Origin of the sequence: Vibrio sp. 10N.222.55.B11 (genome assembly GCF_041473705.1) — a bacterium.
GTDB lineage: Bacteria > Pseudomonadota > Gammaproteobacteria > Enterobacterales > Vibrionaceae > Vibrio > Vibrio crassostreae_C.
Window position 1 is genome coordinate 1 of record NZ_JBFRST010000037.1, and the last position, 115343, is coordinate 115343.

Here is a 115343-nt window from a genome sequence, read left to right on the forward strand (position 1 = left end):
CTTAAGTGAACGGCATTACCAACGTATGGGGCTTTTTGCGTTTTATTGTAAAGGCAACTATTCGTTATTCTTCGGTGAACTCTAATCGCTCTCGCTGCTCACCGCTTCTTGTTCACTGCTAGCAAGAGCTTGCTGTTCGGCGGTAATATCAGATTCTTTGAACACAATGAACGCGCGGCGGTTTAATGCATCGGCTTTTTCAGAGCGTTCATTAATCGCAGGCTGCAACTTACCAAATGACTTCACTTCCCAGATGAACTGCTTAGGGTCGAGTTTGGTTTTGAGGTATTCAACCACCGTTTCTGCGCGGCGCTCTGCCAGCTTTTCATTGTAAGAAAGTGAACCCGCTTGGTCGGTGTGCCCTGCCACCATTATGCTACCTTGCAGGCCGCTCAACTTAGTTGTGAAGTCATCTAACTGAGTTAGGTCTTCTTGCTTGAGTACTGACTTATCGAAATCGAAGTGCGGCGTCATTGCCATATAAACTTTACGTTCTGGTTTTGGCGGCTCACAGAAAGGCATCTCTTCGTACTTCTGAGCTTCTTCAAACACGATAAATGCACGGCGGTTCTCCGCTCGGTCTTTATCTGTCTTACCAAACAGAAGAGGTTGAGTCTCACCAAGATGTTTCACTTCCCAGTCATATTGCGTTGGGTCTAGTTGCCCTTTCAAATAATCTGCGACCGATTTAGCACGGCGCTGTGAAAGGCGCTCATTATATTCGAGAGAACCCTTGAAATCAGTATGGCCGACAATCGTGATGCGCCCTTTTAAGCCTCTGATCTCTTTAACAAAGGTATCTAAGTTGATCTTGTCGAGGTCGCGTAATTGATATTTATCAAACGCAAAATGCTCTGCGATGGCGATGTGCACCTCACGCTCTGGCGCCAAACACTCGCTTATTAAAAACTTAGACACATCGATGCCAGCAAACTTGTCTCGGTTCTCCTGACTCACATAGGTGTCGGTTGCACAGCCGGAAAGCAGCAAAGTACTCATCACTGCGCTTATTAGGAAAATAATTGTTTTCATCTTACTCTTAACTGTCACTTTGAATTCTCAACTCTTAACTTTCGACCCACTTGGGCAGGCTTAGATCTTACCGACTAAGTTAATGAACACACCAGATGCGTCGTAGTCATCATCATTGGTTAAGTCACTATCAAACGCAGAGAAGTTATAACCAATCCCCATTTTGAAGTTCTCGCCGATGTGCTTGTTCACCGAAACTAATGCACCGTGTTCTAGCTCATCGTTGAGAGTGTCTGTTTTCCAGTGGTATTCACCCGTCACATCCCACTCTTTCATCACGCGGTAAGAAGCACTTAATCCGTATAGGTCGATATCGCTTTTGACCAACTCATTCGAACCAGACGCTCGTTCAAAAGCTTGCTGTTTGTCTTTATGGGCGTACTTAGTACCGACGTCCCAGTGTTGGTCGATTGAATAGATCGCTTCAACTTCAATGATCTGGCTGGTTTCATCTTGATAATCCACATCGCGATCCAGTTGATCGAAATCTGCAATGTAGGTGTAGCGGCTCAGTAAGTTGAGTCGATCGTTGTAGATCGGACGATACGCTAGTCCACCGGTCGCTTCAGTGAATTGCGCCATGGTTTCGCCCGTTGTTTCACTTTCGGTGATGGAGTAGTTGTACTTGCCGAACAATGTGTACTCTTCCGTTAAGTGATGCGTGTAACGGTTGGTCGTCACGATTTGTTGCAGCTCTCGCTGAGCGATGTCAGGGTCGTCTTCACTCTTATCCACTCGATATTCAAATTTGTGGCTTAGGGTGATGTCATCTAGGTCAATTGAAGCATTGAAGCTGATGGACTCACGCTCTGTGGTGATGCTCTGGTCATCTTCAATTTCCCCAAGCTGATAACCGATCCCCATCTCGACATCTTCCGTCACATCGTAGCCAAAGCCGTACGAGTCGATACGGCCATGACCATCGTTTTCATCAACAAACTGGTTCTCTTGGTAGAAATCGACACTGCTAGTCAGGTCTGCACGCTGACCAACAATCACGTTGTTTTGGCCTTCGTAGTTATCATCTACATAAGTTACGTAGGTTGAGTGGTCATCGGATACATCGTAAGTCACAGTCGCTTCTGCTACTTGGCCTCGGTCGCCATCGGTGTATTCGCCACCAAGAGACAAGTCTTCCAACACTTGGAATTCAGCACCAATCGACGCGCTGTCGTTTTCATCATAGTCATCCGACTGGTCGACGGTCTTTTGCCCTTTGACGTAAACGCTGTTCTCACTGTCCCACATGTATTCCAAACGCACACCCGCTAAGGTGGCATCACTGTGCTCGTCGTTTTGGTTAAGCTCTTCAGTTTGTTGCCCTGCCGCCGAAACCTTAATGTGCTCGGTGATTTTAACTTGAGTCTCAATCTCAATCGTTTCAGTATCTGTTTCTAGATTACCATCGACATCGCGCTCTTCATTGGTCGAGAAGCGAGAGAGAACCGCCAAGCGATCAGTAGCTTGTAAACGAACTTCAGCACCGTATGCCTCTTGCTCTAGATCATCGCTGCTGCTCGCGTAGCTGTATCCCGCGTCTTTGTCTCGATACCAAAGTTTCAGGTCATTACCAACAGCACCAAAAATGGTTGGAGCAAGATCATAAAGGCTGGTGACAGCTGTGATTTGGACACTGTCGCCCTCGCGGTCTTCCAATGTGTCGCCAATTGGCGTAAAGGTTAAGCCGCCATCAACAGAGACAAAATTCGACTCAGTTTGAGTACCTTCACTGTGTGCAAACTCAGCCTTAATGTAGGTACCTTCTGTTGCACGCAACGTTAAGTCCGTACCGTAAGACTCGTAGTCTTGGTTGTCCTTTTCTTGAGTTGCATACGTCACGCCAACACCAACGTAATCGTTGATCCAACCTTTAGCACGACCACCGTAAGACATCGCGTCTAATGAATCTGAACCTTGTGGAACATACTCATAATCGACAACCAGAAAGTTTTCGTAATCATCGCCGTTTTCAATCACGCTACCAAAGCTATCGGATAGGATGTTGTCGAGTGGCTTGGTCAAAATAATTCGACCTTGGTATGGGTCAAAATCATAGTCGACACCCGGCTCAAGTGGGATTTCATTCTGCACTAGGCCAGATTCATCTTTTACTTTTACATAAACCTTGTCGCTTCCTGGTACCGCTTCACCATGACGAAGAAAGTACAGAGAACCGCCTGTGCCCAAGAACTCATCGTGTGCATACAACGAGTCTGCTTCTGCGGTAAAACCAACCACGTTCAAACGATCTTCACCATATTGTGTAGTATCGCGAGTGCGATAATCGGCTTTGAAACCATAGAGGCTACGGTTGTAATCGTTGTTCTCGGTGCCTGTTAAACCCGTGTTGTAGTTACCCCACAAGTATTGAGACTTATCGTATTCAACATTGAGGTAAACCTTGCCTTTGGTGTTGACCACTTTTTCGATGTTTGAGCTGTCACCATAGTTACCGTAATAAAGCTCATCGTCGTCTTCGAGGATATCGAACACATCCGAATCGTCGGAGGCGAACGGATGTTTGAACATGTCTTTGATTTCACTTTCTCGCGTATCAAAGTGAGTCGTTACACGAAGTTTGTCGCCAAATTTACCCTGACCAAAGTACGCTAAGCGACCTTGGTTGTAGATGTCATCTTGGTACTGGTCATCGACACTTAATGCATCGCTATTACCAGACACATTGTTCTTACCAACATAAAGATCAGCCAAACCGGTTTGTGCGTAGTACGTATCTGGAATACGAACGTAAAGCTTGTAACGACGTTCATCACCGTTATCAAACACAACCTTGGTAGGGAAAATGTAGGAGTCTGTAGGTAAGTACTGCTCTGCGTATAAGTTGCCGTCTTCGACATCAAATTCATCTTCACCGATGATAACTTTATCAACGCCTTTCAAACCGGTACCAATGAACTTGGCTAAACCCGCATTGGTCGGGATGTTATGACGCATCAACTTAGCTTGGCCGTAGCTTTTATCTTTACTCTCTTCATCGTCGTTATCGTTTCGATCGATCTCGACTTCAGAGTCCGGCTTGACTAAGTCAGTCACACCAACGGTGGTCACATCCATGTTGCCATCTTTGTCCCACGCTTTTAGGCGGAACATCAGCTGCTCACCGACCTCAAACTGATAATCAACATCAATTTGACCATCCCAATTGATGTCAGAGTCGTTCGCCAGTTTGTCGCCTTCAAGCACAGCGATTGGCTCAGACAAGCCAAAGTCACCCACTCGGTACACTTCCAACTGGTACTTTTTGATGTAGTAACCATAGTTAGTCGTGATGGTGAAACCGACACTGTCTCGCAGTGCGCCCTGCTCGACTTCCAACTCATCGCTGACACTGACATCTAATACTGGGTCAAAGCGAGTGATGTCACGGCTTGCCCAAATAGCGCCTTGTTCTAGGTAAATACGCGAACTATCTTGATCTTGGTTCGGCTTAGTGATTTCAATGCCAGTCGTCTCAGAACCGAGTTTTTCAAGCTTACCTGTGTCTTTCGCTACCGCCATCACAGGAATGGCCGTTAACACACACGTCGCTAAACGAGACTTACTAAATACTTTCATACAATTTCCAGTTACGGTTCCAATGGCTTACTTCTGTTCACTTTGTTGGTCTTTGCGATGAACGCTAAAGTTGAACTTGGTGAGCTTGTTCGGGGTAATTCGCAACACTTTTGGGTTTTCGCTCACCACTTCCATGGAGGTGGAGAGCGAATCAGTGTCCAACTTCACGAGGAAGTTCTTACCTTTCTTATTGAGTACCCATTGGTCGGGCACGTGGTAACGACCGTACTGGTCTGTGTAAATAACGATTCCCTCAACCGTCATCAACTTAACGCCCGGAATACCATCTTCGTAAATACCTTTGTTCTCGATAACGATTTCCCACAGGTAATCCTCGCCATCGCGATACAGGTTTCTGGTTACGTTGAGGTTTTCCGCGCTCAGTCCCTTTTTCTTGTCCGATTCGTGCTTAAACTGAATCTGACCTTGTGCGTCGAACTCGATACGAGAGCCCGCATCGGTTGTGACGTAGAAATCAAAGCTTTGCTGTGTGCGAGTTTTAAATTGAATCACCACTTTGCTGGTTTCTGGCAGTGTTCGGTTCACTGAATGTCCCCAAAGGTCACCAAGCTCCAAACCTTGTTCAAGTGCAGTGGTTATCGCACCATCTTGAATAGCAACGTCTTGACCATCACGAATGATGTGCGTCGAATCAGCGATGTAGCCTTGTGTTGCTAAGTTCGCAGTTAGCTCAACATCAAACGCGGTTGCATCAGCTTGGAATCCATCTTTGTTATGATCTTCAAAAACTTTACCGATGATCGATGAGGTATCGAACACCTTGTCCGGCTCAATGGTCACTTTGGCGGTGTCTTCATTAGAAACAGCCGAGCCATCAACCTTCGCTACTGCGGTGTTGATGTAATCACCAAAAGTGGCACCTACCGAGACACGCAATAAGTAACGAATACGCAGCTTCTCGCCCGGATCAAAGTTCAACGATGTGAACATTAACTTGCCCGTATCTGATGGATCTTGAGAGATAACCTGATCGTCTTCCGTACCGAACTCACCATCAATGCCGCTTAGCACAACTTCTGATGTATCCACGATGTATTTCAGACCACCTGGGTAACGGTCTTCCACAGTCACGTTCTTAAAGTAAGATTCATTGTTGTTCTCAACGATGATCTCGTACTCAACCGCATCACCCACTTGCGCGGTATCTTGCAACGCAGACTTGGTCAGCTCCAACTCTCCAGAATTATCAGGAATCTTCTTGATATGAGTAGTTACACTGTCGCTGGTTTCGGTACCGTCAGATTCGGTCGCCGTAAAGGTATTGGTAATGTCGTCATCCAAGCCCTTACCTAGCGTACCCACGACCTCAAACGCGTAAGCATTTCGTTTGTTGGATTTCAGGTTAACGGTAGTGTCTAAGTCTTTATTCGACGGGAAAGAATGACGCTGAATAACCGCGCCTGAGTCGTCGACTTCCACACCTTCAATTGTCCAATCGGTAAAGACTTTATTAGCAGTGCTGTTTTGTAGCTCACTGATCTCATCGGTTAGACGAACATTGGCCGCGTTACCTTGACCATTGTTAGTCACGGCTAAGTAATAAGTGACACTGTCATCATCTTCGGTGTATTCAGGTTTATCTGAACGTTTTTCAACAACCAGATCAGCACCCACTGGCGGTAAATCCAAAGCCGATACTTGGTCTGCCACTGCCTGCATCGAGGTTTCAGACGCCAACATGCCCTTAGAACGAGCGCGCATCGCTGGGCTACCAGTTAAGTCGAGGTAGTATCCAAGCACATCGATATTAGTCAGCATGTCTTCGTTGACCGTCAATGTGAACGTGTAATCAATCTTGCCGCCCGGCGATATGTCGACCAAGGTGAACAGGTCTTTGTCGTCATCAAAGGTGCCAGGTTGAGTTTCAGCCCCTTCTGATGTTGCCGTTAGTGTCCATTCATCAAACGCATTACTAAGATTACCATCAATATGATCACCCATGGATTCAGAGAACTGGGTGTAAAGCGCGACATCTTTGGCTATACCTCGGCCTATGTTTTGCACCACTAAGTGATACTCAACCTGCTCTCCCGGCACGTAATACGGGGCATCGGTAAACAGCTCAGCTTGAACCACAGCCGCAACTGTTTGAACTGGAGGACTGATAACATCGCCGCCATCTACTTGCGCAGTATTAATGATGTGTCCGGTCGCGGTATCGACTACGGTGCCTTTTGAGCGGAACACAACTGTGCCGTGCGGTGCAATATCCACACTGTACTCAATCGGGCTAATTTGCTCCGTCGTCGTTCCTACCGTGGTTGACTCAACAACCAAAGAAGTGGTTCCAGCAACAAAAGCAGGCCCAGTGGTACCATCGTAATAGCCCACCTCTATCGTGCTCATGTCATCGACAACACTTAAATCGCTGATGTAGTTGTTAGAGGTGTTTTCAATGGTAACCAAGAATTCCAGCTCACCACCCGGCTCATACTCGGTTTGTACGTTAGTTTTCGTCGCAACAAACTCAGAGTCTTTCGGTGTCATGACTACCGTTGAGTCTTGTGGTGTTCCGTTATAAGTGATGGTTGCCGTGTTACTGATATCGCCAATCGCCGTCGTACGAATCAACGCCTTAACATGGAATGTCACGGTACTTTGTGGCGCCACATCCATACTCACATCGATATCTTCACTCAAGTCGAACGTCTTGGGAGTGACAACAGAGCGATCATCCGAGGCGTCAAAGCTCACTTCCCATAGTAGGAATGCCGACTCTTGTTTATCCGCGGTCGTGTCGACTTGAATGTCACTGATGATGTCTTGAAGTTGAACACCAGATGCAAACGCATCAGAGCTGTTGGTTACGGTGATGTCGTAGTTAATCAGCTTGGTTACTTCATACGATGGCGTATCAACCGTCTTCTTGACCGAAACCGTCGCCAACACTGGTGTACTGGTAGCACGGTCATCAAATGTTGTGCCGTCAAAGGTCGCTGATGCGATGTTAGTAATATCGCCTGTCGCCAACGGATTAGTCGCAACTTGAATAGTGAAAACAATGCTGTCTTGAGGCGCAATATCGAGCGTCTCATGAAGGTCTTCACCACGGGTTGCATCCGGTACTGGGGTTTCACCGGTTGTCGATACCGCCGATATTTGGATTGAAGCAGGGTCAAAAGCTTGTTCAGTCGTACCACCTGCAATCGTGGTTTCAACCGACTTCAGCGCATCTTCAATAGCAACATCTTCAGCCCAACCTAAGCCATTATTCTTAACGGTCACGGTGTACTGAAGTGTTTCTCCCGGAAGGTACTCTGCTTTATCGACATCTTTAGTGATCTCAACTTGCGCATCTTCTGGAATGTAGGTCGCGTCTGCAGAGTGCTCACCGTCGTCGCTATCAACTTTAACGACGTTAGTGATCTCGCCTTTGGCCTTATCATTAACAGTGTTGGTCACGACAAATGAATAACTGTCACCCGGGTGAATGCTGTAAGTCGCACTATAACCCTGTGCGTTATTAACCACATCTTTGCGAGCGTTCAGGGCTGGATCGCCACTGCCATCAAGCTGTTCGTCGCTAATGATCCAATTACCTGTCAACGCTTGCTCTTGATCTGGGCTGTTAGCCACCTCTGTCATGATGGTATCGATGCGATCCGTCAGGACTTGATCGACAAGGTAACCTTCACCTGTGTTAGCCACGGTGATCTTGTATGAGATAGGTTGACCCGGTTGATACTTAGCATCAGGTTCTGCAATTGGCGTCGTTTCTTTGGTTAGAACCAATTGACCCGACTTCGGCGTGATAAAGCCTTCTCGTAAGCGAGCGATCTTCGAATCGTCCAAACCATGTCGTAGATAAGCCGTATTGGTAAAGCGCCCAATCGCATCATCACGAACCTTACCTTGAACGTGAATACGGACAGCTGTGTACTTATCACCACCACCCGTACCAGCATCGTCACGCCCAGCCATCTTGATCGATTCAACAGGTAAATCGATGTCTGGACTGTTTTGACCAACTAGCTTATCTAACTCTGAAAAATCATTAGCGTCAGGGTCTGATGGCGCGGAGTTATAAAGCACATTGTAATCGACGCTCCACTCCGTGAGTGCGGTTTGCATCGAACCATCGACAGTTTCGACTTCGAAGCCACTGATGATGTCGCGGATTGAAAACAGGCCAGAATCCACATCATCGTTGGTAATATCGATGTAGTAATTCACCGTTCCACCAGGTACGTACGTAGGTGTATCTGTCCACTTATCAACTAGAATGTTCGAGCGGCCAGGGTTGAGGACAATATCGTTGGTGTTATCGCCATTCACTTGTGCTGTATTGGTGATGGTACCTGTCGCTGACGTAGACACTCTGCCTTTCACGTCAAATACAATGTGCTCACCTGGGCGAAGGTCGACAGTTGCATTCAATGGTACACTGCCGTTGTAGTTACCTCGTACGTCATAAGAACCAACAGGTTCCACAGCAATCGCGGTGGTCCATTCAGAGAACGCATCATCACCATCTTCGGTTTTGATGGTATGAATAGCATCGATAACACTCACGTCATTCGCGATGCTATCACCCGTATTCTCTAGCGTAACTTGATACTCAACATCCCCGCGAGGTGCGTAGGTACAGCTACTGCCATCGTTTGAAGGAACTGAACAACCAGCCGATTCACCATCGGTGTAAACCAAGGTTTTGAAATAGTCGAGCTCAGCTTCTTGAGGTGGGATAGTTTCTGACGTCGCAGACTCATTTTCTGCCGTCACTCGGTTGGCTTCGATAGTTCCCAAAGCGTCATCACGGATAACACCCGTTAAGTTAAACGTCAGTATTTCACCTGCGGCAATATCGGTTTCAATATTCAGGTTATTGTTTGGGTTATAGCTAGGAACATAGGTATCGACGTTGGCATCAATACCATTACTGATTTCGTGAATGATATCGCCCGAAACAAAGGCAGACTCCATTGTTCCGCCAATAACCTCAACTTGGATATCCTTTACCGTGTCTTTGATTTGAATATCATTCGCCCAACCGTTTTCAGTGTTAGTGACCACAAATTCATACTCAACTTCGTCACCCGGCAGATAGGTATCCCCATCATTGAACGGGTTGCCGTTAATCGACACCACGCGTTTTTCAACACTGATATTATTTCCTAGTGGCATTAGAGTCGCAGTACGAACCTTACCGTCATAATTCGCTTTGTTTTGAATATCGCCCAACGCATCCTCACGAATCTCAGCATGGATGGTGAACGTTAGGCTTTCTTGAGGCGCGATAACAATGTCGTTATCAATATTGACGTTATTACCAGAAACGAAGTCAACCGCGTCTGTAATCGAACCTACCGCTGCCGTTTTTTCTAGCTGCACTTCCCAACCAGATAAAAATGGCTGGCCGACAGGGTCAGTGCCAGACGTCGAGGCATCTTCTGCAATGCGAGTCTGAATTGCAGAAATAGTATCTTCAAGGCGAGAACCATACTCAATACCATTACCCGTGTTCTTAATTTGAACTCGGTAGTAAACCTCACTTTCACCAGCGACTTGAGAATACTCAGTCTTTGCCGAGGAGAGGCCTGCGTCATAAAATGCTTTCTTAGAGAACGAAATTTCAGGCTCAGCCATCTTTGCAGGTGGAGATACGGCAATTAGTTCATTTCCGTCATCTTCATCGATGTACGCTCGGTTAGTGAAAGAACCTACTGCTTTCGGACTGATTTTGGCCTTGATGACGTAACGCACAAACGATGACAATACTACACCGCCAAAGTTGTCTGCCGATATATCAAAGTGCGTATCAATCGGTTGATTGTCTTTAATCGAGTTATCTACATCAGGATCTGAAATCCCCGATCCATCAGCGAAAGTTTCAATCGTCCAACTATCAAACGCCGAACCGCGAGTTCCATCGTAGTATTGAGTCGTTATCTGGTCGATATCATCACGCAGGCTAATGTCATCAACGTGCGCCGATGCGATGTTCTCGATTAGGATTTCATACTCGATGTAGCCGCCAGGCATGTAATTGGTAGCACCAACCAACTCATTACCATCCGTGTCGTAGTAAGCCAGAATGTTTTTTTCGTAATCAATTTTGCGACCAGTTTGCGAAATATTATGAGATATCGTGTCGCCATCGACGGTTAGAACGTTAACAACATCACCATTGGCTTTGTCATTGATGGTCGCGACAACTTGGTACTCAAGCTTAGCGCCCATCGGAATATCGGCTTCAACATTTAGGTTACTGTTGGTTGATGTGTAAACATTGCCAGCACCTGCGCCCGCATCCACATACTCAGAATCAGTTCCAGTTGCGATCGATGTGATGGTCCAATCTGAATACGCTGGTCCTGTATTACCATCCACTAAGCTGACCGTAATATCTTCGAGGTTATCGACGATTGGAATATCGTGAGCGTTACCTTTGCCGTCATTCTCAATCACTAAGTGATAGGTCACGGTTTGAGCGGGCTCGTACACCGCTTCATCAGTCGTTTTATCAAAATCTAAATGGTAGCCATCGGGAATCACGACGGTATCTCGATAATGAATATCACCGACCGCATCCGGTCTTACGGTACCTGTTACTGTGTAAGTCACGTCTTCGCCAGCATCGATATCAATCGAGGTTACGATGTCAGTGTCGTTCGCAACATCACCGTCTTTGGTACCATCTGTTGTACCCGCGTTCGCAGGATCGCTCTTAGCAACCGCCACCGTAAACTTGTTTGAACCTACCGAATCATCGAAAAATGGATTACCTGAATTGCCATCTTGTAGCTCCACTGATATGTCATTAATCAGTTCGTTAACGTCTACGTTGTTTCGATAACCATGTCCATCTTGAGAGTTGTACCTAATGGTATAAGTCAACTCATCTCCCGGAGAGTAGCGGTTAATGTTAGTAGTGCGAACAACGCCGCCGTTATTATGTACCTGATGGTTTTCAGCCACGGCACGTTTGGCATACTCACAATCGTCAGTACAACCGGCATTATCATCATGAATCAGCACGGCTTCGTTGCGGATTATGCCGCCGTCTCTGTCCGCTACACCGTTAGATACCGCATTGTCTTTGACATGCGCCTTAATACGCACCGTGACAAAGTCTTTGGCCGGAATTGAAACTGGGAACTCCACATCTTCAGTCGTTTGAGGGCCGAAACCAGAGCCAGTATCAACAGACCAATAGTCAAACGGGTTTTGATTAAGAACATCTTCTACTTCACCATCTTTATCATTCGCTAGCGTAGTAGTGATCTCACTCAGGCGATCCATGAAGATAAGATCGGTCTCATCAGTGTCGCTGTTATTGCCAATAACGATGGTGTAGGTGAGATCTTCACCCGGCGTGTAGCGGACAACATCGGTCGTTTTGGCTAATGAAACATTGATGTCATAGGTACTGTGTGAGTTATCTATTTGAGCGGAAGAGCTGTGGTCACGGTCTGTAATAGGATCGTAAACATCAACACGGTTCGATACTTGTTCTTCTTCATAGTCAGACTTAACAATGCCGCTCACCTCATAGTGAACCCACCCTCCGGGAGTGATATCAACGTCGGTATCGATGTCAGTGTCGTTAGCAATGTCACCGTAACGAGAACCCGGTTTATCTGTGTTGGTCGAACCTACAATTGTCCAACTATTAAAGAAGTTAAGCGCTGAAATACTATCTTGTACCGTTGCGTCATTTGCATAGCCAACACCGCGGTTATAGATATAAATATCGAACGTAGCGCGCTCACCTACAACAAAGTCGGTATTTTGAGCGGTCTTAGCGACTACAAGATTCGGCTCGCTAGGATAGGTACGTACCGTATCCGATAGATTAGTATCTGGTCCCGTCACTGTTGCGGTATTGGTGAATGCTCCCCAAAGAATCTCACTGTCGACACTGCGATCGAGTGTCCCAACAATGGTATAAGTAATCGTCGCACCTGGCGGGAGCTGAGCGGTGGCATCCAGATCATTGTTATCCGAGAACGATCCAGGGTCAGTCACGGCTTTCACCCACGGGGAGTCTGCCTCTCTTTCTGCACTGATCGTCCACGAAGAGAACACGGGCTTGGTTTCACCCGGCTCGTGAAGTAACTCTGCTTCTATGGTACTGATTTCATCTTTAACATTGATGTTAGAGGCGAAACCGTTCCCTGCTGGGTTGGTAATGCTGATCGTATAAGTGACAGTATTGGTGGTGTCGGTATACGCGTTTTGTTCGTTATGGCCATCAACACGCTTATCCAATACTAAGTAGTAATCTCGTGGGTATGAGCCTCTGTCGGAATAAAGCACGCTGTCGACTGTCACTTCATTACGGATTTCATCATCGGCAATGGGGTTTACGATCGCCGCAATGCTATAAACGATCTTATCGTGTGGGGCCAACTTAGCCTTCTCGTCCAAGATAAGTTTATTGCTTTGATTACCTTCAATTTGACCAGTAAAGCCGGGATCACTGTTTGTCGAAATTGAGCCGTCAGAGGCATAGGATTTCGCAGTAATAACCCAGCTCAAATATGCTTTAGTCGGTGTATCGTTAATAGACTGAGTCATGACAGAGACTAAATCATCATAAACCGGTACATCAATCGCGTAGCCGTCACCGTTATTCTCTACCGTGATGTCGTAGTTCAGGGTACCGCCAGCTGAGTAGTAACGAGAATCCACTTCCTTTTGGACTTTTAATTTCGAGTTTGGCATTTGTATACCAGAGCCTGACTCGCCTAAGTTATCCCCTAAGCACAAGCCCGCATCGGTACCATCATCAACAATCTGCCCCACACTGGTGTCTGCCACTTTTGCGGTCAGCTTATAATGAACGAAACCCTCAGGTGCGAGGTCGACTTTCAAATTGATGTCGTTTGTTGTCCAAGTATTGTAATTAAATGAGCCATAGTTCGATCCGTCACCACTTCTATCAGCGACTTCAAGCTTCCACTCGGAAAATGCTGAAGCATTAGAGCCATCCGCTTGCTCTGTCACGATACAAGCAAATTTATCGACAACTTCGATATCGTTGGCGAAGAACTCTGTGTCCTTGTTAGAAATAACAATGTCATAGACCACTTCGCTATCACCGACTATCCCCGGAACATAAGTCGTATCTGTGGTGTTCTTATTACGTGTAATTTGACTTGATGACGTCGTCAGAACGTCTTTCGAATCGAGAATATTGGCCAAAGCATCGCCAGAATCTGCGTGGCCATCAGCATCAACCACTCGGGCTGCAACTTGGGGAATTTGACCAATAGACACAGGGCTAACGTCCACCACAACGGAATAAACAATCTGCTCACCGGGATAGATAGACACTTTGTCTTCTAGTGACTTGTTGGACTCCTTTCCAGATGCATTGAGTTCAGAAAGGCTATTAGAACCGATCGAGGTCACTTCATTGGTCCAAAAATCGTAAGGGTTACCAACCGTGTCAGTTGCGTTCTTTTCGTTGCTGACATCGTTGCCTAGATCGGTTTCAAGATCCGCAAGAAACTGCTGAACCGAATAATGGTACGCGATACCAGTGTTTGCTTGGTTAGCAACCGTGACCGTATAGGAAAACTCATCGTCGACTAGGTAGTTATCCGATTGGTTCAAGGTATGTGTCAGGGTGATACTAGGCTCAGTGGGTGGAGTGATAACCTCATCAACTGTGACCAAGTCATCGCGTGTTTCAGCGGTTATACCGTCATTAACAATGTCGCCGACTAAATTGTCGGCAACGGTCGCTTGAATTTCGTAAGTCACTGATCCACCTATATCAATCGACGCAGCACTTACTGATAAGTCCCCTGATTCGGCGAAGGTGCCTGGATCGCTTTTGCTGCCTTCAACCTTGCTTACTGAGTTAACGTTGTCAGTAAAGGCTTGTTGCAAAGCCCCTTCAATATTGAGTGCCTTTATGTCTGAAATGACATCTTGAACGTCGATCGTCTGAATAAACGTATCGCCAGTGTTCGAAACCTTAATCTTGTAGGTGAGTTTGTTATTGAGTTGATAGTTCGTCTTATCGACTGAAACAACAACATCATGTTGGTACACACCACGCTGAATGGATTCTGTATTTGATTCAACAGCATCCAATAGCCCAGTGCTCGCACTTGCGACGTTATCAATCGTACCGGCTGCGTCAGCAGAAACGGTGGCGACCATGGTGTAGGTCACCGACCCACCAGCCGCAATACGCACACCTGATGCATCTAAGTTTCCGAAGCGACTGTAATCACCTGGAGATGACAGGAAGGAGGATTGCGCTTGAGTCGAGACTTGCGAGAACGCGCTGACATTATTCCCTTGGTCATCTGTCGTTAAGATATTTAACAGCTCATCCTTAACGTCCAACTCAGCAATAGCTTTATCCGACTCATTCGTTAAAACAAGCGTATAAGCTACCTCTTGGTCGTTGTCATAAGACGCACTGTCAACAGACAGATCCATAACAAGACCCGTTGTGTCCGCATAGGAGGCCAATGGAAACAGCAGAATGGATAAGAAAAAGGCAAGATTGTATCTGAACATTAACGCGCACTTCACAGTAGATTGACAAGTGTCTAGGCAAAAAGCCATAGATTTGACGTCACTAATTTGGCACTTAGCCTATTAGGGACATGCGCAACATACAGTTCAAATAATCCGAACAATTAACATCTGTAAAAAACAAATTACTGAAGATGTTAAATAGAGAATCTGATGTCTAAATTAGAATCAAGACATTGAGTTAATTATCAGAAGGTTAATGTTTTAATGAGTGAGTTTTCACAGTTGTTACGTAACTTCAGAAAGGAACTTCAATTTACACAAACAGAGTTTGCAACCTACTTAAATCAGCTGGACGACGAGTTTAATGCGGTTGACGTCGTAACGATAAATCGTTGGGAAAACAGTAAGGTAAAGCCTAGTACATACAAAGCACTCAAGATCTTACAGTACCTTGGCGGAGATTTATTTGAGATAATAAAGAGCTTTAAATCCGAACAAAAAGACACACTAATCGAACTGTTTTTAAACGAATCCTATGGCTCATTTCAAAGTAGAATTTCAGCTCTATCAGGCCTGAATCAACAACAAGGCAAACGCAACTTTAAGTCACGGCCTTTAATGTCAGAGCCTTGCGACACTGGCGTTATCGACAGAATCAAACTACTTTCTAAATTCACAAAAGTCGATATTTCGCCATTGGACCAAATTGATTTATATCTCTACTACTGTGAGAAAAAAGCACATGGTCACAAACTGATCAATGTAGATGGTGACATTGTGAGTCACAACGTAGGCTTTTTCTTTGAAGACCATCAATTTGAAACATTAAAAACTCAAGAGCTAGATCTAAGAATGGCCTGCTCTTTAAATTCAAGCAAAAGCATAAATTATTTTAATATAAGCTCACACTCAGAGACAAAAGATCATGTTATTGAGCATATAGTTTCAGATATACAGTTACTTTCTCAGAACAAAAACATTAAAAAATATTCTGTTTTAGTAAAAGACCCCAATATGATGAGACTCTTGAAGAGTGTGGGGTTTGAAGTATTTAAATTTTCAGAACCTTCTGCTAAAAAATGTAATATTACATTCAAAAATAAATATTATAGCTACTGTATATTAACGATTGATAAAATAGACTATCTGACTAATCGGAACGTAATGTCACTAATCAAAGATGAATATTCTACCATGATGAAATTTCCGCAATTACTGCGCGAAGCGCGCAAGAAATTGAAGTTAACGCAAAAGGATTTTGCGGCATACATTAATCACTTAGATGATGAATTCAGCTCTGTAGATGTCGTAACGATAAATCGATGGGAAAATAGCAAAGTAAAACCAAGTAATTACAAAGCCCTAAAGTTATTGGACTGCCTTGGTCTGGACTTGTATACAACGTTGAAATCCTTTGATTCAGAAGATAACGAAGACAGTGCATTACTTGAAGACTTCCTTCGTGAGAGGTTCTTTTCGTTTCAAAGCCGAATATCGTCTATCTCTAAAGGGGAAATAGAAGAAGGCTGCGACTGTCAGATCATGCCACTAATGACAGATCAGAATGACAAAGCAGTAATAGATAGAATAAAGCTGATTTCACAATATACAAAGATGGATCCTTCAGCCCTTGATACCATCGACCTGTTTCTCTATTGCAGTGAAAAAAAGGCGCATGGCAGAAAAATGGTCGATGTTAATGGCGATATTGTTAGTCATAGCCTAGGTTTTTTCTTCAACGAAGAGGTGTTCGAGCAATACCAAAATAAGCATCTACATATTAAGCAAGCTTGCTCTTTAGAGTCTAATCATAACTTAAATTACATTGTGGTTAGCGGTCACTCTGAGAAGCGCGAACAATCTATTGCGAACCTGATTTCCGATATGAAGCTTCTTGCAAGCAATACTAAGATCAAGAAATTCTCTATGATGATCAAAAACCCAAATGCATTGGAGCTGATGAAAAACCTTGGGTTTGAAATCTATAAATTCTCAGAACCAACAAAAGAAAAATCGAACATTACCTTCAAGAAAAAAAACTACCGCTATTGCGTACTGACTATCGACAAGATCGAATTACTGAGTAATAAACATGTTATTTCTTTTATTAGTAAATATGGTTAAGCACCGGATTTTACCAACGATAGAAAGCTTATACTAAATTCTGCTTAAGCTTTTCTTCCAACGCATGGATACACAGCTTGATGGCGATAGGCGTATTTGAAGCGAATGGATTTAGCGCATAAACCGTGTTGGTGGGTAATTCAAAGCTTGGCAGCACGTCGACAACATCACCAAATAACTGAGGAATGCAGAAATCTGGAATCACACCGATACCAACACCTGATTTAATCAGTGCAAGGCAACTGTGGAACGAATTGGTGACGCAACTAGCTTGCTGTTGGTAGACAAAGTCCTGCTCAGTTTGAGAACTAAAATGATGAGTCACCTGCTTTCCCTGCCAAGAGTTTGCAATGTAAGGAATCGATTCAAGCTCACGTTCACGCATGCTTTCAACGCCACATAACACATCTTTAAACTCACCTAACCTCTTCTGCTTTAAGTTACTGTCACGAGAACTGCCCACTCGTACCGCGAGATCAATATCGTGCTCCATGAAGTCTAAATGCTGATCGTCGCTTATCAGTTCTGGCTTTAACTTCGGATATTGTTTCATCAGATCGGCAATAACAGGCGCTACCAATAAATCCATCAAGGCATTCGGAGCTGTGATACGAATCCGGCCTTGTGGCTCTTCTAGCTCGGCTTTTGCCATATCCCAAGCCGATTCAGCGATCACATTGATGTCTTTGCAACTCAAATAAAAGCGCTCACCCATGCTTGTCAAAGTTTGTCTTCGTGTTGTGCGTTTAAGGAGAGAGGCGCCTAACTCTTGTTCTAGAATTTTGAGATGTTGACTGACGACAGATTTAGACAACTCTAACTTTTCAGCCGCAGCCGAGACTGAACCCTGATCTACGATATGAGCGAAAATCGACATCTGCTTTAGCTTACTCATCTTATTGTTCTCTTTTTACAAACAGTATTTTCCATTATCTCTGTTTTTAAAATCAATTTCCAAGACTAAACTCAATTCAACTTATCGAAATACCAAATAAAAAAGACAGTGCTCGAAACAAGACTGTTATGGAGAAAGACAATGTTAGACAACCAAATTTTAGAAGCATGTAAGCAAGGCATTAACGCGTGGCAAAAGGCTTTCAACAACCAAGATGCGAAAGGTTGTGCCGATCAATATACTAAAAGCTGTGTAATGGAAGCGCGTCCATTTGGTACTTTTGAAGGTCATGAAGCGATTCAAGCATTTTGGCAAAACATCATCGACCAAGGTTTCAAAGACGTTGATTACACCGATGTAAAATGGGAAGAGCACCCAGACGGCGGTTACATTCTTACCGCGAGTTGGACAATGAGCAAAGCGTTTGGCGTTGTACATCATGAACACTGGGCACTTGAAGCCGATGGCTGCGCTCGCTTAGTCAGCGACAACTTCGAAGTTCAAGGCGAACGCTAGAGCTGTAATTAACAGCTAGAAGCTCAAAAATAGAAACAGAAAACAAAAAGCCAGCAATCCAAATGGACTGCTGGCTTTATAATGTTCACTCTTGTCGCCCTTTCACTTGGTTTGAAGGTGATTGAGTGACTCTACACAATCACTCAACACGCTCATCATTTCAAATCAAAGTGTCTGGTAAGACAGAACAAATACAAGTCAAAGTTACAGTGCTGCTTTCTTCGCTTCTGTAATCCAACCATCGAACGTGCTTTGGTTCGCTTTGATCCAACCGTTTACGTGCGCTTCGATATCAGCAGAGCTGTTCTTACCTTTACTCATCATCATGTTCTGAGCGCTTACATCATTGATGTTAAGTTTGATGATTTCAAAAAGCTTCGCTGCTGATGGGTTGTTCTTAGCAAACTCTTTATTCGCAATAATGCGCATTGAGTTCATTTCGAAGCCGTAGTTTTTGCCGTTAGATAGCGTCGTATCCACGTTCGAACGCTCGCCAGGAAGTGCTGAGAAAGGAACTTCTAACCAAACTACATCTTCGTTAGGCACCAATACGCCACTTACCCAGTAAGGTGTCCACGTGTAGTAAAGGATTGATTCACCCTTTTGGTAACGAGAAATTGTATCTGCAATGATTGCAGCGTAGTTACCTTGGTTGTGAGTTACCGTATCGTCCAGTTTGAACGCTGAAAGTTGGTGTTCAATCACCATCTCACAACCCCAACCTGGGTTACAGCCTGTTAGGTCTGCTTTGCCATCACCGTCCGCATCAAACAGCTTCGCGATTTTTGGATCAGTTAATTGACCAATGTTGGTGATGTTGTACTTTTCAGCCGTTTTCTTATCAATTAGGTAACCTTGAGCAGCGCCGCTTACATATTGGCCTTCACGGTAGAATTTCTCATCACCACCTGCCATTGTGTATTTATCAGCATGAAGCGGGAACCAACCTACCGTTAGAAACGTTGCGTCACCCTTTGCAATCGAGGTGTAGCCTACGTTGTAGTCCACTTCTTGAGTTGATTTCACGTCATAACCCAGTTCTTCTAGAGCACGGTTAACGATCAATGTTTGGAATGTCTCTTCCGCTACAGACGATTGAACAGGCTGAACTGATACGCCATCACCCGGTAGGCTTGCTGCCCACACGTTAGTCGATACCGCTAATGTAGAAACGATGCTTACTGCGAGTTTACTCTTCCATGAATTATTCATTGGTGTTTTTCCTTAATTGAAGTTCTGATTTGTTACCGCGATTAAGTACATTCAGTACAAGGGAAACAGGTCCCATGCGATACCAGCGTAATTTTGTATTACCAGCATTGACACCCAGTACTTGGGTGATTCTGTCTAATAAGATGGCTAAGATAACGATGCCTAAACCACCAACAGCGGCCAGTCCCATATCCAAACGGCCAATACCTCTCAGTACCATTTGACCTAAACCGCCTACCGCAATCATTGATGCGATAACCACCATAGATAGCGACAACATCAGTGTTTGGTTCACGCCCGCCATGATAGTTGGCAATGCAAGTGGCAGTTGAATTCGGTAAAGCATCTGCTTTTTGCTTGCACCGAATGAGTGACCCGCTTCGATCAATTCTTCCGGAACTTGCTGAATACCCAAAATGGTCAAACGAACAACAGGAGGAAGTGCGAATATGATGGTCACCACGACACCCGGAACGTTACCGATACCAAACAACATGACGATCGGTACTAAATAAACGAAGGCTGGTGTGGTTTGCATAGCATCCAAAATTGGGCGCACGAATTTAGCCGCCGTGTTACTTCGAGCGAGCCATATCCCCATGGGTAAGCCAATCAATAGGCAGAAGAATACGGATGTCATGACCAGTGACAATGTGGTCATTGCTTCAGACCAAGCGCCAATCAAGCCAATGAAAGTCAAAGATACGGCCGTTGCAACGCCAAGCTTCAAGTTTGAAAACTGCCATGCCACTAGAAACAAGATGATCAACATGAATGGTGCTGGCGTAGACACCAACGCCGTTTCAAATGAACTTAGGATAAAATCGATAGGCACACGGATTGCCTGGAATAATGGGCGTCCGTGCTCAACTAACCAATTCAGTCCAGACTCAACCCAAGTGTCAACAGGCAGCACAGCCTCTGCAAAAGGGTTAAGTGGATCAAAAGGTGTCGTTTCAACGGTTTCGCTGCTTAACCAATCCGCTGACGGTGAGGTATCAGCGGATTGACCCCAAGGATCACTTGCAGGTTGAGCTGGAGGAGCCGATTGAGACCATGGGTCATTATTTGTTTGTTCAGACGACATGATCTACCCCTTATCCAATGTTTGTAACAGTCGTGACTTAGTCACCACGCCAAAGTAATTACCTTGCTCATCCACAACAGGCACTGAGTAAGGCACACCACCAACTAGGCCAAGCACATCATTGATTGGTAAATCAGGGTTCAGCGTTAGTCCATCATCGAGCTGTGCGCTGATGAGTGATTTGTTCTCTTTGTGGGCTTTACGAAGCGAGTCGATAGAGACAATGCCGGAGTAACGGCTGCTCTTCTCAACTACGATGCCGTACTCGCGGTCGTTATCCATCAAAATTTGTAGAGCGGACGCTGGGCCATCGTGTTCTGATTTTTTAAATACCGCAGCTGGCTTCTTACGCGCAATGTCTTTCACAGTAAGTACGCTTGCTACGTTCACACCACGGAAGAAAGCTTCGACATAATCATTCGCTGGGTTACTAAGAATATCGTCTGGAGTACCTACTTGAACCACTTCGCCATTTTGCATAATCGCAATTCGGTCACCGATACGCATCGCTTCATCCAAATCATGCGAGATAAAAACAATGGTTCGTTTATCGTCATTTTGAAGGCGAATAAGCTCATCTTGCATTTCTGTACGAATCAAAGGGTCGAGCGCCGAGAACGCTTCGTCCATCAACAAGATATCTGGGTCACATGCTAGTGCACGAGCCAAACCAACACGCTGCTTCATACCACCAGACAACTCATCTGGGTAAGATTCTGAATATGCGCCAAGGCCAACACGCTCAAGTGCTTCAAGTGCTGATTGCTTTCGTTGTTCAACTTCAACACCCGCAAGCTCTAGACCAAACGCGGCATTCTCGATAACCGTCATATGCGGCATCAAAGCGAAATTTTGGAAAACCATGGAGATGTTGTTGCGGCGAACTTCGCGGAGTTCATCTTCTGAGATGTGGGCAATGTCTTTGCCTCGAAGAAGCACATTGCCTTTGGTAGGTTCGATCAAGCGGTTAAGAAGGCGTACTAGGGTTGATTTGCCAGATCCTGACAGTCCCATTATGACGAAAATCTCGCCTTCTTGAATACTAAGAGAAACATCGTTAACGCCGATCGTTAGCCCTGTTTCTTCGAAAACTTTATCTTTATTTGCGCCTTCATTAATCATTGTAAAAGCACGGTCGGTGTCTTCACCAAACACCTTGTACAGTCCCTTAACTTCCAGTATGGGATCCATGTAATCTAATCCTTTATCAGTTATTTAAACTTAAATTGGTTATTTAAACCCGAAAAACAATTAGCACTCTAAGTAATTGACACGTGTAAATCAAGGTTCTTCGTTCGGTAAAACAAGGCAACAGACTGAAACCAGACCAGCAACAACAAGACCAAAAATAAGCAAAAACAAAGCAAGCTACTGATAATAAAAGGGATAAATTAGATAAGCGTACGGCCAATATTATGTATTACGTAGTCGTAGATTATTGAATATTAATTTTACATTAGAGTGATTAATAGGCTGAATGAACCAACAAAAGCCATAATTAGTTCGCGCACAAATAATTCGAGTACGAACTATTTATTAAGCTTTCATGATGTTTCCGAGGCGAAAGTTCGCTCGGTAAAAAATATAAGATCAACTCTCAATCTCTACCTAAAAAACCAAAGGTCAACCGGCTAAAGTCAGCGAGTTGAAATCAACCTTTTCAACCAAGAATTTTAATACGTCACACCAACTGTGATACTTGCTGCAAACTGTCAATTGGTGATTATCTAAGCTGAACTTCAACTTGTAGAGTGCTCATTGCTGAGCCATTCTTTATAAAAGAAATAAGCATTTTCCCGTGACGAAATAGAGAAAAAGACAAGGAATTCGAATGATAAAAATGTTGGTGTGTGACTTTGACGGTACGCTTGATGGAGGCTCATCTCACGGTGTTAACCAGCTATTTGATTACCTCACAGAACAACCTGATATTCGCTTTATCATCGCGACAGGAAGAACATTACCTTCGATTCGAATGGGTTTAGAATCGGATAACTACCCGAAGCCACACAGTATTATTAGCGATGTGGGCACCAAAATTCATCATGTTCATTCCCAAAAACCAGACCATGTTTGGCATAACCAACTGGAAGCTTCTTGGAACAAATCAAGGGTAGAGACGGCTCTCGCCCCCCTTGATTTTATGGGTGATCGCATAGAAAACCATCAAGGCGATTACAAGATCACCTTTGAAGGAAAGCTTTCAGAGCCTCAACACGAACTGATTGAATCTAGCTTGGAGATACACGGATTAGATGTTCACCTGACTTACTCTCATGATTGGTACTTAGATATCACACCAAAAGGCGTTAACAAGGCGACTGCGATTCACCACCTACTCGAACAACACGATTTGAGCGTTGCAGAAGTGTGCGTCGCAGGTGACTCAGCTAACGACACCTCAATGCTCACCATTGAAGGCGTAAACTCGATATTGGTTGCTAACCATTACCCAGAGGTTGCTCACCTATCGGATAGAGACAACGTATACACGAGTAGAGCAACACATGCTGAGGGTGTCTTAGAAGGCCTTAAATACTGGCAAGGGCGTGCAGCAGCGGGTAATTAGAAATAAGTAGAGGTGACCGACTGCTCCCTACTTGCTATCCTTATTTCCAACCGGGAAGCCAATGATCCTTGTCGGTGAGATCCCGCCAGTTGATGTCTTCCTCTCGTTTGGTCATCACCGCTTCTATCAAACAACGAATAACCTCCCCTTCTTCAAACTCTACCTCTGTGACCATAAAGTGTTTTTCTTTCTTTACAGGGCTAACGGCCGTCCATTTACTGCGAAGTAGTTTCTTTGGATTGATTCGATTCATGAGTTTATTTCTCGCTTAGATGTCATTGATTATTATGGATTGTCTAGCCGACACTGAGTAATAGTCTTCGTCGCAAGAAAAGGATCAAAAAAAGCCAGCGATTAGGCTGGCTTCATTCAGTTAGCTATTACTTGTTAAAGATTAGCCGTTTTTAGGTGGATCAAATGCCGTGAGTTCTAATACTGGACCTGTGTATTTTTCAATCTTCACAAGCGCAGAGTTTGCAGCACAGCCATTCGCCAAACGAGAAGTCGGGATATCTAACGTAAGCACGTTACAGCCACCGTTTTTACATAGGCCTGTCTCTTTATCTAAATCAGGCCAACCGCCTTCATGGATACATACAGAGCCTTGTTTGATGCCATCCGTCACTAATGCACCCACCAATACTTGTCCACGACCATTATGTGCACGAACCAAGTCACCCGTTTTAATGCCTCGAGCTTTCGCATCTTCAGGGTGAATTGAAATCGGCTCACGGTCTGCAATCGCATACTCTTCGCGGATCTTCGCGTAGTTGAACTGGCTATGCAGACGGTGCGCGGCGTGCGCTGTCATCAGTTGCAGTTCGCCATCTTTAGCGTTGCCTGTGTACTCTGTTGGTTCTAACCAAGTTGGGTGTGCAGGGCAATCATCTAGTTGGTAACCTTCAATGGTTCTTGAGAATATCTCGAACTTGCCACTTGGTGTACCTAGTGGGTTCATGATTGGGTTCTCACGAAAATCAGCGTAACGAACAAACTGTGCGTTCTTCTCGTTCCACTTCATCTCGATCAACTGATTATCTTCCCAGAACTTGCTGAAGTTAGGCATTACGATACGCTGACCACGACCACCTTGCTGTGCGGTTTTGTAGAAACCATACAGCCATTCCATCTCGGTCTTGCCTTCGGTGTACACATCACGACCACCCGGAGCAAGTAACTCAGACATGTCCGCAAATACATCGAAATCGTTACGAGCTTCACCTTGTGGCTCAACCACTTTCTTCATTGGCACTAAGTGTTGGTTACTGTAGTCACCCGTCATCGTCATATCATTACGTTCAAACGATGTAGTAATTGGCAGAACAATATCCGCGTGCTTAGCTGCTGCTGTCCAGTAAGGTTCTGAGATAACAATCAGCTCAGGCTTTTGCCAAGCTTTGATCAAGCGGTTGGTATCTTGGTGGTGAGTAAAGTTCGCACCGCCTGCCCACCAGATCATTTTGATCTCTGGGAACGTTAGGTTGTGACCATTGTGATGGTAGCTTGAACCCGGGTTTTCTAGCGCTTCAACAATACGCGCTACAGGGAATGCGTTCACAGATCCTGAAACAGCCCAATCGTTACCCGCCGAAGAACCACCGCCAAGTGACGCTGAAATCGCAGGAAGTACGCCTGCATCACGAGCAGGGTTACCACCGTTTGAGTAGTGGTAAGAAAGACCAAAACCACCACCAGGCAAGCCAACTTGACCTAGCATTGTCGCTAGCGTAACCAACATCCAGTGACGTTGTTCACCGTATTGTTGACGCTGCATACCCCAGCCAGACATCAGCATAGTACGGTTCTTACTGAAGATATCCGCAAGTAGCTCAAGCTGCTTCACTGGCACACCACAGATCTCAGACGCCCACTCAGCAGATTTTTCTACGCCGTCTTCCTTACCCATCAAGTAAGCTTCGAATACGTCGTAACCTGTTGTGTATTTACCCAAGAAATCTTTATCGTGCTTGCCCTGTTTCACTAACGTGTGTGCGATACCCATCATCATGGCTACGTCAGTCATTGGGTGAGGAGCAATCCACTCTGCGTTGTCACCAAAAAACTCGATAGTCTCAGAGCGCATTGGGTCAATCGCAATCACTGTCTTGCCCGACTTCTTCAACTGGTGGAAGAACTCAAGACCTGCACAGTCGGTTGAGCTCCAAGCGATCTTCAAGGTGTTAATTGGGTTTAGGCCCCAAAGTACCACCACATCACTGTGCTCAAGGATAACTGGGTAAGTCGTCTGCTGTTCATACACCTCAATCGAACCCACAACGTGCGGCATGATAACTTGCGCAGCACCTGTTGAGTAATCACCTAAGTGACCAGAGTAACCACCAGCCATGCTCATGTAACGTTGTAGAAGCGTTTGCGCTTTGTGCAGAACACCACTTGAACGCCAGCCATAAGAGCCTGCGAATACAGATTCCGCACCGTGCTCTTGACGAATACGTGAGTGTTGTTGGTGAATCAATTTGTACACTTCATCCCAAGAGATACGAACAAATTCATCACTACCACGTACACCTTCAGGTGCAGATGGGTTAGCCAAGTAGCCTTTACGAACCATAGGGTACTTAACACGCGCTTTGGTGTGTACTTGATCAGGGCCTGTGGTCTGCAGGCTATTTGGAACCGTTTGTGCCAGTGCATTCGTCGTCGACACTAACTTACCATCTTTCACTTCACACAGCATTGGTCCCATACGACCTGCCGTTAGAACACCTTTACCACGCGTGTTTGACGAAGCGACCGACATTGGAGAGAACGATGTAAACGCCATCGCACCAGCAGTCATACCTGTGCCTTTTAAAAATCCGCGACGTGTAATATTAGTCATAATTTTATCCTTCTAATTCTCTTTAGTGACCAACAACGTCTTTCGCGTGGTTTTGGAAGTACTTAGTCAGCAGCTCAAGGTTTTGCTCAGAAATGTCTGTACGGTCGCCCATACTTTTCGCAACAGGTCCCCAAGCATTCACAGTGAAGTGGTTTGAAGGAATTTTCGCGTGACACGTTGCACAGTAAACGTTGTCCAACTCTTCTGCGTAAGACCAGATTGGGTCTAGTTTATCGACAACTGGAGAAGTGATATCACCCGTTAGCGCAACTGAACGCCACTCGTTACCGTAAGCATCGGCTTTATAGTCACCAGTAGTCAGTGCTTCTTGACCTTTGTCTGTCAATGTCGCAACGATTGCACGTTGGCCTTCACCGAAGTAAAGCACTTGCTCTGCACCTTTCATTTGGAATGCATTCAAAGTCACAGTACGGTTGTCGCCTTCAGCCTTGACCACTTGCAGTTCTGCTGTTGGGTTTACACTGCCGAAGTCACCCATTGCGATATCGGTTACTGGGTAAACCACTTTCGCATCTGCTGGCGTGTTTTTCGTAAATGCGATCAGGGTATCGAACGCTTTGCTATCTAGCTGAGCTTCAGGAGCAAAATGTGCAACGCCTTTGTGACAATCGATACACGTTTGGTTATTTTCACGACCATAAGCATGCATTTTTGCTGCATCACGAGATTGCTCGAACTCTTCCATTGCATCGAATTCGTGACAAGAGCGACAAGTCGCTGAGTCATTCTCGCGGAATTGAGCCCAAACTGTCTCAGCCATCTCTTCACGGTGTGCTTCGTATTTTTCAGGCGTGTCGATCTTGCCTGAGATGAATTCGTGGTAGATGTCTTTAGACGCTCTTACTTTGGTGATCACGTAGTCAATCGGATCCGTTGGGATATGGCAATCAGCACACTCAGCTCTAATGCCTTTTGCGTTACTGAAGTGAACTGAACCTTGGTATTCTTTGTGGGGTGTTTCCATTGTGTGGCAAGAAACACAAAACTCAGTGCTCGATGTATAGTGCATAACGGCTGCAGTTCCCCCTAAGGTTAACCAGCCAATACCTATACCAACCGCCGCTATTAGTGCGATATAACGTTTTTTTATTGTCATAATTCTTAATCATCTTCAACAATTGGTTACAATTAAGATCAGAATAGTACTTTAGGGGTAGATCAGTTTGATTTGGATCACAAATCGCATTCTGAGGAACAAAAATTGAACCTTTATGAGAACCCAAGGTCACTTCACGAAATTATTCCCCACCAGATACAATCACCCACCAAATAAGAAGCAGCGGTTAAATATTCATTATTGATTAATCCAACATCAACGAGACAAAACGGCTTTCTAAGTCAAAGAAGTAAATTGTAAATCTATTACAATATTGGCTATCTATTTTTCATAAACTCCTCACTCAATGAACCAAACAGAATTCCAACAAAAAATGGCGAGTTTCACCTCGATTGAACAAGCGCTTGATTACTTCGAAATTGGGTTTGATAGCAAGTTCATCAACCAAAATAGAGTCGAGCTTATGAAACGCTTTAATGGTTATCTGATTCTTGCGAAACCTGATGATTGGTTTTCTGGACGAAGGGCATTGAAAAACGCTTATTGTAAGGTGCAACGCAGCAAGTTAGATCACCACACACGTTCAGCCTGTCGTGGGTGTACAACTTGTCAGCGTCGATAGATAGGAAGTACTGCTCAAAGTAGAGAACTAAAAAGTAGATAGTTGAAATAACATCTCATTACGATTTAGTTAGTGGTTTGCTCGAAAAAAAGTGTGCTAGTCTTACGGCAACTCAACTACGAGATAAAAACTACAATGAAAATTTTCAGCAATTTCGAAAGCGGCAACATTCACGTCGTTTCTGCAGATTCACCACAAAACATTCAACTGACTATCCCAGCAGACTACCAAACTGAAATCTCTCAGTGGTTTCACTTCCGCTTAGAAAGTGAAGCTCAACAAGCTCACCACTTTGAAATCGGTCAACTGGCAACATCGGCTTACCCTGAGGGCTGGAAGGACTACGATGTAGTTGCATCGTATGACCGCGAAGAGTGGTTTCGTATCCCATCTCAGTTCGATGGCGATACATTAAGCTTCGACATCATTCCAGAGCACGATTCAATGTACTTCGCGTACTTTGCACCGTACTCGTACGATCGTCACCAAAATCTTCTGCACAGTGCTCAAACGCACCCAGCTTGTAAGCTTGAAACTTTGGGCCACACGCTAGACAACAATGACATCACTTTGCTAACCATTGGTGAGCCAAGTGAAGAGAAGAAAAACATTTGGGTAATTGGCCGTCAACACCCTGGTGAGACCATGGCTGAATGGTTGATTGAAGGATTGCTACAACGTCTGCTTGATGAAACAGATACGGTTGGTCGCTCTCTTCTAGACAGCGTTGTGTTCCGCGTTGTACCAAACATGAACCCAGATGGCAGCATCCGTGGTCACCTGCGTACTAACGCGATTGGCGTAAACCTGAACCGCGAATGGCAATCGCCGTCTATGGAACGTAGCCCAGAAGTATTCCTTGTTCGCGAGCGTATGCTGGAAACGGGCGTTGACCTGTGTCTAGATATTCACGGCGACGAAGCGATTCCATATAACTTTGTAGCAGGTAGCGAAGGCACACCTTCTTACAACGAGCGCATCGCGAAGCTAGAGAGCCACTTCAAGCAAGCACTACTCACTATCACGCCAGAGTTCCAAGATGAATTTGGTTACGATAAAGACGAACCAGGCAAAGCAAACATGACAGTTGGCACAAACTGGATTGGTGAGCAATTCAAGTGTTTGGCTTACACCGTCGAGATGCCATTTAAAGATCACATCAGTCACGCTGACGAACTTTACGGCTGGTCTCCAGAACGAAGTGTCGCGTTTGGTCACGATATGCTAGCCGCAGTTTGGGCTACAGTAGACGAGCTATAAGGCGAACTAAGCTCATTAGCTTTACCTGTATCGCCTTTGGTTTATAAGAATCTGGGCTATAGATAGAACAAAGCCCAGCACTTGTGAAAGTGCTGGGCTTTTTAATATCGGCTTGGATGAGTGAATCTAACTTTAAAAGCTTTCTATGCCACTCTGAGGCTAGCAAAAAACACTGGGTATCTTTGCCTAATGTGGCGTTGTTCAGACACCATATCTTTGAAGCTCGGACCTTGTAATAACTGAACGATCACTTCGTCACCTTCTTGTCGCAATACAGCACCGCTAATATCGATACTGTTGTTGTCATGCAACCTCAAGGTGCCGGCCATTGAAAAGCCACGATAAACCGGAATGATGTTACGCATCATCAGGCGTACACCCTTTTCAGAAACTTCGCTGACATGAAAAAGCTCATCCTTAATTCGCATCACCGGACGAGCCTTTTGAGGGTACTTTAAGCGGTAATATTTGCGTTTCTGGGTGAATGAATCTTCACGCATTGGTGACTCCCTGTCTCTGTTATTTCGGTCAAGCAATAGGCTGTAGCTTCAATTGGTCTCAAATAAACACATTCACCAAATTGATAGCTAATAATTATATCGACTTCCCGAGCTAATGCTTTAGAGATTTATACAGAGAAACACTGATTGCTTAGCATTCAGTAAAAAATGAGAACTGAATCGGAAATGAAAACTAAGATGGAAACGAGAACTAAGCCGGAAATGAACTGAACCAATAGCTAAAAACCCAATTTTTCGCATCGCACCCTAAAGCTGAAACAATGCCAACTGAATGCTGAAGCCCACGAATAGAATCCCACACACAATGTTCATCATTTGCGAGGTGCGCTTTTGAACTAACAAGCGCTTAAAGGTATCCGCCATTAAGATCACAACTAAGAACCACATCGACACCACTGACGCTTGAATTGCACCAAGTATCAAACTGTCTGTCACAATCGCATCTGTTGAAACAAATTGAGGGAATATAGAAAGATAAAACAGGACAATTTTAGGATTCAGTAGATTAGTGAGAAGCCCTTTGAAAAATTGCTTATAAAGCTTACTTCCCGATGCACTGACCACAGAGAGCACGCCCTCTTGAGCGCGCAGTGCCGCTCGAAAATGGTTATACCCAAGCCAGACAAGATACAAAACCCCAGCCCACTTTAGCCCTTCAAAGGCCATGGGAGTGTTCGACAGTAATAAGCTTATGCCGTTAGCCGAGATAAAGGCATGAAAAAAGAAACCACATGACACGCCCAACACGTTCACAAATGCAAACAGCTTCCTTTGAGTTAAGGCTGTGCTTAATACCAACAGCGCATTTGGGCCCGGGATAATGGCAATAAAAAACACGATAACGATAAACAGCCAGATACTGTCCCAACTCATTTCGATCTCATTTCATGAACATTTTTAGGGCGGACATTGTACGTCCATTCAGTGCCATTACAATATGATAAACGCTTAATTATCGCGTATAGCTAACAGACATAATTCGCGCGTATAATGAATGTGTTTATCGTCTAACATACAAAACTGATTCTCTAACATTTGTAGCCCTGATAGACTCCACCTCCTTTTTGATACTTGGTTCATTTATGTCATTTGATAGCCTAACCCTTAACGCAAAAACCGTCTCCGCGCTCTCATCTCAATTCAATAAGCCGACAGAGATACAGCAAGCGGTAATTCCTACCATTATTGCGGGGAAAGACGTACTCGCATTGGCTCAAACGGGCAGCGGTAAAACATTGGCGTTCGGCTTACCTTTACTGAATAACATCAACCAAGATGTGAATGAACTGCAAGCACTGATCATTGTTCCAACCCGTGAACTTGCATCTCAAGTGACCAAATCTTTAGAACCGATCGCGACAACGCTCAATATCAAATTGGTAACGCTAACGGGCGGCGTAAATACTGATGATCAACAGCAACAATTATCGACTAAACCACAATTAGCCATCGCCACACCGGGCCGCCTACTTGCTTTAATCAAAAGTGATGAACTGAATATAGCTCGGTGTTCATCATTGGTTCTTGATGAAGCCGACCGCCTGATCGACATGGGATTTTGGCCAGATATTCAAGCGATTACTTCAGCACTACCGAGCAAACGTCAGTCACTGTTGTTCTCTGCGACACTTCCGCCCGAATTAGTAGGTCAGGCTGAAGAGCTTCTTTCAAATCCAGTTAAGGTCACGACACATCAAGAAAACAGCGTGGTCGCGGCTATTGAAGAAACCCTGTATTTAGTGAACAAAGGCAGTAAAGCTCAAGCGCTCATCGCACTACTCAATCAACACACATGGCCGCAAGTATTGGTATTTATTGGCGCAAAAGACAATGCCGATGCATTAACCAAACGATTGAATAAAGCCAAAATCAGTGTGAGTGCGTTACATGGAAATAAGAGCCAAGAAGAACGAGAGCAAGCATTAGAAAGTTTCAAAAATGGCGAGACTCGTGTGCTTATCGCGACAGACGTGATGGCTAGAGGCATTCATATTGATCAGTTACCTGTCGTAATTAACTTCGAATTACCCTCTCACTCAGCAACTTACGTACACCGCGTTGGTCGTACAGCAAGAGCAGGAAGTACTGGCTGCGCGGTCTCTCTGGTTAGCCACAGCGAAACTGACTACCTCAATGCGATTCGCACCTTGACCAATAAGCCGTTAGTGCTGCAACCATTAGAGGGTTTCCCGGTTACCGACAAACCTGCATCTGAAACGACCGCTCGCAAGCGTCCACCTAAAGATAAAATGGCCAATCGAAGAACAGCTAAAAAGAAAAGCATTAAGCAATTTAAAAGCAAACCAAATAGCTCTAAGTAACCAGAAATAACTCTAAGTAACCAGAAATAGAATGGTCAGCTCAGTTTGTACTGGGCTTTTTTATATGCAACAAAATACAAATTCACACCCAAAAACTTCCCTAAAGTTGCCAACTTAAATGACACTTTTGTGAATTATGATGCCAACGTATTGATTCTTGGTTGCTCAAAAAAAATACTTTCTGATCACGTTGACGCCCCTATATCTGGCAACTAAATTTTTCTATTAGTGTCTAAAAACCGGGAGGTCATTGAAATGAAACGTGCAAGCTCTACATATCGATTACAACTGATTAAGGAAGTGGCTACTCGCCGAGATCGTCAGAGTTCCAATGACCCAATGGCAAACTACATACAAAACCTAATCGACAACAAAGACGACTGTGATACCTCGGTCGAACGCAACCAGAGGTTCAGTGGTAGTCATTTTGATGAGCATATTGGTGGTTGGGTTAGCGACCACTGGGGTAGCAAGTAGTCCGATATCTCCAGTCACTCGTGTCATAAATAAAGCAGCGTAACCGCTGTAGAATTTATCTCCGCATTAACCTATCATCTGCAACAAATCCCTATCATTGAGTAAGCAGAAAGTGTCTGAGTTAAAAAGAGAAAAAGAAGTGATGGTTGCCTTCCAAGTGATCCCTCGCGTCAAAGAAGGCAACAACTTCGAAGTAGTTGATAAAGCCATTGAAGTTGTGAAAGCAGCCGATGTGCCTTTCCAAGTTGGTGCGATGGAAACCACAATGAAAGGTGAGCTCAATCAATTACTCGATATCGTTAAAAAGGCAGAGCAAGCTTGTTACGATGCAGGGGCTGTAGAAGTGATAACCAACATTAAGATTCATAGTAAAACCACCGAGGCCGATGATACATTTTGTACATACCATCGTGGTGTAACGAAAGCGAATCACATGTTTGTTTAGCAATATGTTTATTTCAGAAAGCTGTTTATTTAAGAAAACAGGGCTTTAAGAAAGACTCTGAAGAACCAGTGATGTTATTGAAAAGGCATGTCTGAAAGGTGAGAAAGGATTTCCATTCGTTCTTCTTCTGACATCGAATGCCAATCACGCGGGCTATCTTCAGGGTCATTTTTCGCCCCAATATTTTTTCGATCCAGCGCTTTAACCGGTTCTTTTTTGAGTTTTACGTTCTTTTTATTCATACCGACATCACTCCTTCTGGTACAAAGGTACCTACCTTAATATTACACCCCAACCATTATGTAAAGTAATAGTTACTTCGGAGTTAAATAAAATCTTGATACTTCCTCTTTAACCGAAAAGATCTCTTTGGGGACTTGTATTTCCCTCTTCGTCGACCGACTTACCAACCAAGTTTTTTTGCTTCATTATCTTTCTCCGATAGCGCTGACGACAAAGCTTAATCACGTGCAATTGTTCTGACGGAGTCATCGACATCCAATTAAAGCGCTCTTCTCTCTTGCGCATACAACCATTGCAATAGCCTTTATCATCGCTTGAGCAAACCCCAACGCAAGGGCTTGGAACCTGGAAAAACTCTAACTGCTCCACCATGCCTCCTTACACATCAAAATCGAGCTTACTAATTAAAAAATAAGCGATTAATTTGTCGCCCAGCTCGTGAAACTCATACTAAACTATGACCTTATACTGACACATATAGTGTTTTGTAAACTATACTTTGAACCCATCAAGTTACACTTATTCGGTAACTTCGTTCTTTCCTTTGGAGCCTTATAATATGAAGTTTAGTTCAAAAAAATTACTAGCAGTAGCCGCTTTACCTATGATGCTAGCAGCATGCACAACAACAGGTGACAACGCGATGCAAGTAACACCAACCGATCTACAGCACCATAATTGGGAACTTGCGCAAATTGATGGCAAGGACATTGTGAAAAGCGAAGACCAAGCAGCTCCTCGTCTAGAGATCGGCGAAAAGATGACTGCAAACGGCATGGCTGGTTGTAACAACTTCTTCGGTCAAGGCGAGCTGAAAGACGGTCAATTCCGTATCAAGCAAATGGGCATGACAATGAAAATGTGTCACGGTTCAGCAATGGAAATCGAACAATCGGTTTCAGCTACTCTAAGCGAGTGGAGCGACGTAACCCTAACAAACGATACGCTAGTACTGAAAAACGATGTACACACGCTAACGTACACAATTCGTGATTGGGTAAACTAATCCGTTCTCGAAATAGATATTGATTAAAGGAGCCTTCATGGCTCCTTTTTTATTGCCTGCTTACCCTCACAACACCTTCAAAATTAACACTCATCGCCTACTTTTCGTACCAACCTCCAATAAACCTCAAATATCTCTCATTTAGATGCAATAAATTCACTGGTTTATCGGTCTATTGCTAGGATGGTAAGAGCCTAGAGTCTGTCGAGCTTTCGAGACGATTGCATATCGAACAAAGTTTAACCAAAAAAGACCAGCACGCCCTCCCTGCTTGTTCTCAAGTAATTGATTGAATTTACTGTTGAATTAGAATTTATTTCAGAAACAGATAGAATAATAGGGCGTGTTGATCTTTCGAGCTGATTTTTGCAGCGAGTTGCTGGGTATTTATACAAGGCAGAGGCGTCGATGTGTAGCTAGCCTACATGAGAAGCCGATAACGCAGTAGAAATGACCAGCAAACGCTGCCCGAAGGGTTCGGCTAAAAGCGTTTTACTCTTTGTTGAGGGAGATTTGCTTAGAGTGACTAGGCTACTTCCCCCTCGCCGCGATTATAACGCTTTTATCTCGAACAAAATTTAACCACGAAAGGTCAACACGCCCTAGGGAGTTTGAAAATACAATGCTCTTACCCGTTCACTACCAAATGGAAAAGTTTATGAACAAGATAGTAAGTACGTTAGGAATCATGGCAACCGTTGCATACAGCGCAACCATTTATGCTGATGAAGCAACATCAACCAATAACTGGAACCAAATCGAACAGAAGGCAGAGGGACAAACTGTCTACTTTCACGCTTGGGGCGGTAGCCAAGAAATCAATCGTTACCTACAGTGGGCGGGCAAGAAATTACAAAGTGAGTACGGTGTTACCTTAAAACATGTGAAAGTAACCGATATTGCAGAAACGACCACTCGCCTACTCGCAGAAAAGGCGGCAGGAAAGAACACTGAAGGCAGTGTCGATATCGTCTGGATTAACGGCGAGAATTTCCGTTCAATGAAAGAAAATGCCTTGTTGTTTGGGCCATTCACTCAAACACTTCCAAACTGGCAGTACGTGGATAAGTCTTTGCCGATCGATGTCGATTTCTCGGAGCCAACAGAAGGCTTGGAGGCACCTTGGGGCGTTGGGCAACTGGTCTTCATCCACGACCAAGAAACACTGCACAATCCGCCACAATCGTTTTCAGAGATGTTGAGCTACGCTCAGGCTTTCCCGAACCGCTTAAGCTACCCGCGCCCACCAGAGTTTCACGGTACGAGCTTCATTAAGTCTCTACTAATTGAGCTGACAAACAACAGTCCTGCGCTTGCTAAACCCGTTTCAGAAGATACCTTCCAAGATGTTACGGAACCACTGTGGGCTTACTTAGATAAATTCCATAAAGTGGCATGGAGAGGCGGAAAGCAATTCCCAGCAGGCACATCGGAAAGCATCCAGCTTCTGGATGACGGACAGATCGACCTCGCGATTACGTTCAATCCAAACTCTGTATATTCAGCACAATCAAGTGGCCGCCTAGCGGAAACTACCAAGGCTTATGCGTTAGAAAGCGGCGCTCTGTCTAACATTCACTTCCTTGCGATTCCTTGGAATGCCAATGCAACCGCGGGAGCTCAAGTGACCATCAACTTCTTGTTGAGCCCAGAAGCACAATCTCGCAAAGGTGAACTCAATGTTTGGGGTGACCCTTCTGTATTGAGTAGTAAGTACTTAACCGGCAGCGCTAAAAATACTCAGCAATTTAAATCGATTGATGAACCGCATCCTAGTTGGCAAAACGCGCTCGAGAAAGAGTGGCTTAAACGATACGGTAACTAACCTCCATGCTTCGCGCTCTATATTTTGTTGTTATAGCGGTATGTATCATCCCAACCATTCCTGGGGTAGCGGGAGTCGTGGCTTCGTCACTGAGTTTCATCCCGCCCTTAGGTTTAGAGGAGCCAACACTCAACGGTTTTAGCCAAGTCTTTCAATGGGAAGGGGCTTGGCATTCTATTGGCTTAAGCCTAGGTTCAGCGGTCGCCAGCAGCTACATTGCCTGCTTCCTGACCTTTTGTATTCTTCAGGCTTCTTGGGGAAACAAGTTTTGGAGAAAGATAGAGCTAACGCTATCGCCAATGCTTGCCATTCCGCATGTGGCTTTCGCTATCGGCTTTGCTTTTTTGTTTAGCCCAACAGGCCTTGGAGCAAGAGCCGTGCACCACTTACTTGGTGAATCGGCTACAAGCTCTGAATTGGCTTTGCTGATCAAAGATCCTTACGCGTTTGGCCTAATCATTATGCTCGCACTCAAAGAAGTTCCCTTCTTGTTGCTGATGAGCATATCGATACTTCAACAAATCGATGTAGAACGTATCACTAAGGTGAGTGCATCACTCGGTTACAGCCGCGCTCAGATCTGGTGGAAGTGTATTTTCCCGCAATGGTTTACTAAGCTTCGCTTCCCAATGCTGGCTGTGCTCGCCTATAGCGTATCGGTTGTCGATATTGCTCTGATCATTGGCCCAACCAACCCACCGACTTTTGCCGTTTTGGTATGGCAATGGTTCAACGATCCAGATCTTAATCTACTACCACGAGCTGCTGCTGGTGCGATCGTTTTGTTTGGCTTGGCTTCGTTGATCATCGCCTTGGCGCGTTTAGTTGAATGGGCAATTCTTAAGTACTTTCGAACTTGGCAGTATTCAGGAAGAACAGGGGCTAACTTACCGGGGAAAACCGTATTCACAGCTCTTGCAGCTTTGTCACTGACCATCATTCCTTTGATGATTATCTGGAGTTTTGCGCAGCGCTGGCGCTTCCCTGATTTACTGCCTAGTCGCTACAGCATGCGTTTTTGGGAATTCGAATGGGATGGCATCATGAGCACCGTTGGTCAAAGTTTATGGATTGGTCTGATTGCTGCTTCAATCGCTTTGTTGCTTGCGTTGGTTGCTCACGAATACAGAATCAAATACAAGTGGCAAGTCCCAGGCTTTATTATCGCTATTCCAATGTTGATACCTCAACTGTCGGTGTTGTTCGGCATGCAAATCACCACCCTATACATTGGCAGTAGTGCCTATGAGCTTTGGGTTATTTGGGCGCATGTTTTCTTCGCCTTTCCATTTGTGTACTTGTCTTTGGACGGCCCATGGAAAAGCTTCAACGATGGGCTGATAAAAGCTTCACTGAGCTTGGGTAAATCGCCATTTCAAAGCTGGTATTCGATCAAGCTGCCGATATTACTGCCCGCCATCGCCTTCGCTTGGGCGGTTGGGATCAGTGTGAGTTTAGCTCAGTACTTGCCAACATTGATGCTCGGTGCTGGTCGTATTAGCACCATCACCACAGAAGCCGTTGCCCTAACCAGTGGTTTCGACCGCAGGGTAACCGCAATTTATGCCATTTGGCAGGCCTTGTTGCCTCTGTTCTTTTTCTCTTTAGCGATATTAGTCAGCCGACTTCAACTTAGATATCGCCGTCTTACTTTTAAAGGTTTTCTTACTAATGAGTCTGCACCTCAACGACCTCGCCATCCATAAAAACGGTGGCGAATCGCTGTTTTCAGCGCTAAACGTAACATTAGAATCAGGCCAAATATTGGCGTTGATGGGGCCAAGCGGCTGCGGAAAATCGACTTTGTTAGATGCCATCGCGGGTCACCTGAATGACGAGTTCTCATACTCTGGCACCGTTATTTTGAACGATATTCAACTAGACGATCTCCCATCACATCAGCGTGAAGTTGGTATACTGTTTCAAGACGACTTGTTGTTTCCACACCTAAAAGTATGGGAGAACTTGGCCTTTTCGTTACCAAACTCGGTTAAGGGTTCCGATCGCCAACAACAAGCAATGGAAGCGTTAAGAGACATTGAACTGACCCGCTTGGCTGAGTCATTTCCCGACCAAATATCTGGCGGCCAGCGAGCGAGAATTAGCTTAACTCGTATGCTATTGGCGAAACCGAAATTGGCGTTGCTTGATGAGCCGTTTAGTAAGCTCGACCAAGAACTCAGAGCTCAGTTTCGCGACTGGGTATTTGAGCAACTCACTAAAGCGAATATTCCGACATTAATGGTGACGCACGACCAAACCGATGTGCCTCAAGGGGCAAAAGTTCTGTCTTGGCCATGGAGAAGTAACCATGCTGGATAAGTACTCTATTAAGGTCATTAAGTGGCCACTAAATCAATCAGCCAAACTACTTAATAGATTCGGCATCACAGCCAACCAAACCACCCTGTTTGGGTTTCTGGTTGGATGTTTAGCGTTTCCAGCGTTGGCATTTCAACAATATGAGTGGGCGCTAGGCTTCATTGTGTTTAATAGAGTATGTGATGGGCTTGATGGAGCCTTGGCTCGAATCCAAGGCATTAGTGATGCGGGCGGTTTCCTCGATATCAGCCTAGATTTCCTATTCTACTCGCTGATCCCTTTTGGATTTGTCATTGCCAACCCAGAACACAACGCCATTGCCGGTGCGTTTTTGATCTTCTCTTTTATCGGCACAGGCAGCAGCTTTTTAGCGTTTGCGGTTATGGCAGGCAAGCGAGGCATTGAAAACCCAGTCTATAAGCATAAGTCTCTGTACTACATGTCAGGGCTAACCGAAGGCACTGAAACCATCGCTTGTTTCATCGCGTTTTGTATTTGGCCTCAACACTTTGCAGTTATCGCTTACACCTTTGGTGCAGCTTGTTGGCTAACCACGTTCATGCGTATTTATTTTGGTTTTCAGACACTAAAAAACCAAGCTAGTTAATAAATGAGTTAGTTTCTTGCACCTATAAAAACGCCGCTCATTGTGAGCGGCGTTTTCTATATTAGTATGGATAATGCCCGCTAAATCATGACATCAAGCTTCAGCTGAAGCCGTGATTTTAAACCTCAATACCTTTAGGCTTGAATCAAGGTCGACATCGACAAACTCAGGCGGGTTGTCCAGACGCTCAATGAACTCAACGCTTGGTGCTTCTTCTGCCATCGTCTCAATCAGGAAGTTTGGTGATACTGCTGGTGAGTTCACACACGCAATCACTTCACCGCCTTCAGTTAGAAGTTCAGGCAAACGACGTAAGATTTTTTTGTAATCTTTGGTTAGAGCAAAGCTGCCTTTTTGGAACGAAGGTGGATCGATGATAACGAGCTCGTAAGGACCGCCCTTCTTGATTTTCCCCCACGACTTAAAGATATCGTAGCCAAGGAAGTTAACCGAGCGCATATCGTGTTCATTCAGACGGTGGTTATCGCGACCTTTGTTTAGCGAGCCACGTGACATGTCCACGTTCATGCATTGACGAGCGCCACCAGCGATAGCCGCGACAGAGAAACCACAAGTGTATGCAAACAGGTTAAGAACGTTCTTATCCTTGGCATTATCTTGTACCCACTGACGACCATTACGCATGTCTAGGAACAAACCGAAGTTCTGATTACGGCCAATGTCTAATTGGTACTTAAGGCCATGCTCAACCACAACCGGAGAGTCATTCAACTCACCCCATAGAACCTCTGAAGGCGCACCATCGGCATAACGGTGTTGCAGAACAATGCTTGTGCCCTGCTTTGATTGCCAGATATCTTTGTTGGTGAGTTCAACCAATCCAGCTTTAAGAGATGACAAGAATTCATCGTCGACTTCTTTAAACACGTTAACCAGTAGCTGTCCATCAACCCAGTCACATGTCAGTTGCTCTAGACCAGGCCAAAACTTACCGCGCCCGTGGAAAATACGGCGTAGTTCGTTTGGTACTTCATTAAGTTGCTGTTCAATATGACTAAAAAACAGAGGTAAAGCTGATGCTTCCATTATTTCACTCACTTAGTGTTTAGCTTTGGCCAAGTTAATGACCAAGGTTCAAGCCAACTGTCCAAACCGTTCGACACGGTTTCTTGATGCCACTTCTCACCCAAGGAGTTTAGGCTTCTTGGATCGCAGACATATTCGTAGGCTTGTGATTGATAGGCAAATCGAATCGCGAAGGCATGCAGATAACCTCTGTCAGCCTCACTCGATGGATTATAAATAGGGTCACCAACAATGGCTGAGCCGATCGACTTCATCGCGACACGGATCTGGTGAGTTCGCCCTGTATAGGGTTTGCATAACAGCAGACGCTCACCGGGTTCAGCCGTTGCTGATAAAAACTGAGTAATCGCAGGGTTCTCTTTGGATGTCAGAAGTTTCCAACTTGAGCGTCGTGAACGCTCCATGTCTCCTGAGATCAAACCTTGCTTTTTCTTTGGCTTCTTAGAGCCAATCGCAAGGTAGTATTTTTCTACTTCACGCTTTGCAAATAGCTGTGAAAGCTCGCTCGCCGCCGACGCATTTTTTGCCAGCAGCAGAATGCCCGAAGTCATTTTATCTAGTCGATGAACGAGATACAGCTTAGGCTCATTAATTGCCTTAGCAACTTCTTGAAGCAACATGGTATCGCCATCGTCTTTGTGGACGCTGACTCCAGGGTGCTTATTGATAAGTAAAAAATCAGAGTGGTTCAGAAGAATATCGAACATTAAAGGCTAGCTCCATTGTAGAACGTAGAGTATACCTCGTCTGAACCCAGATTCCAGCTACGAAAAAGCCCAACTCACTCAATAAATATTGAATCGTTGGGCTTCTTTTCAGCAACTAGCGATCAGTGCGTGGTCTTTACTCGATTACCAATAGGTAAATAGAACCAAGCTACCGCTTTACCCCAGTTTAAACTTACCAACTAATGCTTCTAGCTCAGCAACCTTAGCGTTCAAGCCTGATGTGTTTTCAGAGCTACGAGTTGCCAATTGCAGAGATTGCTCTGAGATATCGCTAATCGCGGTAATGTCCGCTGCAATTTCTTTGGTCACCGCTGTCTGTTCTTCTGCCGCAGTCGCAATAGAGTTAACCATGCTTTGTACATTGCCCGCTCCGCTAACAATCGCTTCCAATGCTGAAACCGCACCTGAACTTTTCTCTACGCCAATCTCAACTAACCGACAGTTATCCTGCGTGTAAGTAACGGCTTCTTGCGTACCAGATTGAATTGATTGAATGATGCCCGATACTTCTTGTTTCGCTTTGGTTGTTCTCTCAGCCAACGCTCTCACTTCATCAGCAACTACAGCAAACCCACGCCCAAACTCGCCAGCACGCGCAGCCTCAATCGCAGCGTTAAGAGCTAACAGGTTAGTTTGCTCAGCAATGTCTTCGATTACCTTGATAACGCTACCAATCTACTCACCGTGAGAACCTAGAGTATTCATTTGCAACGACATATCGCTCATTTGAGTCGACACTTGTTGAATACTCGCCACCATCTCAACAATCACGTTGCGGCCATCTTCTGCAGAGGTTTCTGAGCGACGTGCTTCTTCATAAGTTGAAGTACCTTGCTGCGCCACTTCAGAAATGGTCAAGCTTAGCTCTTCAGCAGCCGTTGCAATCAAGTTAGCTTTGTCTGCTTGAGCTGATGCACCAGTAACGATGTCTTGGCTAATAGAAGAGAGCTCCCCTGTCACCGATTGGACTTGGTGAGTCACAGACGAGATTGAACCTAATAGGTCTACTAGTGATTTCTGCATCTGGTTAATCGACTTAGCCAGTTCAGCCAATTCATCACCAGAATCATCAATAATGTCGCCTGCCGCTAGGTCACCATTTGCTACACGTCGTGCTACTTGTTCTACACGAGTAAGACGATTGGTAATAGAGCTAGACAATAGATACGCAATCACACAACCAAAGACAATCGCAATAGCAGACAACACCATGATAGTGCGCTCGATGGTAGTAAACGTGTCGGTTAGTGTCAGTAGTGACTGTTCTGTATCTGCGCGCTCACTTGCTGACGCTTGATCCAGTAAGTTCTCAATAGGGATAAGATTGCTCTCATACAAAGATCGTAGCTGTTGAATATTGGCTAGTAGCGCAGCTTCATCATTGATCTTCGGCACAAGCTTTGATTCAAACTCTTGAGTGAAACGCCCCATCAGGTCTTCAATTCGCTGAATACGGCGGTGGTCTTCCGAACCTCTACTCTCCAAACGCTTAGCCTGCTCGATAGCTTGAGCAAATTCGTTCTTGCTGGTTCGATAATCATTGAGTGCGTTATCAACCAGTGTAATTGCACCAAGCGCATCTCGGTATACATCACCCGCTTCATCAATCAGTACCAGGTAGGTAACAGTACCCGGAACACCGTCCATTCTAATTTCATCTGAGCTCTGGTGCGCGCCGATAACTTCTATCCATACAATACTGACTAACGTAACAAGCACCGCCAATATAGAGCCAAAACCGGCATACAGTTTCTTTCTCACTGACAATTTCACACAACACCTACCTAAATCAAAATATAGCTCTAACAGCTATTCGTTCCATTTATATCGGCTATCAGACGGATACCTTTAATAATTATTTTTCTTAGATAATTAAGTTCCAGACATAAAAAAACGGGAGCTAATGAGCTCCCGTTTATTAAATTACTTTATCTCGCGATTGTAGCTTCTTAAAACTATAGCTTCTTAGAGATAAGCGCAGAGCCAGCAATAATACCAATACCTAGTAGCATGATTGCACCTTTACCGCTGTCGAAGCCAGAAGAGATACCCATGAATGCAACGATTGCGATAGCTACTGGGATGATGTACTTAACTAGCGTGTACCATAGACCGAATAGTGGGAAAGATACTTCACCATCGTTAGTGATTTCTTTCTCTAGGTCAGCACGGTTTAGTCTCCAACCAGCGAAGATACATACCAACATACCGCCAACCGCTAGGAAAATCTTATCCGTTAGTAGGTCGAAAATGTCGAACGCGCCAGTATCAAACAGTGTTGGACCGAAGCCGCCAAGTGATAGAGAAGCGAAGATACATAGAATCGCCATTACAACACTTGCAGACAGTACCGCTGTTACACGCTTCATGCCTTTCTCATCGATTAGGTAAGAAACCACAACTTCAAGTAGAGATACTGAAGATGTTAGTGCCGCAACACTCAAACCAACGAAGAACATAAGAGCAAATAGAAGACCAACTACGCCGCCCATTTCAGCGAATAGCTGAGGAACAACAACGAATACTAAACCAGGGCCCGCTGCAGGTTCCATACCGAACGCGAACATTGCAGGGAACATTGCAACACCAGCTAGAATAGCAACACCAGTATCCATTGCGGTTACCATTGCTGTTGTCTGAACTAGGTTCTCTTTCTTCTTAAGGTAAGAACCGTATGTCATCATACAACCCATACCAAGACTTAGAGAGAAGAATGCTTGACCTAGAGCGGCTAGGATTACATTGCTGTCTACTTTAGAGAAGTCAGGACTGAATAGGAACTCAAGACCAGCCATCGCGCCCGGAAGCATAATGCCTTTGATTGATACTACAATAAGGATAATGAAAAGAAGCGGCATCAGGATCTTACCTGCTTTCTCAATACCACCAGAGATACCTTTCATAACGATAACAACGTTAAGTAGTAGGTATAAGCCCATCCACATTAGTGGTTGAACTGGGTTTGAGATAAAGCCACCAAAGCTATCACCAATTGCTTCTGGTGCGTCTAGAAGACCACCTGCAATTTTACCGATGTATGCGATTGACCAACCGCCTACTACTGGGTAGAAACCCATGATAAGTAGACCACTGAATACGCCGATAACGCCAGCGAACGTCCAACGACGGTCAGTTGTTTTAAATGCACCTACTGCTGATTTTTGCGTATGACGGCCAATCGCAAATTCAGTCAGCATGACACTGAAACCAATAAAAATTACAAAAAACAGGTAAATGGCAACGAATGCACCACCGCCACTTTCGCCTGCTGTGTATGGGAATTTCCAAATGTTACCTAAGCCAACAGCAGAACCTGCTGCAGCCATTACGAATCCTAACTTCGAACCCCAGGTATCGCGGGGTGTTGTGGTTGTATTACTAGTAGCCACGTGTACTCCAAACTTTTGTGTTATGTGATGTTGTGTTTTGCTTTGGGTGGCGTCTTTAAAAGGAAGGTGTATAAATAAATTTACACACCTAAAAGATTTGATTGACGCTCGTTGTCTAGCAAGTAAACCAGTTTAAGAATAAAATTGGAAGAGCATACCGTACAAATTTCGTTAAAGATGTAAATTTTTATGGTTAAATGCCGACTTTTCATACAAAACAATCGTTTTCTTCTTAAGTTGACCAAAACTTAACAACTTTAACCTATTTACATCTTTTGCTCTATTTTGTAAATAGTTGAATCCTTAAATTCCCATATACGTTAAATAGCATTACTATCTAAGTGTCTCTTTTTTCGAGTATTCAATGTGGATAAGCTTTATCATTTTTTAACTTTGGCCTCTGTTGTTTTGTACTGGGTTCTCGTAGCCGGTGTGACGTTTCGTGTTGTACTAAAACGACGCTCTGTCAGCGTTTCTCTTGCTTGGCTAATGGTTATCTACATTATCCCGATTGTTGGTGTAGCTTGTTACTTCCTTTTTGGTGAGCTAAACCTAGGCAGAAAAAGGGCTGAACGCGCTCATCGTATGTTTACCCCTTTCGGCGACTGGTTCCGTCAATTGAATGATTGCCAACTTCACCAACCAGGGAAAGTCGGCTCCCCTATCCATAAGATTGACGAGCTTTGTAACAATCGAATGGGCATCCCTGCACTCAGTGGAAACACTCTATCGCTGCAATCTTCACCAAACGAGATCCTACACGCAATTATCGAAGATATAGAAAATGCACAAACCAGTATCAAGATGGTTTTCTATATTTGGCATCCAGGTGGCCTGACCGATTCGGTTGCCTCTGCGCTGATTCGCGCTGCAAAACGTGGCGTAGATGTTAAAGTTTTGCTCGATTCAGCCGGTAGCCCTCGCTTTTTCAAAAGCCACTGGCAGTCAATGATGAAGGACGCAGGCGTTCAAGTCGTACAAGCACTAGAAGTGAGCCCATGGCGTATTTTCTTACGTCGCCTAGATTTAAGACAACACCGCAAAATCATTGTGATTGACGAGACTATCGCCTATACGGGTTCAATGAACATGGTCGATCCTGCTCACTTCAAACAAAGTTCCGGCGTTGGTCAGTGGATTGATGTAATGGTCAGAGTGACTGGGCCAACCGTTAATGTGTTATCCGCTATTCATGGCTGGGATTGGGAAGTTGAGACTGGTGAACGCATTCTCCCTGATATACCTGAATGCCCAGTTGAAGAAATCATGACACATCATCCGGTTCAAGTAGTGCCGTCTGGCCCTGGCATGCCGGAATATTTGATCTTACAAGTACTGACCATCGCCATCAATCAAGCGAATCATTCTGTACGTATTACTACACCTTATTTTGTGCCAAGTGCTGACTTACTCGAAACACTTAAGATGACAGCTCAACGCGGCGTAACTGTAGAACTGATCATTCCACACAATAACGATTCACTAATGGTTAAATGGGCTTCTCGTGCGTTTTATACCGAGTTGCTTGAAGCTGGCGTGAAGATCTATGAATTTTACGGTGGCCTTCTTCATACCAAATCGGTAGTGATCGATGAAGAGTTTTGCTTGATCGGAACCGTCAATATCGACATGCGCAGTTTGTGGCTCAACTTTGAAGTGACTCTGGCTGTGGATGATGTGCATTTCACGCAAAAACTGTCTGAGCTGCAGAAATCTTATATCGCTTCATCCCACTCTGTAGAGTTAGAACAGTGGGAGCAAAGAAACCTTAGTAATCGCTTCTTTGAGAGGCTGTTCTACTTGTTCAACCCACTCCTATAATTCCAGCAATGAGTCGATTATGGCTCGTTGTTTCCCCATCGATCATTTTTAACCTTTCACTGTTAACTGAGTGAAAGGTTAAAAATCGTAAGAAAAGCGCAAAAATCCCCGCTCCGCTCTTGCTTTGAACACTCTTGGCATGTTTTAAATAGGACATAACCGATTGATAAGGAATTCACAGCATGTCCGAGAACAAAACCACTAAACTTATCACTGCCGGTCGTGATAAGAAGTGGACCAATGGTGTTGTTAACCCACCAGTACAACGCGCTTCAACTGTCGTATTTAACTCAGTAGAAGAGAAGCGTAAAGCTACGATTAACCGCGCTAACAAGACCCTTTTTTACGGACGTCGTGGAACCAACACTCATTTTGCCTTCCAAGATGCGATGGTTGAAGTAGAAGGCGGCGCGGGTTGTGCACTGTACCCGTGTGGTACAGCAGCAATTTCGAATGCCATTCTCTCTTTTGTAGAAACAGGTGATCATATTTTAATGGTTGACACCTGCTACGAACCTACTCGCGATTTCTGTGACACCATCATGAAAAAGATGGGGGTAGAGACAACTTACTACGAGCCAACGATTGGTGAAGGTATCCAAGACCTTATCAAGCCAAACACTAAGGTGCTGTTTACTGAGTCTCCAGGCTCTGTCACCATGGAAGTGCAGGATATTCCAACACTAGCGCGTATCGCTCATGAACATGACATCATCGTTATGCTAGACAATACTTGGGCGGCTGGCGTGAACTTCTCACCGTTTGATTTTGGTGTTGATATCTCGATTCAAGCAGCGACCAAATACATCGTGGGTCACTCTGATGTGATGCTAGGTACGGCAGTCGCCAATGAGAAATGCTGGGATCAACTAAGAGAGCAAAGTTACTTGATGGGGCAATGTGTCTCACCTGATGATGCTTATTTAGGGCTTCGCGGCATTCGTACTCTTGATGTGCGTCTACGCCAACACGCAGAAAGCAGCTTGAAGGTCGCAAAATGGTTAGAGACTCGTCCTGAAGTTAACCACGTTCGTCACCCTGCTCTTGAGTCTTGCCCAGGCCATGAATTCTTCAAACGAGATTTTACTGGCGGTAATGGCTTGTTCTCTTTTGTACTAAACAACTCTAATATCAAAGCGACGACAGCGTTACTTGATGGAATGACACATTTTAGTATGGGTTACTCTTGGGGTGGATTTGAAAGTTTGATTCTAGCTAACGAACCAAGCAGTTTTGACAGCTTGAGAACTGTTGCCAATCCTAATTTCGAAGGTACCTTGATACGTGTTCATATTGGGTTAGAAGATGTTGATGACCTGATTGCTGATCTAGAGGCGGGATTAGAACGTTATAGCGCTCTAATTTAATCTGAGACGATAGGTCTAATATGCAAAAAAGGCAGGATATTCCTGCCTTTTTCTGTTTAAAGCATAACTCAAAATACTCATATTCAGATACTTCAGCTCATAATACAAACCGCTCATAGTCCAGAAGCTTTCAAAGCCAATATTGAACCTTAAAGCACATCTACTTAAAGATCTCAGAGCGATGAAAAAATGGCTATGAATTTTTCAATTTCTAAGTGATTGTTCCGCTGAAATAAATAACACTTTATTTGTGTGGGCAACCGACTAAATGATCATTGACCATACCTGTTGCTTGCATAAATGCGTAACAGATTGTTTCTCCTACAAACTTAAAGCCTCTCTTCTTCAAAAACTTACTCATCGCTTTAGATTGCTCGGTAGAAGCGGGAACTTGAGACATCTCAGTCCATTGATTCACGATCACTTCATTATCAACAAATTGCCATAAGGCATTAGAAAGAGAGCCGAACTCTTTCTGTAATTCAAGCGTTGCTCGTGCATTGTTGTATACCGAAGCAATCTTACCCCTGTGTTTAACCACATCGAAGTTTTCAATGATGTGCGGCACGTTGTCTTCATTCAGCTCAGCTAGCTTGTTTAGATCGTAATTATCGAACGCGGCACGATAGCCTTCACGCTTTTTAAGGATCGTAATCCAACTCAGACCTGCTTGAGCACCTTCTAAAGTAATGAACTCAAACAGAACTTGGTCATCATAAACAGGCACGCCCCACTCTGCATCGTGGTACTCCCTTTCAAGCTCATGTTTAAGCGCCCATGCACACGTTCTATCCACTGTATTCGCTTCCATTTCGATGGTCTCTTTTAGTAATCATACATAAAAATAATGCCCCAATTAGGGGCATTATTTCAAAGGTCAGTTGACGTTAAGCCACTTCAATTTTATGGAACAAACGATACAGCACAGGCACTACGATTAGCGTGAGTACAGTCGCAAAGCCTAAACCAAACATGATGGTTACTGCCATTGGTTTGAAGAAGATATCCGGTAGTAGAGGGATCATACCTAGAATGGTGGTAATCGCCGCCATACATACCGGGCGAACACGACTCAGAGCCGCATCAACAACCGCTACATACGGATCTTTACCAGATTTCATCTCAATCTCAATTTGATCAAGTAGTACGATACCGTTCTTCAGAAGCATCCCAGATAGACTCAAGAAGCCCAACAGCGCCATAAAGCCGAATGGTGTATTCAAGGCTAGCAAGCCTGTCGTCACCCCTATCAACGCCAATGGAACCGTTAACCAAACGATCAGAGGCTCTTTCACCGAGTTAAACAAGAACACAGTGATTAAGAACATGAACAAGTAACCCAGAGGCATGGTTGTGAACAGTGACGCCTGTGCATCTGCTGACGACTCATATTCACCCCCCCATTCCAATGAGTAACCCGGAGGCATCTCAATCGCTTCAATCTGTGGTTGTAAGCGTTTCTGTAGAGTTGAGGCCGTCTCTTCACCCAATAGATCAGGATCCGCCATTACCGTTAGCATACGCTTACGGTTCTTACGGATGATCAGTGGATCTTCCCATTCTAGCTCGTAACCTAACGTTACTTGTTGAAGTGGGATGTACTCACTTAATGCTGGGCTCCAGATCTTCATGCCTTCGATGTTACGAATATCGACACGCTCGTCTTCAGGCAAACGAGCCACAATCGGCATTAACGTTGTACCATCACGATACACACCAATCGACTTACCAGAGAAAGACATTGCTAGGAAATCATCAACGTCAGATTTAGTAATACCATAACGACGCGCTTGGCTTTCATTGAACTGAGGCTCTAATACCTTAGTTCTTTCACGCCAATCGTGACGAACGTTAAATGCGCCTTCATCAGCACGCATGATGTCCATCACTTGTGCAGCGATTGAACGTAAAACCGTTGGATCAGAACCCACAATTCGCGCTTCAATTTTCGCACCGCCACCAGGACCTAATTCGATCTGTTTAAGCTTGTAGTCAATCTCTGGGAACTGACCATTTACATGTTCACGGAAGCGTTTCATTAGCCCTTCAAGTACTTCATAACTTTTCACACGAACCGTTATCTCGCCGTAAGCGCTATAACTTTTCTCTGGCGCATAAGTCAGCATGAAACGTTGCAGGCCTTTACCCGCGGTTGTCGTGATATGTTCAACTTCGTCCTGCTCAGCTAGCCAACTCTCAAGCACTTTAAGCTTGGTATTGGTCGCTCGAATATCGGTACCTTCTGGCATCCACACATCCACTTGGAACATAGGTGTGGTTGAAGACGGGAAGAAGGCTTGCTTAACGAAACCAAAACCGTACACACTCGCGCCTAAACCAATAATCAGAACAAACATGGTTAACCAAGCACGCTTCATACAGAACTCAAGGAAGTTTTTGTAGATAACAAAAACCATCCCGTTGTATGGGTCCTTACCTTCGTTATCTGGATCGACCTTCTGACCTTTAAAGAACATGTCGGCAAAGAACGGCGTGAGCGAGATGGCAGTAAACCAACTCAGCATCAAGGAGATCAGTAGCACCGTGAACAAGGTGCCACAGTATTCGCCTGTTGAGTCTTCAGATAAACCAATTGGAGCAAACGCAGTCACCGCAATAACCGTCGCACCAAGCAGCGGCCATTTGGTTTGGGTTACGATATCGGTGGCGGCCTGCATCCGGGTTCGCCCCTTCTGCGTGCCGATCAATATCCCTTCCACCACCACAATGGCATTATCCACCAGCATCCCCAAGGCGATAACCAACGCGCCCAGTGAAATACGTTGTAGGTCGATCTTGAAGTACTGCATGAAAATGAATGTACCGAATACGGTCAATAGCAGTATCAAACCAATCAATAGGCCCGATCTTAGTCCCATGAAGAACAGTAACACCACGATTACGATCGCAACCGCCTGCCCTAAACTCACCACAAATCCGCTTACCGACTTGTTCACCTCTTTAGGTTGGTTATAAACCTCGGAGATGTCGATACCGACGGGTTGTTGATATTTAAGCTCGGCGAGTCTTCGATCAAAGTCTTCACCCACTGCGACCACGTTCACGCCTTGCGCAAAAGAGACACCCAGGTTAAGCGCGAGTTCGCCGTTATAACCAATGATGTTACTCGGTACCTCAACGTAACCACGGGTTACATTCGCCACATCTTTTAGATAGATAAGCCCTTGAGCGCCACCTTCTGTCAGAATTAAATCGCCAAGCTGCTCAACATTCTGGAACTCACCCGTTGGATGGATTCGAATATATTCATCACCAATCCTTACCGCTCCTGCACTTGATACAATATTTTGAGTCGATAAAAGGTTAAATACCGTGCTTGGAGACAGACCCAGAGAGCTTATCCGTTTCATCGATATCTCAATGAACACTTGCTCTTGTTGTTGGCCGGAAACGGAGACTTTACTGACCCCATCAACCAACTCTAGCTCTCGCCTTAGGTAATCAATGTAATCCAGCAGCTCTTTGTAGCTATAGCCATCCCCCGTCACCGCCAGCAAAATACCGTAAACGTCACCGAAATCATCGATGACTTGAGGATCATTGACGCCGGGTGGCAGTTCAACCTTGAGATCATTCACTTTTCGGCGAAGTTCATCCCATATTTGCGGAAGATCATCTGGGCCGTAGTTGTTCTTCATCGTCACCGTTACCTGTGATAGGCCGCGGCTAGAGATAGAGTTCACTTCGTCCACATAGGTAAGTTGTTGAATCGCTTTTTCTAGTGGGTAAGTAACTTCTTCTTCAACTTGTTGAGGTGTGGCCCCTGGGTAAGAGGTCACAACCATCGCATCTTTGATGGTAAAGGCAGGATCTTCTAAACGACCCAAGCCGAAAAAGGCAGAGACACCACCAATAAGAAAGATCAGAGATAGCATCCAGCTAATGACTTTGTTACGTATAAAGTAAGAAGCAACACCTGTGATCTGATCATCACCCTGTTGATCGTCATTTTGGGGCTTGTTATTTACTTCACTCATTGTTCGTCTCCTGAGACAATACTTCCACTGTCATCCCATCTCGCAATCGCGATACGCCTGCAACAACGACATGCTGCCCCATTTCTAATCCTTTCATGATCTGCAATGTTTTCTGGTTTGCTTTTCCTAACACGACTTGTTGTTTCGAGACTGTCTTGTCGTCGTTAAGAACCCACACATAAGAGTTTTTACGATCCAGTTCATCACCGTCTGCATTGAATACCGCTTCGATCGGAATAAGTACACCAGCTTTTAGCTCCAAACCGATATCCCGCCCGTTTGAAGTCACATCAACGGCCATACCATCAAGAATCAAATCGTCTTCTGGCATCGGCAAAGCTAATGTAACCGTGAAGGTACCCGTACTTGGATCGGGTTCAGTGGTGAACTCTTTAATACCTGCGGTGTATTCATTACCGCTTGGCACTCTCACCACAGCTTCCACGTTCGATAACAGCTGTTCGCTAGGCTGATTCACGTAAATCTGGTCAGGCAGTTGGATAACAACCTCAACATCCTCGACACTGTGAATGTTCACGACCTGCTGGCCTACCTGAATATTTTCATATTGATCGACACTGACACGAGAAATGATCCCATCAACAGGAGCACGAAGCTTAGTGAACGACAAGCGCAGTTTTGCGAGTTCCAGCTCGGCATAAGCGATCTGGCGTTGAGCAGCAATTTCATCAAACTGTGACTTCGCCAATAAGCCTTTCTTCACTAGCGGACTCGAACGTCGGTATTGACTATTGATTACCGTGTAACGAGCTTGAGCATTGTCCACATCCAATTGATAATCGGTTGGGTCAAGCTCGGCAATGATGTCCCCTTTGGCAACTCGTTCACCTTCCTTCACATCTAGCTTGAAGATTTCACCCGCAACTCGGAAACTGAGGTGAGCCTTCTCAGCAGCGTTTGCTACCGCAGGGAAATAGAGTTTGTCGCTAAAATCGATGACTGAAATCTCGATAGCTTTAACCAAGGGCGTGTTATTCAATTCTACAGCTTGCTTATCTTCACAAGCCGTCAGTAAGGCTAAACACGACAGGCCAGCAGCCACTTTAAGTGTTTTCATGTTATAGCCCCCTTTCCTTGATCCACTCTCGAACTTTAATGCCCGACTCAAGACCATTGACGCCAGAAGTCACAATGCGATCGCCATCGTTCAATCCAGAGACGATATGGCGTTTTTCATCGATGACAATGGCAACATTTTCAACAATGCCGTCGCTATTCACACGCCATACAGAGACATCATCCCCATCGGTCATCATTGCTGACGTTGGTATTTTGGTGGCCGCCGCTAACGATGAAACGAGATTTACCGAGCCAGACATACCGGGCAAAATACCCACATCGGTTGGTCTTTCCATTACCATGGTGACTTTGTACGAACCTGTTTTCGGGTCAGCTTCGGTATCCACTTCTTGGAAGGTTAAAACGTAAGAGTTTTCAGGAAACGCATCAAAAACCATGGTTGCATCAATCTCGACCCCTGATGAAAAGCGCGTAATAAGTTGGTCGGGTAATAAGAAGACGACTTTAAGAATTTGATTGGTTTGAATATTCATCACGCCTTGTTTAGCCGCAATGTATTCATGGTTTTCAGCAGGAATGATGGAAATGGTTCCGTCATACGGCGCAACCAAAGTGGTGTAGCGAAGATTCGCGTTAGCTTGATTAAGCACCGCGCGAGCTGAATTGTGGTTCGCTTTCGCTTGGTCGAAATCTTGCTCTGATACCACACGATCTTTACGAAGTTTGATCGCACGTTGATATTGAACATCGGCTAGCTGAAAATTCGCTTTTGCTTGCTTCTCGAGTAGTTGATATTCATCGGGATTTAACTTAGCAAGCTCGTCGCCTTTAGACACGTGCTGCCCAGCGGTCACATCGATGCTCTGCAATAACCCAGGAACACGGAATGCGAGTACCGCTCTGTCACCAGCTTCTGTGGTAGCAGGGAAATTACGCTCAAAGGCATTATTACCGACGGAGACAGTGAAGAGTTTGGCGGGTCTGGACTCAGGTTCAGGCACGGGAGGAAGCTCCTTACCACACCCAGACAACCCAGCTAAGGCAGTCAATAGGACAAGGGAGGCTCTATACATTGGTGATCATCCATATCTATAAATATTTTTATAACATAGATTAATCACATGTAACTTACCAGTCAGCGTAAGATTTATTTAGAGAAAATTATTAAAAAAAATAACGGCTTGGAATAAATTTTCCTAAACCGTTATCTAATCCTTTTTAGGTTTTACCACTACATGTTCTTAAATTCACGATTCACTTTAAACGTATCTGAGGTGACATAAGCTTCCATGTTGCGGACACTGGTCTCTAACTTCTGGAAATCACCCTCTAAAGTGTTCAATAGCGACTCTGCAGTTTGCCCTTTTTCCCAAGGCTTTTGCTTCAGCGTATGCTCTTGTTTCGCCTTCATTTGGTCGACATACTGAGGTGGTTGTTTTTCAAGCATAAATGTCAAAGCTAAATACGCTAATAACACCAGAAAACTACCACCAAGCAGTGCTGCTGAGATAACTAAGATGCGAACCAACCACACTTCAAGGCCAAAATAGTTCGCTAACCCTGCACACACACCAGACAATTTGCCGTTAATCGTGTCGCGATACAGTTCTCTACTCATAGTTTCGTCTCCAGTTAGGCGACTCCGCATCCAGTATTTTTTCTAGCGTTTTCACTCGGTCTTGCATGGATTCGGCTTGCGCAGAAAGCTTATGCAGACGTTGAAGATCCGTTTCAGAAAGACCATTGCTGGATTTCTTCTTGCTGCGGTAATGTAAGAATAACCATAGCGGTGCCACGAAGATTAAAAAGACAATCAGTGGACCTGCAATTAGAAATGTTGACATAGACAACTCCTAGATTATTTATCGCGGTTTTCAACTTGTTGCTTCAGTTTCGCTAGCTCTTTTTCGATTTCATCTTGAGCTTGTAGCTCGGCAAACTCTTGGTCTAAAGATTTTGCGTTGCCAGTCTTAGCGTAAACGTCCGCTTCAGCTTCTAATTCATCCACTTTACGCGAGAATTGCTCAAACTTCGCCATTGCTTCGTTGGTTTTGCTTGAGTGCAGGTGTTTTTGAACATCACGACGGTTGCTTGCCGCATTGTTACGAATCATTAATGCTTGTTGCTTTGCACGAGTTTCTGCGATCTTTGTTTCAAGTTTACCAATTTCACTCGTCAATTTTTCGATGGTTTCATGAACCAAGGTTTGTTCGGTGTGAAGGCTCTTGATGATGTCTTCCAGTTTTTGCTTTTCGATTAGCGCCGCTCTCGCCAAATCTTCGCGTTGTTTGGTCAGGGCAAGTGTCGCTTTATTTTGCCAATCTAGAATCTGTGTTTCGATAGCTTCTACTTTACGCGCTAGCTCTTTCTTGTCAGCAATTGCTTTTGCTGAGTTGGTACGAACTTCAACTAAGGTGTCTTCCATTTCTTGGATAATAAGACGAATCATCTTTTCTGGATCTTCAGCCTTATCTAATAGTGCACTGATGTTTGAATTTACAATGTCTGCAAAGCGAGAAAAAATACCCATGAGGAACTCCTTAATTACAATGATGGCAAATGCGTTTCAAATCGTTGTGCGACTTTATCAATCCACTTGCTCAAAAATTTACGTTTGTTGTTAAACCTACCATAAATAATCCAAGTAGCGTGCCAACTTTTAAGCCATTTATTATCAGTTACTTACAATAAAATGGTGATTAACTCGAACCATGCTATGATGAATTTAGCCAAGTATTGGTATTTTTCACCACTATGGCTCTTACATGACCTCTCCAGCGATTAATTCATACAAGGACCCGCTATGCAGCAGAACCTCATTGGTGAATCACCTAGCTTTCTCTCTGTGTTAGATAAAGTTTCCCAACTCGCACCAATAGAAAGACCCATTCTGATCATTGGCGAACGTGGCACAGGTAAAGAGTTGATCGCACAAAGACTGCATTACCTTTCAAGACGTTGGGATCAACCTTTGATCTCATTGAACTGCTCAACCTTAAGTGAAGGTTTGATTGATTCAGAACTGTTTGGTCATGAATCGGGATCCTTTACGGGTTCGAAAGGGCGTCATCAAGGTCGTTTTGAAAGAGCAGAAGGCGGAACGCTATTTCTGGATGAGCTGGCGACCACTCCCCTTGCGGTTCAAGAGAAACTACTGCGCGTTATTGAATACGGGCAATATGAACGTGTCGGTGGGCAAAAGGCGCTAAGTGCCAATGTCAGACTGGTGTGTGCAACCAATGCCGACTTACCATACATGGCATTAAAGGGCGAATTCCGAGCAGACCTATTAGATAGACTGGCGTTTGACGTCATTACTATCCCTCCTTTGCGTGAGCGAAAAGAAGACATCATGCTACTGGCAGAATATTACGCCATTAAGATGTGTCGTGAATTGGAATTGGAGTTGTTTGTTGGCTTTGCCCCCTCTGCCGTTGAATCGCTTTTGGATTATTCTTGGCCAGGGAATGTACGAGAACTCAAAAACGTCATTGAGCGAGCTATCTATCAGCACGGAAAAGATCCATATCCTATTGAATATTTGGTGTTTAACCCATTTAAACCCGCATGGAAAACAGAGCAAGATTCCTCTCCGGAAACTGGCAATGAGCCGTCTAACAGCCATACTTCATCAGAGAGCTTGTTTTCTTTGCCGCTTGATTACAAAGCATGGCAAGAACAACAAGACATCAAGCTACTCAACCAAGCCCTCAAACAGAGCAAATATAACCAGAAACAAGCCGCAGAATTACTTGGGTTAACCTACAACCAATTACGTGGAATGGTGAGGAAGTACGCGATTGTCGGACAAGCTAACGATAAATAGCTGTCCACGCTTGATTATTATTTGGAGCCGAATAAATAAAATGTTAAATTGTCCGGATCTTGAGGCTCCTCTAACGCCTCGTTTCGAAAAGTATTTCTTTTTATGAAAGCACTAATAAGACTATCACTGAGCATCTGCACGTTGAGCTTTCTCGCTGGATGTGGTGAGAGTGTGAATCACGAGCAAATCCGTGAAAAAGGCTTCATTTATTGCGGCCAAGGTAATCCTAGTACCTTCAATCCACAGCTGGTTGATAGTGGCATTACCGCAGAATCGCTGAGTCCTCAAATCTTCGATACACTGCTCACTCTTGATCCGATGACGTACCGACCAAAACAGAACTTAGCGACAAGTTGGTCTGTTGATAAATCAGGTACAGAATACACGTTCAAACTGCGCCCAAATGTTGCGTTCCAAACCACAGACTGGTTCACCCCAACTCGTAGCATGAATGCACAAGATGTGGTGTTTAGCTTTGAACGTGTCATTGATAGTTCAAACCCATTTCATTATGTGGGTGGCGGCCTATACCCGTGGTTTGCCGGAATCGACTTCAAGACCCTGATTGTCGATATCACTGCAGTTGACGACCTAACGGTGAAATTCCAATTAAGTCGCCCAGACAATTCGTTTCTCAATAACATCGCCACCAGCTATGCAGTCATTCACTCTAAGGAGTATGCCAATCAGCTCATTGCAGCGGATGAGAAAAATCGAATCGATTCCAATCCAGTCGGCACTGGCCCTTTCTACTTAGATGAATACCAAATCAACGACCTAGTGCGCTTGAAAAAGAACAAGCACTACTGGAAAGGTGAAGTACAAATGGACCAAGTTGTGTTCGATACTTCGCAACGTGGAACAGGCACACTTGCCAAGCTTCTGCGTAGTGAGTGTGACGTGCTCAACTCACCAATTTCTAGCCAAATCCCTATTATTCAGGCTCATGAAGAGTTGAAGATTTCTGCTACTCCGGCGGTTAATGTCTCTTTCATCGCGCTGAATACTGAGCACCCTGCACTGCGTGACTCTCGAGTTCGTAAAGCGCTCAACTTAGCCATCAATCGTCAGAACATTCTTGATTCTGTGTATTACGGTACAGGAACCAAAGCCTACACCTTGCTTCCTCCGACTTCTTGGGCTCACCAAAAAGACAGCGTTCAAGTTCGCTACGACCGAAACTATGCGGTTGCGCTTCTCAAAGAAGCTGGCGTTGAACCTGGGTTAGAGCTTTCAATGTGGGTACCACTAGAGCCACGCGCATACAATCCAAGTCCAAGAAAAACGGCAGAACTTATCCAAGCAAACTTAGCCGATATTGGTATTGAATTGAAACTCTATACCGACGACCGATTTGACCGCACACAGTTGTCCTCTATTTCCTCAACAGACTTGTTGCTTACAGGCTGGATAGGCAATACCGGTGACCCGGACAACTTCTTACGTCCGCTGCTCTCATGCAGCTCTGAGCGTGCAGGGTTAAACGTCTCGATGTGGTGTAATTCAGACTTTGATTTCCTTCTCGACTTAGCATTAGAGATCAATCAACAAAGGCACCGTGTGAACTTGTACCGACAAGCCCAAAACATTCTCAATGAAGAAGTTCCTGTGATTCCTTTAGCTCATGGCGTGCAATTTCGCGTGCACGATCGTTCGCTAACAGGCTTTAAAGCAAGTCCTTTCAATGCCCAACCTTTTGATCAAGTCAGAAGAGAGGTGCAGTAATGTTTTGGTATACATTAAGACGTGTAAACTTATTTGTTATTACGCTAGGAATTCTGACCTTGGTAGGTTTTTCCCTGCTTCGATTAGACCAAACCTCACCTTGGGCAATTCAAGATTTTTGGCCCGGTTGGATTAGCTATATCACTGAATTATCGACGCTAAACTTTGGCCTAAGCAAACACGGTGTGCCTATCATCGATGAGTTGGTCCTGGTGTTCCCTGCAACGCTAGAGCTGTGCTTCTTTGCCTTTGTGTTGGCACTCATCATCGGTATCCCTTTCGGCACCATTGCTGGTATGAGACAAGGTAAATTTGTTGATACCACCATATCGTTCACCTCAATGGCCGGTTACTCTGCGCCTATATTTTGGGTCGCGTTGCTGATGATCATGGTGTTTTCACTGCACTTTGAAATGTTCCCAGTTGGTGGCCGATACGACCTACTTTACGAGATTGAACACGTGACTGGATTCGCGATGATTGACGCCTTTTTTGCCGAGGGTCGCTACCGTGCGCACGCACTACAAAGTGTTATCGAGCACATGGCGTTGCCTTGTCTTGTTTTAGCACTGGCGCCAACGACTCAGGTCATCCGATTGATGAGAGCGTCAGTGGCTGAAGTAATGACGCAAAACTACATCCGCGCTGCGCGAATTAAAGGTCTTTCCACTAGAGAGATCATCACGCAGCACGTGCTAAGAAACGCGATACCTCCGATTATTCCTAAGGTCGGTGTTCAGCTATCGAGTATGTTAACGCTTGCTATTGTTACCGAGTCTATCTTTAACTGGCCGGGCATTGGCCGCTGGTTATTGGATGCCTTATCGAATCAAGATTACGTTTCAATTCAAGCTGGTGTAATTGTGGTGGCTACCTTAGTTTTGACCGCTAATATTCTGTCCGATCTACTGGGCGCGATGATCAATCCACTGGTAAGGAAGGAATGGTATGCTAACAAATAACGTCTACCAAGAAGAACAGATTCCAACCCAGTTCGAACGTTTCTGGCGCAGCTTCCGCAGCAATAATCTAGCTATGTTTGGCTTGTGGTGTTTGGTGCTTATCATTCTGGTCACCGTCACTTCACCGTGGCTAGCCCCGCATGATGCACAAGAACAAACCGGTCACCTATTAACGCCGCCCTCTTGGGATCCTGCGGGAACGGTAGAATACTTTTTGGGTACGGATGACTTAGGCAGAGATATTCTCTCTCGCCTAATAATTGGCTCTCAGTTAACCTTCGGCGCCGCGGTGGTGATTACCTTTATCGCAGCCGTCATTGGTTGTCTGATTGGCGTACTTGCTGGTATGACGCGCGGTTTACTATCAAGCACGCTAAACCACCTGCTTGATACTGTTATGTCGATTCCATCTCTTCTGCTGGCGATTATCTTCGTGGCATTCCTTGGCTTTGGGGAGTTTAATATCTTGCTCGCCTTGTGCTTGGCACTGATCCCGCGCTTTATACGCTCGGTGTACATTGCCGTGCATGCTGAAGTAGAAAAAGACTATATTCTGGCTTCTCGCCTTGATGGTGCGAACGATTTTTACCTGCTATGGAACTCAATCCTTCCGAACATCCTTACCGTGATCGCTCTTGAAGTTACGCTGGCACTGTCAGTCGCAATTCTTGACATCACGGCTTTAGGTTTCCTAGGGCTTGGCGCTCAAGCTCCGAGTACCGAATGGGGCTCCATCTTGGGTGATTCGGTCGAGTTGATTTACCTTGCGCCATGGACAGTTACCCTACCCGGCTTAGCTATTATGTTTACAGTTATCGTGATTAACCTCGTCGGTGAAGGTGTTCGCCAAGCGCTAAATGCAGGAATCGAATAATGCCGTTACTTGATATTCGACATCTAACCATCGAGATTGAGACCCCTCAAGGGATGGTTAAAGCCGTAGATCGAATGAGTATTACCCTCAATGAAGGGGAAATTCGTGGCTTAGTAGGTGAATCAGGCTCAGGTAAGAGTTTGGTTGCAAAAGCGATCGTCGGAGTATGTAAAGAAAACTGGAAGGTTTCTGCAGACCGAATGCGCTTAGGTAATATCGACCTACTGCAACTGACGCCGAAAGAAAGACGCCGAGTGATCGCCCGCGATATCGCAATGATCTTCCAAGAGCCATCAACGTGTCTTGACCCTTCTGAAAAAGTAGGTAACCAGCTCGTTGAAGCGATCCCTTCCCATTCGTTTGAAGGTCGTTGGTGGCAACGATTTAAGTGGCGTAAGAAGCAAGCGATCGCATTACTACACAAAGTCGGCATCAAAGACCACTCTCGCCTAATGGACAGTTACTCTTATGAGCTGACAGATGGTGAGTGTCAAAAAGTCATGATCGCAATGGCGATCGCTGCCAAGCCAAAAGTCTTGATTGCTGACGAGCCAACCAACGATTTAGACCCAATTACACAGTCTCAAATATTGCGTCTTTTGAGTCGTATGAACCAGATCAATAACACCACCATCGTGTTGATCGGCCATGACTTAACCACCATTACCCAATGGGCGACTCGCATTACCGTGATGTACTGTGGTCAATCGGTAGAATCCGCTGATACACCGAAGCTGTTGGATGCACCAAAGCACCCGTACACCGTTGCTTTGTTAAAAGCGATGCCAAACTTTAACGACTGGATTCCCCACAAGGAGAAGCTCCAGTCTTTGCCGGGGTCAATTCCACCGCTGCAACATCTTCCTATTGGTTGTCGATTAGGGCCTCGCTGCCCATACGCACAAAGGCAGTGTGTCGAGATCCCACATACGAAACGTATCAAGAACCATAAGTTCAACTGTCACTTCCCTCTGAATATGGAGAAGAAAAAGAAATCATGAGTGCATTATTAGAAGTCAGTGATTTGTCTAAAGACTTTACGACTCGCTCTGGTCTTTTCCGTAAAAAGATTCATCAGGCGGTGAAGCCAGTTAGCTTTTCTCTTGAAGCAGGCCAGACAATTGGTTTTATCGGCCAGAATGGTTCTGGCAAATCAACATTAGCCAGAATGCTCGCAGGCATGGTGGAGCCAACCGCAGGCGAGATCCGCGTGAATGGCGAAAAGCTAGAGCACAAAGACTACTCGACTCGTTGTAAGCTGATTCGAATGATCTTCCAAGATCCGAATGCGTCACTTAACCCGCGCATTCAGATCGGTCGAATTCTTGAAGGTCCATTAAAGCGAAACACCAACATGCCTCCAGAAGCTCGTATGCGTCGTGTGAAAGACACACTACTGCGCGTAGGCCTTCTACCGGAACATGCGTATTTCTACCCTCAGATGCTTGCTGCAGGCCAGAAACAAAGGGTTTGTTTGGCTCGTGCCTTAATACTTCAGCCATCCATCATTGTTGCTGATGAAGCTTTAAATGGTTTGGACATGGCAATGCGCTCGCAAATCATCAATCTGTTCTTAGAGTTACAAGAAGAGATGGGCGTATCGTTCGTTTATGTATCTCAACACCTCGGTATTGTTAAGCACATTACCGACAAGATTATTGTCATGCATGAAGGCAATGTGGTTGAGAGTGGGGAAACAGATCAAGTGCTAACCAATCCAACTCACCAAATCACCCAAAGATTGGTTGAGAGCCATTTCTCCAAAGCGCCGAACCACTAACCTGGAATCACGCTACATTTAGCAGAGGGGAAAAGTATGTATCGAACAGCTTCAATGCTTCCCCTCTTGTTGGTGCTGTTGTCCTTTAACGCGACAAGCACACCGCTCACATGGCTAGATAGAAGCTTCGTCGAAACTGCCTTTTATAACGTCGCGCTTCAACACGAATACTCCCAAGGCAACAAACCGCTCGCCAAGTGGAAACAACCGATCAAGATTTGGATCGATCATCGAGTGGGCGATGAGGAACTGCATCAAGAGATCACAGAGCTTCATATCAAACACTTATCTGAAGTCACCCAACATCCAATAACAATCGTCAGTAAAGAGTCCGAAGCGAACGTTAAATGGATATACACAAGGCAGAGCCAGTGGGTATCTGAGGCGAAATCGGTGCTCAAGCTCAAATCAACTCAACATTTAAATAGCGCCATCTGCACGGCGGGCTATAGAACCAATTCTAAAGGCGAGATTGTATACGCTGGGATTGTAATCCCGGTTGATCAGGCAAGATCGCGAGGTAAGCTGGTCGCCTGTATCGTGGAAGAGATCACACAAGTTCTAGGCCTGCCGAATGATTCAGATAAAGCCTACCCTTCTATTTTCAACGACCACACGCCAGAAGACTTATTATCGCCGTTAGACGTAGTGCTACTGCAATTGCTGTATGAGCCAGAATTGAAAGCTGGAATGACAAAATCTGAAGTAAAACCTATCGTTCGAAAGATACTCAAGAGATACAGCAAAACAGGTGTGCTTCAGCAAGCTTCTAAAGCCGCACAGCAAGCGCCTTTGTATCAGTTGATTGGGTATTGACGAATATACGTCGGAAGTAACTTAGATGGGATAATTGAATGATAGCGCTGCCTAAGAAAGGCAACGCTGACTTACGATGTTACTGTATTACGAAAGAACTAGCGCTTAGCTGCCTGCTTTTTCAATTCGAAGTCGAACTCATCCGGGAACAAGATAACGCCTTCTTCTTGCTCGTTCGGGAATACTACAACAGCAAGTTCGTCGTCTTCTAGACCATTCGTCCAGCGACTGTGCCATTTGTTCAACGAAATAGACTCAGCTTTACACTCAGACCAATCACCCGTTGCCCATGATTCTGCGAACTCTTGGTTTGGCCATACTGGAACACAATCTTCATCTTCTGTGTTCAGCATTACACAACCGTGTTCATCGGTTAAGATCCATACTTCACGGTTTGCTACGATTTCTTTCACACAGTATTTCAGGCGTTGCTCGCCCGTATACTTGTTGATTTCAGCGATTTTTTTATCGTCTAGCTGTGTAGTCATCTTAATTTCCTACTTTAGTCAGTAACTTTGCTCTTAAAGCTATTTTATGCCGAGTGTTGTTAACTTCAAACATTATCGATGAAGAAGAAAGTCTACTTCAAAGAAAAACGCCTGCTAAATAAGCAGGCGTTTAATATTAAGCGACTTGATTAAACAAGCTCACCTTGTAGCCAAGGCCAGCCTTGCTTCTTACGGCTTAGTGTATTTTCCATCATTAATACGCCGCCTTTCTCGTGCTTAACCAATTTCTCAGCCCACTCACCTTTGTATAGAAGACGAGTTTGAGCAGTAGTGATATCTGTTAGCATTACCGCAGCGAACGCTAGACCGTCTTTCTCACAACGCTCTTCAAGATCAGCTTCTAGCGCTTCGATCATGCCGTCTACTTGCTCAAGAGTCGCAAGTTCAACTTGACCAACAACAACATCACGACCGTTGAATGGGTAGCCTTTAAGGTCTTTTTCTACTAGCTGTGCAGCAGATAGGCCTTCGATGTTTGTTTTTGCGATTAGAAGCGCTTTGATGAATGCATCAACGTCAGTTACGCCAGCAATTTCAGCAAGCTCAGCAACCGCGTCTTTGTCTTTTTGAGTACATGTTGGAGAAGCGAAACCAACTGTGTCTGAAAGAATTGCAGACATCATTAGTTTAGCGATTTGTTGAGAGATTGCGTGACCTTCAATCTTGAACATGTTGAAAAGTACAGTGTTTGTACAACCAACAGGCCAGATCCAAGCTTCCATTGGGTTTACTGTCATCACGTCGCCTAGACGGTGGTGATCAACAATACCTACGATCTCTGCATCAGCAACATCATCTGGTGCTTGTGCTAGATCTGAGTAGTCTACTAGCCAGATTTTCTCACCAGCAACAGAAGTACGAAGCTCTGGCTTTTCAGCACCAGCGACTTCTAGAATGTGTTGAGTTTCGCGGTTGATCTCGCCTTGGCGAATTGGTGTCGCTTCCTCGCCACGAGCCTTAAGAAGCTCAGTTGCAACTAACGCACTACAAATACTGTCACTATCAGGGTTTTTGTGACCAACAACTAAAATCATGTTTCTTCCTATTACACTAACAATTATGACTCTACCTTTAGAGCCTCTCTTTATTAGCTATACTTTACCTCATTTTTTTAGATTGGTCATGTTTCGTGGGTTTAGCCAATAGTAACAATAGATAAAAAAACAACGAATGCAATTGATAATTATTATCATTCGTATATATTTATCTTAAGCCACTAAATTTTGAGTAACACCTATGGATCGACTAATCTCTTTTTTGCCAAGCAGTAGTGCTGCGAAAACAACTCAGTTTTCACTGTCCTTTAAGCGCCTGCTTTTACCTATCTCACTTGCAGCTTTAGTTATGGCGCCTGCCACGCGAGAATTGACGGTCACTACCTTGTCAGACGCCTTTTGGGCAGTGTCTTGTTATGTTGCTTTGACCTTAGCGATTTACCACGGGTTAAGCCTGTATATCAACAAAGATAACGTCTTCAACAAGCTCGTCCATCAATCCCGTTCAAACCAAGTTGTATTCGCTGCACTTATGGGGGCGCTACCCGGCTGTGGCGGTGCGATCGTGGTTACCACACAATTTATCTCGGGCAAACTCGGATTCGGCGCAGTTGTTGCTGTGCTCGTCTCAACCATGGGTGATGCGGCCTTCCTGCTCATTGCAAGCGAGCCCAAGACTGGTTTAGCCATGATGGCGATGGGCGTGATTGTCGGAACTGCGTCAGGTCGAATCATTAACTTGTTTCACGCAGACGACTTCTTACGCCCAAAAAAAGCAGAGAAAAATGAAGCGGTGAGCAGCTGTGCTTCTCAATCTCAAGACAAAGAAGCAGTATCGAAAAAAGCGATCAACCTACAAGGCTATCTATGGTCTGTACTCATTATTCCAGGTGCTGCGGTTGCCCTACTTGGCTCTTTTCAAGTGGATGTGAATGAGTTGCTCGCGTTGCCTGAAATGTCGATGGAATGGACGGGGACAGTTTTGCTGATCAGCTCGATGTTTCTGTGGGGGCTAACCCGTGAAATTGAGGATTACAAATCAGCCGTGAGTGAGGACGAAAAGTGTATAGGCTCTCACCCATTGCAAAAGACCGCTCAAGATACAAACTTTGTCACCGCTTGGGTGGTGGTTGCCTTTCTTTTCTTTGAATTTGGCTCTGTGATAGCAAATGTCGATTTTGCGACGCTATTCTCAAGCTGGGGCATGATGCTCCCCCTGGCGGGAGTATTGATGGGCTTGCTACCGGGGTGTGGTCCGCAGTTGCTGGTCACTAGCCTGTACCTTTCTGGTGCACTGCCACTGTCAGCTCAAGTAGGTAACGCAATTTCGAATGATGGTGACGCGCTATTCCCTGCGATTGCAATGGCACCAAAAGCAGCGCTTGTAGCGACCTTGTATTCCAGTGTACCCGCGTTAATCTGTGCATACGGTTATTGGTTTATGTTCGAGCTGTAGCTTTACGTTCAAGGCTTAGGTTTATAATCGAAGCTTGAGTTTTTATCTAAGGCTCCGGTTTGTATCCAAGGTTCAAGCTTAACTCCATAGGTTTCTATTAGGTCGGTACTTTGTATCGGCCTTTTTGTTTCCAGTAATCTAATTGCTTCCAGTAACCTAAGCTTCTCAAAAGAGATTCTTTTGACTTACCCTCTCGGCTCAATTGCTTAAGTCGCATCACATTATAGCGCTTCCCATATATGCCTCCATAAGCGTCGCTACTTTAGAAACACCAACACTGATATCAAAAATACAAAAAGCCCCTGTAAGAGTGCTTACAGGGGCTTTAATTCAAGCTTTAATCTTGGTTCTTAAGACAAGACTTAAGAAACTTCGATTGGACCACCGAATGAAGTTACTGGAGGCAGTTTGCCTTGGAACTTCTCGAAATCAACCAAACATGTGTTTGCTGACGTTGCTTGAGCAAGTTCAGACGTACCGATATCTTGAGTCAGTGTGTTTGGATCGCCGTATGTATCTAGCGCGCCCACTTTCTCGTTGATCGGACCGTACCAAGCACCTTCTTCGATACGAACAACACCAGGAGCGTAGCTATCCATTAGAACAGCACCTGCTAGTAGTTGACCACGGTCGTTAAACACACGTACTACATCGCCATCTTTGATGCCTTTCTTCTTAGCATCTACTGGGTTGATGTAGATTGGCTCACGGCCTTGTACCGCGTAAGTCGCACGCCACTCTTCAGATTCACACATCTGAGAGTGAAGACGCTTGTCTGGGTGACAAGATTGTAGCCAGTACGGGTGCTTGTCAGAGCCTGGACCACCGTGTGAACGTTCAGATTTCTCGAACCACATTGGGTGTTCTTGACAGTGCTCGTAACCCATGTTGCCAACAGTACGGCTTGTGATTTCGATGAAACCAGAAGGCGTGCCTAGTGCGTTGATCTCTGGATCTTCACGGAATGAAGCGTGACGAGTCCATGGCTTACCTTTGCCGAAGTCTAGGAAACCTTTCTCCCAGAACTCAGCAAACTCAGGCATTTCGAAGCTACCTTCGTTTGATGCGCGACATTCGTCGTACAGAGATTTAACCCACTGCATTTCGTCCATACCACGCGTGTAATCGTCGTAACGACCCCAACGCTTAGTTAGGCTAGACATGATCTCGAAGTCAGTCTTAGACTGGAACAGAGGATCCACTAGCTTGTGCATTGCGATCAAACCACGGCCAGAGTACGCGCCGTAACCATCGATATCGTTACGTTCCCACTGAGTACAAGCTGGAAGAACAATATCAGAGTGACGACAAGTTGCAGTCCAAGCGAAATCAACAGCCACTACAGTTTGTAGGCTCTTGAATGCTTTACGCATCTTGTTGCGATCTTGGTGGTGGTGCCACGGGTTGTTACCACTGAATACCATCATCTTGATGTCAGGCAGTGTCACTGTTGCGCCGTTTGCTTTGATCTTCTTACCTGGCTCTAACAGGCTATCTACCCAACGAGCAACAGGGATTACGCGGCTGTAACCGTTGTAATCAGTGTTAGTGTGCTTAGGCGATTGACCTTTGTCGATGTTCAGCGGGAATGAACCCGGAGCAGCGAAGCCAGTTGAAGATACACCGATACCAGAGTAGTGGTGACCGTAAGAGATACCACCGCCCGGAAGACCAATTTGGCCAACCATTGCTGCGATAACTGCACACATCCAGTAAGGCTGTTCACCGTGCTCTTGACGTTGGATACTCCAACCAACAAGAATCTGTGTACGACCGTTAACCAGCATCTTAGCGAAGTCACGAATAGAGTCCGCGCTTGCGCCACAGATAGCAGAAGCCCATTCTGGCGTCTTCTCAACTCTGTCTTTCGTTTCACCTTGAACGTACTTGATGAAATCTTCAAAACCTAGACAGTAAGTTTCGATGAACTTCTTGTCGTATAGGCCTTCGTTGTAAAGAACGTGAGCAACACCAAGCATGAACGCCACATCAGTTTGTGGGTTGATGTACATGTGCTCGTTTTCTAGGTAACGACCTGTTTTGTTTTTAACAGGGTCAACAGAAACAACGTTGATCTCTTTCTTAGCAACTTTTTCTTTCAGCTGTTCTAGGTATGCGAACGACTCGTGAGTCTCACATGTCCAACCTACTTGAAGGTTTTTAACTGGATCGTTACCCCAAAGAACAATGTTGTCACTGTTTTCTAGGATAAGTTCCCAAGATGTACCTTGTGCGTAAACTTCAGTAGAACCTAGCACGTAAGGCATGATCGTTTGACCAGCACCTGTTGAGTAGTCACCGATTTTCTTCACAGAGTAACCGTGAAGTGCCATTGCACGTTGCATGTGGTTAGTACAGCTATGGAACTGACCTGTTTGCCTCCAACCAGTTTGACCTGTGTGAAGCGCCCATGGACCGTAATCTTTCTGTACGCGCTCTAGCTCGCGGTAAACAAGGTCTAGTGCCTCATCCCAAGTCACACGAATAAAGCGGTTGTTACCACGCGTGTCTGCGCTGTACTTATGCTTCTTCAACCAATCTAGGCGAACCATTGGGTAACGCACACGTGATGGGCTGTAGATAATACCTTTAATACCTTTCAACATCTCAGTTGGGTGTTGATCGATTTCTAGAGGTTTAATTTCTTGTACTTTACCCGCATAAACACGAGCTCGGAATGCACCCCAGTGAGAACCAGAGACTTTCCACGCACCGTCTGTTTCTGCTGCAGACGCTGATGCCGACGCCAATAAGCTTGGACCGATAACCGATGCCGCACTTGTAGTAGCGACACCTTTCAGAAAACTTCTTCTTGTAATTGCCATTGTGTTACTCCAATTGACGTCTTATTAGTGATGGCCTTCAGAAAAATCTGATGAGTGCTTCTGTAGATACTTAAGAACCAGTGCTTCTGTATCTGTATCGAAGTTAACGAATGCAATCATACCATCTAGCATGCCTACCCAACCGTTAGCGCTGAAGTGAGCTTCATCTGGCTGTGAGTGACACGTTGAACAGTTAGATTGGTACGCTTGACCCGCTGCGTTCCAGATTGGATCGAAGTTATCAACCATAGACTCTTTCTTCATCCAAAGTGCTAGGTTAACTTCTTCCCATGGAAGGCCAGTAAGCTCATCTTCTTTCTTCTCACCAACAGTGATAACGTCACTTTGAGATACTTCTTTCGTCAAGATTGCAGTTGAGATGTTCATACCGAAGTCTTCTTGGATTACACGTCCGAAGCCTTTCGCTTTACGCCAACCGTCGATTTGAATCTTGATCATGTCGCCTTTTTCGTCGATAACCGCAACTTTACTTGCAGGGCTTAATAGACCCGCTTCAACTTCAGCTGTTTCATCTGTGTACATTGGTAGGTGACGAATAGAGATCACGTCTGAACCATTTGCGTAAGATGTGCTGCTTGCTACGTTTTCTAGCTCGCCAACAATACCGCTCGCTGATGCCATATCTAATGGAAGGTTGTGAGCAATACCTTTGTGACAGTCAACACAGCTTTGATCACGCTCTGCCGCGTTCTTCATCTGGATACGCGCTGTTGGGCGCATGTTTTCGAAATCCATTGAATCGTAGTTGTGGCAGTTTTTACACTCTAGAGATTTGTTCGAAGAGAAGCGATCCCATTCGTGTTTAGCCAGTTCGATACGACGAGCTTCGAATTTCTCAGGCGTATCTAGGTCACCAAATACTTGAGCGAATACTTCTTTAGAAGCTTGCATCTTACGAGCGATTTTTGCTGTCCATTCATGTGGAACGTGACAGTCAGGACAAGTAGCACGTACACCAGAAGTGTTTTTCCAGTGAACCGTTTCTTGTAGTTCTACGTATACGTTGTCACGCATGGTGTGACAGCTTACACAGAATTCTTCTGTATTTGTGTGCTCTAGAGCTGTGTTAAAACCGCCCCAGAAAATAACACCGGCGATAAAGCCACCCATAGTTAGTACACCAAGACTGATGTGTACTGCTGGGCGAGTCATTGTGCGCCATAATTTAACTAAAAATGATTTCATGTTTAGCTCTCTTAAATATTGATTTTAAAAAATGTTGTTACTTAGAGGGCATTACATGCCGCCGTGAGCACCAGGAGGTCCGAATACAAACACTTGCAGTGCCCAAACTAGGAAGCCGTAACCGCCTACAAAAGCCACACTTAATATTGGGAAGAGAACCACCGCGATGAAGAGGAAAGACTTCCACTCCAGCGAATGTTTTTCGCTAGTTTCAATTTTATTAACATCACTCATACATTTTGCCTATTTTGTATTTAGTAATTTCGAGTAACCCATTCTATGGGGCTAAAGTTCTTAAGTATCTAACGACAAATTTTAGACCATACTCAAAGTAGGGTTCAATCAAATCTCCCGTTATAACCCTTGCTAATCAATACTTTTTTGAGCTCATCCAAAGTTGTTTTTAGTTAAACAAAGTTATTAAAAAGTATTAACAAATGTGAAGAATTAAGTATATTTCACAAATGTTAAATTCCAACATTTACGTAACCGTATTGTAACAAATCTTAACGTTTTACCTACTAAGTAGTAGCCAAAAAACCCTCAAATAACCATTATTTTGTACTTTGAATGTTAAATAATTGAGCCTTTTTTGAGTTCGACAGGTATGACTCTGAAATGCATCATTTGGCACTTTCAGATATGATAGAAGCCTTATTAAAAGGAAGCATTATGCAAGACGTTATTGATATATCTTGGTGGCAATTATTGTTTTTCAGTTCACTTCTCTTGCTACCAATTGTAATCAACCACAAGCTAAAACTTGGCCTTGGAAAAGAGGCTTCTATCAGCATCATTCGCATGACTGTTCAGCTATTTCTGGTTGGCCTCTACCTAGAATACCTGTTCACTTTGAATAGCTTGTGGGTCAATTTACTGTGGTTATTTACGATGATTATCGTTGGGGCAAGCTCGATTGTTGAAAAGTCCAAGTTACCCCGAAACCTCTTGTTAGTGCCTGTCGCTGTGAGCCTAGCGGTAACCTGTGTACCCATTGTCTTGTTCATCTGCTTATTTATCATTAAACCAACACCGGTTTTTAACGCTCAGTACCTTATCCCGATCGCAGGGATGTTATTGGGTAATAGCTTAAGCAGTAATATAGTGGCATTGCAGAACCTGTTTGGTGCTTTTGAAACACAGAAATCAGAATATGAAGCAGCAATCGCGTTAGGCGCGTCTCCTACTTATGCTGCAGCGCCTTTTGTGCGTAATGCTATACAGAAAGCGATGTCTCCTATTATGGCCTCAATGGCAACCACAGGCTTAGTAACGCTACCGGGGATGATGACAGGTCAAATTCTCGGGGGAGCTTCACCAATGATCGCAATTAAGTATCAACTGATGATCATGCTGGCGATTTTCGTGATGATGAGCTGCTCTCTAGCCCTTGTACTTCACCTCTCATTGAAGACATCTCTGACCAAAGAAGGGCGAGTTCTCGCTCAAATACAGCCTTCGAAATAACCTCCCTACTCCACTTAGATCTGGTTACTCACTGAATTTGATACAGGTTATCCACAGAAATTGTGGATAACCAAATCAATATAGATCCTTTTTTGTCCATTTCGGCTCGCGCAAAGATCATTGCCATTGATCCTTGGGTGATTTCAAAGACATATACACACGTGCAGAACTGCGTTGTTAAGCGTTCAAATGATAATTTAAGAATTCAACGAGTAAGTTTTCCACAAATAAAAAACGGCCTGCAATGCAGGCCGTCTTGTAAATGTCATAAGTCAGTTCAATGTTTCCACTCTGAGCTTTAACTAATCTTGTCACTGAGCTAGTCACACAAGCTTTGTTGATCCGCCATCTTTATTAATCGCGTAAATAAATCAACCAATACCACATGCCAACAAAGATACCGCCGCCGATGATGTTACCGATAGTAACGGGCAGCAAGTTGTTCATCAGAAAGTCCATCATGTTTAGGTCAACATAGTCTGCTGGATTAGCCCCTGTCATTGTCCAGAATTCAGTTGGAGCAAATGTTTTGATACCGATAGCTAAAGGAACTTGGAACATATTCGCAATACAGTGCTCAAAGCCCGATGATACAAACATCGCGACAGGTAAAATCAGTACTGCAATTTTGTCAGTCAGTGTTCGTCCACTAAACGTCATCCATACCGCGATACAAACCAATACGTTACACATGATGCCAAGCGCGATAGCTTGGATAAAACCATGGTGCATTTTGTGCTGAGAGATGGCCATGGCATTCAAACCCACTTGCCCATGGTCGAACATGTACTGTTTAGTCAGAAGCATGCATGCCACTAGCAATAAAGCACCAATAAGGTTACCGATATAAACGGTCGCCCAGTTCTTTACTAGGGTTCCCCAGCTAATCTTGCCACTTGCACGAGCAACAAGAGTGAGCACCGAACTGGTAAATAGTTCACCGCCAGTAACAACAACGAGGATTAGGCCCAAGCTAAATGCAAGGCCACCTAATAAGCGAGTAATACCCCACGGCAAATCACCAGCACCAGTCGTTACGATGGTGTAAAACACAAACGCAATACCGATATGTATGCCAGCGGAAATCGCTAGGAGAAAAGATTTGATTGGATCTTTGGTTGCTTTACCTACGCCAATATCTGCAGCGCGCTCAGCCATTTGTGGCGGTAATAATGAGTCAAATTGGTTTAGATTCATGATGATTTACATTTTGAAACATGTCGTCGGGAGCGCGATAATCCTCTCTTTCATTTCTGAATTCAAGAGCTATTTTAGGCACAAAATAGCTCTCACAGCCTTGTTGAAAGCAAATAGTCCGAGTTATTCCAAATTCATACAACTTTAGTAGTAAAAAGAAAACTCTGCTGAATGATTAGTTATCAGCATAGAAAATAACACATCTATAAATATCAACAAGTTACGTTAAAAATCAAAGAATAACGTACACTAAAATGGCTCACAGAGCGCTTTTATTTCTAGATTTTGACATAGATCAACAGAACGTAAAAAAGCGCCCTAAGGCGCTTTTAACTCAATCACAAATAAAGAAATTAGTGATGCTAAACCGAAGGTTCAATCACTTCTTCTGATGATTGTTCTAGGGTTGAATCCTCTAGAGTAGATTCAACAGCTGGGGACATCACATCAGAGTCACTTTCGTTGGCCACTTTGCCACCTAAGCTTTTCAAACTATCCACTAACTCTTCTAAGCTTTTAATGTGAGCATCACTCTTGGTAATCTGCTCACCGAGCAACTCACTGTGCTTGGTTGCTTCAGACAGTTGCTGCGCTTGCTTCTGGTTTTCAGACTCCAGCTTAGCTAATTGCTCAGTCAAAGTTTTAATCTCTGACTTTAATGACGCCGTCATGTCTGAGCCTTTCAGCGCTTTAACACTCGCTACAATTTTTTGAGACTGAAGACGCAATACAACATCACGGTGATCTTCATCATTAACCACTCGTGAAATGCTCAATAACTGGTTCTCTGCATTCAAAACCGACTGTTCGAACTGGTCGCCTTTTACGCTCGCCAGCACTTTGACTTCATGAGCAACACTGCGTACGTGGTTTAATTCGAACTCCGCAGCGTGAACTGCGTCTTCAATGATAGACTTTTCACGGGGACTGGCTTTCACTTGGCTTTCTGCCAAAGCAATTTGAGATGCCGCTTTAGCAAACGTCAGTGGAACAACGTCATCGAAATCTTCATCTTCCAAGAACTCTAATTCGTTCTTCAAAGGTTCGATGTATTTCTTATGCGCCACTTTAACTTCTAGTAAGCGAGCATTGTTAAGAAATTCCACCTGCGCTTCTTGAGCGTCTTCAAGCTCATCGACCAGCACATACTCGAACAACTCGCTGTATTCTGAATACAAACGTTTGTAGCTCGAGGTAAACATGGTATCTGCGCCAAGAAACTTCAGGTAATCCATTTGGACAATCGAATCCGCGAGTACTCGATCAGCCTTCTTCTTTAACACTAAGATCGAGTCATAGTTTGATTTGATCAAAGCGATTTTTTCATCGAAGGCTTCAGCGTAAGTTAGGCTCGAAAAAATGGAGTAACTCTTGGTTATCCGAGTTTCGTCTTTAAGTAAGTCCGCATAAATGCTTTCAGCATCATCCCATGCGTCTAATAGTTCATTGTAATTCTCTGGTGCATAGAGAGACAATTGAGCATGGTCTTCAAGCTTAACTTCCCATTCGGAGTAAACGCTTTGGACAGACTGAAATGAACGGACCTCTATTGTCGATTCATTATTGTTGTTTGTGGTTTGGTTCGCGTCTGTCTGCTCTGAGGGTGTGCTTTGACAACCTGAGATAGCAAATAGCATACTGATCGTTAATGCTACTTTGTTCGCTCTCACTTATGCATATCCTTTTTATACAATATTCGCTCAATGCAAATTATTTCTAGTCACAATATATTACAACCACTTAGCAATAAACATCACTGATGATTTAAGTGGGTGCAAATCACCCAATATAACCAAAATAAACTCATCACTCGATGATTAATCAATCAATTTGGTATCACTTATCAATTCTCTTTATTTGCTATTGCCTGAGCCGTGAATGCGCACTAAGGTGAAGGTAGAGAACGTTATGAATATATAGGTTAATTATGAAGTACAACGCTGAAAACATTGCTGATTTAAACCTCCTTCTTCAATTTGATGTAAGTAGTGCAGCTACTGGAATTAAAGTCCATCAAGAGGCTGCTCAAGAAACTCAAGACGCTGTTAAGCGCCTATTCGAAAAAAACCTTTGTACTCAGCCAGACGGCGGTTACCTAACAGATGAAGGTATCGAGATGGCAGAGCGCGCAGACAAGCTTCTTCGCGTACTAAACTAAAGCTCCATTGTTCTAGTAAAAACTCCACTTGCTTCGGCCGTGGAGTTTTTTCATTTTTGGGCAAAGCTTTGTTAGGCTTATTGTAAATTCGTCATTTGCAGTTGTGAGGAACACATGGCTTCTATATTTATTGTCGGTGCAGGATGGGTAGGTGCACCTTTATCTGAACATTTAGAAAAACATGGTAACCGAGTAGTGGTCACGAAAACGACCCAAGCGGGAGCAGATGCCATTGGTAGCGAACAAATTCCATGTGAAGTGTTTAGCTTTGATTCATCCGATCCACAACAGACTATCGGGCGACTCTATTCATTGTTACTCGAAAACAACACTGAAATTGTGATTGGCAGCTTCCCTCCTGGCTTTAGAAAAGGAGCAGGACAAGAGTATGCCGACTACTGGCAGCAACTCACCAATGCATGCCAAAAGGCCAACATTAAAAAGCTCATTATGGTTAGTTCAACTACGGTATACCCAACTAAGCCGGGTGTGCTGAACGAGCTGGATGCATCACTCCCCCTTTCGACCTCAGATAACGAGCACGCGTCTTTATTTTCCGATAACGCACGAATCATGCTGCAAGCTGAACAGTCAGTGATTGATTCCGGTATCGACTACACCATTCTTCGCTTTAGTGGCTTAATCGGCCCAAGCCGTCACCCATCACGCTTCGCAAGCAAGTTAAAACAAGTCAGCACTCAAGCTCCAGCCAACATGCTGCACCTTGATGATGCAATTGGTGCTGTCGATTTCGCTATCAGTCAACTGCACAATGAAATAGTTAACGTGACCACACCAAATACAGTCAGTAAGGCGGAGTTTTATGCCGCGGCACTGAAAAGCGCCAACAGCAGTGAGCCTCTGCCCGCTGTTGTTGATACCCCAGACAAGTTAATCTCTTCGAAGAAGATTCTCGACTTAGGTTATTCATTTAAATTCGAATCCACACTGGACGCACTTCATGACTGAACAATCTATTGCTAACAAAAATCCCAACATAAAACTGCATCGCTCAGTCGACACCCTTTGGAACTTTATGTCGATGGGTCACAAGGTTACGCCTTCCGACTGTATCTTTGTATTGTGTAGCAACGATACTCGCGTAGCTGAATATGCAGCCGAGCTTTATCACCAACAGATCGCGCCTTACATCGTTTTTTCTGGCGGTGTGGGGCGCTTTACCGAAAGAAGCTTTGAACGCTCAGAAGCAGAAACATTCGCTTCTATCGCACGAGATTGTGGCGTGCCTGACTCTGACATTATCATAGAGAAACACGCAACAAATACTGGGGAAAATGTACGATTCACTCATGAGTTGCTGACAGAAAAAGGGTTATCGCCGAAGAGGCTAACCTTAGTTCAGAAGCCCTTCATGGAGAAACGTACCTACGCAACCTTCAGTAAACAATGGCCTGACGAAACTTCCGAGATTACCGTGACGTCGCGATGGCAAACTTGGGATGATTACTTTAACGAAGAGTTGCCGTTAGATATGGTGTTAGGCGCATTAATTGCTGATTACGAGCGAATCAAATCCTACCCAGAGAAAGGCTTTCAGATTGAGATGCCGATCCCCGACGACGTTGACCACGCCTATCAAGCATTGAAGAAGCTCGGTTTCGAATAAGCAAAAGTTAGACTTTGAACAAAGTAAAAGCTCGGCTTGGAAGAAAGCAAAACACAGGCCCAATAAACAAAAACGGTGACACTTGGTCACCGTTTTTCGTTCTTTCGCGTTAGCAAATAGAGCTGCTTATTTACCTAACGCTTCTTTGTAGTGCAGACGGCAAACAGAAACGTATTTGTCGTTACCGCCAATAGCCACTTGGTCGCCCTCAGCAATCGCCACACCGTGCTCGTCGGTACGAATTACCATGTTCGCTTTACGGCCACAGTGACAAATTGTTTTAAGCTCAACAAGTTTATCTGCCCAAGACAGTAAGTAACGGCTACCTTCAAACAGTTCACCCAGGAAATCGGTACGTAGGCCGTAACAAAGTACAGGGATGTGCAGCTTATCAACCACTTCTGTTAATTGGTACACCTGCTCCTTCGATAAAAATTGGCACTCATCGATCAAAACACAATGACGCTTTTCTTCCTCATTGAGCTTTTTGATCGCATCAAACATGTTGGTGTCATTTTTAAACAGCTGAGCTTCAGATTGCAGACCAATTCGTGAGCTCACTTTACCGATACCATAGCGATCGTCCAAAGCTGCCGTAAAGATCACTGGCGTCATGCCACGTTCTTGGTAGTTGAATGAAGATTGAAGAAGCGTTGTTGATTTACCCGCATTCATTGCCGAGTAATAAAAATACATCTGAGCCACAGAAATATTCCTGTTAATTAAAAGTTGAAGATAGAAAAGGTGAAAATAGAGAATTCGTGCTAGAAAAAAGGGCTGAAAATCAGCCCTTTTTATAAGATTTACTTACGACGCCAAGTCGTACCTTCTGGGCCATCTTCCAGAACAATACCCAACTCGTTTAGCTTATCACGTGCAAGGTCGGCATTTGCCCAATCCTTTGAAGCACGAGAGTCGTTACGCAGTTTGATCAACGCTTCAATTTCAGCCACTTCGTCGTCGTTACCTGCCGCATCACCTTGTAGGAAGGCTTCTGGCTCTTGGTGAAGAATACCGATGATGTCTGCTAGTTCACGCATCAATGCACCCAGTCCGCTTGCTTTTTCAATGCTTTCAGGCTTGATACGGTTGATTTCACGAGCCATTTCAAACAGTACTGAATAAGCTTCAGGTGTGTTGAAATCATCGTTCATCGCTGTAGAGAATCGAGTCACGTACTCTTCGCCACCGGCAGGAGCGGCTGTAAGGTCTAGGCCACGAAGTGACGTGTATAGACGCTCTAGTGATGCGCGAGCTTGGTTTAGGTTATCTTCGCTGTAGTTTAGCTGGCTACGGTAGTGACCAGACATTAGGAAGTAACGTACCGTTTCAGCATCGTAATGTGCTAGCACGTCACGGATAGTGAAGAAGTTACCTAGTGACTTAGACATCTTCTCTTTGTCTACCATCACCATACCACTGTGCATCCAAGTATTTACATACTGAGTGCCGTGCGCGCAGCAAGACTGTGCGATTTCGTTTTCGTGGTGAGGGAACTGCAGATCTGAACCACCACCGTGGATATCGAAGTGGTTACCAAGAATAGACGAGTTCATTGCTGAACATTCGATGTGCCAACCTGGACGACCCAGGCCCCATGGCGATTCCCATGTAGGTTCACCTGGCTTAGACATCTTCCAAAGAACGAAGTCTAGTGGGCTGCGTTTTGCAGATTCAACATCAACGCGAGCACCCGCTTGAAGCTGATCAAGGTCTTGCTTTGAAAGCTTACCGTATTCGTCGAATTTCTTTACTTCAAACATCACGTCGCCGTTGCTTGCAACGTATGCGAAACCACGTTCAATCAGCTTTTCAACAAGCTCGATGATTTCAGTGATGTATTCTGTCGCACGAGGCTCAACATCTGGACGCTTCATGTTCAATGCATCAAAGTCAGCGTGCATCTCACCGATTAAACGCTCAGTCAGAGAGTCACAAGACTCACCGTTTTCGTTAGCGCGTTTGATGATTTTGTCATCGATATCTGTGATGTTACGAACGAAATTCAAATCGTAACCAAGGTAACGAAGGTAACGAGTTACTACGTCGAAAGAAACGAACGTACGACCATGACCAATATGACAGAGATCGTATATGGTTACCCCACAGACATACATGCCGACTTTGCCAGCTGTAATTGGTTTGAATTCCTCTTTCTGTCTTGTGAGCGTGTTATATATCTTCAGCATGATCTCTATCTATTTTATGGATTAATCAAAATAAGCTCGCAGTATAACAAGTCATACCTTAATAGGTAATCCCTAAAAGCAGGAATTACCTCAAACATCCGAGTTAAGTTAATGATTTGGTGATTTGAAAGTCTGCCAACATGCGCTAGAATTCGAACTTCATATTAAAAAGACAGTAAGGTAACAATCATGATCATCCTTCACACAAATTTTGGTGATATCAAAGTTCAACTTAACGAAGAAAAAGCACCAGAAACAAGCGCAAACTTTCTACAGTATTGCCGTGACGGTTTCTACGACAACACACTATTCCACCGTGTTATCGATGGTTTCATGATTCAAGGCGGCGGCATGACTTCTGGCCTTAAAGAAAAGGCAACTCGTGCAACGATCAAGAACGAAGCAAACAACGGTCTAGCGAACAAAGTTGGTACGCTAGCAATGGCTCGTACTATGGAACCGCATTCAGCGAGCTCTCAGTTCTTCATCAACGTTAACGACAACTCTTTCCTAAACTTCCGTAGCGAAAGCCTAGACGGTTGGGGCTACTGTGTATTCGCAGAAGTTGTTGAAGGCATGGACATCGTAAACAAGATTAAAGGTGTTAGCACTGGTTCTATGGGTATGCACCAAGATGTACCTCTAGAAGAAGTGATCATCACTGGTACTACAATCGAAGCTTAATTCATCGCTTTCGGTTAGTATTGATGAGCCGATAAAATCAGGATATAGGGAGCGAATCGCTCCCTTTTTTTAGACCTATGAAAACATATTTTATATCAGATCTGCACCTTTCTCCGTCACGAGAAGACATCACAGACTGCTTCTTAGCCTTTATGAAGAAAGAAGCCGTAGAAGCGGATGCACTTTACGTATTAGGTGACCTTTTCGAATTCTGGATTGGTGACGATGATAAGAGTGAATTCGCGACTTCTATCCGCCAAGCGTTTATCGACTTAGTGAAAACAGGCGTGCCTTGTTACTTTACTCAAGGGAACCGCGACTTCTTAGTCGGCAAAAAATTTGCTAAGCAAACGGGCGTACAACTTCTCGACGAAGTTTCTACGATCGATATCTACGGGCAAAAAGCGGTAGTATTGCATGGAGATACCCTATGTACTGAAGATGTAAAGTACCTCGCCTTTCGCGAAAAAGTGCATCAGCCATGGTTACAATGGGTCTTCAACCGAATTCCATTTTTCATCAAGAAGAAAATTGTTTCAAAGGTTCAATCAGATATCAAAGATGACAAGCAGACCAAGTCTCTCGACATCATGGATGTGACACAGCAAGAAGTCGAAGATGTGATGGAACGAAACAATGTCGATCTGATGATCCACGGCCATACTCACCGCCCAGACATCCATACATTTAATGCTAACAATTGCACTAAAACCCGTATCGTACTTGGCGATTGGTATACGCAAGGCTCAGTGCTGGTGTTCACGCCGCAAAGTTTTGAACTACAGAATCGAGCGTTTAGCAATAGCTTTTAACATAACGCTTAAACTTTCACTTTGATTATTATTGTCGGTCAGACTTTCTTAGAAAGTGTATGGTAATTTCTAGTGAATTAGCTATTATCTCTCTACCAGAAATAAACCGAACACAGTACCAAGTTGAAATATTCATACGTAGCGCGTCAACCAATACTCGACACAGGCAAGAAAACCATAGGTTACGAGTTGCTATTCAGGGATGGTCCTAAGAACACTTTCCCTGAAGTAGAGCCGGAGCTCGCTACTAGCCGTTTGCTTTCCGATCACTTCTTATCGACCCACTATAATACGTTGGGTGATAAGCTTGGGTTCGTGAACTTCCCATATGCAAGCCTAATCAACTTAGTCCCTACTCTGTTCCCCAAAGAAAGCCTCGTTGTTGAGGTTCTTGAAGACTGCGAACCAACAGACGAATTACTTGAAGCAATCAAAACCATCTTTGACGCGGGTTATACCATTGCGCTAGACGACTTTGTGCCAAGTAAAGCTTGGAAGCGCTTCTTACCCTACGTTTCAATTATCAAGTTCGATATCCGTTTGACGCCAATTGCCAAAGCAGCGATGTTTATGAACTCTCTCAAAGGGCTAGATATCAAGTTCCTTGCTGAGAAAGTAGAAACGTACGAAGAATACCAAGAAGCGAAAAAAGCAGGCTTCACCTACTTTCAAGGTTATTTCTTTAGCAAGCCAGAGATGATCCAAACGCGTGCGCTCAACCCGGCATTCCTGACGACCGTTCAGCTGTTAAAAGAGATTGCGCACGACCCTATCGACTTTGGTGAAGTAGAGCGTTTGATTACGCTCGATGTGACCATGTCGTATAAGCTACTTACCTACGTAAACTCCGCTGGCGGTTCACCAACAACGATTCGTTCATTCCGCCAAGCGCTTATTTACCTTGGTGAACAAAAGCTGCGTAAGTTCGTTTCACTTGTGGCGATCGCATCAGCGAAAGAAGACAAGCCGGACTCACTCTACGGTTTGGCGGTATTACGCGCGCGTCAATGTGAGCTCTTAGTCGAGAAGATGAATGTGAAGGTTGAGCCAGGACAAGCCTTTTTGACCGGTATGTTCTCGCTACTGGATTCACTGTTTGACCAACCGTTGAAGCAAGTACTGGACTCAGTGCCAATCGACGATGAGATTAAACAGGCCCTTATCCAACGTAAAGGCGTGTTAGGTGCGATTTTGGCCATGGTTATTGCTTATGAACAAGCCCGATGGGACGAAGCAACGCGCATTCGTAAACTTCTCAAGCTCAGTGAGGCTCAACTAGGCCAAGCTTACGATGAAGCAATGACTTGGGCACAAGAGCTATTGTCTCCAGCCTTGAAATAGTAAACTTCGCGCTAACACTTTGATAATTTCAATAACTTCAACAGAAACCAAACTTTGGTGAGAGATCGTTTCTTGGTAAACTCCCACGCATTCACTTATGGCCTCTTAATAGAGGCCATTTTTACAGGATCTGACTATGTCTTTATGCCCATGCGGTAGCAAAAATACTTACCAACAGTGCTGTGAATCAGCGCACCTTCACCACAGTGCTGTTGAAACGCCTGAACAGTTGATGCGCTCTCGTTATTCAGCGCACGTGTTGGGTTTAGTTGACTATGTTGTTGCGACTTACCACCCTAGCTGCAACGCAGAAGCGCAAAGAGAAGGTATTGCCGAATCTATCAACAGTGATTGGGCAGGACTAGAAGTCATCGATACTGCGGTAGGCTCGCACCAAGACGAAGGCTTTGTTGAGTTTAAAGCTTACTTCAATGAAGAAGGCGCACAATACTGCATGCAAGAACGCTCTCGCTTTATACGTGAAGACGGTCTTTGGTACTACATTGATGGTACCTTCCCAGAGCAGGAACAAACTACACAACCAGAAATTGACCCACGCTTAAATCAAACCGTTGAGAGCTTTAAAATCGGCCGTAATGATCCGTGTATTTGTGGCAGTGGTAAGAAATACAAGAAGTGCTGCGGGTAACTCGTTCGACTAAGAAGTCAGATTAAGAGAAGAGATTCCTGATGTCGCTTAGGCTCCTCGGAATGACGCAAAGTCAGAGGTTAGAAAAGTGACGTAGGGCTTAGAAATCTTGAAATCTTGAAATCTTGAAATCTTGAAATCTTGAAATCTTGAAATCTTGAAAATTAAAAAACTAAAAAGCCCCGTAAACATGTTTGTTTGCGGGGCTTTTGTCTGTCTTTTACGCGGTTCTATTAATCTAAAGAGAGCTTACTTATGACGCTCTTTCAGCTTGTTTACCACATCATCCATCGATAAGCCTTGGTCTTGAAGAAGAACCATTAGGTGGTAAATCAAATCTGCTGATTCACACACTAACTCCGCCTTATCGCCCGACGTCGCCGCAAGCGCGACTTCAACGCCTTCTTCGCCCACTTTTTGCGAAATACGCTTGGTGCCACGGGCATATAGACTGGCAGTATAAGAAGATTCAGGATCGGCGTCCTTGCGGGCAGCCAATAGCTGCTCAAGCTGATGAAGCCACACCATCTGAGACTCTTCTTGCTTGTCTCCATCCCAACACGTTGTTGTACCTGTGTGGCACGTTGGACCAATGGGATTAACTTTAACCAGTAAGGTGTCGCTGTCACAGTCCAAGGCGATGTTTTGCAGTTGCAATACATTGCCCGACGTTTCACCTTTCGTCCAAAGACGCTCTTTTGTGCGAGAGAAAAACGTCACATTGCCAGTTTCACCCGTTTTCTCAAGTGCGGCTGGGTTCATGTATCCCATCATTAGCACTTGGCTTGACTGGTAATCTTGAACAATCGCTGGCACTAAGCCATCTACTTTTTCCCAGTTAATACGCTCTGACAATGCGCCTACTTCTGTTTTTGATAAGCTTACGGGTTCAAAACTCATAGTCGCACCTCTACATCTTGTTGTTTTAAATACTGTTTAAGTTCACCAATATTGATGACTTGTTTGTGGAATACCGAAGCCGCAAGTGCTCCATCCACGTTGGTCTTTTTATAAGCTTCAGCAAAGTGCTCCATTGCACCAGCGCCACCAGAGGCAATCAATGGCACATTACACACTTCACGCACCATGTTTAACTGATCGATATCATAGCCGTTACGAACGCCATCTTGGTTCATCATGTTTAACACAATCTCACCTGCGCCACGCTTCTGTACTTCCTGCACCCAATCTTTGGTTTCCCATTTGGTTGCTTTAGTACGCGCTTCATCGCCTGTAAATTGGTAAACCTGATATTTACCGGTTTCTTTGTCGAAGTATGAATCGATACCGACAACGATACACTGAACGCCAAACTTATCAGCAAGGTCAGTAATCAGCTGTGGATTAGCCAATGCCGGTGAGTTGATTGACACTTTATCCGCACCAAACTCAAGAATGCGCGCTGCATCTTCTGCTGATTTAATACCACCAGCGACACAGAAAGGGATATCGATCACTTCAGCTACGCGTTTCACCCAGCTTTTATCGACCACACGGCCATCACTTGATGCGGTGATGTCATAAAATACCAATTCATCGGCGCCCTCTTCTGCATAGCGTTGTGCTAGCGGAACGATGTCACCAATAATTTCGTGGTTACGGAACTGAACGCCCTTAACCACTTGTCCGTCACGGACATCCAAACAAGGGATTATTCGCTTTGCCAACATGCAAATGCCTCCTCTGCGGTAAACTTGCCATCAAGTAGCGCACGACCCACAATCACACCCGCAACACCGCTGCCTTTAAGCGCTTCGATATCAGCTAGGCTGCCAATGCCGCCCGATGATTGGAATTGCACTTGTGGGTACTGCTTACAAAGATCAACATAGAGCTCTACGTTTGATCCTTCTAGCGTGCCGTCACGTGAAATATCGGTACACAGCACGTGTTTAAGGCCAACCGTGAGGTAGTCTTCAATCAGCGCTTCAATAGTCACACCTGAATCTTCTTGCCAACCTGAAATCGCCACTTTACGTGTGCCGCTTTCATCAATGTTGATGTCTAGAGCCAGCACGATTTTTTCCGCGCCATACTTCTCCATCCAACCTTTCACCAACTCAGGTTGCTTAACGGCTGTAGAACCAACCACAACGCGCTGTGCGCCAGCTTCTAGCAGATCAACGACATCTTGTTCGTTACGCACGCCACCACCAATCTGGATGTTCGCAGGCGTGCTAGCAAGGAGCTTAGCAATCAAGTCTAACTGACGAGCCGTTGTGTCTTTTGCGCCCGTTAAGTCAACAAGGTGCAGCCAGCCAGCGCCAGCTTGGTGGTACAGATTAAACTGCTCTGCTGGGTCTACTTTGTATTCTGTTACTTGCCCGTAGTCTCCTTGGAATAAGCGAACTACTTGGCCTTCAATTAAATCTAACGCGGGAATAATCATTTACATTCCTTATATGGCAACGTTAGCCGCTGCCTAATCCTTATAACAATTCCAAGAAGTTCTGAATCAGCTTAGAGCCAGCTTTCGAAGATCGCTCTGGGTGGAACTGAACACCATAATAATTGCCACTTTGAACCGCCGCAGTGAACGGATTACCGTAATCACATTGTGCGATTGTGTAGTCGCCCACTGGCATTGCGAAGCTATGAACAAAGTAGAAGTATTCGCCTTCTTCAATGTCTTTAAATAGCGGGTGATTAGGCGTTGCTGTTACTGTGTTCCAACCCATGTGTGGTAATGGTAAGTCGCCCGTTTCAAGTAAACGAACTTCGCCATCACACAAACCTAGGCATTCAACTAACTCATCAGCCTTTTGACCTTTCTCTTGAGACAGTTTGCCTAACAGCTGCATACCTAAACAGATACCCAGCAGAGGCTTCTCAACTTGCTTGACAAGGGTAACAAGGTCACGCTCTTGCAGGTTCTTCATTGCCTCACTTGCTGTACCTACACCGGGTAGGAATAGCTTGTCGGCAGCAAGAACAACTTCTGGTTCTTTTGAAATTTCAACTGCGTAGCCCAGACGTTCAATCGCAAACTTCACCGATGAAACGTTGGCACAACCAGTATCAATAATAACGACTTTTTGCTCTTTCATACCGAACCCTTACAGAACGCCTTTGCTGCTTGGTAACTCGTTACCTTCAACTTTGATTGCTTGGCGAAGAGTACGGCCAAACGCTTTGAACAGGCTCTCAATGATGTGGTGATCATTATTGCCATCAGAAGAAAGGTGTAGCGTGCAAGCCAATGTGTCAGTTAGAGAACGGAAGAAGTGAACCACCATCTCGGTTGAAAGATCACCCACTTGCTCACGGCTGAATTTAGCATCGAACTTCAGGTATGGGCGACCAGAAAGGTCTAACGCACACTGAGCCAAACACTCATCCATTGGTAGGCTGAAACCAAAACGGCCAATACCACGTTTGTCGCCTAGTGCATCTTTCAATGCTTGGCCTAAAGCAAGAGCGGTATCTTCGACTGTGTGGTGATCATCGATGTGCAGATCGCCTTTCACAGTCAGGTTCATTTGGAAACCACCGTGTGTCGCGATTTGATCAAGCATGTGGTCGAAGAAACCCATGCCGGTATCGATCTTGTTGCCACCGGTTTCATCAAGGTTTACTGCAACCTTGATATCTGTTTCTTTAGTGGTACGAACTACTTCAGCAATACGCGCATTAACCGTCAGATCTTTAACGATTTGTGGCCAGTTAAGCGTGCCTTCAGTTTCCGCATCCGGGCTATATTGAATACCGCGGATTGCCATGTTCTCTGCCAGTTGAAGATCCGTCATTCGGTCGCCAATCACAACAGAGTGTTGGAAATCGACTTTACCGCCTTGTAGGTACTCTTTAACCATACCCAGTTTAGGCTTACGGCAAGAGCAGTTGTCTTCGTCAAAGTGAGGGCAAATAAGCACGTCGTCAAACTTAACGCCTTGAGATTCGAAGAACTCCATCATCATATTGTGTGGTGCATCGAAATCTTCTTGTGGGTAGCTATCGGTACCTAAACCATCTTGGTTAGTGACCATTACTAAGCGGTAACCAGCATCTTGCAAAGCAAGCAGGCTAGGAATTACTCGCGGTTCGAATTTTAGCTTGTCTAAACGGTCTACTTGAAAGTCAACTGGCGGCTCAACAATTAAGGTGCCGTCACGGTCTATAAAAAGTATTTTCTGTTGTTTACTCACTTGAACTTCCTTTTAATTTTAAATCTGGTGGCCTAGCTAAAATCAAACGCTAACCCAAAATATTGGTTTCACTTGCCAGCCCAATTAATCAACTCAAACTGGCAAATGTTATTACTGGTAAGCCTTTCATTACTGATAAAAGTTACGAATGAATCCAAGTGTCTTTTCGCACTCTTCGCGGTTACCAATACTAATACGAACACAGTCTTCAATAGGTGAATTACGCAAAATAATGCCCGTATCCCAAGCCGCTTTAAATAACTCATCGCCGTTCGGGAATTTCACCAGTAAGTAGTTACCCCAGCCATCAAAAACCGTCACTTGAGGCATACCTAATAGACCCGCCTGCAAATACGCTCGGTTAGCACTTAAATCCAGAACTTGGAACTTAGCTCGCGCGAGTCCTTGCTCTGAGAGAGCTTGAACGGCAATGTCAGCAACAGGGATTGGCACAGGATAAGGAGCGATCACTTTCAACAGTACATCGATAAGCTCTTTATTCGCTAGCGTAAAGCCACAACGTAAGCCCGCCAAAGCAAAGGCCTTCGACAAGGTGCGCAGAATCGCTAGGTTTGGATATTGCTCAAGCAAATCAACGGTTGACGCTTCTGGACAAAAATCGATATACGCTTCATCCATCACCACAATCGCTTTGTCTTGTGTCATTTCAAGCAGCTTGATGATGTCTTTACGATCAACTAAATTACCGGTTGGGTTATTTGGGCTACAAACAAACACCACTTTTACGTTGTCGAGCTGAGCTTCGATAGCTGGAAGATCCAATTGCCATTCAGAAGTCAGAGGCACAACCTTACGCTCAACACCAATCGTCTCTGCACTGATTGCGTACATACCGTAAGTGGGTGGGCAGTAAAGAATAGCGTCTTCGTTCGGCTCACAGAAAGCACGAATCAGTAATTCAATACCTTCGTCAGCACCACGCGTTGTCAGAGTTTGCTCTGATTTCACGCCTGCGTATTGAGCGTAAGCATCAATCAGCTCTTTTGGCTGACATTCGCTGTAACGGTTAAGACGAGACAAGTTCAGGTTGTACTCGTTATCAAACGGAGATTCGTTGGCGTTTAGCCATACATCACCAGTACCGCCTATGCGTCTTGCAGACAAGTAAGGTGTTAGAGCCTGAACTTGTTTTCTTGCTAACTTTTCCATGCCCTACCCTTATTTCGCTTTATTTAACTTTTCAACTCGGATAGTCACAGCGCGTTTGTGTGCATCCAAACCTTCGGCTTCCGCCATTGTTACTACTGTTGGCGCTAGGCCTTTCAACCCATCGGCTGTTAGCTCCTGCACCGTCATTCGCTTAGAGAAATCAGCCAAACCTAGGCTTGAATACGTCTTGGTATAACCGTAAGTCGGAAGAACGTGGTTTGTGCCGGATGCGTAGTCACCTGCAGATTCTGGAGACCAGTCACCAAGGAAAATTGAGCCTGCATTATCTAGCAATGGCAGCAATTCACGTGGGTTCTTGGTTTGAACGATCAAGTGCTCAGGACCGTAGAAATTCGAAATCGCAATCGCTTGAGTGATCGATTCAGCAATGATGATTAAGCTTGAAGCCAATGCTTGCTGAGCGATGTTCGCACGAGACAGTTCTTTCAGTTGCTTTTGAACCGCTTCTGTTACTTGGTCTGCAACCACTGGAGATGGAGTTACCAATACTACTTGAGAGTCAGGCCCGTGTTCCGCTTGGCTCAACAAATCCGCTGCAATGAAGTCTGCATCAGCCGTTTCATCAGCAATCACTAACACTTCAGATGGGCCAGCTGGCATATCAATAGCTGCTCCGCGGAAGTCATTACTCACTTGGCGCTTTGCTTCCGTAACGTAGGCATTACCTGGGCCGAAGATCTTATCGACTTTAGCCACACTCTCGGTACCGTAAGCCATTGCAGCCACCGCTTGACCACCACCAACGTTGTAAACTTCGTCGATCTTACAAAGCTTAGCGACATACAAGATTTCATCAGCGATTGGCGGAGGTGAACAAAGCACAACCTTACGACAACCTGCGATTTGAGCAGGAACACCTAACATAAGAACCGTTGACGGTAGTGGCGCACTGCCACCGGGAATATAAAGGCCAACAGTATTAATCGCGCGCGTCACTTGCTCACACACAACACCAGGCTGTGTCTCAACCTTAATTGGCTGCGGCTTTTGAGCTTCGTGAAACTTAGCAATGTTGCTATAAGCTTGCTCTAACGCTTGCTTCATCTCTGGTGTTAGACGAGCACACGCCTCTTCAATCTCCCCCGAACTGACTCGGATAGATTCTGGAGTTACACCATCAAACTTTGCAGTCAGCTTTTTAAGCGCGGCATCGCCTTCATTTCGTACTTTTGCAATAACATCAGAAACAGTCGCTGTGATGTTTGCACCTTCAGTAATAGCTGGACGCTCTAATACCGAGTCTTGCTGTGATTCACTTAAAGATTGCCAAACAACGGTTCTCATCGTCACTACCCCATCATTTTTTCGATTGGTAATACTAGAATCGAGCTTGCACCCAACTCTTTCAGCTGTTCCATTGTTTCCCAGAACAAGTTCTCTGTACTTACTAGGTGCACGGCAACTTTGTCTTTGTCTGTAGATAGAGGAAGAACCGTTGGATCTTCAGCACCAGGCAGTAGTGCTTTGATTTGCTCTAGTTGAGAGGTTGGCGCGTGAAGCATGATGTACTTCGACTCTTTCGCTTGTTGAACACCCTGCATACGAGTCAGTAGTTTTTCAATCAGTGCGGTCTTGTCTGCGTCGAAGTCGCCAACACGTTGAATCAGTGTTGCTTTCGATTGGAAGATAGCTTCTGCTTCTTTTAGGCCGTTCGCTTCAAGCGTTGCACCTGTAGAAACTAAATCAGCGATAGCGTCTGCAAGGCCAGCGCGAGGCGCGACTTCAACCGAACCTGTTAGCATACAAGTGCTGAACTCAACACCCTGCTCGTCCATGTAGGCTTTAAGTAGTTGTGGGTAGGTTGTCGCAATACGTTTGCCCGCTAAGTCTTGTGGGCCGTTGTATTCTTCGTCTTTATTAATAGCGATTGAAAGGCGGCAACCACCGAAGTCTAAACGACGTAGTGTGCGGAACTCTGAAGGCTCTTTAAGAGCAACACGATCTAGACGAACTTCTTCTAGTTCATTTTCACCGATGAAACCAAGGTCAACTACACCATCCATGATAAGACCTGGGATGTCGTCATCACGAACGAGTAACAAGTCGATTGGCATATTTAGTGAGTGAACCACTAGGCGCTCACCCATGATATTAAATTTAACACCACATTTTTTAAGTAGGTCTTGGCACTCTTTACTTAAGCGACCTTTCTTTTGAATTGCGATTCTTAGGCGTTGTGTCTGCATTGCTGTATCCCTGTGCAAATATTTGAATTTATTGATTATTTAAAAGCGCTAAAACTAAAAAACCCTCGGGGACTTTGTCATCCCGAGGGTTTAAATCTAAATTCTTTTGACTTAACCTCCGGGAGTAATCTTGCTCCCGGGTATACATAAATCTCCCCGAAAGACTAGATAGGGTGATGATGGTGATGAATTTTCATTACTAATTTACGCATACTTATCAGCTCTTAGGTTGTTTGCTGTCTTGTCTCCACACTAACTAAGCTGACATCCTTTTTCAACCATTTATTCGAACTTTTTTCACGAAACTTAAAATTAAATTAACAGGCACAAAAAAGGGAGGCAAACGCCTCCCTGATAGTTTACTGATTAACTTTCAATTTTAGCTTTTGCACGTCGCCATTTTGCAGCGAGAGAAGTAAGCCAATGCAAAACATACAGCAACAAACGTTAGAGACGCTGCGCCAAATGCGATGCCAATTGAAGATGTCATACCTAGAGTGATGAAACCAATGCACGATACGAACGCTACAGACAACGCGTATGGAAGCTGAGTCGAGACGTGGTCGATGTGGTTACAACGAGCACCAGTAGAAGACAGAATCGTCGTATCTGAGATTGGAGAACAGTGGTCACCAAATACTGCACCCGCTAGAACCGCACTTAGCATTGGAAGAATCAGTGCGATATCCGATGCTGCAGCCATATCACCCGCGATTGGTAGCATGATACCGAACGTACCCCAAGATGTACCTGTAGAGAACGCCATAACGCCCGCTAGAAGGAACAACATAACCGGTAACCAGTGGTAATCAATGCTGCCTGTTACTAGAGACGATAGGTAAGAACCCGTTTTCATGTCGCCGATAACAGAACCGATAGTCCATGCAAACACAAGAATCAGAATCGCGCCAAACATAGAGCTAGCACCGATCCACATTGTTCTTGCGATATCAGTCATAGATAGCTTTTGCTTGAATACTGTCGCTAGTGCTACTAGTAAGCCAATAACACCACCGTAAACAAGAGACTTACCTACATCCGTGTTTTCGAATGCGCCTAGAAGGTTGAATGCTTGGCCATCAGCAGCCAGCGCTTGGCCGCCTGTGTAAAGCATTGCAGCCACTGTCGCTACAATTAGCGATACGATTGGCATAACAAGATCAGAAACTGAACCGTTTTCGCTCTCTTCGATATCTAACTCTTCGTTTAGATCGTGAGCTTGCTTTTGATCGTTGTCACCTTCAAAGCCACGGCCTTGAGATGCTTCGATCTCATGCTCACGCATCTTACCAACGTCTAGACCGAACCATGCTACTGCGAACACCATTAGTAGTGCGAATACAGCGTAGAAGTTCATTGGAATAAGACGAACGTAAGCACCCAGTGCAGAATACTCTGTCACACCGTGTGTCACTAAGATGCCACCAATGATCGTGATGATGTAAGCACCCCAGCTAGAAGCAGGCATGATCACACACATAGGAGCAGCAGTTGAATCTAGGATATAAGCAAGCTTAGCGCGAGATACATAGAAGCGGTCTGTTACAGGACGAGAGATAGCACCAACCGCTAGGCTGTTAAAGTAGTCATCAACAAAGATGAATACACCTAAGAAAGCCGCAAGTAGTTTTGAACCACGTTTACTCTTAACGCGAGACTGTGCCCACTCCGCGAATGCGCGAGTACCGCCAGACAGTGTTAATAATGCCGTTGTCATTCCAAGAATAATTAGGAATGCAATGATGCTCATGTTCCAAGTGTTGATGCCACCATCTTCGATGAAAACACCAGATGCTTTAGTAAACACGTAGCTAGCTGCGTTACCTACTGAGTAATCAGCAAGTAGAATCGCACCCATGATGATACCGACACCCAAAGAAACCAATACACGGCGGGTAACAATAGCAAGGCTCAAAGCCACAAGGGGCGGAAGCAAAGATAAAGGTGATGTTGCAAAATCTATTAAATTCATGATCTTCAAAAACCAGTTTTTTATTTGGCTAGAGATCTACTGCAGACAAACTTGATACGGCTGACCAAGCTCATGTTGAACTAAGCGAAAGGGAAGTGAACACTTCACCCAACCCTACAGTAGCGCTCCATAGTTTAAAATTAAGACTATGGCAGTGTTGTACCTATTGAGCACAACCCCAGCAAATTGCTTAGATATACAATTTACTTCGGCAATTACACCTTTCATTCCCGTTCATTGGCATCACCCCAACGGAAGTTACTTTTTATAATTGCACCTCTACGTGCGATAACATTATTAACCGTGTAAACCAGAGTTTAACAACAAATTAACCAACACCTCGCATCAGGTAGCCGCAATTGTACTCATCAAGAGCAACAATGCAACATATCATTCCGAGAAAAATAGCTTTTTGTTAATGAACTAATCAATAGAAGAATAGTCTACATAAGTTGACTACTCCACCTGTCACATATCATTTTTTAAGATATTCTTAATAATTATTATAAATTCAATAGAAATACTGCTCTGAATTTTCAACTATTCATCTCACTTTTATATTTAAATATGTAATAGAAGAAATACTATTTGTTTTATTCCTAGGCTCTGTTTATTATTAGGAAGATTATTTAGTTTACCTTGATGGAAAATATCATGTCTGAATTAACAAAAACTCTATTAAATATCCGCAGCCTTCGTGCCTTCTCACGTGAATTAACTCTTGAGCAACTTGAAGAAGCGCTAGACAAGCTGACTATTGTTGTACAAGAGCGTCAAGAGTCTGAAGCTGAAGAGCGTGCTGCTAAAGCAGAGCAAGAAGCTAAGCTTTCTGCTATTGCTGAACAAATTGCAAAAGACGGAATTGATGTTGCCGATCTTATTGCTGCACTTTCTGGTGAAGCAAAATCTAAAACAACAAAAGCTAAACGCGCTCCTCGCCCAGCGAAATACAAATACGTAGACGCAAACGGCGACGAGAAGACTTGGACAGGTCAAGGCCGTACGCCTTCAGCTATCCAAGAACAGCTAGATGCTGGTAAATCTCTAGAAGAGTTTGCTATCTAAACATTTAGTTTACTTAGTGAGTAATCAATTACACGCTAAGCGATAGAATTAATATTTAAGTCGACCAAAGTATTATTTACGACTTCAATATATTCAGAAACAAAAAAGGCTCCTTTCGGAGCCTTTTTTATATTTGTACTATCAGTATTAGAAACCAACTGATACTGATAGTACTACTGATTAAAGAAAGTAACTTATCTTTCCCAGTACGCTTCTTCTAGGCTATCTTCTCTTTCAGGAAGGCCACGAGATAAACGTGGAGAGTGTTGAACCAACACTTCATAGCTAGCACGGTTAGAATATTTACAAACTTGTGAGAACGAAGAGTACGTCAAGAATGAATGTTGGTGTTTACTTGAGTTTGGCACGTTTTCTTTGTGGTACTTATTAGCAGCCATATCATGTAATAAAGCTGATAACGCAGCATCACCTGCACCATTGGTATTTTTGATCTTTTCTGGTCCACCCATGTATGGCGCAATGTGCGAATACACTTTAGTTGGGTTTTCACATAAATCTTTATGCGCAGGACGGCTAAATTCAAAACGGTTGAATTCCGCAATTGAACCTGGAAGTAAAGGCAGTGACGTTTCACGCTTAGCTGCATCTTCTGTATAACCAGCCATAAATAGGCCAACAGGTCCCGCAGTACATAGAACAAGGTCTACCCAGTCTAGCGCTTTATCTGATGCAGCCAGTGGATCGCTTTCACCCGTTAACGCTTCAGCTTCGTCTTCATTCATTGCAACAACCGTTACGTGTTGCTCAAGGAAATCTTTCCAGAATTCTGGATCATCTTGAATAACGAACTTAGTACCTAGTGTAAGAACGACTGGCACATCGTATTTCTTCGCGTATTCGATCGCTTTCATTGTTGCTTCAGGCATCGGGTCGCCTGGCTTACAGCGAACTAAATAAGCCGTTAAAACTAAAGCAGAAGCACTTTTGAAGATTTTTTCAGGAATGCTTTCTGGTTTTAATTGGTTCATTTGTCCTTCGCTAATTGCGAAAGTACGTTCACCGTCTTCTGTAATTAATGCAAAGCAGCGACCAATTGCGCCATCTACCCCTTGTAAATGGTTCAGATCCATTCTGCTTGATGTATTACATAAATAGCGATAACCGTAACTACCAATCTTAATATCTTGGCTCATTACACCTAACAGTGTAGAACGGTCATCCGCTAGCACTGAATAGTTGTGTAATGTGTTACCAATTGTGCCACCAGCGTATTCATTGGTAATCAGGCACTGCTCTTTTAATTCTTGATACAAAGATTCAGCGGCTGCGTCGCCAATAACCAGTGAATGTCCCTTGCTCAAACCATACTTCTCAATAAGTTCAGAACTCACCTTTGCTTCAATATCCACCAATGTTTGGTCAATACCGATAATATGAGTGCGTGACATTCTTTTACTGCTTTGAGCTTGGCTCACTAGAGGATCACGAGCGTGAACCGGAAAGTAGTGCTTTGATTTACGTTGTCCAGGGAATTTCATAGGGCTAGTCTAAGTCAAGGGGAAATAGGTGGCGGATTCTACCGCGCTATATTTAACGCGGCAATCTTTCAAACTATAGCAAACGTTTGCTGAAGGTTTTTTTTATTCGCCTTCCATAAAGCTTAAATCAGGCAGCATGCCCAAATGCTCTGCGTAACGTTTTTGATTAAACTCCGCGCCGTTTTTCATAACGTCAAATACTTCAATTGCCAGTGCACATGCCATAGCCGCAATTGCTTCTTCACGTGGAGTGCCTGTCATCATTAAACGCATCAACGTCTCTTTCACTTTCACTGGTTCGCCATCTTCAAGCTGGTTCTCGATGATCTCAATCAGCTCTTCTTCTTGCATAAATTCGTTTTGTTCAGACATTTTTTTATCTCAGGTCTTGGATTTCGAGCGACTATGCCACATATACTTCTGACATCCTAGCGACTCACCTCGCTCTCATGCGATTCTCTAACAAAGTCAGCGCACTATTTGTGCAAATGAAACTGTGATTCCGGTCTCGGATCTGTCACGGCGTTTCTCTTTCTGTTAGAATCTGCGACCAAGTAATAGTAACGGTGTTTAGACATGTCAGATATCAGCTCTGGAAACAGCGAAAAGAAAGTAATTGTCGGTATGTCCGGCGGTGTAGATTCGTCAGTATCGGCGTATCTTCTTCAGCAACAAGGCTATCAGGTAGAAGGCCTTTTCATGAAAAACTGGGAAGAAGACGATAATGAAGAATACTGCACGGCAGCTGAAGATCTTGCTGATGCTCAAGCGGTATGTGACAAACTAGGTATCCACCTTCACACTATCAACTTTGCTGCAGAATACTGGGACAACGTATTCGAATACTTCCTTGAAGAGTACAAGGCAGGTCGTACACCTAACCCAGATATTCTTTGTAACAAAGAAATCAAATTTAAAGCATTCTTAGAGTTTGCGGATGAAGTGCTAGACGCAGACTACATTGCGATGGGTCACTACGTTCGTCGTACTTTCCCAACTCAAGAAGAGCTTGATGCTGGCGTAAAACCAGAAATGCTACGCGGTCTAGACAGCAACAAAGACCAAAGTTATTTCCTATACACGCTAAGCTCAGATCAAGTGGCACGCAGCCTATTCCCTGTCGGTGAATTAGAGAAGCCAGAAGTGCGACGTATTGCTGAAGAGCAAGACTTGATCACAGCTAAGAAGAAAGATTCAACAGGCATCTGCTTTATCGGTGAGCGCAAGTTCACTGAGTTCCTAGGCAAATACCTACCAGCACAACCGGGTAACATCGAAACACCTGAAGGCCAAGTGATTGGTCAACACCAAGGTTTGATGTACCACACGCTAGGTCAGCGTAAAGGCCTTCATATTGGCGGCACTAAAGGTGGTGGCGGTAACGAAGAACCATGGTTTGTTGGTGAAAAAGACCTTAAGCGTAATGTACTTATCGCAGTACAAGGTAAAGACCACCCTCTTCTGAAATCAGAAGGCTTGATCGCATCTCAACTTCATTGGGTAAATCGCACACCAATTACTGAAGTTATGACATGCACGGTAAAAACACGTTACCGTCAAACAGATATTCCTTGTACAATCATTCCAATTGATGATGAGAACATTAAGGTTATTTTTGATGAGCCACAAATCGCAGTGACCCCAGGTCAATCTGCAGTGTTCTACCAAGGCGAAGTATGTCTTGGTGGTGGTATCATCGAAAAGCGCATCTAATCAATCAAACGACAAACGATAGAAGACAACTAGGAGTTACTACGTGGCTAATACACTTTATGACCGTACTATTGCTTTCGCCGGAATTTGCCAAGCTGTGGCTTTGGTTCAACAAGTAGCGAAAGACGGCCATTGTGATAAAGATGCCTTTGAAGCTTCACTCAGTGCCATTTTAAATACCAACCCATCGAATACCGTGGGCGTATTTGGACGTGAAGCGAACCTAAAGCTTGGCCTTGAGTGCTTAGTAAAAGGTATCGATAGTACTCCAGCAGGTAGCGATATCACGCGTTACATCATCAGCTTGATGGCGCTTGAGCGTAAGCTGTCTTCTCGCAACGACTCTATGTCTCAGCTTGGTGACCGCATTCAAACTGCAGAGCGCCAAACTGAACACTTTGATCTGTTTGACGAGCAAATGATCAGCAACCTTGCAAGTATCTACCTTGATGTCGTCAGCCCTATCGGCCCTCGCATTCAGGTTTCTGGTACTCCGTCTGTACTTCAGCAGACATCGAGCCAACATAAGGTTCGCGCACTGCTTCTATCAGGGATTCGAAGCGCTGTGTTATGGCGTCAAGTTGGCGGTAAACGTCGCCACCTTATCTTCGGTCGTAAGAAGATGATCGAGCAGGCTCAAATCCTACTAGCTCGAATGTAGTTTATTAGCTCGCGCCTCGTCGCGAGCTTGTTTTTTGTATCAACACAACTCTCACGCAAACGATTGCGCAATGTGCGTGACAATTGAGATTGTTACTGGTATAAACCTCTCAAAATTTAGAAAACTCAATTCAGGAGAACACCATGGAACTGTCAGCATTGACTGCTGTTTCACCAGTAGACGGCCGTTACGGAAGTAAGACTATTGCATTACGCAGCATCTTTAGTGAGTTTGGACTACTAAAGTACCGCTCTATCGTTGAAATTCGTTGGTTACAAAAGCTTGCAGCAACTGATGCAATCAAAGAAGTACCAGCGTTCAGTGCAGAAGCTAACCAGTTTCTTGATGAACTAGCCGCTAACTTCAGCGAAGAAGATGCTCTACGTATCAAAGAGATCGAGCGCACGACTAACCACGACGTTAAAGCGGTTGAGTACTTCTTGAAAGAGAAAGTTGCTGGCGTTCCTGAACTTCACGCTGTAAACGAATTTATTCACTTTGCATGTACTTCTGAAGACATCAACAACACCTCTCACGCGCTTATGCTTAAAGAAGCTCGTGACACAGTGATTCTTCCAGAAATCCGTAACGTAATTGATGCTATCAAAGCACTTGCGAACGAGTACCGTGATATTCCATTACTGTCTCGTACACACGGTCAGCCAGCTTCTCCTTCTACTATGGGTAAAGAGATGGCTAACGTTGCGTACCGTATGGAACGTCAATACAAGCAAATCGAAAACGTTGAGATCCTAGCGAAAATCAACGGTGCTGTAGGTAACTACAACGCACACCTTTCTGCATACCCAGAAGTTGAATGGCACCAGTTTAGCGAAGAGTTCATCACTGAATCTCTTGGCGTAACTTGGAACCCGTACACAACTCAAATCGAACCTCACGATTACATCGCTGAGCTATTCGATGCAATTGCTCGTTTCAACACTATCCTTCTAGACTTCGACCGTGACGTTTGGGGCTACATCGCTCTTGGTCACTTCAAGCAGAAGACTATTGCTGGCGAAATCGGTTCTTCGACAATGCCGCATAAAGTTAACCCAATTGACTTCGAAAACTCTGAAGGCAACCTTGGTCTAGCGAACGCAGTATTCAGCCACCTTGCACAAAAACTTCCAGTTTCTCGCTGGCAGCGTGACCTTACTGACTCTACGGTTCTTCGTAACCTAGGTGTGGGTGTTGGCTACGCAATCATTGCATACACTTCGACTCTGAAAGGTATTAGCAAGCTTGAAGTTAACCGCGCTGCGCTACTTGCTGAACTAGACAAGAACTGGGAAGTATTGGCTGAACCAGTACAAACAGTAATGCGTCGTTACGGCATCGAAAAACCATACGAGAAGCTAAAAGAGCTAACTCGTGGTAAACGTGTAGATGGCGAAGGCATGCGTGCATTCATCGATGGTCTTGAGATCCCTGAAGACGAGAAAGTTCGCCTGAAAGAGATGACTCCAGCGAACTACATCGGCCAAGCAATCGAGCTAACTGACAAACTGTAAGGTTCGAATTTCGAATCACAGAATAGACTAAGGCTTCCCATGTGGAAGCCTTTTTGTTGAGCGGAACAAAGTGTATTGAGCACAAGAGACGTCAGCAAAATAATACAAAGCAACCCAGTATCATTACCCTACTCATCTCAATCCGTGCGATATCAACCAATCAATATCGTAATGCTTCATCACCAGTAACCCTCTATCGCCAGACACCTATTCCTCGAATACTTACTGTCTTAGATGCCAAGATCAAAAAAGACCTCCCGAAGGAAGCCTTTCAAATGTATCTTGTCGATTAGCGACTGAAGAATACGTAGCGATTACATGTTACGTAGAGAAGCAATACGCTTGTCTAGCGGCGGGTGGCTCATTAGAAGCTCTGTTAGAGACTTCTTACCGTTGATACCAAATGCCATCATAGAACCTTCTAGTTGTGGCTCATGGCTCACCTTTAGGCGCTCTAGCGCTGCAATCATCTTCTCTTTACCAACCAAGTGCGCAGCACCTGCATCAGCATGGAACTCACGGTGACGGCTGTACCACATGGTAATGAAGCTCGCTAGGAAACCAAATACCAGTTCCAGCACCATAGACACACCGAAGTACACCATCATGTTGCTGCCACCCTCTTCTTCGTTGTCATTCGACGCAACAATGTTGGCGATGAAACGAGATAGGAAGATAACGAACGTGTTCACAACACCTTGCATTAGGGTCATCGTCACCATGTCGCCGTTTGCGATGTGGCTAACTTCATGCGCTAATACCGCTTCAGCTTCGTCACGTGTCATGTTGTGCAGAAGGCCTGTTGATACCGCTACCAATGAATCGTCACGCTTAGCACCTGTCGCGAATGCGTTGATGTCTGGCGAGTCGTAGATCGCCACTGTTGGCATACCAATACCAACTTGTTGAGATTGACGGCTTACCGTCTCCATCAACCAATGTTCTGTTTCGTTACGTGGGCTTTCAATGACCATGCCGCCTACCGAGCGTAGCGCCATTTTCTTCGACATCATTAATGAAATGAATGAGCCGCCAAAACCAAATACCGCAGCCATCACCAATAAACCTGAGAGGCTACCGGGTTGCATACCTGTAACTGCGTATACAACATTAAGAACAACACTTAGTACCAATACAACCGCTAGGTTAGTTGCAAGGAACAACATTACTCGCTTCATTACTTATCTCCGCATGAAAGCTGTTTTTATAAAACTTATTGTTATAGACAAGGCAGACAGCAATAGATTCCAACCTTGAAGACTTATACTTACTTATACATATAGTCTTAGATTAAGAAAACAAGGTTAAGCATTAAATTGCAACATTTGATTACGAGACCGTATCCGAATTAAATCCACTCTATTAGACCTAAGTCGTATGGTGTCGATATAACAATCCGTTTACAGTGACTTTAGATGATTTATTGGCTAGTCCATGTACAAAAAGGAAAGGATCATGGTTGAAGGTACTAACACTCAAATGGCTATCGATTTACTGTGCTGTCACCTAGGGATTACTGAAGAAGAAGCGAGAAAGCAGGTTGGAATCCTAACACCGCAAACGGCACAGACAAAAATCACAGAAACTCAGCAAGCTTTAATGGGACTGACTAAAGAACATTAGTTCTAAGCTTGTTTATTAAAAGACCGGTTGTTTATCAACTCAAGGTCTAAAGGCTTAAAATAGCAAAAGGGCTGCAATCGCAGCCCTTTTCTTATTTAGTACATAACGTGGTAATTAAAGCGCAAGCAAAGGCTGCACATCAATGTACTTACCAATGTTTTTAGACTTCGCTTTTGGGACGTAAGGGATTTCGCCTAACTTAGGTGCACCTAACTTATCTTCAAGCATCGCAATAATATCTGCGTAGTGCTCAGTACCTGGATTGATACGGTTTGCGACCCAACCTACTAGGTTTAGGCCATCAGCACGAATCGCTTCTGCCGTTAATAGAGCGTGGCTCAAACAACCAAGTTTAATACCCACAGTCAGTACTACTGGCAGTTGCTCTTTTTTAACCCAGCTAGAAAGATATTCATCGTCTGAAACCGGGACTCGCCAACCACCAGCACCTTCAACTAACACGATGTCAGAGTTTTTCTTATGCTCTTCTAGCTTCGCTGATAATACCGCCTCATCAATTACAACACCATCATGCTTAGCAGCGATGTGAGGCGATGATGGTAGCAACAACGCGTATGGATTGACGTCTTCGTAAGCAATATCTTGCGTCGCCGCTTCTTGAAGATGCAGTGCATCACTATTACGTAGTCCTTCAGGGGATTTTTCACTCCCTGCAGCAACTGGCTTGTAACCAATTGTTGATAAATCTTGTGCGGCCAAAGCTTGAAGAATCGCTTTTGAAACCACAGTTTTTCCCACTTCGGTATCCGTACCTGCAATGAATAATGCATCAATCATAATTGAATAACCCCTAAACAAACTTGATATGTTGCTGGTAAGAAACCTTGATGGTTCTTAAACTCTCGATATTCCCGATCAACAAGCTGCAACATGCGACGACTTGTTAAACCTTGTGAGCGACCACTTACGTGATTAGCGCCGATACCTTTAAGGTCGCGCATCAGTTCAAACGCAGTGTCGTACCAAACGGTGATGGTGGGCAAGTCTAGTTGATGAACGGTACAGCTAGATTGCGCTAACGCAATTTTTACCTTATTGATTGTAATAAAATGGTTAACGTGTTGATGTGCGTCAATTTTGGACCACGACTTTTTCAGTTCAAACAGCGACCCATCAAGCAAAGTTGAGAAAATAACACGCCCACCAGCCGCTGTAACACGCTTCATCTCTCTCAAAGGCGACGACAAATCGTCACACCATTGCAACGCAAGGCTAGAGAAAACGATGTCAAAGCACCCATCTTCAAACGGCAATTGTTCGGCATCGGCTTGTTGATATAAAGATACAGATGCACCACACCGCTTCTCTGCTGTTGCTAGCATTCCAACAGAAAGATCAGCGCAAACCACTTCGGCGCCTCGTTTTACAAGTTGCTCGGAGAAATAGCCAGTACCACAACCTAGATCCAGCACCTTAAAGCCTGACAGATCGCTGGGTAATTTATCCAGTAATCGGTGGCCAACATCGCGTTGAAATTCAGCGTGTTTGTCATAGGTTGTTGCCGCTTTACCAAAGGCTTCGGCAATCGCACTCTTATCTTGGCCAACGTAATTATGCACTACTGCTTCTTGTGACATTTACTGAGCCTCTTTATTTGATTCAAAGCTTGGATGGATACCCGGTTCAGTGCTTAAGTCGATGTTTCGTTCAATGGCTTGATGCAACGACCTGGTTAACTGGAGAATCTGTTTTGGGCTATGGTTAGCTGTTAACGTGATTCGTAATCGAGCAGTTCCAGCAGGTATGGCTGGCGGCCTTATTGCGGTCACCCAAACTTGGTTTTGCTTTAACTCTTCAGCTATTGATAATGCCGCTTGTGCTTCACCTATCACAAATGGCTTAATCGGAGTCTGAGTATCCACAAAGCCTTTCAAGCCGCTCACCTGCTCTGCATAGAGAGACCCTAACTCAGTCAGCTTTTCTCGGCGCCACTCTTGAGTTTGAGTCATCTTACAGGCATGAGATAAAGCCACCGCTTGTGAAGGTGGCATCGCCGTCGAGTACACATGATGACGAGCAAACTGAGTTAAGTAATCACCCACTTCTGACGAACAAAGAATCGCAGCACCAGAAACGCCAAATGCTTTGCCAAAGGTCACCACCAAAATATCGGGGGAGATTTGTGCTGCACTGCAACTCCCAGCTCCTTTATCACCTAATACGCCGATACCGTGGGCATCATCAACCGCCAACCAACTGTCGTATTGATGAGTCAGGTTAGATATCTGGCTGAGAGGCGCTTGATCGCCGTCCATGCTGAATACGCCCTCAGTGACGACCAAGGATTGTAGAGATCGGCTTAATAGAGACTCTAGATGCTGCGTGTCGTTGTGTTTAAAGCGTTTCATGGTTGCATGAGAAAGCATCCCCGCTTCCATCAAAGAGGCGTGATTAAGCTTGTCTTGCAGCAGAGAGTCGTCTTTTTCGAGCAGAGAAAACAACAAGGCTTGGTTCGCACTGAAACCAGAACTAAAGAGAATCGCACGTTCAAAGCCCAACCATTCACACAGCTGAGCTTCTAAATTTCTATGAGCAGGACTAAAACCCGTGACCAATGGCGATGCCGCACTGCCAGCACCATAAAGGGAAAGCCCCGCTTGCCACGCCTCTACCAATTCAGGGTCGTTCGCCAAGCCTAGGTAATCATTACTCGAAAAATTAATAAAGCGAGAACCTTCGCAATTAAGCAAAGGACCATTACTGTTTTCAAGCACTTTAAGTTGACGAGTTAGCCCCTGCTCACGGCGTTGAACAAGGGCATCTTTGATACGGGATTTAAACAGTGGCATCGTAGAACATGTCATCTTTCGTTGGACGAGCAGCAACGCGCTCCACTACTTGATCTAACAGTTCGTTTTCTTGAATTTCATCAGGCTTCTGAGCCACTTGTTGGCTGTTGATGCCTAACTTCTTAAACAGCTGCATGTCCGTGTCTTCATCTGGGTTTGGCGTAGTCAGTAGCTTACAACCGTAGAAGATAGAGTTCGCGCCAGCCATGAAGCACATCGCCTGCATCTGTTCATTCATATTCTCGCGACCTGCAGATAGACGAACCGCTGACATTGGCATCATGATACGAGCAATCGCAATCAACTTAATGAAGTCAAAAGATTCAACATCATCGACGTTTTCCATCGGTGTGCCTTTCACTTTCACGAGCATGTTGATTGGCACACTCTCAGGGTGTACCGGAAGGTTCGCTAGCTCTACCAGCAGGCCTGCACGGTCATTGGTACTTTCGCCCATACCAATAATGCCACCAGAACAGATCTTCATACCGGCATCACGTACGTGAGATAGCGTATCTAAACGATCTTGGTAAGTACGAGTGGTGATGATGCTGCCGTAAAACTCGGGAGACGTATCAAGGTTATGGTTGTAGTAATCCAAGCCTGCATCCGCTAACTCGCCAGCTTGATCAGGGGTTAACATGCCTAGTGTCATACAGGTTTCTAGACCCATACCTTTCACACCTTTGATCATATCAGTCAAGTGAGGCATATCGCGTTCTTTCGGGTTTTTCCACGCCGCGCCCATACAGAAACGAGTCGAGCCCGCGTTCTTGGCTTTTTGCGCCGCATCCAAAACACGCTCTACTTCCATTAGGCGTTCTTTGTCGACATCCGTTCGGTAGTGAGCACTTTGAGGACAATACTTACAGTCTTCAGGACAAGCACCAGTCTTAATCGATAGAAGCGTACTCACCTGCACGTGGTTGTGCTCTTGGTACTGTCTATGAACCACTTGAGCTTCAAACATTAAATCCATAAACGGTTTTTCAAGCAGTGCTGTTACCTCAGCAACTGTCCAGTCATGACGAACTTCCACGTGTCGATCCTTTTTTATTATTTGATGTTTCATCTCTATCAATAGAGATTGCATTTATGCTTGGCTAGTCTACCGACAAGCTTTAGACTGTCAACACATTGATAATATCAAAAGTTTACATCTGGTTATTTTTTAACCGCACCAAGAATGGAAGTTACTATGGATCTCGCCTTTGATCGCCAGCATATCTGGCATCCCTACACATCAACGTTAACACCTCTGACCTGCTACCCAGTCACCAACGCAGACGGTGTTTACCTAGAATTAGAAGGCGGAAAACGAATTATTGATGGTATGTCATCTTGGTGGTCAACCATCCACGGCTACAATCATCCAGAGCTAAACGCTGCAGCTCATAGTCAAATCGATAAGGTTTCACACGTTATGTTTGGTGGCATCACCCACCAGCCCGCTATCGATCTATGTAAGAAGCTTTTGAATCTCGCGCCAAGTAATCTTGAGCATGTATTCTTGGCCGATTCAGGTTCAGTTGCCGTAGAGGTTAGCCTCAAGATGGCATTGCAATATTGGCACGCTAAAGGACAACCTCGTTCAAAGTTCCTCACACTAAGAGATGGCTACCACGGTGATACCTTTGCGGCGATGTCAGTGACCGACCCTGATAATTCGATGCACAGCCTCTACAAAGGCTTTTTGCCGGAACATATTTTCGCTGATTCGCCAAAAACAGGCTTTTGGGATGAGTGGAACTCAAGTGACATCGATAGTTTTCGAGAAAAGCTGGCAGCACACCATCAAAAAGTCGCAGCGGTGATCTTAGAGCCTATCGTTCAAGGGGCTGGCGGCATGCGCATCTACCACCCTGAGTTCCTAAAACAAGTTCGCTTGCTGTGTGGTGAATTCAACGTATTGCTGATCTTGGATGAGATTGCGACCGGATTTGGCCGCACAGGGGAACTGTTCGCTTGTGAGCATGCCGATGTTCAACCGGACATATTATGCGTAGGCAAAGCTTTAACTGGTGGCTATATGACATTGTCAGCGACGCTTGCGAGTAAGGAAGTTGCTGACACGGTATGTGGCGGTGAAGCGGGCTGCTTTATGCACGGGCCAACCTTTATGGGCAACCCATTGGCTTGCGCAGTCGGTGCGGCAAGTTTATCCATCATCGAGCAAGGCCATTGGAAAAATCAGACTCAACAGATTGAACAGCTCTTTTCTGAGTTGTTACCACCGTTGCGAGAACATGAACTGGTTAAAGACGTGCGTTGGTTAGGCGCTATTGGCGTCGTTGAAACTCACACACCCGTCGATATGGAAGCCATTCAAGCTCACTTTGTAGAGCAAGGCGTTTGGATCCGTCCGTTTGGTAAGCTAATTTATATGATGCCTCCGTTTATTATCAAACCACAACATATTGAGCAATTGGTCGCTGCTATCGACACTGCATTACAAAATACTCATTGCTTTAAATAAGGCGTTTATTGCTCTAAACAAGAGCGACGATTATTTCTATATATCTTCATTAATAAATCATTTAATTAAACTAAAAGGCCTTACATAAAAGTAAGGCCTTAACTGCTTGAAGGTAACCGTCAGTTTAACGTAATTGGCTATCTTTACTTGCTCGACGGTTAAACAATGAATGTCGATGTGCGTCATGCTCAAATATTGACTGACATTCTATACACAAACGAACGCCTTTGATCGCGCGTCGTCTTTGTTCCGGAATCTCATCACCACACTCATCACAATAACGCAAACCCTCACCACCTCGAAGGTTTCCTCTTACACGAGAGATCTCATCATCAATGGTATTTTGTATTTGCTGGCTGACACTATCGTCACCTGCCCATCCTACGGCCATAAGCCCTCCTCAGTATTTGAACGAGAAAATCTATACCTACCGCGGTAAGAGCATATTATAGCCACATTTAAGGATTGTAATAATTATCAAAATCAATAAAACACTATTACACATAGGTAACAAAAATTATTTATTTCTCGCCACTGCACTATTCTATAGGCAATAAAAAACCCAGCCTGTTGGCTGGGTTTTATAAGTAACCTAATGCTTAATCAATCTAATTAACCGATGTGCGTTACGCCGCCCATGTATGGTTGAAGTACTTCTGGGATAGCAATACGGCCATCTGCTTCTTGGTTGTTCTCAAGGATAGCAACCATAGTACGACCAACAGCAAGGCCAGAACCGTTTAGTGTGTGTACAAGTTCAGGTTTTTTCTCGCCTTTACGACGGAAACGAGCTTGCATACGACGCGCTTGGAAATCCCACATGTTTGAACAAGAAGAAATCTCACGGTAAGTCTCTTGTGCTGGAACCCATACTTCTAAGTCGTAAGTTTTCGCAGAACCGAAGCCCATGTCACCTGTACATAGAATCACTTTACGGTAAGGAAGCTCTAGAAGTTGAAGTACTTTCTCAGCGTGGCCAGTTAGCTCTTCAAGCGCTGCCATTGAGTCTTCTGGCTTAGTGATTTGTACTAATTCAACTTTGTCGAATTGGTGCATACGGATAAGACCACGAGTGTCACGACCGTAAGAACCCGCTTCAGAACGGAAACACGGGGTGTGAGCTGTCATCTTAAGTGGCAGTTCAGCTTCATCAGTGATCGTGTCACGAACCATGTTCGTTACCGGTACTTCCGCAGTAGGGATAAGCGATAGAGTCTTAAGAGGTACGTCACTTACTTGCTCAGTTAGCGGGCTTGTGTGGAACAAGTCTTCGCCGAACTTAGGAAGTTGACCAGTACCGTAAAGGCTATCGTGGTTCACTAGATACGGTACGTACATTTCTGTGTAGCCGTGCTCATCAGTGTGAAGGTCCAGCATGAACTGAGCAATAGCACGGTGTAGACGTGCAAATTTGCCTTTCATCACGATGAAACGAGAACCCGAGATTTTAACTGCGCTAGCAAAATCAAGACCGCCAGACATTTCGCCAAGATCGACGTGATCTTTCACTTCAAAGTCGTAAGTCTTAGGTTGACCCCAACGAGAAACTTCTACGTTATCGTCTTCATCTTTACCATCTGGCACTTCTGCATCAGGTAGGTTAGGAATAGACATTGTGATCGTTTCTAGCTCAGATTGAAGATCAGCCAATGCTACTTTAGCTTGGTCTAGTTCTGCGCCTAAGTTGCCTACTTCTGCAAGGATACGCTCAGCTTCTTCATGGTCGCCTTTTGCTTTCGCTTGACCAATGGACTTCGATCGAGAGTTGCGTAACGCTTGTAGCTCTTCAGTTTTCATCTGAAGGGACTTACGTTTTTCTTCAAGTTCACGAATTGTCTCTACATCAAGGGTGAAGCCTCGACGTGCTAATTTTGCCGCTGTTTCATCCAGCTCAGCTCGAAGTAATTTAGAATCCAGCATTGCTAATCCTATGCTTTAGTTATTTGAATATTCAGTAGTTTGCTACTGAATCACTGCTAAACCCCTAAAATTGGTGCTATTTCGACCAATTTATAACGATTTAATTGAAATTTTATGACTAGGTAACGATATCCAAAAAAGACTACTTTTCATAGCGTTTTTGTGGGCTTTTTGCGTCCAAATCCGCCAGATAATCTAGCTTCTCGCCAATTTTGGTCTCTAAGCCTCGTTTTGTTGGGAAATAGTATTGCTTCTCTCCCATTTCAGGAGGCAGATACTTTTCACCAGCGGCGTAGGCTCCTGGTTCGTCATGAGCATAACGGTATTCTTGCCCGTAGCCCATGTCCTTCATCAAAGTTGTCGGTGCATTTCGCAAATGATGCGGCACTTCATATTCAGGAAGATTGTGAGCATCTGTTAACGCTTGCTTCCACGCGGTGTAAACGGCGTTACTCTTTGGTGCACATGCGAGATAAACAACCGCCTGCGCAATCGCACGCTCCCCTTCAGCAGGGCCAATGCGCGTGAAGCAATCCCAAGCCGACATCGCTACCTGCATGGCGCGAGGATCAGCGTTACCGATATCTTCAGAAGCAATCGCCAGCAAGCGTCTAACGATATACAAAGGATCACAACCCGCAGCAATCATTCGTGCTGACCAGTACAAGGCCGCATCAGGGTTTGAGCCACGAATTGACTTATGAACCGCGGAGATTAGGTCGTACCAAATATCACCCTTGTTATCGAAACGAGCGACTTTCTCACCAGCCACTTCAGCCAACAACTGCAAGGTTATCGCTTTCTCGCCTTTATCGTTGTCTTCTGCCATGTCATACAGCAGTTCAAGGTAGTTAAGCGACATACGCGCGTCGCCGTTAACCAGTTCTGCAAGGCGATCTAAAACATTATCAGCAAAATCAACAGGCACATCACCTAACCCACGTTGCTTATCTTCAATCGCTTGGCGAATGACAAGAGAAATATCATCTGTGTTCAGGGACGTCAGTTTGTAGACACGCGCACGTGACAACAAAGCGTTGTTCAGTTCAAAAGATGGGTTTTCTGTCGTCGCACCAATAAAGGTCACGGTGCCATCTTCGATATGAGGCAGAAAAGCATCTTGCTGACTTTTGTTAAAGCGATGGACTTCGTCCACAAACAGGATGGTTCTGCGCCCTGCTTGCTTGTTCTCGCGCGCTTTTTCAATTGCAATACGAATGTCTTTTACGCCCGAGGTTACCGCCGATACGCGTTCCACTTCAGCATTCGCATAGTTTGCTGCAACTTCGGCTAACGTCGTTTTACCGGTGCCCGGAGGCCCCCACAAAATCATCGAGTGGATATGGCCCGCTTCCAACGCTCTGCGAAGTGGTTTACCTGGGCCTAATATATGCTGCTGACCGATGTACTGTTCGACAGTTTCCGGTCTCATACGAGCAGCAAGGGGACGAAAATCTTCGTCCCCCGCAAAATCTAAGCTGTAATTACTCAATTGCAATCTCTTGATTCGTTGATGGCATTAATGCCTATCGACGTACTACCAAACGATCTGCTTGTTTAGATCAGTTTCTTTGGTCGTCGACCTCGACACCTTCCGGTGCCACAAAAGTAAAGCGGTCTGCTGCAGGTTTACCCAAATCAACATTGCTAAAGGTAAACTCACCTTTTTGACCGTCTTGTTCAATCACATTAAAGCCCTGAACAATGCCCTTTTCGGTGATATTAATCTGGAAGTCGCCCTGATTAGAATCGACAGCAGTTGGCGTTAGCGTGAATTGGTTACCCGTTTGCGCCACATTATAGTTATCCCAATCACTTTCTTGGTTACGTGTAAGCAGGACAAAAGGTGTCTGTGATGTCGCTTGCTCTTGCCAATAAATGCTCACTTGCTCAATGAACGGGCTGTAGTACCACAAGCTTTGGCCATCAGATACCAACAAGTTTTCATCAGGGAACGTGGTCTCCCAGCGGAACAGGCTTGGGCGTGCAATCTCTACCGTGCCCTCACCTTCCATAACAACATCACCATCAGGGCTGGTCACGACTTGTTTAAAGTCAGCGCTGAAGCCTGCGTTTAATGCCAAGCGGCTACTCAACTCTTCTTTCGGAGAAGCAAACACTGAGAAGCTCATAAATAAAAGTGCGAATACTTTTTTCATCAATAATCCTGTTAGAACATAAGTCGGTCATATTTTCGATTTGACCGACTGAATAGTTATGAGTTCCTACCGGAACTAATCTTTTGGTGGCGCTGGTGCTAAGACTTCTCGGTTACCGTTATGACCTGGAGCACTTACGATACCTTGAGCTTCAAGTTGCTCGACAATACGTGCAGCACGGTTGTAGCCAATCTTGAATCGACGCTGTACGCCTGAAACTGAGCCACGACGTGAATGAACAACGTGTTCTACCACTTGATCAAACAGAGGATCGACCTCTTCATCACCTTCCATCTTCTCACCCGGAAGCAAGGTTTCTGGGGTTTGTTCGCCGTTGGTGATTTCATCAATATAGTTTGGCTTACCACGCGCTTTCCAGTTATTCACGACTGCGTGTACATCGTCATCAGATGCAAAGGCACCGTGAACACGAGTTGTATGGCTAGAACCAGGAGGCAAGTAAAGCATATCACCCATGCCCAATAGTGATTCCGCACCACCTTGGTCAAGGATAGTTCGTGAATCCGTTTTAGTTGATACCGTAAAGGCCACACGGGTTGGAATATTCGCTTTAATAAGACCAGTAATAACATCCACTGATGGACGTTGCGTCGCTAGGATCAAGTGAACACCCGCCGCACGTGCTTTTTGTGCCAAACGTGCAATCAGTTCTTCAACCTTCTTACCAACCACCATGATTAGGTCGGCAAATTCATCAACGATAACCACAATGTAAGGCAGTTTCTCAAGCAATGGCGCTTCTGGGTCCATGCTGTCGCCCGGCTTCCACAGTGGATCGTGAATTGGGTGACCCGCTTCCGCTGCCATCTTAAGCTTATCGTTGTAACCTTTAATGTTACGAACGCCTAATGCTGACATCAGCTTATAACGTCGTTCCATCTCGCCAACACACCAACGAAGGGCGTTCGACGCATCTTTCATGTCGGTTACCACTTCAGACAATAGATGAGGAATACCCTCATAAACCGATAGCTCAAGCATTTTCGGGTCGATCATGATGAAGCGAACATCTTCCGGTGATGCTTTGTAAAGCATACTCAGAATCATTACGTTCACACCTACCGACTTACCAGAACCGGTTGTACCTGCAACCAGAACGTGAGGCATTTTCGATAGATCAGCAATAACGGCTTCACCAGCGATGTCTTGTCCTAGAACCACTGTCGTTGGCGATTTCGCTTCTTGGAACTGAGGGCTAGCAACCACGTCTGAGAAGAATACCGTTTGGCGACTCATATTCGGCAGTTCTAAGCCAACATAAGGTTTACCCGGAATCACTTCTACGACACGTACTGCCAATGCAGAGAGCGAACGCGCTAAGTCCATAGAAAGGCCAGAAATACGGCTTACTTTCACACCTGGAGCCAGATCAAGTTCGAATCGAGTGATTACTGGACCTGGGAAAATGTCGACAACGTCTGCTTTGATCTTGTAGTCCGCTAGCTTAGATTCAACAAGACGAGCAATTGCCTCTAGCGCATCACGGTCAATAAAGGTTTCACGCTTTTCAGGGTGGAATAACAATTCAAGCGTGGGTAATGGCTCAGCAGGCTTAGGTAAATTAACATCTTGTTGAACCAAGAACGGATTCTGCGCCGCTGCCATATTCGCTTGGGCTTCAGAAACAATGCTTTGGAATGCGGCGACATCTTGATCTTGATGCGCAGGTTCTTCTTCCGTTACTTCTTCCCAAGGAAGATCAACAGTTGGCTCTAGGTTTTGTGCTGTTGGCTGTTCAGGTTCTGAATGTTCTTCTTGATAAGGGAAAGGTTCAAACTGTTCTTCGATTAATGCTGCGTCAGCTAATTCAGCTTCAGCCTGTTCTGATTCAAGCTCTGAGCCCTGTTGGTAGCTTTGCTCTTCCGTAACATCAAACGGTGAAGGTTGTGCAGAGAAATCGTCTTCCACGGTTGCTTCTGGCTCGCCCATAGGTGAAGCGTATAAAGATTCAGGTTGAACATCTTCAGAACCAAATTCGCCATTTACTTGTGGTGAGCTATCTAATTCTGGTTCAGCACTTCTAAGGTCAGCATGAGCAGGGCCAACTTCTGGTTGTTCGTTCTGCATGTATTGTTGGTAAGCAACCTGAGAATCATGCGCGTCAACCTGATCTTGTTCTGCTAGGTCATCTTCATACATGGCCGCATTTTCTAGCTGCTCTATCGTTGCATTCAACTGTTTAGAGCGCTCAATACCTTCTTCTAGCGGTTCTTCTGGCGCTTGGTAAACAGCTGCTGCAGGGATCGGTTGCTCTGACTCAATTACCGCTTGAGGCTGAACCTGAGGTTCTTCATGAACAGGAGCTTCTTGTTTCGCAGGAGCATCGACAGGCATATGAATATTGTAATGACGCTTCGGCGATGCAGCATTGTCTCGCGCATTTGTCGCCACGTCTGACGAATCATTGGCCGCAGAAAAACTCATCGCAGGATCTAGCGGATCATGCTCTGTTGATTCTTTGTTGCCTTCTATAGCAGGAACATCGCGGTAAGTTGGCGCTTGATGCTGGTGATGACGTTCTTCGATTAAATCGCGGTCTGCTGATTCTCTTAATTGAGGCTCAAGCAGCTCTTGGTCTTGTCCACGAGCCTTATTAACAGCAGACGTGAAGAATTTGATGGCACATTCACCCAACCATTCCACAATACTTAACCAAGAAATACCGGTTAATAGAGTAAAGCCAGCCCCCCATAAGAAAAGAAGAACCAGCGTACTACCAAGAACATTCAACGTTGGAAGAGCAAGGCTTGTTAAGACGTCGCCCACTACGCCACCGGATGAAAAGTACCAGATGTCGTCAAAGTTGATATCCGCTAAACCACAACTCGTAAGAATTAGGATAGTCAGGCCAAGTAAGCGAGTGCCCCACAGCATGAAGTCGATCTGCTCGTCTTCATTACGTTTGCGGAATAATACCCACGCAGCAACCGTCACTAAGATAGGCAAAGGGTAAGCCAAAGAACCAAATACGAAGAAAAGCGTATCCGCCAACCAAGCACCTAGGTAGCCACCCGCATTTTGAATGTCACCACCCCACGCCGTTTGCGACCATGATGGGTCTGCAGGACTAAAAGTTAATAACGCAACGGCAAGTAGAATAGAGAAGAGAACACCGAGAATCAGACTGCACTCTTTGAGACGTTGAGAACCACTCAAACGAGGAGACTGAGGCTCTTCACTCGTTTTAATGATTGTTTCTACTTTATTACTGCTCTGCTTGAACATAAACCAACTTAATAATTAAACGGGATAAAAACATCTCGAGCGGCCAAAGCCGCTCGTTTCAATGAAACTACTGTTGATTTAACCATATCAAACAGAAAAACCCAATTCCAGAAAGCAAGAAAGCGGAACAAATGTCCGCTTTCTTTCATTTCACCAATTGTGACTAACGAGTTTTAATCACAAGTTGATTGGTTTGTTTCACTTCTTCCATTACTACGTAAGTTCGAGTGTCGTTTACGCCCGGTAGACGAAGTAACGTATCACCCAGTAGCTTACGGTAAGCACCCATATCAGATACACGTGTTTTTAGAAGATAGTCAAAATCACCCGACACTAAATGACACTCTTGGATGTCATCCAGTTTCTGCACAGCGGTGTTGAATTGTTCGAACACATCTGGCGCACCACGGTTCAACGTAATTTCAACAAACACTAAAAGTGAAGCATCAAGGTACTGTGGGTTCAGCAACGCTGTGTACCCAGTAATGTAACCTTGACGTTCTAAACGACGAACACGTTCAAGACATGGAGTTGGAGAAAGTCCTACTCGTTTTGAGAGTTCAACGTTTGAGATACGACCGTCTTTTTGCAACTCATTAAGAATGTTGCGGTCAATACGATCTAGTTCCTTGGACGGCTTCTTATAATTGTCTGCCATTTTTTATTCCACCTTATTACTTCCTTGCAAAAAAATATACTACAACTTTTTAATATTCAGTATCAAATTTTATCTAAACCTATCTATACTAGATATTAATTCGACAGAATTACCCTACACATAGATAAAACAACCAAAATAAAATGAGGAGTCAGGATGATCATTGGCGTACCTAAGGAAATCAAGAACCACGAATACCGCGTTGGTATGACCCCAGCTAGCGTGAGAGAACTAATCTCACACGGCCACCAAGTTTTTGTAGAAACCAATGCCGGTACTGGTATCGGTTTTTCAGACGATGATTACATCGCTGTAGGCGCATCCATTCTTCCTACTGCTGCTGACGTTTTCGCGAAAGCAGAGATGATTGTAAAGGTTAAAGAACCTCAAGCTGTCGAGCGAGCTATGCTTCGCGAAGGGCAAATATTATTTACCTATTTACACCTTGCACCAGATTTTCCACAAACTGAAGAGCTTATCAAGAGCAAAGCTGTCTGCGTAGCCTATGAGACTGTAACAGATAATATGGGTCGCTTGCCACTATTAGCACCAATGTCTGAAGTAGCTGGTCGTATGTCTATTCAAGCAGGTGCACAAACATTAGAGAAATCTAACGGTGGTTGTGGTCTTCTTCTTGGTGGCGTTCCAGGTGTTGAACCAGCAAAAGTTGTTGTTGTTGGTGGCGGTGTTGTTGGTGCTAACGCAGCACGTATGGCTGTAGGCCTTCGCGCTGATGTTACAATTCTTGACCGTAACGTAGATACACTGCGTCGACTTGATGAAGAATTCCAAGGTCGCGCAAAAGTGGTTTATTCTACTGAAGACGCCATTGAGAAGCATGTTCTAGAAGCAGATCTAGTAATTGGTGCAGTACTAATTCCTGGCGCAGCAGCTCCAAAATTGGTTACAAAAGAGCACATCGCTAAGATGAAGCCAGGTTCAGCAGTTGTTGATGTTGCAATCGACCAAGGCGGTTGTTTCGAGACTTCTCACGCAACCACTCACGCAGACCCAACTTACATTGTTGATGACGTAGTTCACTACTGTGTTGCAAACATGCCTGGCGCTGTTGCTCGTACTTCAACTTACGCACTAAACAATGCAACACTTCCTTACATTGTTAAGCTAGCGAACAAAGGCTACCGCGAAGCACTTCTATCTGATGAAGGCTTCCTAGAAGGTCTAAACGTTATTCACGGTAAAGTAACTTGTAAAGAAGTTGCAGAAAGCTTTGACCTTGAATACGTAGACCCAGCAGAAGCAATCGCAATGTTTAACTAATGATGTAATGACTAACTGAACGCAATAATCTTCTCGTTGAAGCGTTCAGTTAACTCATACACATTAAACAAAAAGCCAGTACGACATTATGTCGCGCTGGCTTTTTTGCATTAATGGATTTAGTTCGTAAAAACACGTAACAGTACGGTTTACCACTAGCGCTCGATTTTAACCCCATGAATCAATAGATTTCTTGGCGTAATACTGCGTTCACAGAACTCTTCAATCGTAGCTTCATAACCTTGCTCTTGCAGATAGATAGCGCGATCTAAAGCCAGCCATATCTCTAATGGTCGTCTAAAGACTTGTTGAACCAAACTCAGCTTTTCCATTTCCCAGAAAAGCGCTTCGCCTTGAATCAAATAAGAGTCAAAATCAATATCTGAGCCCAGCGATAGCTCTTTCACTTCAGATGCCCAACGGCAGAAAGATTCAAAACCCTCAGCTAACTCTGATTTTTTGATGCTCGGTACAGGAATGTATTCGTCAATGTTAAGTTCAGCCTTAAGCAACTGGCTGAAGCCTAGACGATAGCTCATCTCTAGTTGACGATGTCTTTTTACTCTTTCACCACCAGTAACGGTTTCTTGAAGCGGGATTCTCAAGTCGCTCTTACTTAACGTTAATGCTGAGCTTTTCGCGATAGAAGACATCGCTTGATAGTTTTCGTCTCGAATAAGATGATAACAACAAGGAGAAATAGTGACCGCTGGTAGCCCATGTGACACTGACTTTTTAACTAGCTCAACATGAAGATCACCACAAGCATGAAGGGCCACGGCATGTTGGTACGAATTAAACACGTCATCGGCCTTGTCTGAAAACGCATCTCCTTGAACAAAATCCATCGCTAACTTCTGGTCATCCGCAATCTTTTGTCCGCTTTCGCATAACGATTGCTGCCATTCAAAGCTAGTGACTTTTTGATCCGATTGCTGAGATAGGATTCGACCAAGAAAGCCTTTACCAGAACACCACTCGAGCCACTCTTTGCCATGGTGATGGCATAATGCAGCCTCGCCCATTGCGACAATTTGATGTAGCTTTCGGCCAGGAATACCATCAGCAGTACCACGTGGGAGGTCTAAACCAACCAAAGCAGTGTTATCGAACTGGATGTTTTGGGTAGCAGTTTCTAATTCAGGTAGGAAACGAGTCAGTTCCTCAATCAAAAGCTGAGGCTGCTCTTTTAAGGTTTGAATGCTTTCATTATCTAAGCTTTCTAACCAATCAACGAGTGGACGATTGACCTCTTTCCACGGCTGCTGTTGAGTTTGGCATAGGTGAAAAGGCTCTGAACGCCAGTAAATCTGGTGCTCTAGCAAAAATGAATCGAGTATTTTAAATCGTGAATGCATGCTTCCCCCTATGATGCGTGGATTGTAGGGGTAATAGGTCGAAATGGAAAGGCCCGATAAAGAAAACGAAAACGAAAAGCCCAAAAGAAAAACGGCCTGCAAATACAGGCCGAATAAGAATCAAAATTTACACGATGAGATTAACGAACTGGCAGTTCGATATCTTTAAACATCTCTTCGATCTCTTCGTTCGATTTCAAAGAAATAGCTTGCTCAACCACAGGGCGAGTTAAGTGCGGTGCAAAACGCTCCATGAAATCAAACATGTAAGAACGCAAGAAGGTGCCTTTTCTAAAACCAATGCTGGTTGTGCTCGCACCAAATAGATGGCTC

General features: G+C 44.7%; 95 protein-coding genes, 1 pseudogene, 1 riboswitch and 1 other annotated feature (1 of these 98 running past the window's edge). Of the genes and pseudogenes, 38 read left to right on the top strand and 58 right to left on the bottom strand.

Going from position 1 to position 115343, the window contains the following annotated elements; translation table 11 throughout:
- Nucleotides 1-81: 81 nt before the first annotated feature.
- Genes AB4503_RS12790 through AB4503_RS12800 form a run of 3 tightly spaced genes read right to left on the bottom strand, consistent with a single transcriptional unit; the run spans nt 82 to nt 15030 of the window.
- On the bottom strand, nt 82-1032 hold the full coding sequence (locus tag AB4503_RS12790) for an OmpA family protein (protein ID WP_372114940.1): 951 nt from the start codon (nt 1030-1032) through the stop codon (nt 82-84).
- A 60-nt stretch (nt 1033-1092) separates the two neighbouring features.
- A complete protein-coding gene (locus AB4503_RS12795; RefSeq protein ID WP_372114942.1) occupies nt 1093-4608 on the bottom strand; it encodes a hypothetical protein in 3516 nt (1171 codons plus the stop codon).
- Between the two features lie 27 nt (nt 4609-4635).
- A complete protein-coding gene (locus AB4503_RS12800) occupies nt 4636-15030 on the bottom strand; it encodes a hypothetical protein (protein ID WP_372115115.1) in 10395 nt (3464 codons plus the stop codon).
- 306 nt (nt 15031-15336) lie between these two features.
- On the opposite strand from AB4503_RS12800, the gene AB4503_RS12805 reads away from it, so the two are divergent.
- Nucleotides 15337-17196, top strand: a complete 1860-nt coding sequence (locus AB4503_RS12805; RefSeq protein WP_372114945.1) for a helix-turn-helix domain-containing protein — start codon at nt 15337-15339, stop codon at nt 17194-17196.
- Between the two features lie 28 nt (nt 17197-17224).
- Here the strand turns inward: AB4503_RS12805 and AB4503_RS12810 are convergent, their stop codons facing one another.
- Nucleotides 17225-18091, bottom strand: coding sequence for a LysR family transcriptional regulator (locus AB4503_RS12810; protein ID WP_102333177.1), 867 nt, complete (start codon nt 18089-18091; stop codon nt 17225-17227).
- A gap of 141 nt (nt 18092-18232) precedes the next feature.
- On the opposite strand from AB4503_RS12810, the gene AB4503_RS12815 reads away from it, so the two are divergent.
- Nucleotides 18233-18607: a nuclear transport factor 2 family protein gene (locus AB4503_RS12815; RefSeq protein ID WP_372114948.1), complete on the top strand. Its 375-nt coding sequence runs from the start codon at nt 18233-18235 to the stop codon at nt 18605-18607.
- A gap of 204 nt (nt 18608-18811) precedes the next feature.
- Here AB4503_RS12815 and proX read toward each other — a convergent pair whose 3' ends face one another.
- The 3 genes from proX to proV are packed head-to-tail and all read right to left on the bottom strand — an operon-like array spanning nt 18812 to nt 22097.
- Entirely contained in the window at nt 18812-19819 is a 1008-nt protein-coding gene (gene proX / locus AB4503_RS12820) for a glycine betaine/L-proline ABC transporter substrate-binding protein ProX (RefSeq protein WP_017065955.1), read from the bottom strand.
- Nucleotides 19812-20906, bottom strand: a complete 1095-nt coding sequence (gene proW / locus AB4503_RS12825) for a glycine betaine/L-proline ABC transporter permease ProW (RefSeq protein ID WP_102393819.1) — start codon at nt 20904-20906, stop codon at nt 19812-19814. Before proW ends, proX begins: the two co-directional genes overlap by 8 nt.
- 3 nt (nt 20907-20909) lie before the next feature.
- Nucleotides 20910-22097: a glycine betaine/L-proline ABC transporter ATP-binding protein ProV gene (proV, locus tag AB4503_RS12830; protein WP_017067805.1), complete on the bottom strand. Its 1188-nt coding sequence runs from the start codon at nt 22095-22097 to the stop codon at nt 20910-20912.
- 640 nt (nt 22098-22737) lie between these two features.
- On the opposite strand from proV, the gene AB4503_RS12835 reads away from it, so the two are divergent.
- Nucleotides 22738-23475, top strand: a complete 738-nt coding sequence (locus AB4503_RS12835; protein ID WP_372114951.1) for an HAD-IIB family hydrolase — start codon at nt 22738-22740, stop codon at nt 23473-23475.
- A gap of 40 nt (nt 23476-23515) precedes the next feature.
- Here AB4503_RS12835 and AB4503_RS12840 read toward each other — a convergent pair whose 3' ends face one another.
- The 3 genes from AB4503_RS12840 to AB4503_RS12850 all read right to left on the bottom strand — a co-directional run bounded on the left by AB4503_RS12840 (nt 23516) and on the right by AB4503_RS12850 (nt 27434).
- On the bottom strand, nt 23516-23728 hold the full coding sequence (locus tag AB4503_RS12840; protein WP_017068050.1) for a TIGR02450 family Trp-rich protein: 213 nt from the start codon (nt 23726-23728) through the stop codon (nt 23516-23518).
- 141 nt (nt 23729-23869) lie between these two features.
- Nucleotides 23870-26317 (bottom strand): molybdopterin guanine dinucleotide-containing S/N-oxide reductase, encoded by a 2448-nt coding sequence (locus AB4503_RS12845; protein ID WP_372114953.1) that lies wholly within the window; start codon nt 26315-26317, stop codon nt 23870-23872.
- A 22-nt stretch (nt 26318-26339) separates the two neighbouring features.
- Nucleotides 26340-27434 carry a NapC/NirT family cytochrome c gene (locus AB4503_RS12850; RefSeq protein WP_050652249.1) on the bottom strand — a complete coding sequence of 365 codons (1095 nt, stop codon included), beginning with the start codon at nt 27432-27434 and terminating at the stop codon, nt 26340-26342.
- Between the two features lie 307 nt (nt 27435-27741).
- Here AB4503_RS12850 and AB4503_RS12855 point away from each other — a divergent pair, with 307 nt between their 5' ends.
- A complete protein-coding gene (locus tag AB4503_RS12855) occupies nt 27742-28017 on the top strand; it encodes a nitrogenase-stabilizing/protective protein NifW (RefSeq protein WP_372114956.1) in 276 nt (91 codons plus the stop codon).
- A 135-nt stretch (nt 28018-28152) separates the two neighbouring features.
- The gene (locus AB4503_RS12860; RefSeq protein WP_372114959.1) at nt 28153-29277 is read left to right on the top strand and encodes a M14-type cytosolic carboxypeptidase; all 1125 of its coding nucleotides are present in this window, start codon (nt 28153-28155) and stop codon (nt 29275-29277) included.
- Between the two features lie 143 nt (nt 29278-29420).
- On the opposite strand, the gene AB4503_RS12865 is transcribed toward AB4503_RS12860, so the two are convergent.
- Together AB4503_RS12865 and AB4503_RS12870 are read right to left on the bottom strand one after the other, a co-directional pair.
- Nucleotides 29421-29777, bottom strand: a complete 357-nt coding sequence (locus AB4503_RS12865) for a PilZ domain-containing protein (protein WP_372114961.1) — start codon at nt 29775-29777, stop codon at nt 29421-29423.
- A 267-nt stretch (nt 29778-30044) separates the two neighbouring features.
- A complete protein-coding gene (locus AB4503_RS12870) occupies nt 30045-30671 on the bottom strand; it encodes a LysE family translocator (protein WP_017060328.1) in 627 nt (208 codons plus the stop codon).
- Nucleotides 30672-30880: 209 nt separating this feature from the next.
- Here AB4503_RS12870 and AB4503_RS12875 point away from each other — a divergent pair, with 209 nt between their 5' ends.
- The 3 genes from AB4503_RS12875 (at nt 30881) to AB4503_RS12885 (ending at nt 33041) form a co-directional block, all read left to right on the top strand.
- Entirely contained in the window at nt 30881-32119 is a 1239-nt protein-coding gene (locus AB4503_RS12875; RefSeq protein ID WP_372114964.1) for a DEAD/DEAH box helicase, read from the top strand.
- Between the two features lie 255 nt (nt 32120-32374).
- Nucleotides 32375-32596, top strand: a complete 222-nt coding sequence (locus tag AB4503_RS12880) for a hypothetical protein (RefSeq protein WP_004734659.1) — start codon at nt 32375-32377, stop codon at nt 32594-32596.
- A 142-nt stretch (nt 32597-32738) separates the two neighbouring features.
- Nucleotides 32739-33041, top strand: coding sequence for a thiamine-binding protein (locus AB4503_RS12885; protein WP_017065764.1), 303 nt, complete (start codon nt 32739-32741; stop codon nt 33039-33041).
- Nucleotides 33042-33115: 74 nt separating this feature from the next.
- Here the strand turns inward: AB4503_RS12885 and AB4503_RS12890 are convergent, their stop codons facing one another.
- Together AB4503_RS12890 and AB4503_RS12895 are read right to left on the bottom strand one after the other, a co-directional pair.
- Nucleotides 33116-33283, bottom strand: coding sequence for a hypothetical protein (locus AB4503_RS12890; RefSeq protein WP_372114971.1), 168 nt, complete (start codon nt 33281-33283; stop codon nt 33116-33118).
- Between the two features lie 109 nt (nt 33284-33392).
- The gene (locus AB4503_RS12895) at nt 33393-33656 is read right to left on the bottom strand and encodes a DUF1289 domain-containing protein (protein WP_017079017.1); all 264 of its coding nucleotides are present in this window, start codon (nt 33654-33656) and stop codon (nt 33393-33395) included.
- Between the two features lie 187 nt (nt 33657-33843).
- Here AB4503_RS12895 and AB4503_RS12900 point away from each other — a divergent pair, with 187 nt between their 5' ends.
- The 5 genes from AB4503_RS12900 to AB4503_RS12920 all read left to right on the top strand — a co-directional run bounded on the left by AB4503_RS12900 (nt 33844) and on the right by AB4503_RS12920 (nt 39044).
- Complete coding sequence (locus AB4503_RS12900) at nt 33844-34290, top strand: META domain-containing protein (protein WP_004734625.1); 447 nt, start codon at nt 33844-33846, stop codon at nt 34288-34290.
- 658 nt (nt 34291-34948) lie between these two features.
- The gene (locus AB4503_RS12905; RefSeq protein WP_372114974.1) at nt 34949-36115 is read left to right on the top strand and encodes an ABC transporter substrate-binding protein; all 1167 of its coding nucleotides are present in this window, start codon (nt 34949-34951) and stop codon (nt 36113-36115) included.
- Between the two features lie 5 nt (nt 36116-36120).
- Nucleotides 36121-37821 (top strand): ABC transporter permease, encoded by a 1701-nt coding sequence (locus AB4503_RS12910; RefSeq protein ID WP_372114977.1) that lies wholly within the window; start codon nt 36121-36123, stop codon nt 37819-37821.
- Entirely contained in the window at nt 37787-38437 is a 651-nt protein-coding gene (locus AB4503_RS12915) for an ATP-binding cassette domain-containing protein (RefSeq protein WP_017093183.1), read from the top strand. Before AB4503_RS12910 ends, AB4503_RS12915 begins: the two co-directional genes overlap by 35 nt.
- Complete coding sequence (locus tag AB4503_RS12920; RefSeq protein ID WP_372114980.1) at nt 38427-39044, top strand: CDP-alcohol phosphatidyltransferase family protein; 618 nt, start codon at nt 38427-38429, stop codon at nt 39042-39044. The genes AB4503_RS12915 and AB4503_RS12920 overlap by 11 nt, the downstream gene beginning before the upstream one ends.
- Nucleotides 39045-39137: 93 nt before the next feature.
- Here the strand turns inward: AB4503_RS12920 and AB4503_RS12925 are convergent, their stop codons facing one another.
- From AB4503_RS12925 to AB4503_RS12940, 4 genes and pseudogenes are all read right to left on the bottom strand, one after another.
- Nucleotides 39138-40091: a class I SAM-dependent methyltransferase gene (locus tag AB4503_RS12925; RefSeq protein ID WP_017068057.1), complete on the bottom strand. Its 954-nt coding sequence runs from the start codon at nt 40089-40091 to the stop codon at nt 39138-39140.
- 8 nt (nt 40092-40099) lie between these two features.
- Nucleotides 40100-40798, bottom strand: a complete 699-nt coding sequence (locus AB4503_RS12930) for a TIGR01621 family pseudouridine synthase (protein ID WP_017060318.1) — start codon at nt 40796-40798, stop codon at nt 40100-40102.
- A 177-nt stretch (nt 40799-40975) separates the two neighbouring features.
- Nucleotides 40976-42592 (bottom strand): annotated as a pseudogene (locus AB4503_RS12935) (methyl-accepting chemotaxis protein).
- A gap of 182 nt (nt 42593-42774) precedes the next feature.
- A complete protein-coding gene (locus AB4503_RS12940; RefSeq protein WP_050546918.1) occupies nt 42775-44208 on the bottom strand; it encodes a sodium-dependent transporter in 1434 nt (477 codons plus the stop codon).
- Nucleotides 44209-44574: 366 nt separating this feature from the next.
- On the opposite strand from AB4503_RS12940, the gene cls reads away from it, so the two are divergent.
- Both cls and AB4503_RS12950 read left to right on the top strand, forming a co-directional pair.
- Nucleotides 44575-46029, top strand: a complete 1455-nt coding sequence (cls, locus tag AB4503_RS12945; protein ID WP_017065339.1) for a cardiolipin synthase — start codon at nt 44575-44577, stop codon at nt 46027-46029.
- Between the two features lie 182 nt (nt 46030-46211).
- A complete protein-coding gene (locus tag AB4503_RS12950; RefSeq protein ID WP_017065338.1) occupies nt 46212-47396 on the top strand; it encodes a cystathionine beta-lyase in 1185 nt (394 codons plus the stop codon).
- Nucleotides 47397-47640: 244 nt separating this feature from the next.
- Here AB4503_RS12950 and AB4503_RS12955 read toward each other — a convergent pair whose 3' ends face one another.
- From AB4503_RS12955 to pspA, 7 genes are all read right to left on the bottom strand, one after another.
- Complete coding sequence (locus AB4503_RS12955) at nt 47641-48207, bottom strand: DNA-3-methyladenine glycosylase I (RefSeq protein ID WP_017065337.1); 567 nt, start codon at nt 48205-48207, stop codon at nt 47641-47643.
- Between the two features lie 76 nt (nt 48208-48283).
- Nucleotides 48284-51394 carry an efflux RND transporter permease subunit gene (locus tag AB4503_RS12960; protein ID WP_017060313.1) on the bottom strand — a complete coding sequence of 1037 codons (3111 nt, stop codon included), beginning with the start codon at nt 51392-51394 and terminating at the stop codon, nt 48284-48286.
- The gene (locus tag AB4503_RS12965; protein WP_372114984.1) at nt 51387-52472 is read right to left on the bottom strand and encodes an efflux RND transporter periplasmic adaptor subunit; all 1086 of its coding nucleotides are present in this window, start codon (nt 52470-52472) and stop codon (nt 51387-51389) included. Before AB4503_RS12965 ends, AB4503_RS12960 begins: the two co-directional genes overlap by 8 nt.
- Nucleotide 52473: 1 nt before the next feature.
- The gene (locus AB4503_RS12970) at nt 52474-53508 is read right to left on the bottom strand and encodes an efflux RND transporter periplasmic adaptor subunit (RefSeq protein ID WP_029235302.1); all 1035 of its coding nucleotides are present in this window, start codon (nt 53506-53508) and stop codon (nt 52474-52476) included.
- 158 nt (nt 53509-53666) lie between these two features.
- On the bottom strand, nt 53667-54053 hold the full coding sequence (gene pspC, locus AB4503_RS12975; protein ID WP_017065334.1) for an envelope stress response membrane protein PspC: 387 nt from the start codon (nt 54051-54053) through the stop codon (nt 53667-53669).
- On the bottom strand, nt 54046-54279 hold the full coding sequence (pspB, locus tag AB4503_RS12980) for an envelope stress response membrane protein PspB (RefSeq protein WP_004734605.1): 234 nt from the start codon (nt 54277-54279) through the stop codon (nt 54046-54048). The genes pspC and pspB overlap by 8 nt, the downstream gene beginning before the upstream one ends.
- A 14-nt stretch (nt 54280-54293) precedes the next feature.
- Nucleotides 54294-54965 (bottom strand): phage shock protein PspA, encoded by a 672-nt coding sequence (gene pspA, locus AB4503_RS12985; RefSeq protein ID WP_010440091.1) that lies wholly within the window; start codon nt 54963-54965, stop codon nt 54294-54296.
- Between the two features lie 273 nt (nt 54966-55238).
- Between pspA and pspF the strand changes: the two genes are divergently transcribed.
- The 7 genes from pspF (at nt 55239) to AB4503_RS13020 (ending at nt 62418) form a co-directional block, all read left to right on the top strand.
- Nucleotides 55239-56261 carry a phage shock protein operon transcriptional activator gene (gene pspF, locus AB4503_RS12990; protein ID WP_017065333.1) on the top strand — a complete coding sequence of 341 codons (1023 nt, stop codon included), beginning with the start codon at nt 55239-55241 and terminating at the stop codon, nt 56259-56261.
- A gap of 102 nt (nt 56262-56363) precedes the next feature.
- A complete protein-coding gene (sapA, locus tag AB4503_RS12995; protein ID WP_017060308.1) occupies nt 56364-57986 on the top strand; it encodes an ABC transporter substrate-binding protein SapA in 1623 nt (540 codons plus the stop codon).
- The gene (locus AB4503_RS13000; protein WP_017060307.1) at nt 57986-58948 is read left to right on the top strand and encodes an ABC transporter permease subunit; all 963 of its coding nucleotides are present in this window, start codon (nt 57986-57988) and stop codon (nt 58946-58948) included. The genes sapA and AB4503_RS13000 overlap by 1 nt, the downstream gene beginning before the upstream one ends.
- On the top strand, nt 58935-59822 hold the full coding sequence (gene sapC, locus AB4503_RS13005) for a putrescine export ABC transporter permease SapC (RefSeq protein WP_017065331.1): 888 nt from the start codon (nt 58935-58937) through the stop codon (nt 59820-59822). Before AB4503_RS13000 ends, sapC begins: the two co-directional genes overlap by 14 nt.
- Complete coding sequence (locus AB4503_RS13010) at nt 59822-60823, top strand: oligopeptide/dipeptide ABC transporter ATP-binding protein (protein WP_372114988.1); 1002 nt, start codon at nt 59822-59824, stop codon at nt 60821-60823. The genes sapC and AB4503_RS13010 overlap by 1 nt, the downstream gene beginning before the upstream one ends.
- A complete protein-coding gene (locus tag AB4503_RS13015) occupies nt 60820-61602 on the top strand; it encodes an ATP-binding cassette domain-containing protein (protein WP_372114990.1) in 783 nt (260 codons plus the stop codon). The genes AB4503_RS13010 and AB4503_RS13015 overlap by 4 nt, the downstream gene beginning before the upstream one ends.
- 36 nt (nt 61603-61638) lie before the next feature.
- A complete protein-coding gene (locus tag AB4503_RS13020) occupies nt 61639-62418 on the top strand; it encodes a DUF2927 domain-containing protein (protein WP_029235328.1) in 780 nt (259 codons plus the stop codon).
- A gap of 98 nt (nt 62419-62516) precedes the next feature.
- On the opposite strand, the gene AB4503_RS13025 is transcribed toward AB4503_RS13020, so the two are convergent.
- Both AB4503_RS13025 and AB4503_RS13030 read right to left on the bottom strand, forming a co-directional pair.
- Nucleotides 62517-62906: a DUF2750 domain-containing protein gene (locus AB4503_RS13025; RefSeq protein WP_004734596.1), complete on the bottom strand. Its 390-nt coding sequence runs from the start codon at nt 62904-62906 to the stop codon at nt 62517-62519.
- A 149-nt stretch (nt 62907-63055) separates the two neighbouring features.
- Nucleotides 63056-63961 carry a manganese-dependent inorganic pyrophosphatase gene (locus AB4503_RS13030; RefSeq protein ID WP_017065328.1) on the bottom strand — a complete coding sequence of 302 codons (906 nt, stop codon included), beginning with the start codon at nt 63959-63961 and terminating at the stop codon, nt 63056-63058.
- Between the two features lie 202 nt (nt 63962-64163).
- Here AB4503_RS13030 and AB4503_RS13035 point away from each other — a divergent pair, with 202 nt between their 5' ends.
- Nucleotides 64164-65378, top strand: coding sequence for a putative manganese transporter (locus AB4503_RS13035; RefSeq protein ID WP_372114992.1), 1215 nt, complete (start codon nt 64164-64166; stop codon nt 65376-65378).
- Nucleotides 65379-65740: 362 nt separating this feature from the next.
- Here the strand turns inward: AB4503_RS13035 and torA are convergent, their stop codons facing one another.
- The 3 genes from torA to torE are packed head-to-tail and all read right to left on the bottom strand — an operon-like array spanning nt 65741 to nt 69643.
- Nucleotides 65741-68203, bottom strand: coding sequence for a trimethylamine-N-oxide reductase TorA (torA, locus tag AB4503_RS13040; protein WP_372114994.1), 2463 nt, complete (start codon nt 68201-68203; stop codon nt 65741-65743).
- A gap of 24 nt (nt 68204-68227) precedes the next feature.
- Nucleotides 68228-69409 carry a pentaheme c-type cytochrome TorC gene (gene torC, locus AB4503_RS13045; RefSeq protein WP_017060299.1) on the bottom strand — a complete coding sequence of 394 codons (1182 nt, stop codon included), beginning with the start codon at nt 69407-69409 and terminating at the stop codon, nt 68228-68230.
- 51 nt (nt 69410-69460) lie between these two features.
- Entirely contained in the window at nt 69461-69643 is a 183-nt protein-coding gene (gene torE, locus AB4503_RS13050; RefSeq protein ID WP_017060298.1) for a trimethylamine N-oxide reductase system protein TorE, read from the bottom strand.
- Nucleotides 69644-70081: 438 nt separating this feature from the next.
- Between torE and AB4503_RS13055 the strand changes: the two genes are divergently transcribed.
- Nucleotides 70082-70876 (top strand): ABC transporter permease, encoded by a 795-nt coding sequence (locus AB4503_RS13055; RefSeq protein ID WP_171732184.1) that lies wholly within the window; start codon nt 70082-70084, stop codon nt 70874-70876.
- A gap of 354 nt (nt 70877-71230) precedes the next feature.
- Here the strand turns inward: AB4503_RS13055 and focA are convergent, their stop codons facing one another.
- Both focA and AB4503_RS13065 read right to left on the bottom strand, forming a co-directional pair.
- Nucleotides 71231-72073 (bottom strand): formate transporter FocA, encoded by an 843-nt coding sequence (gene focA / locus AB4503_RS13060; RefSeq protein ID WP_372106200.1) that lies wholly within the window; start codon nt 72071-72073, stop codon nt 71231-71233.
- Between the two features lie 362 nt (nt 72074-72435).
- Nucleotides 72436-73743, bottom strand: a complete 1308-nt coding sequence (locus tag AB4503_RS13065) for an ATPase (RefSeq protein WP_017065323.1) — start codon at nt 73741-73743, stop codon at nt 72436-72438.
- A gap of 257 nt (nt 73744-74000) precedes the next feature.
- Between AB4503_RS13065 and AB4503_RS13070 the strand changes: the two genes are divergently transcribed.
- From AB4503_RS13070 to AB4503_RS13080, 3 genes are all read left to right on the top strand, one after another.
- The gene (locus AB4503_RS13070) at nt 74001-74231 is read left to right on the top strand and encodes a TIGR02647 family protein (RefSeq protein WP_372106198.1); all 231 of its coding nucleotides are present in this window, start codon (nt 74001-74003) and stop codon (nt 74229-74231) included.
- A 114-nt stretch (nt 74232-74345) separates the two neighbouring features.
- Nucleotides 74346-75200 carry an NAD(P)H-binding protein gene (locus AB4503_RS13075; protein WP_017060279.1) on the top strand — a complete coding sequence of 285 codons (855 nt, stop codon included), beginning with the start codon at nt 74346-74348 and terminating at the stop codon, nt 75198-75200.
- Nucleotides 75193-75858, top strand: coding sequence for a YdcF family protein (locus AB4503_RS13080; protein ID WP_032545711.1), 666 nt, complete (start codon nt 75193-75195; stop codon nt 75856-75858). Before AB4503_RS13075 ends, AB4503_RS13080 begins: the two co-directional genes overlap by 8 nt.
- Before the next feature lie 126 nt (nt 75859-75984).
- Here the strand turns inward: AB4503_RS13080 and AB4503_RS13085 are convergent, their stop codons facing one another.
- Together AB4503_RS13085 and cysS are read right to left on the bottom strand one after the other, a co-directional pair.
- Complete coding sequence (locus AB4503_RS13085) at nt 75985-76563, bottom strand: thymidine kinase (RefSeq protein WP_017060277.1); 579 nt, start codon at nt 76561-76563, stop codon at nt 75985-75987.
- A gap of 98 nt (nt 76564-76661) precedes the next feature.
- Nucleotides 76662-78047, bottom strand: coding sequence for a cysteine--tRNA ligase (gene cysS / locus AB4503_RS13090; protein WP_372114999.1), 1386 nt, complete (start codon nt 78045-78047; stop codon nt 76662-76664).
- 189 nt (nt 78048-78236) lie between these two features.
- Between cysS and AB4503_RS13095 the strand changes: the two genes are divergently transcribed.
- From AB4503_RS13095 to AB4503_RS13110, 4 genes are all read left to right on the top strand, one after another.
- Nucleotides 78237-78731: a peptidylprolyl isomerase gene (locus AB4503_RS13095; protein ID WP_017060275.1), complete on the top strand. Its 495-nt coding sequence runs from the start codon at nt 78237-78239 to the stop codon at nt 78729-78731.
- 77 nt (nt 78732-78808) lie between these two features.
- The gene (lpxH, locus tag AB4503_RS13100; protein ID WP_017067392.1) at nt 78809-79543 is read left to right on the top strand and encodes a UDP-2,3-diacylglucosamine diphosphatase; all 735 of its coding nucleotides are present in this window, start codon (nt 78809-78811) and stop codon (nt 79541-79543) included.
- A 123-nt stretch (nt 79544-79666) separates the two neighbouring features.
- Entirely contained in the window at nt 79667-80884 is a 1218-nt protein-coding gene (locus tag AB4503_RS13105) for an EAL and HDOD domain-containing protein (protein WP_372106195.1), read from the top strand.
- 136 nt (nt 80885-81020) lie between these two features.
- Nucleotides 81021-81533, top strand: coding sequence for a YchJ family protein (locus tag AB4503_RS13110; RefSeq protein WP_017060272.1), 513 nt, complete (start codon nt 81021-81023; stop codon nt 81531-81533).
- A gap of 249 nt (nt 81534-81782) precedes the next feature.
- Here AB4503_RS13110 and hisIE read toward each other — a convergent pair whose 3' ends face one another.
- From hisIE to AB4503_RS13155, 9 genes are all read right to left on the bottom strand, one after another.
- Entirely contained in the window at nt 81783-82433 is a 651-nt protein-coding gene (gene hisIE, locus AB4503_RS13115) for a bifunctional phosphoribosyl-AMP cyclohydrolase/phosphoribosyl-ATP diphosphatase HisIE (RefSeq protein WP_017060271.1), read from the bottom strand.
- Nucleotides 82430-83203 (bottom strand): imidazole glycerol phosphate synthase subunit HisF, encoded by a 774-nt coding sequence (gene hisF, locus AB4503_RS13120; RefSeq protein ID WP_017060270.1) that lies wholly within the window; start codon nt 83201-83203, stop codon nt 82430-82432. The genes hisIE and hisF overlap by 4 nt, the downstream gene beginning before the upstream one ends.
- On the bottom strand, nt 83185-83922 hold the full coding sequence (gene hisA, locus AB4503_RS13125) for a 1-(5-phosphoribosyl)-5-[(5-phosphoribosylamino)methylideneamino]imidazole-4-carboxamide isomerase (RefSeq protein ID WP_012604374.1): 738 nt from the start codon (nt 83920-83922) through the stop codon (nt 83185-83187). Before hisA ends, hisF begins: the two co-directional genes overlap by 19 nt.
- 40 nt (nt 83923-83962) lie before the next feature.
- On the bottom strand, nt 83963-84580 hold the full coding sequence (gene hisH / locus AB4503_RS13130; RefSeq protein ID WP_372115003.1) for an imidazole glycerol phosphate synthase subunit HisH: 618 nt from the start codon (nt 84578-84580) through the stop codon (nt 83963-83965).
- A 9-nt stretch (nt 84581-84589) separates the two neighbouring features.
- Nucleotides 84590-85678 carry a bifunctional histidinol-phosphatase/imidazoleglycerol-phosphate dehydratase HisB gene (gene hisB / locus AB4503_RS13135; protein WP_017067390.1) on the bottom strand — a complete coding sequence of 363 codons (1089 nt, stop codon included), beginning with the start codon at nt 85676-85678 and terminating at the stop codon, nt 84590-84592.
- 129 nt (nt 85679-85807) lie between these two features.
- Nucleotides 85808-86848, bottom strand: coding sequence for a histidinol-phosphate transaminase (hisC, locus tag AB4503_RS13140; protein WP_017060266.1), 1041 nt, complete (start codon nt 86846-86848; stop codon nt 85808-85810).
- Nucleotides 86849-86857: 9 nt separating this feature from the next.
- Complete coding sequence (gene hisD / locus AB4503_RS13145; protein ID WP_017065318.1) at nt 86858-88159, bottom strand: histidinol dehydrogenase; 1302 nt, start codon at nt 88157-88159, stop codon at nt 86858-86860.
- The gene (gene hisG, locus AB4503_RS13150; RefSeq protein WP_017060264.1) at nt 88159-89055 is read right to left on the bottom strand and encodes an ATP phosphoribosyltransferase; all 897 of its coding nucleotides are present in this window, start codon (nt 89053-89055) and stop codon (nt 88159-88161) included. The genes hisD and hisG overlap by 1 nt, the downstream gene beginning before the upstream one ends.
- Nucleotides 89056-89108: 53 nt before the next feature.
- Nucleotides 89109-89244 (bottom strand) — a sequence feature (His leader region).
- 190 nt (nt 89245-89434) lie between these two features.
- Nucleotides 89435-91027 (bottom strand): Na+/H+ antiporter NhaC family protein, encoded by a 1593-nt coding sequence (locus tag AB4503_RS13155; RefSeq protein WP_017060263.1) that lies wholly within the window; start codon nt 91025-91027, stop codon nt 89435-89437.
- A gap of 112 nt (nt 91028-91139) precedes the next feature.
- Nucleotides 91140-91317: riboswitch (Lysine riboswitch) on the bottom strand.
- A gap of 364 nt (nt 91318-91681) precedes the next feature.
- On the opposite strand from AB4503_RS13155, the gene AB4503_RS13160 reads away from it, so the two are divergent.
- A complete protein-coding gene (locus AB4503_RS13160; RefSeq protein WP_017060262.1) occupies nt 91682-92092 on the top strand; it encodes an H-NS family nucleoid-associated regulatory protein in 411 nt (136 codons plus the stop codon).
- A 194-nt stretch (nt 92093-92286) separates the two neighbouring features.
- Here the strand turns inward: AB4503_RS13160 and AB4503_RS13165 are convergent, their stop codons facing one another.
- On the bottom strand, nt 92287-93591 hold the full coding sequence (locus AB4503_RS13165; protein ID WP_017060261.1) for an inosine/guanosine kinase: 1305 nt from the start codon (nt 93589-93591) through the stop codon (nt 92287-92289).
- Between the two features lie 102 nt (nt 93592-93693).
- Complete coding sequence (locus AB4503_RS13170) at nt 93694-93963, bottom strand: hypothetical protein (RefSeq protein ID WP_010439986.1); 270 nt, start codon at nt 93961-93963, stop codon at nt 93694-93696.
- 204 nt (nt 93964-94167) lie between these two features.
- Between AB4503_RS13170 and mnmA the strand changes: the two genes are divergently transcribed.
- The 3 genes from mnmA to purB all read left to right on the top strand — a co-directional run bounded on the left by mnmA (nt 94168) and on the right by purB (nt 97479).
- Nucleotides 94168-95304, top strand: coding sequence for a tRNA 2-thiouridine(34) synthase MnmA (mnmA, locus tag AB4503_RS13175; protein WP_017060260.1), 1137 nt, complete (start codon nt 94168-94170; stop codon nt 95302-95304).
- 43 nt (nt 95305-95347) lie between these two features.
- The gene (hflD, locus tag AB4503_RS13180; protein WP_017060259.1) at nt 95348-95965 is read left to right on the top strand and encodes a high frequency lysogenization protein HflD; all 618 of its coding nucleotides are present in this window, start codon (nt 95348-95350) and stop codon (nt 95963-95965) included.
- 143 nt (nt 95966-96108) lie between these two features.
- On the top strand, nt 96109-97479 hold the full coding sequence (purB, locus tag AB4503_RS13185; protein ID WP_017068077.1) for an adenylosuccinate lyase: 1371 nt from the start codon (nt 96109-96111) through the stop codon (nt 97477-97479).
- Nucleotides 97480-97793: 314 nt separating this feature from the next.
- Here the strand turns inward: purB and htpX are convergent, their stop codons facing one another.
- Nucleotides 97794-98657, bottom strand: coding sequence for a protease HtpX (htpX, locus tag AB4503_RS13190; RefSeq protein WP_372090168.1), 864 nt, complete (start codon nt 98655-98657; stop codon nt 97794-97796).
- 277 nt (nt 98658-98934) lie between these two features.
- Here htpX and AB4503_RS13195 point away from each other — a divergent pair, with 277 nt between their 5' ends.
- Nucleotides 98935-99102: a hypothetical protein gene (locus AB4503_RS13195; protein WP_372115006.1), complete on the top strand. Its 168-nt coding sequence runs from the start codon at nt 98935-98937 to the stop codon at nt 99100-99102.
- A 114-nt stretch (nt 99103-99216) separates the two neighbouring features.
- Here the strand turns inward: AB4503_RS13195 and bioD are convergent, their stop codons facing one another.
- Genes bioD through bioB form a run of 4 tightly spaced genes read right to left on the bottom strand, consistent with a single transcriptional unit; the run spans nt 99217 to nt 102951 of the window.
- A complete protein-coding gene (gene bioD / locus AB4503_RS13200) occupies nt 99217-99900 on the bottom strand; it encodes a dethiobiotin synthase (protein ID WP_017060255.1) in 684 nt (227 codons plus the stop codon).
- A complete protein-coding gene (bioC, locus tag AB4503_RS13205) occupies nt 99897-100700 on the bottom strand; it encodes a malonyl-ACP O-methyltransferase BioC (protein ID WP_017060254.1) in 804 nt (267 codons plus the stop codon). Before bioC ends, bioD begins: the two co-directional genes overlap by 4 nt.
- A complete protein-coding gene (gene bioF, locus AB4503_RS13210; RefSeq protein WP_017060253.1) occupies nt 100701-101912 on the bottom strand; it encodes an 8-amino-7-oxononanoate synthase in 1212 nt (403 codons plus the stop codon).
- A complete protein-coding gene (gene bioB / locus AB4503_RS13215; protein WP_016792500.1) occupies nt 101899-102951 on the bottom strand; it encodes a biotin synthase BioB in 1053 nt (350 codons plus the stop codon). Before bioB ends, bioF begins: the two co-directional genes overlap by 14 nt.
- Nucleotides 102952-103110: 159 nt before the next feature.
- On the opposite strand from bioB, the gene bioA reads away from it, so the two are divergent.
- Nucleotides 103111-104388 carry an adenosylmethionine--8-amino-7-oxononanoate transaminase gene (gene bioA, locus AB4503_RS13220; protein WP_372115008.1) on the top strand — a complete coding sequence of 426 codons (1278 nt, stop codon included), beginning with the start codon at nt 103111-103113 and terminating at the stop codon, nt 104386-104388.
- A gap of 124 nt (nt 104389-104512) precedes the next feature.
- Here the strand turns inward: bioA and AB4503_RS13225 are convergent, their stop codons facing one another.
- The 6 genes from AB4503_RS13225 to lrp form a co-directional block, all read right to left on the bottom strand.
- Nucleotides 104513-104779: a DksA/TraR family C4-type zinc finger protein gene (locus tag AB4503_RS13225; protein ID WP_372115011.1), complete on the bottom strand. Its 267-nt coding sequence runs from the start codon at nt 104777-104779 to the stop codon at nt 104513-104515.
- A 221-nt stretch (nt 104780-105000) separates the two neighbouring features.
- Nucleotides 105001-106308 carry a serine--tRNA ligase gene (serS, locus tag AB4503_RS13230; RefSeq protein ID WP_017060250.1) on the bottom strand — a complete coding sequence of 436 codons (1308 nt, stop codon included), beginning with the start codon at nt 106306-106308 and terminating at the stop codon, nt 105001-105003.
- Nucleotides 106309-106450: 142 nt separating this feature from the next.
- Nucleotides 106451-107806, bottom strand: a complete 1356-nt coding sequence (locus AB4503_RS13235) for a replication-associated recombination protein A (protein WP_017060249.1) — start codon at nt 107804-107806, stop codon at nt 106451-106453.
- A gap of 64 nt (nt 107807-107870) precedes the next feature.
- Nucleotides 107871-108467 carry an outer membrane lipoprotein chaperone LolA gene (lolA, locus tag AB4503_RS13240; protein WP_017060248.1) on the bottom strand — a complete coding sequence of 199 codons (597 nt, stop codon included), beginning with the start codon at nt 108465-108467 and terminating at the stop codon, nt 107871-107873.
- Nucleotides 108468-108542: 75 nt separating this feature from the next.
- On the bottom strand, nt 108543-111713 hold the full coding sequence (locus AB4503_RS13245) for a DNA translocase FtsK 4TM domain-containing protein (RefSeq protein ID WP_372115014.1): 3171 nt from the start codon (nt 111711-111713) through the stop codon (nt 108543-108545).
- Between the two features lie 163 nt (nt 111714-111876).
- Nucleotides 111877-112371 carry a leucine-responsive transcriptional regulator Lrp gene (gene lrp, locus AB4503_RS13250; RefSeq protein ID WP_004734558.1) on the bottom strand — a complete coding sequence of 165 codons (495 nt, stop codon included), beginning with the start codon at nt 112369-112371 and terminating at the stop codon, nt 111877-111879.
- A gap of 156 nt (nt 112372-112527) precedes the next feature.
- Between lrp and ald the strand changes: the two genes are divergently transcribed.
- Entirely contained in the window at nt 112528-113652 is a 1125-nt protein-coding gene (gene ald, locus AB4503_RS13255; protein WP_017060246.1) for an alanine dehydrogenase, read from the top strand.
- Nucleotides 113653-113807: 155 nt separating this feature from the next.
- Here ald and AB4503_RS13260 read toward each other — a convergent pair whose 3' ends face one another.
- Both AB4503_RS13260 and cysB read right to left on the bottom strand, forming a co-directional pair.
- Nucleotides 113808-115010 (bottom strand): methyltransferase, encoded by a 1203-nt coding sequence (locus AB4503_RS13260; RefSeq protein ID WP_102393838.1) that lies wholly within the window; start codon nt 115008-115010, stop codon nt 113808-113810.
- A 140-nt stretch (nt 115011-115150) separates the two neighbouring features.
- Nucleotides 115151-115343, bottom strand: the end of a protein-coding gene (cysB, locus tag AB4503_RS13265) for an HTH-type transcriptional regulator CysB (protein WP_017060244.1). The gene runs 782 nt beyond the window's last position; 193 of the gene's 975 nt are visible here — the last part of the coding sequence; its start codon lies off the right edge, out of view; it ends in the stop codon at nt 115151-115153.

Coding starts and splice junctions, on each gene's coding strand:
- AB4503_RS12790 (WP_372114940.1), bottom strand. CDS start 1,032: ATGAAAACAATTATTTTCCTAATAAGCGCAGTGATGAGTACTTTGCTG.
- AB4503_RS12795 (WP_372114942.1), bottom strand. CDS start 4,608: ATGAAAGTATTTAGTAAGTCTCGTTTAGCGACGTGTGTGTTAACGGCC.
- AB4503_RS12800 (WP_372115115.1), bottom strand. CDS start 15,030: ATGGATCTGTCTGTTGACAGTGCGTCTTATGACAACGACCAAGAGGTA.
- AB4503_RS12805 (WP_372114945.1), top strand. CDS start 15,337: ATGAGTGAGTTTTCACAGTTGTTACGTAACTTCAGAAAGGAACTTCAA.
- AB4503_RS12810 (WP_102333177.1), bottom strand. CDS start 18,091: ATGAGTAAGCTAAAGCAGATGTCGATTTTCGCTCATATCGTAGATCAG.
- AB4503_RS12815 (WP_372114948.1), top strand. CDS start 18,233: ATGTTAGACAACCAAATTTTAGAAGCATGTAAGCAAGGCATTAACGCG.
- proX (WP_017065955.1), bottom strand. CDS start 19,819: ATGAATAATTCATGGAAGAGTAAACTCGCAGTAAGCATCGTTTCTACA.
- proW (WP_102393819.1), bottom strand. CDS start 20,906: ATGTCGTCTGAACAAACAAATAATGACCCATGGTCTCAATCGGCTCCT.
- proV (WP_017067805.1), bottom strand. CDS start 22,097: ATGGATCCCATACTGGAAGTTAAGGGACTGTACAAGGTGTTTGGTGAA.
- AB4503_RS12835 (WP_372114951.1), top strand. CDS start 22,738: ATGATAAAAATGTTGGTGTGTGACTTTGACGGTACGCTTGATGGAGGC.
- AB4503_RS12840 (WP_017068050.1), bottom strand. CDS start 23,728: ATGAATCGAATCAATCCAAAGAAACTACTTCGCAGTAAATGGACGGCC.
- AB4503_RS12845 (WP_372114953.1), bottom strand. CDS start 26,317: ATGACTAATATTACACGTCGCGGATTTTTAAAAGGCACAGGTATGACT.
- AB4503_RS12850 (WP_050652249.1), bottom strand. CDS start 27,434: ATGACAATAAAAAAACGTTATATCGCACTAATAGCGGCGGTTGGTATA.
- AB4503_RS12855 (WP_372114956.1), top strand. CDS start 27,742: ATGAACCAAACAGAATTCCAACAAAAAATGGCGAGTTTCACCTCGATT.
- AB4503_RS12860 (WP_372114959.1), top strand. CDS start 28,153: ATGAAAATTTTCAGCAATTTCGAAAGCGGCAACATTCACGTCGTTTCT.
- AB4503_RS12865 (WP_372114961.1), bottom strand. CDS start 29,777: ATGCGTGAAGATTCATTCACCCAGAAACGCAAATATTACCGCTTAAAG.
- AB4503_RS12870 (WP_017060328.1), bottom strand. CDS start 30,671: ATGAGTTGGGACAGTATCTGGCTGTTTATCGTTATCGTGTTTTTTATT.
- AB4503_RS12875 (WP_372114964.1), top strand. CDS start 30,881: ATGTCATTTGATAGCCTAACCCTTAACGCAAAAACCGTCTCCGCGCTC.
- AB4503_RS12880 (WP_004734659.1), top strand. CDS start 32,375: ATGAAACGTGCAAGCTCTACATATCGATTACAACTGATTAAGGAAGTG.
- AB4503_RS12885 (WP_017065764.1), top strand. CDS start 32,739: ATGGTTGCCTTCCAAGTGATCCCTCGCGTCAAAGAAGGCAACAACTTC.
- AB4503_RS12890 (WP_372114971.1), bottom strand. CDS start 33,283: ATGAATAAAAAGAACGTAAAACTCAAAAAAGAACCGGTTAAAGCGCTG.
- AB4503_RS12895 (WP_017079017.1), bottom strand. CDS start 33,656: ATGGTGGAGCAGTTAGAGTTTTTCCAGGTTCCAAGCCCTTGCGTTGGG.
- AB4503_RS12900 (WP_004734625.1), top strand. CDS start 33,844: ATGAAGTTTAGTTCAAAAAAATTACTAGCAGTAGCCGCTTTACCTATG.
- AB4503_RS12905 (WP_372114974.1), top strand. CDS start 34,949: ATGAACAAGATAGTAAGTACGTTAGGAATCATGGCAACCGTTGCATAC.
- AB4503_RS12910 (WP_372114977.1), top strand. CDS start 36,121: ATGCTTCGCGCTCTATATTTTGTTGTTATAGCGGTATGTATCATCCCA.
- AB4503_RS12915 (WP_017093183.1), top strand. CDS start 37,787: ATGAGTCTGCACCTCAACGACCTCGCCATCCATAAAAACGGTGGCGAA.
- AB4503_RS12920 (WP_372114980.1), top strand. CDS start 38,427: ATGCTGGATAAGTACTCTATTAAGGTCATTAAGTGGCCACTAAATCAA.
- AB4503_RS12925 (WP_017068057.1), bottom strand. CDS start 40,091: ATGGAAGCATCAGCTTTACCTCTGTTTTTTAGTCATATTGAACAGCAA.
- AB4503_RS12930 (WP_017060318.1), bottom strand. CDS start 40,798: ATGTTCGATATTCTTCTGAACCACTCTGATTTTTTACTTATCAATAAG.
- AB4503_RS12950 (WP_017065338.1), top strand. CDS start 46,212: ATGTCCGAGAACAAAACCACTAAACTTATCACTGCCGGTCGTGATAAG.
- AB4503_RS12955 (WP_017065337.1), bottom strand. CDS start 48,207: ATGGAAGCGAATACAGTGGATAGAACGTGTGCATGGGCGCTTAAACAT.
- AB4503_RS12960 (WP_017060313.1), bottom strand. CDS start 51,394: ATGAGTGAAGTAAATAACAAGCCCCAAAATGACGATCAACAGGGTGAT.
- AB4503_RS12965 (WP_372114984.1), bottom strand. CDS start 52,472: ATGAAAACACTTAAAGTGGCTGCTGGCCTGTCGTGTTTAGCCTTACTG.
- AB4503_RS12970 (WP_029235302.1), bottom strand. CDS start 53,508: ATGTATAGAGCCTCCCTTGTCCTATTGACTGCCTTAGCTGGGTTGTCT.
- pspC (WP_017065334.1), bottom strand. CDS start 54,053: ATGAGTAGAGAACTGTATCGCGACACGATTAACGGCAAATTGTCTGGT.
- pspB (WP_004734605.1), bottom strand. CDS start 54,279: ATGTCAACATTTCTAATTGCAGGTCCACTGATTGTCTTTTTAATCTTC.
- pspA (WP_010440091.1), bottom strand. CDS start 54,965: ATGGGTATTTTTTCTCGCTTTGCAGACATTGTAAATTCAAACATCAGT.
- pspF (WP_017065333.1), top strand. CDS start 55,239: ATGCAGCAGAACCTCATTGGTGAATCACCTAGCTTTCTCTCTGTGTTA.
- sapA (WP_017060308.1), top strand. CDS start 56,364: ATGAAAGCACTAATAAGACTATCACTGAGCATCTGCACGTTGAGCTTT.
- AB4503_RS13000 (WP_017060307.1), top strand. CDS start 57,986: ATGTTTTGGTATACATTAAGACGTGTAAACTTATTTGTTATTACGCTA.
- sapC (WP_017065331.1), top strand. CDS start 58,935: ATGCTAACAAATAACGTCTACCAAGAAGAACAGATTCCAACCCAGTTC.
- AB4503_RS13010 (WP_372114988.1), top strand. CDS start 59,822: ATGCCGTTACTTGATATTCGACATCTAACCATCGAGATTGAGACCCCT.
- AB4503_RS13015 (WP_372114990.1), top strand. CDS start 60,820: ATGAGTGCATTATTAGAAGTCAGTGATTTGTCTAAAGACTTTACGACT.
- AB4503_RS13020 (WP_029235328.1), top strand. CDS start 61,639: ATGTATCGAACAGCTTCAATGCTTCCCCTCTTGTTGGTGCTGTTGTCC.
- AB4503_RS13025 (WP_004734596.1), bottom strand. CDS start 62,906: ATGACTACACAGCTAGACGATAAAAAAATCGCTGAAATCAACAAGTAT.
- AB4503_RS13030 (WP_017065328.1), bottom strand. CDS start 63,961: ATGATTTTAGTTGTTGGTCACAAAAACCCTGATAGTGACAGTATTTGT.
- AB4503_RS13035 (WP_372114992.1), top strand. CDS start 64,164: ATGGATCGACTAATCTCTTTTTTGCCAAGCAGTAGTGCTGCGAAAACA.
- torA (WP_372114994.1), bottom strand. CDS start 68,203: ATGGCAATTACAAGAAGAAGTTTTCTGAAAGGTGTCGCTACTACAAGT.
- torC (WP_017060299.1), bottom strand. CDS start 69,409: ATGAAATCATTTTTAGTTAAATTATGGCGCACAATGACTCGCCCAGCA.
- torE (WP_017060298.1), bottom strand. CDS start 69,643: ATGAGTGATGTTAATAAAATTGAAACTAGCGAAAAACATTCGCTGGAG.
- AB4503_RS13055 (WP_171732184.1), top strand. CDS start 70,082: ATGCAAGACGTTATTGATATATCTTGGTGGCAATTATTGTTTTTCAGT.
- focA (WP_372106200.1), bottom strand. CDS start 72,073: ATGAATCTAAACCAATTTGACTCATTATTACCGCCACAAATGGCTGAG.
- AB4503_RS13070 (WP_372106198.1), top strand. CDS start 74,001: ATGAAGTACAACGCTGAAAACATTGCTGATTTAAACCTCCTTCTTCAA.
- AB4503_RS13075 (WP_017060279.1), top strand. CDS start 74,346: ATGGCTTCTATATTTATTGTCGGTGCAGGATGGGTAGGTGCACCTTTA.
- AB4503_RS13080 (WP_032545711.1), top strand. CDS start 75,193: ATGACTGAACAATCTATTGCTAACAAAAATCCCAACATAAAACTGCAT.
- cysS (WP_372114999.1), bottom strand. CDS start 78,047: ATGCTGAAGATATATAACACGCTCACAAGACAGAAAGAGGAATTCAAA.
- AB4503_RS13095 (WP_017060275.1), top strand. CDS start 78,237: ATGATCATCCTTCACACAAATTTTGGTGATATCAAAGTTCAACTTAAC.
- lpxH (WP_017067392.1), top strand. CDS start 78,809: ATGAAAACATATTTTATATCAGATCTGCACCTTTCTCCGTCACGAGAA.
- AB4503_RS13110 (WP_017060272.1), top strand. CDS start 81,021: ATGTCTTTATGCCCATGCGGTAGCAAAAATACTTACCAACAGTGCTGT.
- hisIE (WP_017060271.1), bottom strand. CDS start 82,433: ATGAGTTTTGAACCCGTAAGCTTATCAAAAACAGAAGTAGGCGCATTG.
- hisF (WP_017060270.1), bottom strand. CDS start 83,203: ATGTTGGCAAAGCGAATAATCCCTTGTTTGGATGTCCGTGACGGACAA.
- hisA (WP_012604374.1), bottom strand. CDS start 83,922: ATGATTATTCCCGCGTTAGATTTAATTGAAGGCCAAGTAGTTCGCTTA.
- hisH (WP_372115003.1), bottom strand. CDS start 84,580: ATGAAAGAGCAAAAAGTCGTTATTATTGATACTGGTTGTGCCAACGTT.
- hisC (WP_017060266.1), bottom strand. CDS start 86,848: ATGGAAAAGTTAGCAAGAAAACAAGTTCAGGCTCTAACACCTTACTTG.
- hisG (WP_017060264.1), bottom strand. CDS start 89,055: ATGCAGACACAACGCCTAAGAATCGCAATTCAAAAGAAAGGTCGCTTA.
- AB4503_RS13155 (WP_017060263.1), bottom strand. CDS start 91,027: ATGAATTTAATAGATTTTGCAACATCACCTTTATCTTTGCTTCCGCCC.
- AB4503_RS13160 (WP_017060262.1), top strand. CDS start 91,682: ATGTCTGAATTAACAAAAACTCTATTAAATATCCGCAGCCTTCGTGCC.
- AB4503_RS13165 (WP_017060261.1), bottom strand. CDS start 93,591: ATGAAATTCCCTGGACAACGTAAATCAAAGCACTACTTTCCGGTTCAC.
- AB4503_RS13170 (WP_010439986.1), bottom strand. CDS start 93,963: ATGTCTGAACAAAACGAATTTATGCAAGAAGAAGAGCTGATTGAGATC.
- mnmA (WP_017060260.1), top strand. CDS start 94,168: ATGTCAGATATCAGCTCTGGAAACAGCGAAAAGAAAGTAATTGTCGGT.
- purB (WP_017068077.1), top strand. CDS start 96,109: ATGGAACTGTCAGCATTGACTGCTGTTTCACCAGTAGACGGCCGTTAC.
- htpX (WP_372090168.1), bottom strand. CDS start 98,657: ATGAAGCGAGTAATGTTGTTCCTTGCAACTAACCTAGCGGTTGTATTG.
- AB4503_RS13195 (WP_372115006.1), top strand. CDS start 98,935: ATGGTTGAAGGTACTAACACTCAAATGGCTATCGATTTACTGTGCTGT.
- bioD (WP_017060255.1), bottom strand. CDS start 99,900: ATGATTGATGCATTATTCATTGCAGGTACGGATACCGAAGTGGGAAAA.
- bioC (WP_017060254.1), bottom strand. CDS start 100,700: ATGTCACAAGAAGCAGTAGTGCATAATTACGTTGGCCAAGATAAGAGT.
- bioF (WP_017060253.1), bottom strand. CDS start 101,912: ATGCCACTGTTTAAATCCCGTATCAAAGATGCCCTTGTTCAACGCCGT.
- bioA (WP_372115008.1), top strand. CDS start 103,111: ATGGATCTCGCCTTTGATCGCCAGCATATCTGGCATCCCTACACATCA.
- AB4503_RS13225 (WP_372115011.1), bottom strand. CDS start 104,779: ATGGCCGTAGGATGGGCAGGTGACGATAGTGTCAGCCAGCAAATACAA.
- serS (WP_017060250.1), bottom strand. CDS start 106,308: ATGCTGGATTCTAAATTACTTCGAGCTGAGCTGGATGAAACAGCGGCA.
- lolA (WP_017060248.1), bottom strand. CDS start 108,467: ATGAAAAAAGTATTCGCACTTTTATTTATGAGCTTCTCAGTGTTTGCT.
- AB4503_RS13245 (WP_372115014.1), bottom strand. CDS start 111,713: ATGTTCAAGCAGAGCAGTAATAAAGTAGAAACAATCATTAAAACGAGT.
- lrp (WP_004734558.1), bottom strand. CDS start 112,371: ATGGCAGACAATTATAAGAAGCCGTCCAAGGAACTAGATCGTATTGAC.
- ald (WP_017060246.1), top strand. CDS start 112,528: ATGATCATTGGCGTACCTAAGGAAATCAAGAACCACGAATACCGCGTT.
- AB4503_RS13260 (WP_102393838.1), bottom strand. CDS start 115,010: ATGCATTCACGATTTAAAATACTCGATTCATTTTTGCTAGAGCACCAG.